General features: G+C 70.2%; 93 protein-coding genes, 1 tRNA gene and 4 pseudogenes (1 of these 98 running past the window's edge). 44 read left to right on the top strand and 54 right to left on the bottom strand.

The window, feature by feature from the left end:
- On the bottom strand, positions 1 to 760 hold the beginning of the coding sequence (locus GA0115233_RS08950) for an AfsR/SARP family transcriptional regulator (protein WP_093719578.1). Its footprint begins 2,195 nt before the window's first position; only the first 760 of its 2,955 coding nucleotides appear in the window; its start codon is at positions 758 to 760; its stop codon lies beyond the left edge, outside the window.
- A 191-nt stretch (positions 761 to 951) separates the two neighbouring features.
- Between GA0115233_RS08950 and GA0115233_RS08940 the strand changes: the two genes are divergently transcribed.
- From GA0115233_RS08940 to GA0115233_RS08885, 12 genes are all read left to right on the top strand, one after another.
- Positions 952 to 2,226: an amidohydrolase family protein gene (locus GA0115233_RS08940; RefSeq protein ID WP_093719577.1), complete on the top strand. Its 1,275-nt coding sequence runs from the start codon at positions 952 to 954 to the stop codon at positions 2,224 to 2,226.
- 29 nt (positions 2,227 to 2,255) lie between these two features.
- Positions 2,256 to 3,170 carry a TIGR03619 family F420-dependent LLM class oxidoreductase gene (locus tag GA0115233_RS08935; RefSeq protein ID WP_093719576.1) on the top strand — a complete coding sequence of 305 codons (915 nt, stop codon included), beginning with the start codon at positions 2,256 to 2,258 and terminating at the stop codon, positions 3,168 to 3,170.
- Positions 3,171 to 3,181: 11 nt separating this feature from the next.
- Positions 3,182 to 3,952: an SDR family NAD(P)-dependent oxidoreductase gene (locus GA0115233_RS08930; RefSeq protein WP_093719575.1), complete on the top strand. Its 771-nt coding sequence runs from the start codon at positions 3,182 to 3,184 to the stop codon at positions 3,950 to 3,952.
- Between the two features lie 118 nt (positions 3,953 to 4,070).
- Positions 4,071 to 5,189 carry an LLM class flavin-dependent oxidoreductase gene (locus GA0115233_RS08925; RefSeq protein ID WP_093719574.1) on the top strand — a complete coding sequence of 373 codons (1,119 nt, stop codon included), beginning with the start codon at positions 4,071 to 4,073 and terminating at the stop codon, positions 5,187 to 5,189.
- Positions 5,190 to 5,283: 94 nt separating this feature from the next.
- The gene (locus tag GA0115233_RS08920; protein ID WP_093719573.1) at positions 5,284 to 7,017 is read left to right on the top strand and encodes an N-acyl-D-amino-acid deacylase family protein; all 1,734 of its coding nucleotides are present in this window, start codon (positions 5,284 to 5,286) and stop codon (positions 7,015 to 7,017) included.
- Positions 7,014 to 8,459 carry an aldehyde dehydrogenase family protein gene (locus tag GA0115233_RS08915; RefSeq protein ID WP_093719572.1) on the top strand — a complete coding sequence of 482 codons (1,446 nt, stop codon included), beginning with the start codon at positions 7,014 to 7,016 and terminating at the stop codon, positions 8,457 to 8,459. Before GA0115233_RS08920 ends, GA0115233_RS08915 begins: the two co-directional genes overlap by 4 nt.
- 56 nt (positions 8,460 to 8,515) lie before the next feature.
- Positions 8,516 to 9,262, top strand: a complete 747-nt coding sequence (locus GA0115233_RS08910; RefSeq protein ID WP_093719595.1) for an endonuclease/exonuclease/phosphatase family protein — start codon at positions 8,516 to 8,518, stop codon at positions 9,260 to 9,262.
- Positions 9,263 to 9,274: 12 nt separating this feature from the next.
- A complete protein-coding gene (locus GA0115233_RS08905) occupies positions 9,275 to 9,760 on the top strand; it encodes a protease inhibitor I42 family protein (protein ID WP_093719571.1) in 486 nt (161 codons plus the stop codon).
- Positions 9,761 to 9,967: 207 nt separating this feature from the next.
- Positions 9,968 to 10,816, top strand: coding sequence for an LLM class F420-dependent oxidoreductase (locus GA0115233_RS08900; protein ID WP_093719570.1), 849 nt, complete (start codon positions 9,968 to 9,970; stop codon positions 10,814 to 10,816).
- Between the two features lie 40 nt (positions 10,817 to 10,856).
- A complete protein-coding gene (locus tag GA0115233_RS08895) occupies positions 10,857 to 13,442 on the top strand; it encodes a bifunctional FO biosynthesis protein CofGH (protein ID WP_093719569.1) in 2,586 nt (861 codons plus the stop codon).
- Positions 13,443 to 13,546: 104 nt separating this feature from the next.
- Entirely contained in the window at positions 13,547 to 14,116 is a 570-nt protein-coding gene (locus GA0115233_RS08890) for a hypothetical protein (protein WP_176711687.1), read from the top strand.
- A gap of 38 nt (positions 14,117 to 14,154) precedes the next feature.
- Positions 14,155 to 14,364, top strand: coding sequence for a hypothetical protein (locus tag GA0115233_RS08885; protein ID WP_093719567.1), 210 nt, complete (start codon positions 14,155 to 14,157; stop codon positions 14,362 to 14,364).
- 9 nt (positions 14,365 to 14,373) lie between these two features.
- On the opposite strand, the gene GA0115233_RS08880 is transcribed toward GA0115233_RS08885, so the two are convergent.
- On the bottom strand, positions 14,374 to 14,871 hold the full coding sequence (locus GA0115233_RS08880) for a DUF2165 domain-containing protein (protein ID WP_093719594.1): 498 nt from the start codon (positions 14,869 to 14,871) through the stop codon (positions 14,374 to 14,376).
- 69 nt (positions 14,872 to 14,940) lie between these two features.
- On the bottom strand, positions 14,941 to 16,149 hold the full coding sequence (locus GA0115233_RS08875) for an RNA-guided endonuclease InsQ/TnpB family protein (protein ID WP_093719566.1): 1,209 nt from the start codon (positions 16,147 to 16,149) through the stop codon (positions 14,941 to 14,943).
- 198 nt (positions 16,150 to 16,347) lie between these two features.
- Here GA0115233_RS08875 and GA0115233_RS08865 point away from each other — a divergent pair, with 198 nt between their 5' ends.
- Together GA0115233_RS08865 and GA0115233_RS40935 are read left to right on the top strand one after the other, a co-directional pair.
- Complete coding sequence (locus tag GA0115233_RS08865) at positions 16,348 to 17,397, top strand: ATP-binding protein (protein WP_093719564.1); 1,050 nt, start codon at positions 16,348 to 16,350, stop codon at positions 17,395 to 17,397.
- A complete protein-coding gene (locus tag GA0115233_RS40935; protein WP_176711685.1) occupies positions 17,355 to 17,663 on the top strand; it encodes a tetratricopeptide repeat protein in 309 nt (102 codons plus the stop codon). The genes GA0115233_RS08865 and GA0115233_RS40935 overlap by 43 nt, the downstream gene beginning before the upstream one ends.
- On the opposite strand, the pseudogene GA0115233_RS08855 reads toward GA0115233_RS40935, so the two are convergent.
- The 3 genes and pseudogenes from GA0115233_RS08855 to GA0115233_RS08845 all read right to left on the bottom strand — a co-directional run bounded on the left by GA0115233_RS08855 (position 17,644) and on the right by GA0115233_RS08845 (position 18,859).
- Positions 17,644 to 17,840, bottom strand: a pseudogene (locus GA0115233_RS08855) (DUF397 domain-containing protein). The gene GA0115233_RS40935 and the pseudogene GA0115233_RS08855 overlap by 20 nt on opposite strands.
- A 21-nt stretch (positions 17,841 to 17,861) precedes the next feature.
- On the bottom strand, positions 17,862 to 18,050 hold the full coding sequence (locus GA0115233_RS08850) for a DUF397 domain-containing protein (RefSeq protein WP_093719562.1): 189 nt from the start codon (positions 18,048 to 18,050) through the stop codon (positions 17,862 to 17,864).
- Positions 18,047 to 18,859 carry a helix-turn-helix domain-containing protein gene (locus tag GA0115233_RS08845; protein WP_093719561.1) on the bottom strand — a complete coding sequence of 271 codons (813 nt, stop codon included), beginning with the start codon at positions 18,857 to 18,859 and terminating at the stop codon, positions 18,047 to 18,049. The genes GA0115233_RS08850 and GA0115233_RS08845 overlap by 4 nt, the downstream gene beginning before the upstream one ends.
- A gap of 158 nt (positions 18,860 to 19,017) precedes the next feature.
- On the opposite strand from GA0115233_RS08845, the gene GA0115233_RS08840 reads away from it, so the two are divergent.
- Positions 19,018 to 20,130 (top strand): ADP-ribosylglycohydrolase family protein, encoded by a 1,113-nt coding sequence (locus GA0115233_RS08840; RefSeq protein WP_093719593.1) that lies wholly within the window; start codon positions 19,018 to 19,020, stop codon positions 20,128 to 20,130.
- Between the two features lie 163 nt (positions 20,131 to 20,293).
- On the opposite strand, the gene GA0115233_RS08835 is transcribed toward GA0115233_RS08840, so the two are convergent.
- From GA0115233_RS08835 to GA0115233_RS08800, 8 genes are all read right to left on the bottom strand, one after another.
- Complete coding sequence (locus GA0115233_RS08835) at positions 20,294 to 21,856, bottom strand: sodium:solute symporter family protein (RefSeq protein ID WP_093719560.1); 1,563 nt, start codon at positions 21,854 to 21,856, stop codon at positions 20,294 to 20,296.
- Positions 21,857 to 21,982: 126 nt separating this feature from the next.
- Positions 21,983 to 22,768, bottom strand: coding sequence for an SDR family oxidoreductase (locus tag GA0115233_RS08830; RefSeq protein WP_093719559.1), 786 nt, complete (start codon positions 22,766 to 22,768; stop codon positions 21,983 to 21,985).
- A gap of 72 nt (positions 22,769 to 22,840) precedes the next feature.
- On the bottom strand, positions 22,841 to 24,694 hold the full coding sequence (locus GA0115233_RS08825) for a M48 family metalloprotease (RefSeq protein WP_093719558.1): 1,854 nt from the start codon (positions 24,692 to 24,694) through the stop codon (positions 22,841 to 22,843).
- Positions 24,691 to 25,368, bottom strand: coding sequence for a hypothetical protein (locus GA0115233_RS08820; protein WP_093719557.1), 678 nt, complete (start codon positions 25,366 to 25,368; stop codon positions 24,691 to 24,693). Before GA0115233_RS08820 ends, GA0115233_RS08825 begins: the two co-directional genes overlap by 4 nt.
- Before the next feature lie 49 nt (positions 25,369 to 25,417).
- Positions 25,418 to 26,260, bottom strand: coding sequence for a hypothetical protein (locus tag GA0115233_RS08815; protein WP_141689491.1), 843 nt, complete (start codon positions 26,258 to 26,260; stop codon positions 25,418 to 25,420).
- A gap of 100 nt (positions 26,261 to 26,360) precedes the next feature.
- Complete coding sequence (locus GA0115233_RS08810) at positions 26,361 to 27,212, bottom strand: hypothetical protein (protein WP_093719555.1); 852 nt, start codon at positions 27,210 to 27,212, stop codon at positions 26,361 to 26,363.
- A gap of 104 nt (positions 27,213 to 27,316) precedes the next feature.
- Positions 27,317 to 29,194, bottom strand: a complete 1,878-nt coding sequence (locus GA0115233_RS08805) for a hypothetical protein (RefSeq protein ID WP_093719554.1) — start codon at positions 29,192 to 29,194, stop codon at positions 27,317 to 27,319.
- Between the two features lie 217 nt (positions 29,195 to 29,411).
- Positions 29,412 to 31,946, bottom strand: a complete 2,535-nt coding sequence (locus GA0115233_RS08800) for a D-alanyl-D-alanine carboxypeptidase (RefSeq protein WP_093719553.1) — start codon at positions 31,944 to 31,946, stop codon at positions 29,412 to 29,414.
- A 238-nt stretch (positions 31,947 to 32,184) separates the two neighbouring features.
- On the opposite strand from GA0115233_RS08800, the gene GA0115233_RS08795 reads away from it, so the two are divergent.
- The 3 genes from GA0115233_RS08795 to GA0115233_RS08785 all read left to right on the top strand — a co-directional run bounded on the left by GA0115233_RS08795 (position 32,185) and on the right by GA0115233_RS08785 (position 34,508).
- Entirely contained in the window at positions 32,185 to 32,940 is a 756-nt protein-coding gene (locus GA0115233_RS08795; protein ID WP_093719552.1) for a GOLPH3/VPS74 family protein, read from the top strand.
- Between the two features lie 301 nt (positions 32,941 to 33,241).
- A complete protein-coding gene (locus tag GA0115233_RS08790; RefSeq protein ID WP_093719551.1) occupies positions 33,242 to 34,099 on the top strand; it encodes a helix-turn-helix domain-containing protein in 858 nt (285 codons plus the stop codon).
- Positions 34,100 to 34,316: 217 nt separating this feature from the next.
- The gene (locus tag GA0115233_RS08785; RefSeq protein WP_093719550.1) at positions 34,317 to 34,508 is read left to right on the top strand and encodes a DUF397 domain-containing protein; all 192 of its coding nucleotides are present in this window, start codon (positions 34,317 to 34,319) and stop codon (positions 34,506 to 34,508) included.
- A gap of 414 nt (positions 34,509 to 34,922) precedes the next feature.
- On the opposite strand, the gene GA0115233_RS08780 is transcribed toward GA0115233_RS08785, so the two are convergent.
- From GA0115233_RS08780 to GA0115233_RS08770, 3 genes and pseudogenes are all read right to left on the bottom strand, one after another.
- The gene (locus GA0115233_RS08780; RefSeq protein ID WP_176711684.1) at positions 34,923 to 35,795 is read right to left on the bottom strand and encodes a MerR family transcriptional regulator; all 873 of its coding nucleotides are present in this window, start codon (positions 35,793 to 35,795) and stop codon (positions 34,923 to 34,925) included.
- Between the two features lie 55 nt (positions 35,796 to 35,850).
- On the bottom strand, positions 35,851 to 36,360 hold the full coding sequence (locus GA0115233_RS08775) for a glutathione peroxidase (RefSeq protein ID WP_093719549.1): 510 nt from the start codon (positions 36,358 to 36,360) through the stop codon (positions 35,851 to 35,853).
- A 423-nt stretch (positions 36,361 to 36,783) separates the two neighbouring features.
- A pseudogene (locus GA0115233_RS08770) lies at positions 36,784 to 37,843 on the bottom strand (ArsR/SmtB family transcription factor).
- A 155-nt stretch (positions 37,844 to 37,998) separates the two neighbouring features.
- On the opposite strand from GA0115233_RS08770, the pseudogene GA0115233_RS08765 reads away from it, so the two are divergent.
- From GA0115233_RS08765 to GA0115233_RS08740, 7 genes and pseudogenes are all read left to right on the top strand, one after another.
- Positions 37,999 to 39,188 (top strand): annotated as a pseudogene (locus GA0115233_RS08765) (MFS transporter); the annotation flags it as partial.
- A 176-nt stretch (positions 39,189 to 39,364) separates the two neighbouring features.
- Positions 39,365 to 40,225, top strand: a pseudogene (locus GA0115233_RS08760) (cellulose binding domain-containing protein); the annotation flags it as partial.
- Between the two features lie 161 nt (positions 40,226 to 40,386).
- Positions 40,387 to 40,989: a TetR/AcrR family transcriptional regulator gene (locus GA0115233_RS08755; RefSeq protein WP_093719548.1), complete on the top strand. Its 603-nt coding sequence runs from the start codon at positions 40,387 to 40,389 to the stop codon at positions 40,987 to 40,989.
- Between the two features lie 260 nt (positions 40,990 to 41,249).
- On the top strand, positions 41,250 to 42,557 hold the full coding sequence (locus tag GA0115233_RS08750; RefSeq protein ID WP_255310105.1) for a ferredoxin reductase family protein: 1,308 nt from the start codon (positions 41,250 to 41,252) through the stop codon (positions 42,555 to 42,557).
- A 134-nt stretch (positions 42,558 to 42,691) separates the two neighbouring features.
- Positions 42,692 to 42,844, top strand: coding sequence for a hypothetical protein (locus GA0115233_RS40930; RefSeq protein WP_176711683.1), 153 nt, complete (start codon positions 42,692 to 42,694; stop codon positions 42,842 to 42,844).
- A 184-nt stretch (positions 42,845 to 43,028) separates the two neighbouring features.
- On the top strand, positions 43,029 to 43,304 hold the full coding sequence (locus GA0115233_RS08745; RefSeq protein WP_093719591.1) for a transcriptional regulator: 276 nt from the start codon (positions 43,029 to 43,031) through the stop codon (positions 43,302 to 43,304).
- Between the two features lie 150 nt (positions 43,305 to 43,454).
- Positions 43,455 to 43,910 (top strand): hypothetical protein, encoded by a 456-nt coding sequence (locus GA0115233_RS08740; protein WP_093719546.1) that lies wholly within the window; start codon positions 43,455 to 43,457, stop codon positions 43,908 to 43,910.
- Positions 43,911 to 44,019: 109 nt separating this feature from the next.
- Here the strand turns inward: GA0115233_RS08740 and GA0115233_RS08735 are convergent, their stop codons facing one another.
- The 4 genes from GA0115233_RS08735 to GA0115233_RS40570 form a co-directional block, all read right to left on the bottom strand.
- The gene (locus tag GA0115233_RS08735) at positions 44,020 to 44,586 is read right to left on the bottom strand and encodes a Uma2 family endonuclease (RefSeq protein WP_093719545.1); all 567 of its coding nucleotides are present in this window, start codon (positions 44,584 to 44,586) and stop codon (positions 44,020 to 44,022) included.
- Positions 44,587 to 44,887: 301 nt separating this feature from the next.
- Complete coding sequence (locus GA0115233_RS08730; RefSeq protein WP_093719544.1) at positions 44,888 to 46,474, bottom strand: serine/threonine-protein kinase; 1,587 nt, start codon at positions 46,472 to 46,474, stop codon at positions 44,888 to 44,890.
- 179 nt (positions 46,475 to 46,653) lie between these two features.
- A complete protein-coding gene (locus tag GA0115233_RS08725) occupies positions 46,654 to 46,917 on the bottom strand; it encodes a hypothetical protein (RefSeq protein WP_093719543.1) in 264 nt (87 codons plus the stop codon).
- Positions 46,914 to 47,168 (bottom strand): hypothetical protein, encoded by a 255-nt coding sequence (locus tag GA0115233_RS40570; protein ID WP_093719542.1) that lies wholly within the window; start codon positions 47,166 to 47,168, stop codon positions 46,914 to 46,916. The genes GA0115233_RS08725 and GA0115233_RS40570 overlap by 4 nt, the downstream gene beginning before the upstream one ends.
- A gap of 144 nt (positions 47,169 to 47,312) precedes the next feature.
- Here GA0115233_RS40570 and GA0115233_RS08715 point away from each other — a divergent pair, with 144 nt between their 5' ends.
- Complete coding sequence (locus GA0115233_RS08715) at positions 47,313 to 47,576, top strand: GntR family transcriptional regulator (protein ID WP_176711682.1); 264 nt, start codon at positions 47,313 to 47,315, stop codon at positions 47,574 to 47,576.
- A 37-nt stretch (positions 47,577 to 47,613) separates the two neighbouring features.
- Here GA0115233_RS08715 and GA0115233_RS08710 read toward each other — a convergent pair whose 3' ends face one another.
- The 5 genes from GA0115233_RS08710 to GA0115233_RS08695 all read right to left on the bottom strand — a co-directional run bounded on the left by GA0115233_RS08710 (position 47,614) and on the right by GA0115233_RS08695 (position 56,393).
- Entirely contained in the window at positions 47,614 to 50,811 is a 3,198-nt protein-coding gene (locus GA0115233_RS08710; RefSeq protein WP_093719540.1) for a type I restriction endonuclease subunit R, read from the bottom strand.
- A 2-nt stretch (positions 50,812 to 50,813) separates the two neighbouring features.
- A complete protein-coding gene (locus tag GA0115233_RS40120) occupies positions 50,814 to 51,656 on the bottom strand; it encodes a restriction endonuclease subunit S (protein ID WP_176711681.1) in 843 nt (280 codons plus the stop codon).
- Between the two features lie 431 nt (positions 51,657 to 52,087).
- Positions 52,088 to 54,097 carry a type I restriction-modification system subunit M gene (locus GA0115233_RS08700; RefSeq protein ID WP_093719538.1) on the bottom strand — a complete coding sequence of 670 codons (2,010 nt, stop codon included), beginning with the start codon at positions 54,095 to 54,097 and terminating at the stop codon, positions 52,088 to 52,090.
- Positions 54,098 to 54,186: 89 nt separating this feature from the next.
- Complete coding sequence (locus GA0115233_RS41665; protein WP_255310104.1) at positions 54,187 to 54,570, bottom strand: hypothetical protein; 384 nt, start codon at positions 54,568 to 54,570, stop codon at positions 54,187 to 54,189.
- Positions 54,567 to 56,393, bottom strand: coding sequence for an N-6 DNA methylase (locus tag GA0115233_RS08695; RefSeq protein ID WP_255310103.1), 1,827 nt, complete (start codon positions 56,391 to 56,393; stop codon positions 54,567 to 54,569). Before GA0115233_RS08695 ends, GA0115233_RS41665 begins: the two co-directional genes overlap by 4 nt.
- Before the next feature lie 315 nt (positions 56,394 to 56,708).
- Between GA0115233_RS08695 and GA0115233_RS08690 the strand changes: the two genes are divergently transcribed.
- The 3 genes from GA0115233_RS08690 to GA0115233_RS08680 all read left to right on the top strand — a co-directional run bounded on the left by GA0115233_RS08690 (position 56,709) and on the right by GA0115233_RS08680 (position 63,040).
- Positions 56,709 to 59,195 carry an AAA family ATPase gene (locus tag GA0115233_RS08690; protein WP_093719537.1) on the top strand — a complete coding sequence of 829 codons (2,487 nt, stop codon included), beginning with the start codon at positions 56,709 to 56,711 and terminating at the stop codon, positions 59,193 to 59,195.
- Positions 59,195 to 59,563: a hypothetical protein gene (locus tag GA0115233_RS08685; RefSeq protein ID WP_093719536.1), complete on the top strand. Its 369-nt coding sequence runs from the start codon at positions 59,195 to 59,197 to the stop codon at positions 59,561 to 59,563. Before GA0115233_RS08690 ends, GA0115233_RS08685 begins: the two co-directional genes overlap by 1 nt.
- Positions 59,564 to 59,662: 99 nt before the next feature.
- Positions 59,663 to 63,040 carry a HelD family protein gene (locus GA0115233_RS08680; RefSeq protein ID WP_176711680.1) on the top strand — a complete coding sequence of 1,126 codons (3,378 nt, stop codon included), beginning with the start codon at positions 59,663 to 59,665 and terminating at the stop codon, positions 63,038 to 63,040.
- 33 nt (positions 63,041 to 63,073) lie between these two features.
- Here the strand turns inward: GA0115233_RS08680 and GA0115233_RS08675 are convergent, their stop codons facing one another.
- Positions 63,074 to 63,280, bottom strand: coding sequence for a LuxR C-terminal-related transcriptional regulator (locus GA0115233_RS08675; RefSeq protein ID WP_093719534.1), 207 nt, complete (start codon positions 63,278 to 63,280; stop codon positions 63,074 to 63,076).
- Between the two features lie 118 nt (positions 63,281 to 63,398).
- Here GA0115233_RS08675 and GA0115233_RS08670 point away from each other — a divergent pair, with 118 nt between their 5' ends.
- Complete coding sequence (locus GA0115233_RS08670) at positions 63,399 to 63,914, top strand: hypothetical protein (protein ID WP_093719533.1); 516 nt, start codon at positions 63,399 to 63,401, stop codon at positions 63,912 to 63,914.
- Between the two features lie 151 nt (positions 63,915 to 64,065).
- Positions 64,066 to 65,106 (top strand): hypothetical protein, encoded by a 1,041-nt coding sequence (locus tag GA0115233_RS08665; RefSeq protein WP_255310101.1) that lies wholly within the window; start codon positions 64,066 to 64,068, stop codon positions 65,104 to 65,106.
- 79 nt (positions 65,107 to 65,185) lie between these two features.
- On the opposite strand, the gene GA0115233_RS08660 is transcribed toward GA0115233_RS08665, so the two are convergent.
- The 13 genes from GA0115233_RS08660 to GA0115233_RS08605 form a co-directional block, all read right to left on the bottom strand.
- Positions 65,186 to 66,460, bottom strand: coding sequence for an erythromycin esterase family protein (locus GA0115233_RS08660; protein ID WP_093719531.1), 1,275 nt, complete (start codon positions 66,458 to 66,460; stop codon positions 65,186 to 65,188).
- Positions 66,461 to 66,505: 45 nt separating this feature from the next.
- The gene (locus tag GA0115233_RS08655; protein ID WP_093719530.1) at positions 66,506 to 67,537 is read right to left on the bottom strand and encodes an LLM class flavin-dependent oxidoreductase; all 1,032 of its coding nucleotides are present in this window, start codon (positions 67,535 to 67,537) and stop codon (positions 66,506 to 66,508) included.
- Between the two features lie 10 nt (positions 67,538 to 67,547).
- Complete coding sequence (locus tag GA0115233_RS08650; protein ID WP_093719529.1) at positions 67,548 to 69,332, bottom strand: ABC transporter ATP-binding protein; 1,785 nt, start codon at positions 69,330 to 69,332, stop codon at positions 67,548 to 67,550.
- A complete protein-coding gene (locus tag GA0115233_RS08645) occupies positions 69,329 to 72,520 on the bottom strand; it encodes a lantibiotic dehydratase (RefSeq protein ID WP_093719528.1) in 3,192 nt (1,063 codons plus the stop codon). The genes GA0115233_RS08650 and GA0115233_RS08645 overlap by 4 nt, the downstream gene beginning before the upstream one ends.
- Positions 72,521 to 72,525: 5 nt before the next feature.
- Entirely contained in the window at positions 72,526 to 73,869 is a 1,344-nt protein-coding gene (locus GA0115233_RS08640) for a lanthionine synthetase C family protein (protein ID WP_093719590.1), read from the bottom strand.
- A gap of 249 nt (positions 73,870 to 74,118) precedes the next feature.
- The gene (locus GA0115233_RS08635) at positions 74,119 to 74,301 is read right to left on the bottom strand and encodes an FDLD family class I lanthipeptide (RefSeq protein ID WP_093719527.1); all 183 of its coding nucleotides are present in this window, start codon (positions 74,299 to 74,301) and stop codon (positions 74,119 to 74,121) included.
- Between the two features lie 69 nt (positions 74,302 to 74,370).
- Entirely contained in the window at positions 74,371 to 74,679 is a 309-nt protein-coding gene (locus tag GA0115233_RS08630) for a response regulator transcription factor (protein WP_255310100.1), read from the bottom strand.
- Positions 74,676 to 76,559: an ABC transporter ATP-binding protein gene (locus GA0115233_RS08625; RefSeq protein WP_218063424.1), complete on the bottom strand. Its 1,884-nt coding sequence runs from the start codon at positions 76,557 to 76,559 to the stop codon at positions 74,676 to 74,678. The genes GA0115233_RS08630 and GA0115233_RS08625 overlap by 4 nt, the downstream gene beginning before the upstream one ends.
- Complete coding sequence (locus GA0115233_RS08620) at positions 76,537 to 76,995, bottom strand: lasso peptide biosynthesis B2 protein (protein ID WP_176711678.1); 459 nt, start codon at positions 76,993 to 76,995, stop codon at positions 76,537 to 76,539. The genes GA0115233_RS08625 and GA0115233_RS08620 overlap by 23 nt, the downstream gene beginning before the upstream one ends.
- A complete protein-coding gene (locus GA0115233_RS08615) occupies positions 76,992 to 77,273 on the bottom strand; it encodes a lasso peptide biosynthesis PqqD family chaperone (protein ID WP_093719526.1) in 282 nt (93 codons plus the stop codon). Before GA0115233_RS08615 ends, GA0115233_RS08620 begins: the two co-directional genes overlap by 4 nt.
- Before the next feature lie 22 nt (positions 77,274 to 77,295).
- Positions 77,296 to 79,026 (bottom strand): asparagine synthase-related protein, encoded by a 1,731-nt coding sequence (locus GA0115233_RS08610; RefSeq protein ID WP_176711677.1) that lies wholly within the window; start codon positions 79,024 to 79,026, stop codon positions 77,296 to 77,298.
- 90 nt (positions 79,027 to 79,116) lie between these two features.
- Positions 79,117 to 79,236, bottom strand: a complete 120-nt coding sequence (locus GA0115233_RS42320) for a keywimysin-related RiPP (RefSeq protein ID WP_354430648.1) — start codon at positions 79,234 to 79,236, stop codon at positions 79,117 to 79,119.
- Between the two features lie 498 nt (positions 79,237 to 79,734).
- Positions 79,735 to 80,229, bottom strand: coding sequence for a GntR family transcriptional regulator (locus GA0115233_RS08605; RefSeq protein WP_093719524.1), 495 nt, complete (start codon positions 80,227 to 80,229; stop codon positions 79,735 to 79,737).
- 327 nt (positions 80,230 to 80,556) lie between these two features.
- Here GA0115233_RS08605 and GA0115233_RS08600 point away from each other — a divergent pair, with 327 nt between their 5' ends.
- The 3 genes from GA0115233_RS08600 to GA0115233_RS08590 all read left to right on the top strand — a co-directional run bounded on the left by GA0115233_RS08600 (position 80,557) and on the right by GA0115233_RS08590 (position 82,769).
- Entirely contained in the window at positions 80,557 to 81,048 is a 492-nt protein-coding gene (locus GA0115233_RS08600; protein WP_093719523.1) for a hypothetical protein, read from the top strand.
- A gap of 115 nt (positions 81,049 to 81,163) precedes the next feature.
- A complete protein-coding gene (locus GA0115233_RS08595) occupies positions 81,164 to 81,622 on the top strand; it encodes a regulator component (protein WP_255310099.1) in 459 nt (152 codons plus the stop codon).
- Positions 81,606 to 82,769: an MAB_1171c family putative transporter gene (locus tag GA0115233_RS08590; RefSeq protein WP_255310098.1), complete on the top strand. Its 1,164-nt coding sequence runs from the start codon at positions 81,606 to 81,608 to the stop codon at positions 82,767 to 82,769. The genes GA0115233_RS08595 and GA0115233_RS08590 overlap by 17 nt, the downstream gene beginning before the upstream one ends.
- 34 nt (positions 82,770 to 82,803) lie before the next feature.
- Here the strand turns inward: GA0115233_RS08590 and GA0115233_RS08585 are convergent, their stop codons facing one another.
- The 5 genes from GA0115233_RS08585 to GA0115233_RS08565 all read right to left on the bottom strand — a co-directional run bounded on the left by GA0115233_RS08585 (position 82,804) and on the right by GA0115233_RS08565 (position 88,190).
- Positions 82,804 to 83,610, bottom strand: coding sequence for an SDR family NAD(P)-dependent oxidoreductase (locus tag GA0115233_RS08585; protein WP_093719522.1), 807 nt, complete (start codon positions 83,608 to 83,610; stop codon positions 82,804 to 82,806).
- 646 nt (positions 83,611 to 84,256) lie between these two features.
- Positions 84,257 to 85,588, bottom strand: a complete 1,332-nt coding sequence (locus GA0115233_RS08580) for an SAVED domain-containing protein (protein ID WP_240800414.1) — start codon at positions 85,586 to 85,588, stop codon at positions 84,257 to 84,259.
- A 140-nt stretch (positions 85,589 to 85,728) separates the two neighbouring features.
- Complete coding sequence (locus GA0115233_RS08575) at positions 85,729 to 86,649, bottom strand: AAA family ATPase (protein ID WP_093719520.1); 921 nt, start codon at positions 86,647 to 86,649, stop codon at positions 85,729 to 85,731.
- 30 nt (positions 86,650 to 86,679) lie between these two features.
- Positions 86,680 to 87,189, bottom strand: a complete 510-nt coding sequence (locus GA0115233_RS08570; RefSeq protein ID WP_093719519.1) for an HORMA-1 domain-containing protein — start codon at positions 87,187 to 87,189, stop codon at positions 86,680 to 86,682.
- Positions 87,190 to 87,191: 2 nt separating this feature from the next.
- Positions 87,192 to 88,190, bottom strand: a complete 999-nt coding sequence (locus GA0115233_RS08565) for a CBASS oligonucleotide cyclase (RefSeq protein ID WP_093719518.1) — start codon at positions 88,188 to 88,190, stop codon at positions 87,192 to 87,194.
- Positions 88,191 to 88,605: 415 nt separating this feature from the next.
- On the opposite strand from GA0115233_RS08565, the gene GA0115233_RS08560 reads away from it, so the two are divergent.
- Positions 88,606 to 94,254, top strand: coding sequence for a DUF4011 domain-containing protein (locus tag GA0115233_RS08560; RefSeq protein WP_093719517.1), 5,649 nt, complete (start codon positions 88,606 to 88,608; stop codon positions 94,252 to 94,254).
- Between the two features lie 80 nt (positions 94,255 to 94,334).
- Here GA0115233_RS08560 and GA0115233_RS08555 read toward each other — a convergent pair whose 3' ends face one another.
- On the bottom strand, positions 94,335 to 94,874 hold the full coding sequence (locus GA0115233_RS08555) for a GNAT family N-acetyltransferase (RefSeq protein ID WP_176711676.1): 540 nt from the start codon (positions 94,872 to 94,874) through the stop codon (positions 94,335 to 94,337).
- Entirely contained in the window at positions 94,871 to 96,154 is a 1,284-nt protein-coding gene (locus GA0115233_RS08550; RefSeq protein WP_093719516.1) for a Tat pathway signal sequence domain protein, read from the bottom strand. The genes GA0115233_RS08555 and GA0115233_RS08550 overlap by 4 nt, the downstream gene beginning before the upstream one ends.
- A gap of 239 nt (positions 96,155 to 96,393) precedes the next feature.
- Here GA0115233_RS08550 and GA0115233_RS08545 point away from each other — a divergent pair, with 239 nt between their 5' ends.
- The 7 genes from GA0115233_RS08545 to GA0115233_RS08515 all read left to right on the top strand — a co-directional run bounded on the left by GA0115233_RS08545 (position 96,394) and on the right by GA0115233_RS08515 (position 105,397).
- Positions 96,394 to 96,840: an ATP-binding protein gene (locus GA0115233_RS08545; RefSeq protein WP_093719515.1), complete on the top strand. Its 447-nt coding sequence runs from the start codon at positions 96,394 to 96,396 to the stop codon at positions 96,838 to 96,840.
- Positions 96,841 to 97,067: 227 nt separating this feature from the next.
- Entirely contained in the window at positions 97,068 to 97,256 is a 189-nt protein-coding gene (locus GA0115233_RS08540; protein WP_093719514.1) for a hypothetical protein, read from the top strand.
- A 190-nt stretch (positions 97,257 to 97,446) separates the two neighbouring features.
- A complete protein-coding gene (locus GA0115233_RS08535) occupies positions 97,447 to 97,626 on the top strand; it encodes an FxLD family lanthipeptide (RefSeq protein WP_016825826.1) in 180 nt (59 codons plus the stop codon).
- 205 nt (positions 97,627 to 97,831) lie between these two features.
- Positions 97,832 to 100,801, top strand: a complete 2,970-nt coding sequence (locus tag GA0115233_RS08530) for a lantibiotic dehydratase (protein ID WP_093719513.1) — start codon at positions 97,832 to 97,834, stop codon at positions 100,799 to 100,801.
- Positions 100,798 to 102,072 (top strand): lanthionine synthetase C family protein, encoded by a 1,275-nt coding sequence (locus GA0115233_RS08525; RefSeq protein WP_093719512.1) that lies wholly within the window; start codon positions 100,798 to 100,800, stop codon positions 102,070 to 102,072. The genes GA0115233_RS08530 and GA0115233_RS08525 overlap by 4 nt, the downstream gene beginning before the upstream one ends.
- 21 nt (positions 102,073 to 102,093) lie before the next feature.
- On the top strand, positions 102,094 to 104,175 hold the full coding sequence (gene fxlM, locus GA0115233_RS08520) for a methyltransferase, FxLD system (protein ID WP_093719511.1): 2,082 nt from the start codon (positions 102,094 to 102,096) through the stop codon (positions 104,173 to 104,175).
- An 88-nt stretch (positions 104,176 to 104,263) separates the two neighbouring features.
- Positions 104,264 to 105,397, top strand: a complete 1,134-nt coding sequence (locus tag GA0115233_RS08515; RefSeq protein WP_093719510.1) for a hypothetical protein — start codon at positions 104,264 to 104,266, stop codon at positions 105,395 to 105,397.
- 6 nt (positions 105,398 to 105,403) lie between these two features.
- Here the strand turns inward: GA0115233_RS08515 and GA0115233_RS08510 are convergent, their stop codons facing one another.
- The 5 genes from GA0115233_RS08510 to GA0115233_RS08490 all read right to left on the bottom strand — a co-directional run bounded on the left by GA0115233_RS08510 (position 105,404) and on the right by GA0115233_RS08490 (position 110,991).
- Positions 105,404 to 107,119 carry a relaxase/mobilization nuclease domain-containing protein gene (locus tag GA0115233_RS08510; protein ID WP_093719509.1) on the bottom strand — a complete coding sequence of 572 codons (1,716 nt, stop codon included), beginning with the start codon at positions 107,117 to 107,119 and terminating at the stop codon, positions 105,404 to 105,406.
- Entirely contained in the window at positions 107,116 to 107,676 is a 561-nt protein-coding gene (locus tag GA0115233_RS08505; protein WP_093719508.1) for a MobC family plasmid mobilization relaxosome protein, read from the bottom strand. Before GA0115233_RS08505 ends, GA0115233_RS08510 begins: the two co-directional genes overlap by 4 nt.
- 334 nt (positions 107,677 to 108,010) lie before the next feature.
- Positions 108,011 to 108,805, bottom strand: a complete 795-nt coding sequence (locus tag GA0115233_RS08500) for a DUF2637 domain-containing protein (protein WP_234432750.1) — start codon at positions 108,803 to 108,805, stop codon at positions 108,011 to 108,013.
- A gap of 444 nt (positions 108,806 to 109,249) precedes the next feature.
- Positions 109,250 to 110,533, bottom strand: coding sequence for a DUF3631 domain-containing protein (locus GA0115233_RS08495; protein WP_093719507.1), 1,284 nt, complete (start codon positions 110,531 to 110,533; stop codon positions 109,250 to 109,252).
- 227 nt (positions 110,534 to 110,760) lie between these two features.
- Complete coding sequence (locus tag GA0115233_RS08490; protein ID WP_093719506.1) at positions 110,761 to 110,991, bottom strand: hypothetical protein; 231 nt, start codon at positions 110,989 to 110,991, stop codon at positions 110,761 to 110,763.
- 95 nt (positions 110,992 to 111,086) lie between these two features.
- Here GA0115233_RS08490 and GA0115233_RS08485 point away from each other — a divergent pair, with 95 nt between their 5' ends.
- Both GA0115233_RS08485 and xerC read left to right on the top strand, forming a co-directional pair.
- Entirely contained in the window at positions 111,087 to 111,767 is a 681-nt protein-coding gene (locus GA0115233_RS08485) for a helix-turn-helix domain-containing protein (protein ID WP_093719505.1), read from the top strand.
- Positions 111,764 to 113,437 (top strand): site-specific integrase, encoded by a 1,674-nt coding sequence (gene xerC / locus GA0115233_RS08480; protein WP_093719504.1) that lies wholly within the window; start codon positions 111,764 to 111,766, stop codon positions 113,435 to 113,437. The genes GA0115233_RS08485 and xerC overlap by 4 nt, the downstream gene beginning before the upstream one ends.
- Before the next feature lie 47 nt (positions 113,438 to 113,484).
- On the opposite strand, the gene GA0115233_RS08475 is transcribed toward xerC, so the two are convergent.
- A tRNA-Arg gene (locus GA0115233_RS08475) sits at positions 113,485 to 113,557 on the bottom strand.
- Positions 113,558 to 113,613: 56 nt separating this feature from the next.
- On the bottom strand, positions 113,614 to 115,203 hold the full coding sequence (locus GA0115233_RS08470; RefSeq protein ID WP_093719503.1) for an IclR family transcriptional regulator domain-containing protein: 1,590 nt from the start codon (positions 115,201 to 115,203) through the stop codon (positions 113,614 to 113,616).
- Between the last annotated feature and the right edge of the window lie 140 nt (positions 115,204 to 115,343).

Raw genomic sequence — 115,343 nt, 5'->3', positions numbered from 1 at the left:
GGCCCGGCCCCGGGTCCACGCCCAGTTCGTCCGCCAACAGGCGCCGCGTGTCGGCGTACACCGCCAGCGCCTCCGCCTGCCGCCCGCTGCGGTACAGGGCGAGCATCAGCAGCTCGCGCAGGCGTTCCCGCAAGGGGTGCGCCGCCGTCAGCGCGGTCAGTTCCGAGATCGCCTCCGCGTGGCAGCCCTGTTCCAGGTCCATGTCCAGGCGGGATTCGAGGAGTTGGAGGCGCCATTCCTGCAGACGGACCCGTTGCGCCTCTGCGTACGGGCCCGGTACGCCCGCCAGCGGCTCCCCGTCCCACAGGGCCAGCGCGCGGTTCAGTACGTCGCGGGCATGACACAAGTCCCCGGTGCCGCGGGCCTTCTCCGCCTGCGTCGCCAGCTCCTGGGCGACCGAGAGGTCCAGCGCCCCGTCGCCGAGGCCGCGCACCGCGTACCCGCCGGACTCGCTGACCAGCACTCCGGGGTCCAGCACCTTGCGCAGCCGGGAGGCGTACGTCCGTACCGCCGCCAGCGCCTGCGGCGGTGGCTCCTCGCCCCACAGCGCGTCGATCAGCTCCGCCGCCGTCGCCGTACGGCCCTCCCGCAGCAGCAGGGCCGCGAGCAGGGCGCGCTGCTGGGGCGAGCCGGTGTTCAGCACCTCGTCCCCACGCCAGGCGCGCACCGGGCCGAGCACGCCGAAGCGCGACACCGCCGGCTCCTGCGAGCCGACCTGGCCGCCACGCCGCTGCTCCGGCACCCGCGGTACACCGTCCATCGCCGTCCCCCTGCAGAACGTCATGACAACCAGGCCAGTTTGCCTTGTTCATGGCGGATGCGTCAGCCGTGCGAGACGCCACTCACAGCCAGACGTGCGGTACACCACAAGGCCCACACAACCTCTTCGCAGGCTTCCGGTCGCCACCTCCATAGCTGACGGACCGTCAGATCAGCGCTACCGTACGCCTCATGGAGACAACACCGACCCCGACACCGCTCCCCCCGATCATCTCCGTCGACGACCACACGGTTGAGCCCCCGCAGGTCTGGCAGGACCGGCTCCCGAAGAAGCACCTCGACACCGGGCCCCGGATCGTCCGCGCCCCGCTGAAGGAAATGACCTTCCTCGGCGGCCGGTTCAAGCCCGTCATGGGCGCCCCGGGCGACGACGGCCCGATCGGCGACTGGTGGGTCTACGAGGACCTGCACCGCCCCCTGACCCGGCTCGACACCGCCGTCGGCTACGACCGCGACGAGATCAAGCTGGAGGTCATCACCTACGAGCAGATGCGCAAGGGCTCCTACGACGTCCCCGCCCGCCTCGCCGACATGGACGTCAACCACGTCCAGTCCGCCCTCTGCTTCCCCACCTTCCCGCGCTTCTGCGGCCAGACCTTCACCGAGGCGGCCGACCACGAGCTGGGGCTCCTCTGCATCCGCGCCTACAACGACTGGATGGTGGAGGAGTGGTGCGGGCCCGAGGCGCGCGGACGGCTCATCCCGCTCACCCTCATCCCGCTCTGGGACGCCCGCCTCGCCGCCGAGGAGGTCCGCCGCAACGCCGCCCGCGGTGTCCGTGCCGTCGCCTTCTCCGAGATACCCCCGCACCTCGGGCTCCCCTCCGTCCACACCGACGACTGGGACCCCTTCCTCGCCGCCTGCGACGAGACCGGCACGGTCGTCGCCATGCACATCGGCTCCAGCAGCCGTATGCCCTCCACCTCCGCCGACGCCCCGCCCGCCGTCGGCTCCACCATCACCTTCGCCAACTGCTGCTTCTCGATGGTCGACTGGCTGATGAGCGGCAAGTTCGAGCGCTTCCCGAACCTCAGGGTGATGTACGCCGAGGGGCAGATCGGCTGGATCCCGTACATCCTGGAGCGCGCCGACGTGGTGTGGGAGGAGAACCGCGGCTGGGGCGGCGTCGCCGACAAGGTGCACCGGCCGCCGTCGGAACTGTTCGCCGAACACGTCTACGGCTGCTTCTTCGACGACGCCTTCGGCCTGCGCAACCTCGACTCCATCGGCGTCGGCAACGTCCTGTACGAGACCGACTACCCGCACTCCGACTCCACCTGGCCCAAGTCCCGCGAGGTCGGCGAGGCCCAGATGGGGCACCTCCCGGCGGACGTGGTGGAACGGATCGTCCGGCGCAACGCCATCGACCTCCTCGGCCTCACCGACGAGGGCCTGTGGCCCGGAGCCGGTACGGCCAGTACGACCGGTACGGCCCGTATGCCATAGACCGCCCCCCCACGAGAAAGGCCCCCCTCGTGCACTACGGCATCCAGCTCCCGATCCAGTCCCAGAGCACCCTGTACGCCGAGCCCTGGGAGGCCGCCGCCGGCCCCGACGACCTGCGCGCCCTCGCCCGCGCCGCCGACCGCGCCGGGTTCGCCTACATCGCCGCCTGCGACCACGTGGCCGTCCCGCGCCGCCTCGCCTCCGCGATGAGCACCGTCTGGTACGACCCCGTCGCCACCCTCGCCCACCTCGCCGCGGCCACCGAGCGGGTGCGCCTGCTGAGCCATGTCGCGGTGGTCGGCCTGCGCCACCCCCTGATCACCGCCAAGCAGTACGCCACCGTCGACCACCTCTCCGGCGGCCGGCTGATCCTGGGCGTGGGCGCCGGACATGTGGAGGAGGAGTTCACCGCGCTCGGTGTGGACTTCGCGCACCGGGGCGCCGTACTGGACGAGTGCGTGGACGCGCTGCGCGCCGCGCTCGGGCCGGAGGAGTTCCCCGAGCACCACGGCAAGCTGTACGACTTCGAGGGGCTCGGCCAGTTGCCCAGGCCCGCGCAGGAGCGCGTGCCTCTGTGGGTCGGCGGCTCCTCGCCCGCGGCCGTGCGCCGGGCGGCGCTGAAAGGGGACGGCTGGCTGCCTCAGGGCGACCCGCGCGACCGCCTGCCCCAGCAGATCGCCCGCATACGGCAGTTGCGCGAACAGGCCGGACGCGAAGGCCCGTACACCATCGGCGCCATCGCCGAACCCCTCTACATCGGTGCCCCGTCCTGGCACGTCGGCCGCCGCACCCTCACCGGCAGCCCGGACGAACTCGCCGAGTCGCTGCGGGCGTACCGGGCGATGGGCGTGGACCAGCTCCAGGTCCGCTTCCGGGCCCGCGGCCGGGACGAACTCATCGACCAGATGACGGCGTTCGGCGCCGAAGTCGCCCCCCATCTATGAGGAGTTGTCATATGGGCAAGCTCGACGGCCGCGTCGTCATCGTCACCGGCGCGGCCCGCGGACAGGGCGAACAGGAGGCGCGCCTGTTCCGGCAGGAGGGCGCCGACGTCGTCGTCGCCGATGTGCTGGACGACCCCGGCGAGGCCCTCGCCAAGGAGATCGGCGCCCGGTACGTCCACCTGGACGTGGGGGAGGAGGATGACTGGCGGTCCGCGGTGAGCGCGGCGAAGGAGGCGTACGGGCACATCGACGGCCTGGTCAACAACGCCGGCATCCTGCGCTTCAACTCCCTCGTCGACACTCCCCTCGACGAGTTCATGCAGGTCGTCCGGGTCAACCAGGCCGGCTGCTTCCTCGGCATCAAGGCGGTCGCGCCCGAGATGGCGGACGGCGGCACGATCGTCAACACCGCCTCCTACACCGGGCTGACCGGAATGGCGGCCGTGGGGGCGTACGCGGCCTCCAAGCACGCGATCGTGGGGCTCACCCGGGTCGCCGCGCTGGAGCTGGCCCCTCGGGGCATCCGCGTCAACGCCATGTGCCCCGGCGCCATCGACACCGCCATGTCCAACCCGGCGCAACTGGACCCGGCGGCGGACGCGCAGGCCACGGCACGGGCCCTGGACGGGCTGTACCGCAAGCTCGTGCCGCTCGGCCGGATCGGCAGGGCGGAGGAGGTGGCCCGCCTCGCCCTCTTCCTGACCTCGGAGGACTCGTCGTACATCACCGGGCAGCCGTTCGTGATCGACGGGGGGTGGCTGGCGGGGGTGTCGGTGCTCTGAACTCCCTTGCCTGACTGACCGTCAGCTATTGACCCCTCGCGCGTACGGTGCCACAGTCAGCGATCTGACGGACCATCAGAAACCAGGCGTCGGCCTAGGACCGGGACGGTGAACCGCCGTGGAATTCGGGCTCTTTGTACAGGGATACGTCGGCAAGCGCGCGGAGACTGACCCGCTCGCCGAGCACAAGGCGCTGATGGAGGAGACCGAGTACGTCATCGAGGCGGACAGGTCCGGCTTCAAGTACGCCTGGGCCTCCGAGCACCACTTCCTGGAGGAGTACTCGCACCTGTCCGCCAACGACGTGTTCCTGGGCTATCTGGCGCACGCCACCGAGCGGATCCACCTGGGCTCCGGGATCTTCAACCCGCTCGCCCAGGTCAACCACCCGGTCAAGGTCGCCGAGAAGGTCGCCATGCTCGACCATCTCTCCGGTAACCGCTTTGAGTTCGGCAGCGGACGCGGCGCCGGGTCGCACGAGATCCTCGGGTTCCTGCCCGGCATCACGGACATGAACCACACCAAGGAGATCTGGGAAGAGACCATCGCAGAGTTCCCGAAGATGTGGCTCCAGGACGAGTACGCGGGCTTCCAGGGCAAGCACTGGTCGCTGCCGCCGCGCAAGATCCTGCCCAAGCCGTACGGGAAGTCCCACCCCGCGATGTGGTACGCGGCCGGATCGCCCCCCTCGTACGCCATGGCCGCGCGCAAGGGGCTCGGGGTGCTGGGCTTCAGCGTGCAGAAGGTCTCCGACATGGAATGGGTGCTGGAGCAGTACAAGACGGCGATCGTGGACGCCGAGCCGATCGGGGACTTCGTCAACGACAACGTGATGGTGACGACCACCGCGATCTGCGCGCCCACGCACGAGGAGGCGGTACGCATCGCGGTCAACGGCGGGCTGCACTACCTGCCGTCGCTGGTCTTCAGGTACCACGACACCTTCCCGCGGCCCGAGGGCTTCCCGGTGTGGCCGGAGACGCTGCCCGAGTACACCGAGGATTTCGTCGAGGTGCTCATCGAGGAGGAACTGCTGATCTGCGGCGACCCCGACGAGGTGCTGCGGCAGTGCAAGAGGTGGGAGCAGGCCGGGGCGGACCAGCTGAGCTTCGGACTGCCGGTGGGGGTGCCGAAGGAGGAGACGCTCCAGACGATCCGGCTGATCGGGGAGCACGTGATTCCGAAGATCGACACGGACCCGGTGCATCGGACGGCGCGGTTCCGGAGCGGTGCCTGAGGGGTCGTCGGCGGGGGCGGGTGCCGCGTGGCCGAGCGCGCGGTCCGCGCCCCCAGGTCGGAGCTCGAACCCCCAACCCAGGAGGTGAACGTCCATGCTCGATCACATCATCAAGGGCGCCACCGTCGTCGACGGCACCGGCGCCCCCGCCTACACCGCCGATGTGGGCCTGCGCGACGGCCGTATCGCCGTCGTCGCCCCCGGAGTCACCGAACCCGCCCTCACCAGCGAGGACGCGACCGGACTCGTCCTCGCGCCCGGGTTCGTCGACCCGCACACGCACTACGACGCCCAGCTCTTCTGGGACCCGTACGCGACCCCCTCCCTCAACCACGGCGTCACCACGGTCGCCGCCGGGAACTGCGGGTTCACCCTCGCGCCCCTCAACCCCGACCGCCCCGCCGACGCCGACTACACGCGGCGCATGATGTCCAAGGTCGAGGGCATGTCCCTGGTCGCCCTCGAACAGGGGGCGCCCTGGAACTGGCACGGGTTCGGGGAGTACCTGGACGCCTTGGAAGGGCGGATCGCCGTCAACGCCGGTTTCATGGTGGGGCACTGCGCGCTGCGCCGGTACGTGATGGGCCCGGACGCCATCGGCGGCCAGCCGTCCGCCGCCCAGCTCGACGCGATGGTGGGGCTGCTGCGGGAGGCCATGGAGGCCGGGGCCTGGGGCTTCTCCACCACCCAGTCCTCCACCCACTCCGACGGCGACGGGCAGCCGGTGGCGTCCCGGCACGCGCTGCCCGCCGAACTGCTCGCGCTGTCGAAGGCGGTCAGCGAGCACGAGGGCACGCAGATCGAGGCGATCGTGGCGGGCTGCCTGGACCAGTTCAGCGACGCCGAGATCGACCTGTTCGCGGAGATGAGCGCGACGGCCGGCCGCCCTCTGAACTGGAACGTGCTGACCATCGACGCGGCCGTTCCGGAGCGGGTGCCCCGGCAGTTGCTGGCCAGTGAGCGGGCGAGGAAGGCGGGCGGCCGGGTCGTCGCGCTGACCATGCCGATCCTGACCCCGATGAACATGTCCCTGGGCACGTTCTGCGCGCTGAACCTGATACCGGGCTGGGGCCCGATCCTCGCACTGCCGGTCCCGGAGCGGATGGCGAAGCTCCGCGACCCCGCCGTCCGCGCCGAGATGCTCAAGCACGCCGCGTCCAAGGAGGCCGGCGTCTTCCGGCGGCTCGCGGACTTCGGGCGGTACGTCATCGGCGACACCTACAGCGAGGCCAACCGCGGACTGACCGGCCGCGTGGTGCGGGACATCGCGGCCGAGCGCGGACAGGACCCGTTCGCCTGCCTGGTCGAGATCTGCGCCAACGACGAACTGCGCACGGTGCTCTGGCCGATGCCGCCCGACAACGACCCCGCCTCCTGGGCGCTGCGGGCCCAGACCTGGCAGCACGAGGACGTCCTGCTCGGCGGCTCCGACGCGGGCGCGCACCTGGACCGCATGTGCGGGGCGCCGTACACGACACGCTTCCTCGGCGATTGTCTGCGCGGGCGGAAACTGGTGCCGCTGGAGCAGGCGGTGCGGATGCTGACCGACGATCCGGCGCGGCTGTTCGGGCTACGTGAACGGGGGCGCGTGCAGGAGGGGTTCCATGCCGACTTGGTGCTCTTCGACCCGGAACGCATCGACGCCGGTACGGCCACCCTGGTGCACGACCTGCCGGGAGACAGCCCGCGCCTGGACTCCAGGGCGCTCGGCGTGCACGCCGTCTGGGTCAACGGCATCGAGGCCATCCGCGACGACGTGGTGACCGGCGCGGTACCGGGCCGGGTGCTGCGCTCCGGCCGCGACACCCGGACGGTGAGCACCCGGTGAACCAGCGGCTCTTCATCGGCGGGACCTGGACCGAGCCCGAGGGCGGCCACTATGACGTCGTCGACCCGGCGACCGAGGCCACCGTCGGCGCGGCGCCCGAGGCCACCCGGGACCAGGTGGACGCGGCCTGCGCGGCGGCCCGAGAGGCGTTCGGGCCGTGGTCGCGCACGGCGCCCGAGGAGCGGGCGGCGATCCTGGCGCGGGCCGCGGACCTGATCCGGGAACGCCTGGTCCCGTACGCGGAACTCGCCCAGGCGGAGACCGGCGCCACGACCGGCACCGCGCGGGCGATGCAGGTCGGTGTGGCGGCGGCCCGGTTCCGGCGGTACGCGCGCGTGGAGCCCGCCGAGTGGCCGATCGCGCCGCAGATCAACGAGGCCGGGCCGATGGGGAAGGCCGGAGTGGTGGGCGCGCTGGCGGTACGGCAGCCGGTCGGGGTCGTCGCCTGCATCTCCTCGTACAACAACCCCTGGGCCAACGCCGCCGGAAAGATCGCCCCGGCTCTCGCCATGGGCAACACCGTCGTCGTGAAGCCGGCCCCGCAGGACCCCCTGTCCGTGTACCGCATGGCGGAGGTCCTGGAGGAGGCAGGAGCCCCGCCCGGGGTGGTGAACGTGATCTCCGGCGCCTCGGTGGAGGTGGGGGAGACCCTGGTCGCCTCCCCGGACGTCGACATGGTGAGCTTCACCGGCTCCACGGCCGTGGGCCGCCGTATCGCCGAGGTGTGCGGCCGCGACATGAAACGCCAGCTCATGGAGCTGGGCGGCAAGGGCGCGGCGCTCGTCTTCGCCGACGCGGACATCGCCTCGGCGGTGGCCGGCATCGGCACGACGTTCTCCTTCTACAGCGGCCAGATCTGCACGGCCCCGACCCGGGTACTGGCCCAACGCCCGGTCTACGACCGCCTGGTGGAGGCCCTGACGACGTACGCGAGCCGCCTGCCGGTGGGCGATCCCAGGGACCCGAAGACGGTGGTGGGCCCGGTGATCTCGGCGGCGCACCGGGAGCGGGTGGAGTCGTACGTGGAGTTGGCGAGGAAGGAAGGGGCGAGGGTGGTAACGGGCGGCGACCGCCCACCCCACCCCCAGGGCTTCTACGTGCCCCCGACCCTCCTCGCGGACTGCACGAACGACATGAGAGCGGCAAGGGAGGAAATCTTCGGCCCGGTGGTGGCAGTGATCCCCTTCGAGGACGAGGAAGAAGGCATCGCCCTCGCCAACGACACCGACTACGGCCTGATCGACTACGTCTGGACCGCCGATATCGCCAAGGCCTTCCGCACCGCCCGCCGCCTCCGTGCCGGAGGCGTCGGCATCAACACGGTCGCCCGCAACATGGAGGCCCCCTTCGGCGGCTTCAAGAAGAGCGGAGTGGGCCGCGACGTGGGCTCGTACGCCCTGCACGCGTACAGCGAGGTGCAGTCGATCGTGTGGCCGGGTTAGCGGCGGCCCTGTGCCCTTTAATGGTCCCCCTGGTATGACCGAGGGGTGGGTTGGGCGTGCGGGTCGTGAGCTGGAATCTCTGGTGGCGGTTCGGGCCGTGGCGGGAGCGGCAGAAGGCGATCCTGGAGGTGCTGCGGGAGCAGCGGCCCGATCTCGTGGGGCTCCAGGAGGTCTGGGCGGCCGACGGGGAGAACCTCGCGGAGTGGCTGGCCGCCGAGCTCGGCCTGCACTGGACCTGGGCCCCCTCCCCGGCCCCCGAGCGCTGGCGGCGCCGCATAGCCGATCCCTCGGTGGACATCGGCAACGCGGTACTGAGCCGCTGGCCGATCGAGGAGACGGAGATCCTGCGCCTGCCCGTACCGCCCGACCTGGACGACGGCCGCCTCGGTCTGTACGCCCGCACTGGCCCGGTGTCCTTCTTCACCGCCCATCTGACCTCCGCCCCGAACGCCTGCGACGTGCGGCGCCAACAGGCCGCCACACTGGCGGAGTTCGCCGACCGCGAGGGCCCCGTCGTCCTCACCGGCGACTTCAACGCCGGACCCGGATTTCCCGAACTGCTCGAACTCCGTCGGTGTTTCCGCGACGCCTGGGAGGAAGCCGCGCCCTCGACCCCGGGCGAGACCTGGGACTGGGACCCCCGACTCCCGTACCGCCAGGGCCCCCGGCAGACGGAACGGATCGACTTCGTGCACCTCGCCGGTCCGGTCACCGCACGGCACGCGCACCGCGCCGGGGACCGCCCGGTGGAGGGCGTCTGGCCCTCCGACCACGCCGCGGTCGTCGCCGACCTGGTGTGCTAACTTCCGGCGACCATGACCATGATCGCCAGTACGAAGTCCCGGATCGCCCTCGCCATCGCCCTGGCCGCCGCGGGGGCACTGGCCTTCGTCCTGGTCACGAGGGGTTCGACCACCGAATACGGCACCGACCATCGTGCGATCACGGTCGAGAAGGGCGAGGACTTCACCCTCAAGGTCCCGGCCCGCCCGTACATCGGCGAGCACTGGTTCCTGGCCGAGCCGAAGCCCGACGCCGACGTCCTCGACTACCGGGGCACCCACGAGGACATCGAGGGCGCGCCCGAGGGCATCGTGGGCGGCGGCGACGGCACGGCGTACTTCGACTTCACTGCCCGTTCCACGGGAACGACCACGGTGACCCTCCTCCACTGCCCCATGGCCCGCTGCGGCAGCCTCGCCCAGGCCCAGGCGACCACCCCGCCGGTACCGACAGCACCGGAGACAGCGGAACCGGCCGACGAACCGGCGTACTTCCAGTACAAGATCACGGTCCGGTAAGCCCAACTCCCCCAGGGGCGCGGGGAACTGCGCGACCAGCCTCCACCGGCGCGCAGACGAAGTGCGTGTATGCCGGGCAAGGCATCGACCGGCGTCAGGCTGATTCCCTCAGGGGCGCGGGGAACTGCGCGACCAGCCCCCACCGGCGCGCGGACAAAGAACACGGTCGCCCTCGACTTCTCACGCCACCCCCGCTACAGATAACGCATGCGCCTTGCCGTCACGATCTTCCTCACCGACGAGACGATCACCCCCACCCGGCTCGCCCGCGAGCTGGAGCAGCGCGGGTTCGCCGGGCTCTATCTGCCCGAGCACACCCACATCCCGGTGGAGCGGAGCACGCCGTACCCCGCGGGCGGGGACCTGCCGCCCGAGTACGGCCGTACCCTCGACCCCTTCGTCGCCCTCGGCCAGGCCGCCGCCGTCACCGAGCGGCTCGGGCTCGGCACCGGCATCACGCTGGTCGCCCAGCACGACCCGATCGCCCTGGCCAAGCAGATCGCCACGCTCGACCACCTCTCCGACGGCCGTTTCACGCTCGGCCTCGGCTTCGGCTGGAACAAGGAGGAGGCCGCCGACCACGGAGTGGAGTGGCGGACGAGGCGCGACCTCGTGCAGGACCGGATGGCGGTCATGCGCGCACTGTGGGCCGAGGAACCGACCGCCCACGAGGGCGAGTTCGGGTCCGTCCGCGCCTCCTACGCCTACCCCAAGCCCGTACAGAAGCCGCGCGGCCCGGTCACCGGCCCGCGCACACTCGTCGGCGGCGCCGCCGGACCGAAACTGTTCGACCACATCTGCGCGTACGCCGACGGCTGGATGCCCATCGGCGGACGCGGCCTCACCGAGACCCTGCCCGTGCTGCGCGCCGCGTGGACCGACGCGGGCCGCGACCCGGCGGCGCTGCAAGTCGTCCCGTACGCCATCTACCCGAGCGAAGGAAAGCTCGCCCACTACGCCGACCTCGGTATCGAGGAGGTCGTCGCGCAGTTGCCGCCGGGCGGGGAGTCCGAGGTGCTGCGGGTGCTGGACGACTACGCGGCCTTCCTCGGCTGACCCTCGGCTGACCTGATCACTTCGACCGTATGCTCGAAGGATGACGATTTCGGCGACGAACGGACCCGGCCCGAGCGAGAACGCCATGCGTCGCGCCCTGAAACGGGCCCGGGACGGCGTCGCCCTCGACGTGACCGAGGCCGCGGTCCTGCTCCAGGCACGCGGCGCGCACCTGGAGGACCTCGCCGCGTCCGCCGCGCGGGTGCGTGACGCGGGCCTGGAGGCGGCGGGTCGCCCCGGCGTCATCACGTACTCCAAGAGCGTCTTCGTCCCGCTCACCCGCCTGTGCCGGGACAAGTGCCACTACTGCACCTTCGTCACCGTCCCCGGCAAGCTGCGCCGCGCCGGGCACGGGATGTTCATGTCCCCGGACGAGGTCCTGGACATCGCCCGCAAGGGCGCCGCCCTCGGCTGCAAGGAAGCCCTCATCACCCTCGGCGACAAGCCCGAGGACCGCTGGCCGGAGGCCAGGGAGTGGCTGGACGCGCACGGCTACGACGACACCATCGCCTACGTCCGCGCGATCTCCGTCCGCATCCTGGAGGAGACCGGCCTGCTGCCCCACCTCAACCCGGGCGTCATGAGCTGGACCGACTTCCAGCGCCTCAAGCCCGTCGCGCCCTCCATGGGCATGATGCTGGAGACCACCGCCACCCGCCTGTGGTCCGAGCCCGGCGGCCCGCACTACGGCTCCCCGGACAAGGAACCGGCCGTCCGGCTGCGGGTCCTGGAGGACGCGGGCCGCTCCTCCGTCCCCTTCACCTCGGGCCTGCTCATCGGCATCGGCGAGACGTACGAGGAACGCGCCGAGTCCCTCTTCGCGCTGCGCAAGGTTGCCCGCGCCTACCACGGCATCCAGGAACTGATCATCCAGAACTTCCGCGCCAAGCCGGACACGGCGATGCGCGGCATGCCGGACGCCGAACTCGACGAACTCGTCGCCACGGTCGCCGTCGCCCGGCACATCATGGGCCCCAGCGCCTGCCTCCAGGCCCCGCCGAACCTGGTGGACGCCGAGTTCGAGCGGCTGATCGGCGCCGGTATCGACGACTGGGGCGGGGTCTCCCCGCTGACCATCGACCACGTCAACCCCGAGCGGCCCTGGCCGCAGATCGAGGAGCTGACCGAGCGTTCCCGCGCCGCCGGGTTCGAACTGCGCGAACGCCTCTGCGTCTACCCGGAGTTCGTGCGCCGCGGCGAGCCCTGGCTGGACCCGAGGCTGCGCCCGCACGTGTCGGCGCTGGCCGACCCGGAGACGGGCCTCGCCCGCCCCGACGCCGTGGTCGAGGGACACCCCTGGCAGGAGCCGGAGGAGGCCTTCGAGGCGAGCGGCCGTACCGACCTGCACGCCACCATCGACACCGAGGGCCGCACCTCCGACCGCCGCGACGACTTCGACGAGGTCTACGGCGACTGGGGCGCCCTGCGCGAGGCGGCCGCCCCCGGCATGGCCCCGGAGCGCATCGACACCGACGTACGGCAGGCGCTGCGCACGGCCGCCGACGACCCCACCCGGCTCACCGACGCCGAGGCGCTGGCGCTGCTGCACGCCGACGGCCCGGCGCTGGACGCGCTCACGCGGATCGCGGACGACGTCCGCAGGGCGGCGGTCGGCGACGACGTGACGTACATCGTCACCCGGAACATCAACTTCACCAACGTCTGCTACACCGGCTGCCGCTTCTGCGCCTTCGCCCAGCGCCGCACGGACGCCGACGCCTACACCCTCTCCCTGGAGCAGGTCGCCGACCGCGCCCAGCAGGCCTGGGACGTGGGCGCGGTGGAGGTCTGCATGCAGGGCGGCATCCACCCCGACCTGCCCGGCACCGCCTACTTCGACATCGCGCGGGCGGTGAAGGAACGGGTCCCCGGCATGCACGTCCACGCCTTCTCCCCGATGGAGGTCGTCAACGGCGCCACCCGCACCGGCATGTCCGTCCGCGAGTGGCTGACGGCGGCCAAGGAGGCGGGCCTGGACTCCATCCCCGGCACGGCGGCGGAGATCCTGGACGACGAGGTCCGCTGGGTGCTCACCAAGGGCAAGCTGCCCACGGCCACCTGGATCGAGGTCGTCACCACCGCCCACGAGCTGGGCATCCGCTCCTCCTCGACGATGATGTACGGCCATGTCGACCAGCCCCGCCACTGGCTCGGCCACCTGCGCACCCTGGCCCGCATCCAGCAGGAGACCGGCGGCTTCACGGAGTTCGTGACGCTCCCCTTCATCCATACCAACGCCCCGGTCTACCTGGCCGGCATCGCCCGCCCCGGCCCCACGGTCCGCGACAACCGTGCGGTGACCGCGATGGCCCGCCTGCTGCTCCACCCGCACATCCCCAACATCCAGACAAGCTGGGTCAAACTCGGCACGGAGGGCGCGGCGGAGATGCTTCGCTCCGGTGCCAACGACCTCGGCGGCACGCTCATGGAGGAGACGATCTCCCGCATGGCGGGCTCCTCCTACGGCTCGTACAAGTCGGTCAAGGACCTGGTCGCGGTGGCCGCGACGGCGGGCCGCCCGGCCCGGCCGCGCACCACGCTCTACGGCGAGGTCCCCGAGGAGCGGCAGCGGGCGGCGGCCCGGTCGGACGGGCACCTGCCGGAGCTGCTGCCGGTACTGGACTGAGGGGCCGGGCGGCCGGCGCCGGGGCGTACCCGGTGCCGGACTGAGGAGGAGAGGCGGACCCACGGGGCAGTACGATGATCCGAACCTGTCGGTGAGTCGAGGAGATCCGAGCAGTGCCTGCCCCGAAGGTCTGGGTGACCGGTCTGACGGTAGGGGCGACAGCAATCGTGGTCGCCCTCGCCGTACAGGCCGACAAGGGTGCCAAGCCCACGGTCTCGGCCGCGCCGCGCCCGAGCGCGTCGGCCACGGCCGACCCCAAGCCGGCCGAGTCCGAGTCCCCGAAGTCCAAGCGGGTGCCGGACGGCTCCGGCACCGGCCGCCGCATCGTGTACTCGCTCGGCGAGAACCGGGTCTGGCTGGTCGACGCGAGCGAGGCCACGCGCCGCACGTTCGCCGTGTGGCCCGGCACCGTCGACCCCGAGCCCGGCAAGTACACCGTCGGCCAGCGCACCGAGGACCCGATCACCGGGTCGGACGGGGTGAGGATCGAGCACGTGGTGTACTTCGCCGTGCGGTCCGGCGTGAACGTCGCCTTCTCCAACGCCGTGGACGGCTCCTCGCCGCCCCCGCCCGCGGACGGGGCCCGTACGGGCGGTATCCGCATGTCGGACAAGGACGGCTCGGCGCTGTGGGCGTTCGGGACGGCCGGGACGACGGTCACGGTCGTCAAGTAGGGCGAGTGACGAGTAACGAGTAACGGGGGGTAGAGATCGTGGGTCTGGTGGTCCTGGCGGTGCTGCTCGCGCTGGTGGTCCTCGGCTGTGTCTGCGTGGTGTGGACGGGCCGGGGCACGGCCCCGCGCTGGGCGCGCGTCGCGGCGGCCGTGACGCGGGGCGCGGGCGAGCTGCTGTACGTCCTGATGAAGTCCAACAGGCGTTCCAGCAGGAGCGGCAGCAGCAATAGCAGCGACTCGGACGACTGACCGCGGGCGCTACGCCTCCGACGTCCCCGGCAGATGGTTGACCAGCAGCACGATGCCGCTGAAGACGAACACCCGGGTCGCCGCGTCCAGCCCGTTCCAGTCCCCGGACTGCCACATCGCGAACCACTCACCGCCGATCGCGATGAACCCGGCGCCGAACAGCAGCATCACCATCAGCAGCCCGTACGTCGACCAGCGCCGGGCGCCCCGGTCGCCGCCGCGGAACCAGAGCCAGGTGCCGTATATGAGGATGAGCGCGGCGACGGTCTCCCAGACGATGATGGCGACGTACGCCGTGTCCTGGAGCCCCTTGCTGGTGATGGCTCTCCACATCAGGTCGTCGTCCTTGAACGTGGTGTCCATCGCCAGGACATGCCGCACGAACGCCTGGTTCGTACCGAAGTCCGTGATGTTCCCGAAGGCGACGAGAGCCATGTAGAGGGCGACGCTCGCGGTGAGCAAGGCAGCCGTGAGACGGAGGGCGTTGCGTGGGGGTGTGGTGGCCATGCCGATCATTTTCCCTGTACGGACCGCACCCCGCCGTACGCATTGAGCCACATTGACTTCCTCCCCCGCCTAAGGGCGGGGGATTCCAGCGGTCGCCCGCTGGGGTTCCTGCTTCACCGACGACCGCCCCGTCCGGGAGGACTCCCGTTGAGGTCTTACACCGTCTCCACAGGCAGACGCCGCCAGCCCGGCGGCCAGGATGTTGCGTGCCGCGTTCACATCGCGGTCATGCACCACGCCGCAGTCGCACGTCCACTCGCGGACGTTCAGCGGCATCCTCGCCGCGACCGTGCCGCAGGCCCCGCACAGCTTGCTGGACGGGAACCAGCGGTCGGTCACGACGAGTTCGCGCCCGTACCAGGCGCACTTGTACTCCAGCATCATGCGCAGGTCCGTCCAGGCCGCGTCCGAGATGGCGCGCGCGAGCTTGCCGTTCTTCAGCAGGTTGCGGACGGTGAGGTCCTCGATCACGACCGTTTGGTTCTCACGGACGAGCCGAGTCGACAGCTTGTGCAGGAAGTCCCGGCGCCTGTCGGCGATCCGGGCATGGATCTTGGCGACACGGCGCCGGGCCTTCTCCCGGTTCGCCGAGCCCTTCGCCTTCCGCGACAGCTCCCGCTGCGCGCGGGCCAGGCGGGCACGGTCGCGCCGCTCGTGCCGGGGGTTGGCGATCTTCTCCCCGGTGGACAGCGTCACCAGGGAGGTGATCCCGGCATCGATGCCGACCGCCGCCGCGGTGGCAGGCGCGGGGGTAATGGTGTCCTCGCAGAGCAGGGAGACGAACCAGCGGCCGGCCGCGTCGCGGGACACGGTCACCGTCGTCGGCACCGCACCCTCCGGGAGCGGACGCGACCAGCGGATGTCCAGCGGCTCCGCCATCTTCGCCAGCGTCAGCTCCCCGTCGCGCCACTTGAACGCGGAGCGGGTGTACTCGGCCGACGCGCGGGACTTCTTCCTCGACTTGAACCGGGGGTACTTGGCCCGCTTGGCGAAGAAGTTCCCGAACGCCGTCTGAAGATGGCGCAGCGCCTGCTGGAGCGGGACCGAGGACACCTCCGTCAGGAAGGCGAGATCTTCGGTCTTCTTCCACTCCGTCAGCGCGGCCGAGGACTGCACGTAGGAGATCCGGCGCTGCTCGCCGTACCAGGCGCGAGTGCGTTCCTCCAGCGCCTTGTTATACACGAGGCGGACGCAGCCGAACGTGCGCGACAGCTCCGCTGCCTGCTCGTTGGTGGGGTAGAAGCGGTACTTGAAAGCCCGCTTGACCTGCTGCGTCACACCTCACATTGTATCAGCTTCCGTGTGAGAGGCGGCTGTTGGCCGGTGGTCGGAGGACGCCGGTCCGCCCTGGCGGCGAACCGGCTTTCCCTGCCCTGCTCCGCAGGAGCTTCGTTTCCTCCCCCGGCTCAAGCCGGGGGTATCCACGAAGGAAGGACCTGATGACGGTCAGCCGCCACAGCGACGGGACGCACGGGGATGGCACAGCCGCCGGAGGACCGGTTCGTCGGCCGGGAAGCGGAACGAGCCGCCTTCCTGGGCAACTTGGAGCTTCAAGCGGGCGCCGACCACCGCGCCCGCTTCCATGTGCACGGCCCGTCCGGTGTCGGGAAGTCCTTCCTGGTCGAGGAGTTCAAGCGGCTCGCGCGCGAACGCGGCGCGCTGACCGCGTACGTCGACGAGGACGCGGGAAGCGTGCCGAACGCGCTGGAGATGATCTACCGTCAGTTCGCCGCGCGGGGGCGCCGGATGAAACCGCTGGAGCGGCGGCTGGACGAGTACCGGGAGCGGCGCCGGGAGGTGGAGGCGGCGCTGCGGGCGCAGGACGGCGGACCGGAGTCCACGTCGCCGGGCAGCCGGGCCTTCGCCGAACTGGGCCTGGGCGTACTGGAGTCTACGGTACCGGGTGGTGCCCTGCTGGGCCGGGCACTGCTGGCCGGCCTGGTCGCCCAGGGAGCGGACCGGCTGCGAGCCGGCCTGAGCAGCCGATTCCGCAACGCCGACGACATCGACCTGGTCCTGCACCCGGAGTCGGCGCTGACGCCGGTGTTCCTCCGGGAGCTGAGGTCGGCCGCTTCCGGGGTGCCGTGGACAGTCCTGTTCTTCGACACGTACGAACGCACGGGTCCGTTCCTGGACGGGTGGCTGCACGGCCTGTTCCGCAAGCGGGACGAGCACGGTGACGTGCCCGGGAACCCGGTCGTGGTCACCGCGGGCCAACTGCCCCTGCCGACGGGCCGCTGGACCGGCGCGGTGGAACTCCCGCTGGCCCCCTTCACCGACGCGGAGACGCGCCAACTGCTCGCCGGGCGGTGTGCCGGCATGTGCTCGGGCAGTACGACGAGGCACTGGCCGACTTCAACCGCTCGTACGCGATCGACGACAGCCTCTTCACGCTGGTCCGCCGGGCCCGGCTGCGCTACACGCGCGGCGAGTCGGCGCAGGCGGACGCCGACTTCGACCTGGCGGCGGCCCGCGCCCCCGACGTGGCGTGGATCGCCTCGGAACGCGGCGACCACTACCGCCTGACGGGCCGCCACGAGGAGGCGTCGGCGGCCCTGCGGGACTGCCTGTCCCGCGAACCCGAGGACGCCAACTCCTGGGCCATCCTCGGCGAACTCCACCGCCTTCGGGGCGAGTACGAGGAGGCCCTACGCCACCTCGACCACGCCCTCTCCCCGTCCCCGGACTACGGCTACGCCTACGCCGAACGCGCCCGGGTGTACGTGGCGTTGGGGCGTACGGAGGAGGCACGGGCGGATCTGGAGCGCAGCCCTACGCGGGACGGGAGTTGAGGAAGGCGGTCCAGGCGATGGGGGTGACGGTGAGGCGGGGGCCGTCGTTGGCGCTTGGAGTCGCGGATGTGGATGGTGGGGGTGGCGTGTGGGGGATATGGCGACCTCGACGCAATCGGGGCCGTCGTTGCTGCTGTAGCTGCTCTTGACCCACGTCAATGAAGTGATCGGCGGCATGCTTCCTCCAGTGTCTTCGTGTCACACGGGACGGGAGTTGAGGAAGGCGGACCAGGCGGTGTGGCTGACGGTGACATGGGGGCCGGTCTGGTTCTTGGAGTCGCGTATGCGGATGGTGGGGGTTGTGGGTGATATAGCGACCTCGACGCAGTCGGCCTCGTCGGCGCCGCTGTAGCTGCTCTTGACCCACGTAAGCACGATGGCGGTCATGTCTCTTCTCCCAGAAGCTTCTCGATGAAGGCCAGCGACTCCCGGGGAGAGAGCGCCTGCGCCCGGATCATTCCATAGCGCATCTCGACGATTTGGGCTTCCCGGGGTTCGGTGGTCACGCGGCCATGCAGCTCGGCGGCCAAGTACCCAAGCGTCTGACCGCCCTTCAGCTTCAACACGCGGAATGAGCCGGACACGTGCGCGTGGTCCGCCCGGCTCGTGGGCATCACCTGGATCTCGACGTGACGCAACTTGCCGACCTCCAAGAGGTGTTCGAGCTGCTGCCGTTGCACCATCTTCCCCCCGACCGGCCTGCGCAGCGTGGCTTCTTCCTGGACGAAAGTGAGGAATGGCCGGGGCACGCGCTCGAAAACCACCTTGCGTGCCATGCGGGCGGCGACCAGCCGGTCGATCTCCTCCTCTGTGTACGCGGGCCGCCGTGTCTCGTGCAACGCCCGCGCATACTCCGGGGTCTGGAGCAGGCCGTGGATGTGTAGTGCGGTGTAGGCACCCATCTCCACCGCCTCGTCCTCCAGCTTCGCGATGTCCCGAACCTTCTTCGGGTAGCGGACCTCCTCCACATCCTTCTTCATCGCCGCGAGCTTGCCGCCCGCGCCCAGGACTTCGTCCGCGCGGTCCAGGAAGTCCGGCTGGGGAATGCGCTTCGCGCGCTCCACCGCCGAGATCATGTCCTCGCCGTAGCCGATCGCGTCCCCGAGTTCGGTCTGCTTCAGCCCCGCCGTTTCCCGCCAGAGCTTGATCTGTCGGCCGACGGCCCGGAGTACCGCCTCGGCCTCTTCGTCCTCCATACGCACCTCCTGAAACAGAGCGTAAGGAGACCGAACACAGTCAGTGACGGAAACCCGAAAAACCGAACCACTCCCGCCCACCGATGCCCACTCGGTGCACAATCCGCATAACATTCCGCCCCTGAACCGACCGTTCCTGGTCGATTACAGTGCTGGTCGTGGGTGCGACAGCGGGTGCCGTCTGGGGCCGCTCCGAGCAGCAGGACTTCCGTAGCAGAGTCCGGGGCACGATGCTCGGCGCGGCGGTCGGTGATGCCCTCGGCGCCCCCGTGAACGGCATGAGCCTGGCGCAGATCAGGGAGGCGTACGGCGCCGAGGGCCTGGTGGACCTGGCGCAGGCGTACGGCCGACGCGGCGCGGTCACGCACCTCACTCAGCTGACCCTCTTCTCGGTGGACGGCCTGATCCGGGCGCAGGTCAGGCGCGACACGGGCGCCTGGCACCCGCCGACGGACCTGCACCGCGCGTACCTGCGCTGGGCGGCGACGCAACGGGACTGGGGCCCGGACGAGCGCCGCAAGGAGGACGGCTGGCTGGCCCGCGAGGAGTGGCTGTACGCGAGGCGGGACGCGTCGCGGTCGCTGCTGATCGGACTGGGCGACGACATGATGGGCACGCTGGACGCCCCGAAGAACCCGGGTGAGGCCGGGCCGGAGGCGGCGGTGCGGTCGGCGCCGTTCGGGCTGCTGGTGGGGTGGGAGCCGCAGCTCGTGGCGCAGCTCGCGATCGAGTGCGCGGCGCAGACGCACGGGCACCCGGTGGGGTACCTGACGGCGGGCGCGTACGCGGTGCTGGTGCACGCCCTGGCGTGCGGCGAGTCCATGGACGGCGCGATCCAGCGCACGCTGGGCATGCTGGCGTCCCGTCCCGGCCACGAACCGGTCTCCCAGGCACTCCAGCACGCGCTGGGGGCGGTGCGCCAGGGAAGACCCGCGCCGGAACGGGTGGGGGAGCTGATGGCGGGGGCGCAGGGGGAGGGCGTGCTGGCGGCGGCGGTGTACTGCGCGCTGGTGGGCGAGGACGTACGCCACGGTCTGTGCCTGTCGGCCAACCACGACGGTCCTTCGGCGGCGACGGCGGCGCTGACGGGAGGCCTGCTCGGGGCGATGCACGGTGAGACGGCGCTGCCGCCGGCGTGGCTGGCGGAGCTGGAAGGCCGCCCCACGATTCTGGAACTGTCGGACGACTTCGCGATGGAAATGACCCAGGGCCCGGCGTTGCACGGCCCTGGGGGCTCGTCGCCTGGCTGGCTGGCCCGCTACCCCCGCTAGGGATTCTCGCCCCCGCCGCGAAACTGCCGTAGCTGCGGGCAGCGGCACCACCCAACCCGCGTAGCTGCGGGCAGTCGTGCCGCTGGGGCGGCACGGGTGGGCGCAGCGGCACCCCGCAAGCGCGGGCAAGCGCACCCGCCCCGGCCCCAGCCACCGCCGACGGTCAGTCGGACGTCGCCGTCGGAACAGCGCCCGCCCCCGCAGGCGCCGGTACCGCCGCCACCCCGTCCCCGTCGGTGTTCACCTTGTCGATGATCGCCAGCCGCTCCGGCGTGTCCTCGGGCTTGATGAAGCCGACCAGCACATACAGCACCAGCGACACCGCCAGCGGAATCGACACCTGGTACTGCAACGGCACCCCACCCTCCACACTCCAGTGGATCGGGTAGTTCACCAGCCAGAACGTCACCAGCCCCAGCGACCAGCTCGTCAGCGCCGCCGTCGGTCCGGACCGCCGGAACGGCCGCAGCAGGCCCAGCATCATCGGGATCGCCATCGGCCCCATCAGTCCGGCCACCCACTTGATGACGACCGTGATGATGTCCCCGAAGGTAGGCGAGTTGACCTGCGTCGCCGCCGCCATGGACAGGCCGAGGAAGACCACGGTCGTCACCCGGGCCACCCGCAGCCCCTGCCCCTCGGTCCAACTCCGCGCCCGCCGCCACAGCACCGGCGCACAGTCCCGCGTGAAGACGGCCGCGATGGCGTTCGCGTCCGAGGAGCACATGGCCATGGTGTGGGAGAAGAAGCCCACGATGACCAGGCCCAACAGCCCGTGCGGCAGGAGCTGTTCGGTCATCAGGCCGTAGGAGTCGGACCCGTCCGGCTTCTGCGACTCCACCAGCAGCGGGGACATCCACATCGGGAAGAACAGAACCAGCGGCCACACCAGCCACAGCGCGGCCGACAGCCGGGCCGACCGCTCCGCCTCCCGGGCGCTCGGCGTGGCCATGTACCGCTGCGCCTGGTTGAGCATGCCGCCGTTGTACTCGAACAGCTTGATGAAGAGGAAGGCGAGCAGGAACACCGTCCCGTACGGCCCCACCAGCGGTTTCTCGTGCCCCTGGAGCGCCGGCTCGTCCCAGGCGCCGAAGAACCCGATCCCCTTGCCCTCAAGTTCGACGACCACGGCGATGAACATCGCGACACCGGCGAGGAGTTGGATGACGAACTGCCCCAACTCGGTCAGCGCGTCCGCCCACAGCCCGCCGATCGTGCAGTACACGGCGGTGATCGTGCCGGTGATGAGGATGCCCTGGTTCAGGGAGATCCCCGTGAACACGGACAGCAGGGTGGCGATCGCCGCCCACTTCGCGCCCACGTCCACGATCTTCAGCAGCATCCCGGACCAGGCCAGCGCCTGCTGCGTCTTCAGGTCGTACCGGTTCTTCAAGTACTCCAGCGGGGACGCCACATGCAGCCGCGACCGCAGCCGGTTGATCCGTGGGGCGAACAGCTTGGAGCCGATCGCGATGCCCAGCGCGATGGGGAAGGACCAGGTCACGAAGGAGGTGACGCCGTAGGTGTAGGCGATGCCCGCGTACCCCGTGAACATCACCGCGCTGTAGCCGGACATATGGTGCGAGATCCCGGAGAGCCACCACGGCATCTTCCCGCCGGCCGTGAAGAAGTCGCTCACGTTGTCCACGCGCTTGTGGGACCAGATACCGATCGCCACCATCACGCCGAAATAGCCGATGAGCACGGCCCAGTCGAGACCGTTCATGTGCGCCCTCCCAGGGTTCAGCCCGGCGCTCATCGTCAGTGCAGTCTCGTGAACACGACAAGTGAGCGTAGGGTCAAGGGGAGGTAAAAGTATTCGAGATGATGGCCTCAGTTCATGGATATGAACTCATCGCATCAGCTCACCCGCGTTGACCAGCAATGATTGTCCGGTGATCGCCCGCGCCCGGTCCGACACCAGGAACACCGCCGCGTCCGCCACATCACCGTCCGTGGCCAGTTCCGGCAACGCCATCCGGTCCGTCAGCCGCTTCAGCACCTCCGGCTCCCCGAGCCCCTCCGACTGCGCCGCGAACCGCACGTACGCCTGCACCGGCGGACCCCACATCCAGCCCGGCAGCACGGTGTTGACCCGGATCCGGTCCGGCCCCAACTCCCGCGCCAGCGAGTACATCGCACTGGTCAGCGCCCCCTTCGACGCCGCGTACGCCGCCTGCCGCACCTGCGAGGGCGCCGCCACCGCCGACTGCGTCCCGATGAACACCACCGACCCGCCCCGCTCCTTCAGCGAGGGCAGACACGCCCGCGTCATCCGCAGCGAGCCGAGCAGATTCACATCGAGCACCGACTGCCAGGTCACGAAGTCCGCGTCCGCGAGCCCGCCGAAGTAACTGTCCAGCGCGGCCACATGGACGACTCCGTCGATCCGCCCGAACCGCTCCACCGCCAGCCCCGCCAGCGCCTCGCACTGCGACTCGTCGGTGATGTCGGTCCTCCGGTACGCGGTGCGCTCCCCGCCCGGATCGATCTCGGCCGCGCTCTTGGCGAGGTTGGCCTCCGTACGCGCCCCGAGCACCGCGTTCCCGCCGTCCCGTACGACCGCCGCCGCGACCTGGTGCCCGAGCCCGGGCCCGACCCCCGACACAACCACGGTTCTGCCTGCGAGCAAGGACATTCGGCCACCTCCTGGAGCCATTCCTGACGGGGCGTCAGAATAGAGGTGGCCGCCGCAAAGGGGAACGGACGCTCAGCCCTCTCCGAGGTCCACCACCAGCCGGGCGGCGGTGGTGACGGTGGAGTCCCACTCCTGGCAGTTGACCACCGCGTGCGTGACACCCGTCGCCGCCCGGACCAGTTCGAGCCGCGCGGTACCGCCCACCGTGACCAACCGGGCGTCGACCCAGGTCGTGGTGGCGCTGACGTCCGTGGTCCGGGTCTCCTCGCCGCGCAGCAGACGCGTGCCGTCGCCCTGCACGGAAGTCGTGCGCAGTACGGGGACTTCGCCGCCCTCGGTGGTGAGCGTCCCGTCGGGGGCCAGGCTCCAGCGGGCGTGGGCGAGGCGGGTCGCCACACTCCGGGCCTGCCCGAGCGACCCGGACAGCGGCGTCACCGTCGCGACGCGGACCGTACGGAACGAGCGCGTCCCGTCGTCGGTGACGGTGGGGGCGGCAGTGTCGGAGGCTTCGAAGGACGGCAGCCCTTCGGGCCGTCGGGGAGCCGCGGGCCGGGAAGGGCTGGGGCACGTGGAGGGCGAGGAGGTCGCCCCGGTCGTACCACCGTCCGCTGGAGCCGGGCCCGTGGAGTCCGACGGGGCCGGGCCCGTGGAGTCCGACGGGGCCGGGGCGGTGGCGTCCGAGGCGGGCTCCGGAGCCGTCGTCAGCAGCCCGAGCGCCAGCAACAGCGCGGGAAGCAGCACGGAACCGGCGTACGCCGCAGGCGAGAAGCCGCCGACCTCCCGGCCCCGCCACCCCCACAGCCGCGCCCACGGAACGGCGAGCAGCGGCCAGACGGCGAAAGCACCCAGCACCGTCCACCACAGGGAACCCGAGACGAGCTGCTCATGGGAGAGAGCCACGGCCTTCCGCATGGCCTCGGCAGCCGTCGTGTCGCCGAGCAGACGGACGGCCGCCGCGCCGCCGACCAGGTCCAGCAGGTTCTCGACCAGCACTGCCACGGGCCACAGCAGCACCAGCAGGAGCTGCGCCACCGGCCGGTCGGTCCGGGCGGCGAACCACAGCCGCACACGCACCGGCGGATGGTAGAGCCGGCCCAGGGGGCGGTGCCGCGAGGGCGCCAGCGCGTTCAACGCCCGCCACTGCGCCGCCCGTACGGCGGTCCCGGCCGCGTACCGGTCCGCCGCCAGCTCCGCCGACCACAGCGCGCCGACCACGATCAGCAGGACCTTCGGCAGGGCGAGGACCACCAGGACGGTCTCCGCGAACAGCAGATGCGCGGCAAGGTTCCCGGCGGCGAGGAGCAGCCCCACCGGCAGCACACAGAACACCGCGAAGACGTACGGCCAGGCCTTGACCAGCGCCACGAACGGGCTGCCGAGCCCGGCGACATGCTGCTCGCCGCACCGGATGTGGCCCAGCTCGTGCAGCAGCACCGCCTCGGCCGCTTCCCGGTCGCTCTCCCACAGGCCGACCAGCGGGTAGAAGACGCCGACCCGGGTCGTGCGCCCGCCGCCGGGATAGACCCGGGCGAGCATGTCCCGGCGCCGGGTGACCCGCAGTTCGGTACTTGGCACCCGGTCGGTGAGGAAGCCCCGCATCTGGTCGAGCACCGGCGCACCGATGCCCGCCGGGCCGAGCCCGTAGTGCCGCTCGACCCACCGGGCGCGTACCCGGGGCAGGACCAGGGCGAGCCCGCCCGCCAGCAGGAAGAGCGTGGGGAGCAGTTGTACGAGGGTCTGCGCCAGCGCCGTCAGCGGGGCCGGGTCCCTGCCGTGCTCGGTGCCGAGCCCTTGCGCGTCCCAGGTCAGCGTGTCGGTCAGCGTCGGGACCTGCGCCGCCAGCAGGCCCAGGGTCACCCAGAGCCAGGGCGGCGGCCCCCACAGCCGTGCCGGCCGGCCGTCGGCCCGTGGTGGCGCCTGGCTCATGCGCCGTTCGACTCCTCCCGCGTCGGCACCGGGTCGGCTCCGGACGCGGTGCGGCGGCGCAGCAGCCCGAGGGCGGCGCCGGTCAGCCGGCGTACGGGAGTGAGCGGGCCGCGGGATCTTCGTACGGCCGGTTCGGGCGGCTCGTTCGCCACCAGCGCGTCGAGGAAGGCCGCGGCGTCGGCGCGGTCCTCGGCGGCCAGGAGCCGGGAGGTCAGCCGGGCCACGAGCTCCTCGGCCGTGGCGGCGTCGACCCCTCGGGCGCGCAGCCGCTCGCACATGCGCAACGCGGCCCGCACGATCTCCTCCGGGGGCTCCCGCACGATCTCCTCCGGGGGCTCGTCCGCCGCAGCGCTCTCCGCGGCACCGTCGCGCCGAGCCCGCAGGCTGACCAACAGGGCCGCCGCGGACACGGCGTTGGCGAACTGCTGGCTGCCCAGCGCCGCCTTCACCGCGTCGGCCGCGTAGGCCAGCGCGTCGAGCAGCTCGGGCAGCACCGTGGTGATCCCGCCGCCGAAACCGCCCGGCGCGAGCCCTCCGGTGCGGAACAGCTCCCCGCGTGCCGTCCCGCCGGCGGCGTAGTCGCGGGCGGTCTCCGCCGCGAGAGAGGTCTCACCGGGCGCCGCCCACTCGGCTATCCGTAATCCCCACCGGTCCAGCTCGTCGTCACCGGTCACCGTGCCCTCCGTCTCCCGCTGTTGCGATACGCGCCGTACGTCGTGCTGATCAGGACCCGGAGAACTCGAATCGGAACTCCAACTGCCCGTCCCCGGTGCTGCCCTGCGCGGTCAGGCTCGCGCTGTCGGCGTCGACGGTTCCGTCGAGAGTCGTGCCCTCGGCCACGGCGTGCGGGAAGCCGCCCGGCATGTCACCGAACTCGGGGCGGCAGGCCACGAGGGGACTGGGCCAGTTGAGCAGGTTGAGGGCGACGGCCTCCTCGGTGTGCGGGTCGGTGAGCACTCCGCTCAACTGCCCGTCGCTCCACTCCAACTCCCAGTAGGTGAGCAGGAGATCGGGGTCCCGTGGGTTCCCCGCCAGGTCCTGAGCGGAACCGGTGCCGACGGCCGACGACCAGAAGGAGAGCGCGCCCGCCTCCGAGGGCTGCCCCACCGCGAGCAGCAGCGAGAACGGATTCGCCTCCGTCTCGCCCCCGCCGCCGCGCGGCTCGCCGAGGTCCAGGGTGGCGTCCAGGGAGTACGTCTCGGACTGCGCGAAGCGCCGCGAACCGTCGGTGGTGCAGTAGTCGTACACATCGACCGTGACCGACGCCGTGCCGCTGTACTTCCTGCCCCACAGCGCGGCGGCCCCGTCGGGCTCGCTCAGCGGGACGTCGGCCGTGGTGGGCTCCGGGGCCGGGTCCGGGCTCTCGACCTCCGTGGGACTCGGCGACGCGGTGCCGGGTTCGCCGGTCGGGGGCGCGTGCGTGGTGGCGCTGTCCGTCGTAGGCGGCGCGGACGAACTCTCCGCCCCCACCGTCCCGGACGAACCACCGCCCGAGCATCCCGTCAGCAGCACACCCAGCAGTCCTGCGCACACACCGGCCCGCAACGCACCCGAGAACAACGCCATGAACAACGCCCCCTGCCCCCACCCGGTACCTCGTACGCGAGCATCCGGGGCAGCGATGTTACGGTGTGCGACCGTTCAACTACCCATGATCCTCACTTCTTTACCGTTCCGTGCCTCGCAGCTCGTCCACGTACCGGTCCGTCCCGGGAACCGTGGGGACGAACGGCGCCACGAACTGCACCTCGCCCAGCCCCGAGGCCGCCACCGCCGTGTCCAGACCGGTGAAGTGCTCCCGCCAGCCGTCGCGGGGATCGCGCTGGAGGAACCACAGCAGGGTCAGCCGGGTGCCGACGCCCTCGACCTGCTTGACGTAGGTCATCCGGTCGCCGGGCAGGGGCGTCGGTGTGAAGACGGTGACCATCGCCGCGGGGGAGCCCGCCAGGCGCTTGGGGAGGTGCTCCTCGCGCAGCCACGCGAGCAGGTCCGCGCGTCCGTCGGGGGAGTGGGCGTCGACGACCTCGACGACGAGTCCGGCGTACGGGTGGTCGAGGGCGTGGATGTCGCGCGGGCCGTCGTCGCCGTCGCGGTAGACCGTCACCGCGTGGTCCTGGAAGGCGGTGAAGACGTGCGTGCGGTCCTGGAAGACGCGGTGGTCGCGATTGAGGCGCTTGTTGATGCCGACGGTCCAGCGCATGTGCTCGGCATAGCGGCCGGCGGTGATCCAGTACACGGATATGTAGCAGCCCGCCGTCACCGGCTGCGCCACGCGGGAGGTCTCCGGGTAGCGCAGGAGCTGCAGGTCGTGCGTGGCGACCCAGCGGCGTCCGGCGAACATCCAGGGCATGGCCATCGCGCCCGCGATGAAGTGGTCGTCCTCGTACCAGCGGTTGTAGGCGCGCTCCCGGCCCGGATGCGGCTCCACCATGGTGATCAGGGCGTGCCCGAGGCCGGGTCCGTAGGGGCCGACAGCGGCGAGTTCGGCGTACTGCTGACTGCGGGTGTCGTCTGTCATGCCTCCGGTGTAGCTGACGGAGTGTCAGATGGGGAGACCCGTGCTCGCTTCGGAGTGTCAGATGAGGAGCCCCGTGCTCGCTTCGATGCCACCCGCCCGGGGCGCTACCTCAGCTCGTCCGGGCAGGGGGTGCCGCGCGGCACGTCGTAGGGCGCGGCCAGCCGGTAGGTGCCCGCCTTCGGGGCCACCAGCATGGTCCACTTGTCGCCCAGCTCGTCCTCCTCGGTCTCCATCAGACAGCCGTGGACGTTGTCGTACGTCTTCGGCTCGCCCTCCGGACGCTCCTTGGAGGCCTCCGTCTCCTCCGGCGGGTCGAGCTTGTCGCCCTTGTCGTCGACGATGCTCAGCCACGGCGAGTACGGGATCCTGATCAGCACCCGGCCCGGCTTGCTCACCCGCATCGTCCACTCGCCCTGGTCCGCCCGCTCCACCACCGTGTTCGGCTCGGCCAGCGGCGCCGGGTCGAGCACCTTGAACAGCTGCCAGTTGGCGTCGCCCCACACCTGCTTCAGATACGGCATCCCGCGCTGCACCAGCTCCCGCTCGCGCTGCCCGCCGTCCCCGTCCGGCTCGTCCTTGGGCAGCACCACGTAGTGCACCGCCCAGCGCTTGAGCCACTCCCGGTAGTTCGCCGAGTTCAGGGTGTCGTCGTAGAAGAGGGGGTTGCGCTCCATGTCGGCCTGGCGGTTCCAGCCGCGGGCCAGGTTCACGTACGGCGCCAGCGCGGAGGCCTCCCGGTGCGAGGCGGCCGGGACGACCTCCACCCGGCCCTTCTCGGCGCCGACCTCCTGCAGTTCGTTGACCAGCGGCGCCAGCTCACGGGCCCAGGAGGCGGCCGGGGTGGTGTGCACGATGTCGATCACCGTCTTCACCCCGATCCACACCGTGAACCCGGTGATCGCCAGCACGGTCGCCCACCACTTGCGCGAGCGCGGCACCGTGAACGGCAGCGCCGTCACCAGCGCCACGCCCGCGAACAGCATCGACAGCCGGGTGATGTTGGAGCCGATCTGCGAGTTGATCAGCCAGACCAGCAGCACGGCCAGCAGATAGACCGCCGAGGTCAGCCGGACCGTCGTCCACTCCTTGGGGACGAGCAGCAGCACCAGCAGAGCGGAGAGGAAGGGCAGGATCGCCGAGGTGATCGCCATCGGCTGGGTGCCGGAGAAGGGGAACAGCCACGCCGAGACGGCCACCACCGCGCTCGGCGCCAGCCCCAGCGCCCAGGCACCGGGCCGCCGCTTCTGCAGGAACAGCGCCACCGCCACCAGCCCCACGAACAGCCCGGCCACCGGCGAGGCCATCGTCGCGAGCGCCGCCAGCGGGGCCGCGCACAGCGCCTTCGCCCACCGCTTGTAGCGCCAGCGGTGCGGCCAGCAGAACACCACCGCCACCGCGCCCAGCGCGAACATCGTGCCGAGCCCGTACGTCACCCGGCCCGAGGCGGCGTTGCACAGCAGCGCGAAGACCCCGGCCAGCGCGGCCCACAGCGGATTGCGCACCACCCGGCTGCGCAGCAGTACCAGCGTGAGCAGCCCCGCGGAGACGGTGCCGGCGATCATCATCGTCGTACGGACGCCCAGCACGGACATCAGATACGGCGACACCACGCTGTACGACACCGGGTGCATACCGCCGTACCAGGCCAGGTTGTACGCCGAGGCCGGGTGCCGTCCGACGAACTCCGCCCAGGCGTCCTGGGCGGCGAGATCGCCACCGCTGTTCGCGAAAGTGAAGAACCAGACGATGTGCAGCACACCGGCGAGCGCGGTGATGGAGAGCACGGGGTGACGCAGCAGCCGCTCGCGCACGGTGAGCAGGAGCGAGGTCCGCTGCTCCTCGTCGGGCCCTTCGGGGGTGGGCTCGGGCCCTTCGGGGGTGGGTTCGGCCCCTTCGGGGGTGGGTTCGGGCACGCGTATTCGCGGGCCGGTTCCCGGGCCCGGTTCGGCTTGGTCGGCGCGCGTCGGCTCAGCGGTGGCCACCGTTAAGGCACTCCCCGTGGTGTCCTGTGTTCTGTTCTGGCCGCGTCCCGTTTCCCGCGTGTTGTCGGCCCTGTTCCTGAGGGTTCACCGATCGTGCCTTGTGGGCGACGACCTGACCCGTTTCGTGACGCTAGCACGCAGCCCGCCGGGCGGCTCCCCCGGTGGGGGCGTCCGCCGACGGGCTGCGGGCGGTGTCGGTGACGACTGGCTGTGCGGGTCAGCCGATGCGGGTCAGCTTGTCGGTGAAACCGGGCTCGACGAGATCGGTCTGCAGCGCCACTGGCACCTTGACCGCGCCCGCCGTACCGCCGTCGCCAACGGTGAGCGTGCCCACCTTGGTACCGGCCTTCGCCTCGTGCGGCACCTCGTCCGCGGCGAAGTCCAGCTCGACCTTCAGCCCCGACCAGCCGGCCGCCTTCACGTCCTTGGTCGCCACGACCGGGGTCCGGCCGCCGAGACCGTCGTCCACATAGCCGACGACATCACCCTTCTTCAGCACCGTCACCGACTCCAGGGCGCCCTGCGCGGCACGGATCAGCTGGTCACCGGCGTCGAGCGCGGCGGCGAGGATGCCCTGGCCGGTGTCCGGCTGGCGCACCACGGCACCGATGATCGTCCGCGTCTCCCCGCCGACCTCCTGCTTCGCGGCGAACACCAGGTTGCCGAGGGCGGAGGTGGTGGTCCCGGTCTTGATGCCGACGACGTTGTTCTTGCCGACGAGCTGGTTCCAGTTGCCGTGGTTCTTCCCCTTGTAGTCGTCGTACGACATCATCGCGGCGACCTCGCGGAAGGCGGGCATCTCCATCGCGGCCTTGGCGAGCTTGACCTGGTCCACGGCGGTGGAGACGGTCGAGTCGTTCAGCCCCGAGGGGTCGGTGTACGTCGTGTCGCTCATGCCGAGGTCCTTGGCGGCGGCGTTCATCTTCTTCACGAACGCCTCCTCCGAACCGGCGTCCCACCGGGCCAGCAGCCGGGCGACATTGTTCGCGGACGCGATCAGAATGCTCTGCAGCGCCTCGCGCTCGGTGATGGAGTCACCGGCGAAGACGTCGACGGTGGACTCCTGACCGGCGTCGGACTGGTCCTCGGCCGCCTGGTCGATCTCGATCTTGGGCCCGGCCTCGCCGCTCTTCAGCGGGTGGTCGCGCAGGATGACGTACGCGGTCATGACCTTGGCGACGCTGGCGATCGGCACGGGCTTCTGCTCGCCGGAGGACCCGAACGACCCGATCCCCTGCACATCGAGCGCGGCCTGCCCGGCGCTGGGCCACGGGATGTCGACCTTGTCGCCCTCGAAGGTGAAGCTCTCCTGGGCGGTGAGATCGAGGGTGGGCTCCGGCAGCGGCCGCATCGACTGCACGACCGCGAACACGATCACCAGCAGCAGCACCAGCGGCGTCCAGATCTTCACCCGCCGCACCAGCGTCCGCACCGGCGTCTCCGGCGGCGGCGGGGTGTTCGTCAGCTCGGCCAGCAGGTCGAGCGGCGGCTTGGGCGGCAGCGGCTGCTGGGTGGTGCGCTCGGGGCCGACCTGGGGGACGGCGGTGGTGACGTCGGGGGTGGGGGTGACCTCGGGGGTCGGGGCAGGGGTGGGCCGGGCGGCGGAGGCGGGCCGGGGGGCGGCGGGCTGGGCCTGCGGTGCGGCTTCCGGCCTGGTCTCCGACCTGATGTCCGACTTCAGGGGGACGAAGCGGAGGGCGGTGGTGGGCTGGTCGACGGAGCCCTTGGCGACGGGGGAGTCCTGGGCGTCGACCTTGCCGTGGTCCGCGGGCTCTGCGTCCGCCGCCTTGGCGGGGGTCTCCGGCTTCTCGGGCTCGGGGTCCGCCTTGGGGGTGGTTCCGGGCTCGTCGGCCTTGCGGGCGGCGCCGGTTGTGAGGGGCTCGTCGGCCTTGCTGGCGGCGCCGGTCGGGGTCTTGAGGCCGAAGACCATGGTGGCGCCGTTGTCGGGCTTGACGCCGGTGGGCTTGGCGTCCGTGGGCATGGCGTCGGTCGGCTTGGCGTCGGTCGGCTTGGCGTCCGTGGGCTTGGCGTCCGTCGGCTTCGCGTCCGTCTCGGGAGTTGCGTCGGCGACGGGCGCGGCGTCGGCTCCGGTGCTGGTGCCGCCCTTGGGCTCGGTGGCGCCCTTGGGCTCAGTGGCGCCCTTGGGCGCCGCGGTGTCCTCGGGCGCGCTGTCGTCCTCGGTGCCGGTGGCGGCGTCCTCGGGCTCCGGAGCCGCCTCGGCCGTGGCGTCGTCGGTCTCGTCCGCCACGTCCGCCACGTCCGCCACGTCCGCCCCGGAGGGGCCGGCGTCGGCGTCCGTACGATCCGTCGAGGCCCCGCTGCCGCCCGTAGCCGCACCGTCGGCCTCGCCACCGGCCCCGGAGTCCCCCGTGGCCACCCAGGCCGCCACGGCGGCGCGCAGACGGTCGTCGCCGCCGTCGGACTCGCCCCGGGCGGAGGCCCCGGCGTCGGCCGTGGCGTCGGCCTTGGGTTCGGCGGGCTCGGCCTGGCCGGCCCCGCCCTCAACCGCGGGCTCGTCCTCGGTCGGCGCGGCCTCGGCCTCGACCTCGGCCGTGTCCGGCTTGACGGCGCGGGCCGCCGCCAGGTCGCCGGGCGACAGGACCCGGGTCGCCGTGTCCACGCCGGCGCGGGTGATCGCGAGGCGGGGATCGGCGGATTGGTTGCGCGCTTCCGGAACCGAACCCGCGCTCCCCGACGTCGGTTCTGCCGACGACTCGCGCTGCTTCGAACTGTCGGGGGACTCGCCCGCCACCGATGCCTCCTAAACCGTGAACCGCCGTGATGTAGCCGTGGTTGTATGAGCCGCAGCCGCCCGGAACACCGCTTCGCGGCGCTGTCCGAACCATGTACCAGTGTCCTGTGTGCGGGCTAAACCGAACCCGTAGACGAGAACGACATACCTACTGGTTCCACTACAAACAGGTCACGCACCCTCGACAGACCAATGTGAGAGGGGTCACCCTGTCATTCATCCACGCGGGGAGGCATGGATGGGCAGGAGCCGCAGAACACTTCCGGAGGAGCTTCTGCTGCTGGCACTGGACCCGGCCACGGGTACCACTGCACAGCCGCAGTCGCTCGACCTCGGTCTGGCCGGAGCGCAGCTAGTGGAGCTGGCGCTGGCCGGACGGATAGCCCCAGACGGGGATCGTATCGCCGTGGTCGTGCCACGGCCGACTGGAGATCCGACTTTGGACTGTGCGTTGGAGCTGCTGCGCAGGCGTGGCGCTCCCGTGCGTGCCGTCCATTGGATCGGCGGGCCGCGCCTGGGCCTGCGTCAGACCTACCTCTCGCATCTGGAGCGGTGCGGCATGGTCGCCGCCGTGCCGGGACAGATGTGCGGGGTGCTACCGACGACGCGCTACCAGGCAACGGACACCGCCATCAGCCGGGAGATCAGGGCCCGGCTGGACTCCGCGATCCGTACCGGCGTACCGCCGGACCCACGGACCGCGGCGCTCGCCGCACTGGCCCACGCGGTCGGTCTCGGCAAGCACCTGTACCCCGGGAACGAGGGACGCTCGTCCCGCTCCCGGCTACGGGACCTGATCAGGCACGACCCCATGGGCGGTCTCGTCGCGCACGCGGTGATGGACGTCCAGAACGGCGTCGCGGCCCAGCCGCGCCGCAGCCCCGCACCGGCAGGCCGCCAGCCGGCCCCCGGTGGCAGGGCGGCAGCGGAACCCGCTCGCGGTGTTCCGATGCAGCCCCGCCGAGGCCCGATGGCGCGCGTCGTGGCGCACTGAGCCGCAGTTCCACGACGTAGCGCCGTCGACGGCCGCACCGAGCGTGCACCGTCCCCCAGACCCGGTACGGGAGCCGCTGGTCCGCGCGGGGTGACGGGACCGTAGTGTCCGGACGACGACACGGTCCCGCCGCCCCGCGCGGCCGCATGTTCGGGAAACCTCACGCCACGGCCCGAACTGGCGTGTATGCAGCGCATATCCATCGTTTTCCAGCGGTAGAAAGCACCTTGGTGGCAGTCTGCTCAACAGCAGATACGCAAAGTCGCAAGCAGCAGTTCATGCAGCCGGAGGTGCACGTCCCGTGGCGTCCAATGTCAATCCCACTGTCAGGCGCCGCCGGCTGGGTCAGGAGTTGCGCCGGCTCCGCGAACTCAAGGGCATGACCGCCGAGGAAGTGGCCGAGCGGCTCCTGGTCTCCCAGTCGAAGATCAGCCGTCTGGAGAACGGCCGCCGCAGCATCAGCCAGCGCGACGTCCGCGACCTGTGCGGGGTGTACGAGGTCGAGGACGTCCGGATCGTCGACTCGCTGATGCAGATGGCGAAGGACTCCCGCCAGCAGGGCTGGTGGCACTCCTTCGGCGACATCCCGTACTCCGTCTACATCGGCCTGGAGACGGACGCGGCGAGCCTGCGCGTGTACGACCCCCAGGTCGTCCCCGGTCTGCTCCAGACCAAGAGCTACGCCGAGGCCCTGATCACGGGCGCGCTCCCGGAGGTCACCCCGGGCGACATCGACAAGCGCGTACAGGTGCGGCTGCGCCGACAGGAACGTATCTCTGCCCCGGAGAACCCGCTGCGCCTGTGGGCCGTCCTGGACGAGGCGGCGCTGCGCCGCGAGGTCGGCAGCCGGCATGTGATGATCGAGCAGTTGGAGCACCTCATCGAGATGTCCCGGCTGCCGCACGTCACCGTGCAGCTCATCCCGTTCGCGATGGGCGCGCACCCGGGCGTGAGTGGCCAGTACGCGATCCTGGAGTTCCCGGACGCGGCCGACTCCAGCGTGGTCTACATCGAGGGCGTGACCAGCGACCTGTACCTGGAGAAGGCGCAGGACGTACAGAAGTACAGCGTGATGTACGAGCACTTGAGGGCTCAGGCGCTCAACGCCGACCAGAGCCGCGAATTCATCACCAAAGTGGCCAAGGATTACGCCCGCTAATGTGACGGCGCGGAAAGATACACCAGCGTCCCGCTCTTGCGGAAGTCCCCACTGGAATATGCCATCCAGTCGAGTGAATAGTCGCTCCGCGCAGCAAAGTTGGCGAGTAGCGTCGATCACGCCATCGAGGAACACCGATTGGCGCAAACGTGGTGTGCGGACAGCGTGTCCCGCACGGCGCGCGACAGCAACTCAGCAACTGGCTACCGGAGCGAAAATGGCAATCAAGCAGGGTGTCACGGACACGTGGGTCAAGTCCTCGTACTCGCAGGGCAATGGCGCATGCGTCGAGATCAAGTCCCCTGTCGTGTCGGCAATGGCCGTCCGGGACTCCAAGGTCACCGACGGCCCCGTCCTGGCGTTCCCCGCGAGCGCGTGGAACACGTTCGTGGCCTCGGTCAAGTCGTAGAGGGGGCCGCTCCTCCGAGCCGCTCCCCATGACAATCGACAACTCCACAAGCACACACAAGAGCCCTCTCGACCAGCCCGCCGTCCTTGCCGAGGGGGCTCGGCTTGTGGGTGGGGGTGGGGCGCTGGGCCGGTGCTGAGTCGGTGCTGAGGGCGCCGTGCCCGGTGGGTGCCGCGGTGAGTGGGAGATCGGGGCCACGCGGGGGCGGACCGATCCGAACGGCGGGGGTACGGGGACCAGCCCCCCGACCACTGGCCCCCGCCCCTCACGCCACCACCGGGAGGCCGCTCACCCCACCAGGGCTCCCCACCGGGGGCTGCTCACCCCACCAGGGCTCCCCACCGGGGGCTGCTCACCCCACCGGGACTCCCCACCGGGGCCGCTCACCCCACCAGAGCTCCCCACCGGGGCCGCTCACCCCACCGGGAAGGCGACGTCGCAGACCTCGTCCTCCGGTCCGGCCGCGTCCCAGTCGGCGAAGTAGATCTCCCGGCAGGGCCCGGCCATCCGCAGCCCCTGCCCGGGGAGCCACTCCTCCACCGCCTCGAAGGCGGCGAGGATCTGCGGATGGGCGACCTGTGCCTTGGTGATCCGGGTGTAGGCGACCCGCTGGGCGGGCTCCACGCGCACCTTCACCGCGTGGGCACGCCCTTGCTTCTCCACCCACGCCCGCGCGGCAGCCTCGTCGGCCACCGGCACACAGGCCTCGGCGGGCCCGTCGCTCTCCATGGACACGTCGGAGTGATAGACGACGAAGGGCGCGCCGACGATGCCGCCGCACTCCCGTGCCCCGTACTCCAGCCGCCCCAGTGCAGAGCCGATCCAGGCCGGCAGCTCACCGGCCAGCACATGCCGAGTCTCGGTGATCACCACCTGCTCGGGCAGTTCCACCGTCTCGACCACGAACTTCCCGTACATCTCGGAACTCCTCCCGGACAGACGTCCACGGAGGTACTCGGCGAGTGTCCGCTGCCCGGCGAACCGCGACTCCACGTCCGCCCAGTACGCATCGAGCAGACCGGCCGCCGCGACCGCGTCCGGGGCCTCGACGACCTCGGCGATCCGGGCCAACGGCATGTCCAGCTGCCGCAGCAGCGCCACGAGCCGGGCCCGCTCGATCTGGGCGGGACGGTAGTAGCGGTAGCCGCTGACCTCGTCGACGTGGGCCGGGGAGAGCACCCCCAGCCGGTCGTAGAGCCGCAGCGCCTTGGCCGACAGCCTGGCCCGTGCGGCGAATACGCCGATGGTGAGCAGTTCGTCCTCGTCCACGGCCTCATCCTCCGTCACCGGGTGGTCGGTCCGCCCGGCGAGACGGAGGTTCGGCTCTGCCCCAAGGGCAAGGTCAACCGGCGAGCTGCGCCTCGACGGCGGCGACGAGCTCAGGCGCCTCGGGCTCGGTCTGCGGCGAGAACCGCCCGACGACGCGGCCATCGCGCCCGACCAGGAACTTCTCGAAGTTCCACCGAATGTCCCCGCTGTAGCCCTCCCCGTCGGCCGTGCCCACCAGCCGCTGATAGAGAGGATGCCGCCCCTCCCCATTGACCTCGACCTTCTCGGTCATGGGGAAGGTCACGCCATACGTGGCCGAGCAGAACTCGGCTATCTCCTCGGCGCTCCCGGGCTCCTGCCCCAGGAACTGGTTGCAGGGCACACCGAGCACGGTGAACCCCTGCGCGGAGTACTGCTCGTGCAGCTTCTCCAGCCCCGAGTACTGAGGCGTGAGCCCGCACCTGGAAGCCACGTTCACCACAAGAACAACCCGCCCGGCCAACTCCCCGAGCCGAGCGTCCCCACCGGAGAGCGCCCCGATCTCCACGTCCCAAACCGACTGCCCACTACCATCCATAACCATCCCGCGATGCTAACGCGCCCCCAACCCAAGCATCCGCGCCCAGCCGCACCCTCGGCCCCGCATAGCCACGGCCATCCGCCCCGCCAATCCCACGTAGCCGCGGGCAGCAGCAGCGCTTAGCTCACGCAGCCGCTGCCAGCCGCCCGCCGATCCCACGTAGCCGCGGGCAGTCGTGCCGCCGGGGCGGCACGGGTGGGCGCGGCGGCACCCGGCCAGCGCCGGGCTACGCGTCCTACCGGGCCAGCCCCCACCCAACCGCGGCCATCCGCCCCGCCAATCCCACGTAGCCGCGGGCAGCAGCAGCGCTTAGCTCACGCAGCCGCGGCCATCCGTCCCGCCAATCCCACGTAGCCGCGGGCAGTCGTGCCGCTGGGGCGGCACGGGTGGGCGCGGCGGCACCCGGCCAGCGCCGGGCCGCGCGTCCTACCCGGCGTCCACCCCCACCCCGGGCCCAGCCCCACTCCCAGCACCGGCACCGCCCCCACCCCCGGCCCCCGCCACCAACAAATCCCCCACCCCCGTCCGTACATAGAGCACCGACCTCCCCACCCGACACCGCTCCACCAACCCCGCATCCAGCAACACCCGCACATGCCGCCCCACAGACCCCAACCCCTGCCCAGTAACCGCACACAACTGCGTCGTACTCATAGGCCGAGCAAGCAGCACCAACACCCCCGCCCGCGCCCGCCCCAACAACGCCCCCAAAGCCCCCGAAGCCCCTGAAGCCCCCCGAAGCCCCCACCCCAGAGGGCACCCGCCCACCCCCCTCAAAGGAAGCCAGCACCCCCGCACACGGATACACCACCGCATACCGGTCCCGCTCCTCCCACGACACCCACCCCACCGCAGGAGTCACCGGCACGAACACCAACTCCGCCCCGGAGATCTCCCGAGGCGGATACTCATGCCGATTGACCTGGAACCGACTCTCCCCGAGCCACCGAGTCCCCGGCCGCAGAGAATCCAGCACCGCCGCCCACCCACTCCGGGAAACCTGCACGGTCCGCGCGACCACATCGGCCTCCAGCACCCGCCGACGCCGCTCCCAGTCCGGCCGTACGGCCGATTCCCACACCCACTGGAGCAACTCCGCGGCCCGCGAGGGCAGATCGTCCCGCTCCAGTACCGCGGGAACCGGCCCCGCCACCGAGACCGACAGATGCGCGAGGGCCTCCTCCGCCGTAGCCGCCCGCACCCGGGCCACCCCGTCCTCGAAGGACTCCCCGTCACGCGGCGCAGGCGTCAGAAAGTCCGCGATCCACTCCCGCCCCAACCCGGCCCGCACCAACGCGGCGGTCACCGGATCGGCAGCCAACAGCCCTCGGTACCGCGGCAAATGCACCCGCAACCAGTCCCGTTCCCCCGGATGCGCCCCAACCCCCGCATGCAGCAGCTTCAAACAGGCGAAGGTCTCCGCGAGCGGCGACAACACGAACCGACTCCGCGCCAACGTATCCGCGTTGACCTGCCACCACCCCACACCCACCCCCACCTTTCGCCCCCACGCGAAACATTAACGACCCCCGCGACCACCCCCCGAAACTCCCGAACATGCCCACGACCAGCAACCACCCCAGCAACCAGCCCCCCAACCACCCCACCAACCCACCCCCCAACCACCCCACCAACCACCCCACCTACCAATCCCTCTTCCACACCCCCGAATTCACCCCCCTCTTCCTCACCTCCGCCTCCCACACCGCCGCCCAGACCATCGCCGGCCTCGCCCTGGCCACCCACGTGTACCGGGCCACCAACTCCCCCCTCCTCTCCGCGATCAGCATGTTCGGCCCCTCCCTGGCCCAGATGCTCGGCGCGACCCTGTTCCTCTCCGGCGCCGACCGCCTCCCCCCGAGAGCGACCCTGACCTACGTCTCCCTGGCCTTCGCCACGGCCACCGCCGTCCTCGCCGCCCCCGGCCTGCCGATCTGGTCGGTCTTCGTCGTACTCCTCGCCCAGGGCCTGATCGCCTCCCTCGCCGGAGGAGTCCGCTGGGGCCTGCTGAACGAGATCCTCGCCAAGGACGGCTACCTGCTCGGCCGCTCGGTCTTCAACATGATGAGCGGCATCACCCAGATCACGGGCTACGCCCTCGGCGGCGCCCTCCTCGCCCTCCTCACCCCCCGGACCTGCCTCCTCCTCGCCGCGTTCCTGTACGCCCTCGCCGCCACCGGAGTCCGCCTCGGCCTCACCCCCGCCCCCCACGCGCCACCGGCCACCCGTCGATCACCGAGACCTGGCGCACCAACGCCCTCCTGTGGTCCTCCCGCCCCCGCCGCACGGTCTACCTCGCCCTCTGGGTCCCCAACGGCCTGGTGGTCGGCTGCGAATCGCTCTACGTCTCCTACGCCCCCGACCACGCGGGCGCCCTCTTCGCCTGCGCCGCCCTCGGCATGCTGATCGGCGATGTGACCGTGGGCCGCCTGGTCCCACCCCACCGGCGCCCCCGGCTCGGCGTACCGCTGCTGATCCTGCTGGCCACGCCGTACACCCTCTTCGCGCTGCACCCCTCCGTACCGCTCGCCGCGCTCGCCGCGACCCTGGCCTCGGTCGGCTTCGGCGCGAGCCTGATCCAGCAGGAGCGCCTGCTACGGCTCACCCCGGACGACCTGAGCGGCCACGCCCTGGGCCTGCACTCGGCGGGGATGCTGACGTTCCAGGGCCTGAGCGCGACCCTGGCCGGCGTGGTGGCCCAACTGACCTCCCCCGCAACGGCGATGACGCTGGTGGCGGCGGCGTCCCTGAGCGTCACCCTCACCCTGGCGAAGGGCCTGCACGCCCCCCTGGAACTGTCGAAGACAGTCGAACACCGTCCGACATCTTGACGTGTCCCTGCCGCCCCGGCTAGATGTGTGGGAGCGCTCCCACTCCACACTCCGCATGCCCCTCCCGCATGCCTCTCCCACATGCCGCATGCCGTCCCCCTGCCCCCCGCTTCCGGTGCTCACTACCTCAGGAGTCGCAGTGAGAACACACAAGAACTCCCCACCGGCCAGACTGAGGTGAGTTCGGTGGCCCGGCGGACCAGTGGGGCGATCCGGACGAGGACACGATGATGGCCGCGGCCCAGAACCTGGACCTCGGCTACCTCGCCTGGTCCTGGAGCGGCAACACCGACCCCGTCCTGGACCTGGCGATCGACTTCGACCCCAACCGGCTCAGCTCCTGGGGCCAGCGCATCTTCCACGGCGCCAACGGCATAGCCCAGACCTCGAAGGAAGCCACGATCTTCGGCGGATCGGCCCCCGACACCCAGGCCCCGACGGCACCCGGCACCCCGACGGTCTCCGAGAAGACGGCCACCTCGGTGACGCTGACCTGGCCCGCGGCGACCGACAACGTTGGCGTGACGGCGTACGACGTGGTCCGGGTAACCGGCGGCTCGGAGACGGCGGCGGCCTCCTCCACCACCCGCACGGCGACGATCACCGGCCTCACCGCGAACACGTCGTACACCTTCGCGGTCTACGCCCGTGACGCGGCCGGCAACCGCTCCCCCCGCTCCGCCACGCTGACGGTGACCACGGACGACACCCCCGCGGGCGCCTGCTCGGTCGCCTACCGCGTCACCAACGACTGGCCGGGCGGCTTCCAGGCCGACCTCACCATCCGCAACACCGGAACAACCCCCGTGAACGGCTGGACCCTCTCCTTCGCCTTCCCCGACGGCCAGACGATCACCAACATGTGGGGCGGCACCCCGACCCAGACCGACGGCACGGTCTCGGTGGCCTCGGCCCCGTGGACGAGCACGATCCCGGCGGCGGGCTCGGTCTCGCTGGGCTTCACGGGCACGAAGGGAACGACCAACGGCGCCCCGTCCGCCTTCACCCTGAACGGCGTGACCTGCACAACGGCCTGACACCGGCCGGCCGTGCCGGGGGTGGGGACCGCCTCACCCCCGGCACACGTTCGTGGCCGTGGTCATACCTCCGAGATAGCCTATGACGACCGTCATAGACGGTCGCACGGACGCCGAACCATGCCGAAGCCCACGAGATCGCCCCGAGGGAGCACACCCGGATGACACCCCCGAGAGAGAGGAAGGCCCCCGCGCCCTCACGTGAGCGCATCGTGGCAGGCGCCGCCGACATGATCAGCCGACGCGGACTGAGCGCCACGAGCATCCGTGAGATGGCCAAGCACGCCAAGGCGCCGCTCGGCTCGACGTACCACTACTTCCCCGAGGGCAAGCAGCAACTGGCCACCGAGGCCGTCCGCTACACCGGCGAGTGGGTGTCCCGCCGTCTGCGCAAGGAACTGGAGGCGGGCCCGGTGGAGGGACTGCGCGCGTTCCTCTCCCTCTGGCGCAAGATCGTCGTGGACAGCGACTTCCATGCGGGCTGCCCGGTCCTGGCGGTGGCGATCGAGGAACCCCAGACCGACGAAATCCCGCCACCCCTGGAAGCGGCGGCCGAGGTCTTCACCGAGTGGGAGAACCTCCTGGCGACGTCCCTCCGAACCCACGGCACACCCCCGGCCCAGGCGGCACAACTGGCGACGCTGGTCGTGGCGGCGGTGGAGGGAACAGTGGCCCTGTGCAGGGCACGCCGCACGATCCAGCCCCTGGACGACACGGCGCACCAACTGGAGGAACTGATCGCGAACGCCGTACGGAACCCCTGACGCAGGCCACCCCCGGGAGGCGCGCGAAGAAGTGAACAAAACGCCCGCGCGCGCCGTATCAATACCAGATCGAGCCGCATATCCTGCTGACCCTGCGAACGGGCGAGGGCGGCGGAGTCCGCCCCGGCCGGTGCCGATCAGGGCGAACGGCACGACTCGATCTGCCTGAGGTTTGTGCATACGGCCGCGGAGCCGCGGCCTTGGGGGGATGTGAGGCAACCATGGCGACGGCGAGCAATGCCGTGCGAGGCACGAGCAGCATGGCTCCGGTGGACGCCGCCCGCTGGGTGATGTGGGCGTTCGTACTGGTCAACGTGGCCATCGTGGAGACACTGTTCTTCACGGCGGGCGAGGGCAAGAACAACGTCCTGACGGTGGCGAAGTTCTTCGGCCTGCACGCGGCGCTACTGCTGCTGTTCCAACTGCTCCTGGTGGCCCGCATCCCATGGCTGGACCGCCGTATCGGCATGGACCGCCTGACGGTCTGGCACCGCTGGGTCGGCTTCACCCTCCTGTGGACGGTCCTCACCCACGCCACCCTCGTGGTCCTGGGCTTCGCGATCCTCGACGACACCTCGATGGCGAAGACGTTCAAGGCGCTGAGCGGAGTCCCGGCGTCTCTGGTGGGCATGCTGGCCGCGGCCACGCTGACCCTGGTCGCCGTGGTCTCGACCCGCCCCCTGCGCCGCCGTCTGCGCTACGAGGTCTGGCACGCCCTGCACCTCCTCATCTACGTGGCCCTGGGCCTGGCCTTCTACCACCAACTGGAAGAGACGACGACCTTCACCTCCTCGTCCTTCGCAGAGGCGTACTGGTGGATCCTCTGGCTGTTCTCCTTCGGCGCGCTGCTGACGGGGAGGCTGCTGATTCCGCTGTGGCGCAACGCGTACCACCAGTTCCGGGTAGTGGCGGTCGTACCCGAATCCCTGAACGCGGTCTCGGTCTATGTAACGGGCCGTCACCTGGACAAGTTCCCGGCCCGAGCGGGCCAGTTCTGCATCTGGCGCTTCCCCGGCCACAACAACTGGTGGACGGCCAACCCGTTCTCCCTCTCCGCGGCCCCCGGCGGCCAGGGCCTGCGCCTCACGGCGAAGGCGGTGGGCACGACCAGCGCGGGCCTGCGCAACCTCGCCCCCGGCTCCCGAGCCTTCGTCGAGGGCCCGTACGGCGCCTTCACCTCCCTCCACCGCACCCGCCCCGGAGCCCTCCTGGTAGCAGGCGGCGTAGGAGTGACCCCGGTCCGCTCCCTCCTGGAGGAACAGCCCCCGGGCGCCGACACGGTGATCCTCTACCGGGTCCGCAGCGAGGCGGACGCGGTCCTCCTGAACGAACTCCGCCACCTGGCCACCCAAAAGGGAGCCCGCCTCCACCTCCTCACAGGCCGCACCTCGGACCACGCGACCCCACCCCTGTCCCCGGAGGCCCTGCACCACTACGTCCCCGACATCACCACCCGCGACATCTACGTCTGCGGCCCCGACCCCATGACCAAGACGGTCCTCACGTCCCTCCGCGCCCTGGGCGTCCCCCAGAACCAGATCCACGCGGAACGGTTCGGAATGGGCTGAGAGTTGCCCGCGCCCACGGCGATGCGCCGTAGTGATCGGACGGGATGAAGGCCGGGGCCAGGTGCCGAAGTCACCTGGCCCCGCTGAGCGCAGAGGACAACTGGGCCTGGCGGAACCCGGTTGCAGGATGTCGAGTGAGCGCGGCGATATTGACCACGGTCCTCTTCCTCGCCGTGCACGTGGTGGCCGTCCGCAGCGGAGGCGTGGTCGCCTGGCCCGCGAGCCTGCCGCCCAAGGTGCGCCACCTGTCACAACTCATCCCACTCGCGGCGTACGGAACCGGCTGACTCGCCGCCCTCCCCGCAGGCCGCACAGCAGGCGCCGTGACCTCCGCCGTACTGGGCGGAGCCGCGCTGTGGGCCGTGAGCGTATGGCGGAACGCCGCCGTCAGTGACCGGAGAAGCGCATGACCGGACACCCCCCCCGCAGGGCCTGGACGAGGCGATCCACCACCCCACCCGCCTCCAGTTCATGGCGTTCCTCTCCGGCTGCGCCGAGGCGGAGTTCGCGGCGGTGCGGGACTACTGCGCCGTCTCGGACGCCAGTGTCAGCCGCATCGCCCAGGCCCTGGAAGCGGAGGGCTACGTCCGCATCCGCAAGGGCTACATCGGCAAACGCCCCCGCACCTGGCTGTCCCTGACCACCCAGGGCCGCACAGCCCTGACCGCCCACATGGCCGCACTCCAGGCATTGGCCGAGGCGGCTCAGCAGGCGGGTGCGCACAACAACGAGCCGTCCGGTGACTGACGGGTAGGGAACCGGACATTCCGAGGGCGGGAAACCGTCGCGCGGGAGAGCCGCGCCCGCTTCACCGCCGCCGACCCGCAGGCTGCCACCAACGCCCCGCACGTGACGGGTTGTTCCGCTCCCCTGCTCGACCACCCTGAGAAGTGTTCTGTGGAACGTCGGCACTTTCTGGCCCTGTTGGCCACCGCAGTCGTCGTCGGCTGCTCGTCCCAGGACGAGAAGCCCAAGGCTTCGGGCTCGCCGGACGGACCTCGACAGGCCGTCGAAGCCTACGTCGACGCGCTCAACTCCCGGAACGTCAGCGCTCTGATCGCGGCCGGCGGGGTCGAGGACAAGGCATGGTCACGGCAGGAGGCCGCGACGATGCTCGCAGAGCGGGGCGGGCGGGGGTGGAAGATCAAGGACCTGCGGATCGAGCAGGACATGGGACCGGACACCGGCTCGGCCCGCCTCCTGGCGGTGGACGCCAAGGGAACGCCCCTCAAGGACACCTTCACGGTGACACGGGAGGGCGGCGACACCTGGCACCTCGTGGTCTTCACCGGACAGCCCAACACTCCGGGAAAGCAGCCTGCTTCGACCCGCTTCCTTCACTGGTCTCGTTGAGCGGCGCGGCGTGACCGCGGGCACGATGCTGTACGCCTTCGATGCGTTGAAGTGGTCGACTCGGGCCATATTGGAAGCACCGCAGGCCCGACTGCGGAGCAGCGCGTGGTCAGACCTGGCCGAGGTCGATCTCCACCGGGAAGGGGGCCGCGACCTTGAGGACGCCGGTGAAGACGTCTCCGTCCCGGTAGGTCTTCGTCGCCGGGTCGAGAACGTAGGTGTATACGAGAGGAACGCCTGTCGCAGCCTGCTCGATCCGCCAGTAGAAGCCGATGCCTGCCTTGGCGTACTGGTCGACCTTCACGATCCGGTCGGTGGTCTCCGACCCCGGCGACACCACCTCCGCGACCAGCAGCACGTGCTCGGGGCGGGTGGGGGTGATGTCGATCGTGTCCGCGCGGTACACGACCACGTCCGGGCGGCGATTGGTCAGCGGGACGTCCTGAAGACGGACATCGAAGTCGGTGTCGGCGTTCCACTCCGGGCCTGCGGCGGCGTCCAGGGAATTCGCCAGAATCCGGGCCAACCGGTTGTGCCGCTTGGACGCACTCGGACTCACGACGACCATCCCGTCCACGATCTCGATACCGGCGCACTGCTCCTCGGACCAGGAGTCGTACTCCTCCGCCGTGATCTGCTCATGCATCCATGCCGGGGCCACCATCTCGGCCGTCATGAAGCACCTCCCGGACTGTGCGGCGGGCCCGATCCCGCTGGATTCAGCGTACTGTCTGCCGTTCTTCCGGCACGCTGATCCGCGCACGCCCCCTTCCCTCGGCCGCCATCCGACCAGCAAGCCCACCACGCGTGGGAAATCGGCGCGGCGGCTTGTCGCCAGATGATCGGAGCACGGCCGGCGGCACCACCGGCCTGACGGCCGCGCCGGTGAGCCCTGCACCCCTGGCGACGAGACCGCCGCCAACCCTTCGGCCGCGGAGCAGCACGGCTGCGGCGAAGCTGCTCTTGGAGGAAGCGTGTCAGGAAGCCGAGTCGTCGAGGTCGAGGCGGATCACGGCGAGCGCCTCGGCGATCTCGACGGTCATCTCGTCCTCCGGGCCGAACACCATGCACAGGTCCTGGTGGAGCGGTTCGAGGACCTGCCGCGCCTCGGCGGTCCGCCTCTGGGCGAGCAGCAGCATCCCGATGTTGTGCCGCAGCTCCACGGCCTCCTCGCTCACGTCACTGTCCACGGTCCGCACGACGTTCAGCACTGACTGGAGCGCGGCCAGCGCGTCGGTGACCTGGCCGAGTTCGGCGCGGCAGCGGGCCGCCTGGGCGCGGCAGGCGCGTGCCTGCTCGCTGGTCGGCCCGGCGATGCGGGCGTAGGCGTCGGCGAGGGCGTCGAACTCGGGCAGGGCGGCCCGGTAGTCGCCGCCCAGGAGGCGGATGGCCGCTCGCTGGCGGCGCAGCGCCAGGACCTGCTTGCTCTCGGAGCCGAGGGCGAGGGCGGCGGGTTCGATGACCTCGCCGAGCACCTCGGCGGCCTGCGCGAACCGTCCCTCCTCCAGCAGGGCGTCGGAGTGGGCGTACGCCTCCTTGATGTCCTCGCGCAGCCGGGCGGGGACAGGCACCGGTGGGGCCGCCGGGAGGACAGCCGTCGGCGCCGGGTCTGCGGGCGCCGGGGCCTGGGCGCGGGCGCGGGGCGCGAAGGGGCGACGGAACACGACCGTAGGGTCAGGTGCGCCTGCCGGTCCGGCGTCCGCCGTGCCGGGCGCCTGGCCGGGCGGCGGGAGGAAGGGCAGCAGCCGCGCGTACACCTCCTGTGTGTCGGCGGGCCGCGCCTCGGGCGCCTTGCGCAGCAGGTGCAGGACCAGTTCCTCCAGCGCCTCGGGGACATCGGGGCGCAGTTGCCGCAGCGGGGTGGGGGCGGCATTGACGTGCTGGTGCATCAGCACGTACTCGCTCTCCGCCTCGAACAGGAGCCGCCCGCTGAGGAGTTCGTGCAGCACACAGCCGAGCGCGTACAGGTCGGTCCGCGGGGTGATGCGACCGCCCAGGACCTGCTCCGGCGACATGTACTGGTGGGTGCCGATGGGACTGCCGGTAGCGGTCAGCCTGGTGACGTCGGTCCGCAGTATCGCCGCGATGCCGAAGTCGAGGACCTTCACCGTGCCGTCGCGGGCGACGAGGATGTTGCCCGGCTTGAGGTCCCGGTGGATCACCGGCACGTCGTGCGCGTACGACAGCACCGTCGCGACCTGCGCGGCGACGGCGGCCGCCCAGCTGACCGGCAGCGGCCGGCCGGGGGAGATGTAGGCGGACAGTGGCACGCCGTCGACGAGTTCCATCACCAGGAACAGCCGCTCGTACGACGCGTCGAGCACGGCGTCGTACACCTGCGGCACGCCGGGGTGCTGGATACGCGCGGTGATGCGGGCCTCACGCCGGAAGCGCTTGGCGAACTCCTCGGCCAGCTGCGGGGAGGTGACCGACGCCTGCCGGATGAGTTTCACGGCCACGGGTCTGTCGAGGACGGCGTCGTACCCGCGCCACACCTCGCCCATGCCGCCGTGGCTCAGCTCCTCCAGGAGTTCGTAACGGTCGGAGATCGCCTCCTGCGGCACCTTGCCCCCGGTATGCGTGATGAACAGTCACAGTCAGGGGTCAAGTGTGACCGCTGCGTCAGGACGCCGTCCAGGGATTCCGGTACGACAGGGGCGGGTGGAAGGCGGGGGGTGCCCCAGGAGGAACCCCAGGGCACCCACGGCATCACCGGCCCCGCGGCCGAACAGCCATTACGTCGTCACTCCCTGTCCGCCGCCATGATGTTGACGCATTCTTCGAGCGCGGCGTGCAACGGCGTCACGAAGGCGGCGAGCTCGGCGTCCGACGCCTTGCCCACCTCCAGCACCGCGCCGACGACCGCCACCAGGACCGCGGCTGCCTTGAGCGCCTGCGCGTCGGCAAGCTTCTCCAGAAAGCCGCCGGGGTGTGTGACCGCCAGGGCCTCCTTGCCGGTGGCCGGGTCGAGGCCGAGACTGCGCAGACGCGGTGTACGCGCGCTCATACGGCGACCTCCCACGGAACGCGGTCCCGGCCGCCCAGCGTCGTCAGGACTGCCGCCCCGACGTACGGCCGGACCAGGGGCAAGCCGTCGGCGAGGATCACGTCCGCCGGGCGCGGACACGGGATCACGGGGGAGGGCTCCGGAGCGGGAGGACAGGAGATGCGGGGCAGGGGCGGTGGGGGTGCTGCCGAGCGGTGGGTACCGCGGCCGGGCAGGAACAGGGTCAGAATCGCGGCCAGTAGGCTGCGCATAGGTCGACTCCCAATCAGTCGGCTCAGGCCCCGGTAGGGAAGTAGCCGCTTCCCTTCGGGGCCGCTCTGTTGCGACAACAGTAGCGTGGATAACCGCAGATAACCACGGATGCGCGGAATGCTGTGGTCACCCACGCTGATGTCATGGAGCTTGACCGCACACGCCCCCTGTGGCGGCAGATCGCAGCGGAGATCATCCGGCGTATCGAGAACGGTACGTATCCGCCGGGAAGCCGCGTGCCATCCACTCTGGAGATCGCCCAGGAGTTCGGCGTAGTGAACGCGACTGCGGCGAAGGCGATGCGGCACGTACGGGAGCAGGGGTGGACGCGGGGCGAGGTCGGGCTCGGGACTTTCGTCGTTGACCCGCTGCCGCCCTCCCCCGAAACCCCCGCCCCCTCCGCGTAGCCGGAGCCGCGCTCTTCCTCAAGCCGGGCCCTAGGCCTCAGAAGTCGTCGTCCAGGCCCTCCTCGCGGCGGATCATCCGCCAGGCCGCCTTGCGGGCGCTGCGGTCCAGGCTGGACTTGAAGCCCTTGTCGGGACCGAAGTACTGACGGCCCATGTCCGCGATGGTGTCGATGTGGTCGGCCATCTTGTCCGCGAAGACGTCGTCGAAGACGAGGCCGAAGTTCTCCTCGTCGTTGGCGACGGCGGCCGCGCGCACCTTCGGGTCGGCCTTGGCCTCCTCGAACGGCTGGATGACGTCCTGCTCGGTGAACTCGGTGCCGAACCGTTCGTTGAACTTCTCGATCAGCTCGGAGAGCAGCGACTTCTCCGACTCCTTCGCACCGCCCGAGCCGTCGCTGAAGCCCGGCATGGTCGCCGGCCCCTCGGGGCTGAGGGAGACGTCGTACTCGCCGGTCCTCTCCACTCGCAGGTGGCTGAGGTCGACCTCGCCTATGTCCACGCCGCCGTCCGCGCGGCGAGGGAGCCGGTTGAGGAGGTAGCGGCCGTAGAGGTGCAGCCGCTCAAGCTCGGCGTCCCGGTAGCGGACGATCTGCGCGAGGAAGCCGTACTTCCTGACGTAGTCGTTGAGGTCGGCCCGGAAGTCCTCCGCCGTCTCCTGGTCGTCCTCGTCCTCGCTTTCGAGCAGAGCGGTGAAGCGGGCGACGGCGGGGGAGAGCAGCCGGTACAGCTCGGCGTGCAGCTTCTCCCACTTGGACTGCGAACCCGCTGCCTTCTCCTTGGCGGCGAAGTACGCGGCGGCGAACTCGTCCATCTCCTGACCGGACAGGATGGCCGCCTGCATGACCCGGCTCTGCGCGGTGTAGAGCAGATTGGGGTCGGAGGGGAGGGTGTTCGCCTCCTCGAAGTACGGGCGGAAGGACTCCTGTATGTCCTCGGCGTCGTTGACGAAGTCGAGGACCGCGAGGTCGGCCTGGGTCTTGCGGTCGGCGGTCCGGTTCAGCCGGGACAGGGTCTGGACGGCGGAGATTCCGGTCAGCGTCTTGTTGACGTACATCGTCGTGAGGAGCGGCTGGTCGAAGCCGGTCTGGTACTTCTCCGCCACGACCAGGATCTTGTACTCCTGCTGCCCCGCACCGCCCGCTCGGACGGCCTTGTCGTCGGCGCGCGTGTACGCGAACGCCTTCGGCAGCGCGCTCTCCGACAGCCCGCCGTTCTCCTTCGTCTCGGTGGTCTCCTCGCCGTCGATGGTGAGCGAGCCGGAGAAGGCGACGAGGACACCCAGGTCGGGGTACTTGGTGTCGTAGTCCCGGTCCTTGATGTAGCTCTTGATGGCGCGCGCCATCTGCACGGCGGACTGCCGCGAGGCGGTCACCACCATCGACTTGGCCCGCCCGCCGAGCCGGCCCCGGCTGTGCGTCACGAAGTGCTCCACGATCACCTGGGCGTGCTGGGCGACCGTCGAGTCATGGGTCAGCGCGTACCGGGCGAGCAGGGGGTTCGCCTTCGACGGGTCGACCTCGCGCTCGTCGGGGTTCTGGTTCACCAGCTTCCAGTACGTGTTGTACGTGACGTAGTTGCGCAGCGGATCGAGGATGAAGCCCTCCTCGATCGCCTGCCGCATGGAGTACGTGTGGAAGGGCCGGTAGGTCGCCTTGCCGCCGATGTCCTGGAGCGTGCCGAAGAGTTCGAGGGTCTTGGCCTTCGGCGTGGCGGTGAACGCGAAGTAGGAGAGGTTCGCGGCGCGGGAGCGCTGCTCGGCCCGCTTCTTGAGCTGTTCGTCGAGGGTGGCGCCCTCGGTCTCGACCTTGGTCGCCCCCGCGTCGTCCGAGTCGGAGTCCAGGCCGAGGTCGCGCAGGGCGGACCGTACGGCGGTGGCGGCGTCGCCGGACTGCGAGGAGTGCGCCTCGTCCACGATGATCGCGAAGTGGCTGCCCCGGATCTCGGTGGGGTTGCGCTGGAGGTAGTCGAGCAGCGCCGGGAACGAGTGCAGGGTGACCGTGACGATCTTCCCGGTGTCGCGGGAGAGGGCCTTGGCGAGCTGCTCGCCTTTCGCCCCGTGCTTCTCGTCGATCTTCACGACGAGGCCTGCGGTCTGCTCGAAACTGCCGACGGTTTCCCGGAGTTGCGCGTCGAGGTTGCGCCGGTCGGTGATGACGATGACCTTGTCGAAGACCGGCACGCCCGGCTTGAGGCCCTTGGCGACGGCCTCGGGGTCGAGTTCGCGGGGGTCGGTCGGGGTGTGCAGGTCGCTGAGGCGGTGCGCGAGCCAGCCGATGGTGTTCGACTTGCCCGAGCCGGCCGACGCCATGACCAGGTAGTCGTGCCCCGCGCCGTGGGTGGAGGCATGCGCGGTGAGCTTCTTGACCACGTCCCACTGGTGGAACCTGGGGAAGATCATCGTCTTCGTGGTGCCGCCACCGGGGGTCTTGCTCTTGTGCAGGTGCACGAACCGCTGGAGCAGGTCGAGCCAGTTGTCCGGCTGCCAGACCTGCTCCCAGAGGTACGAGGTCGCGTACGTGCCGTAGGCGGTCGGGGCCGGGTTGCCGGCACCGCCGGGCTGACCGGGGCCGTTGGAGCCGGTGTTGAAGGGCAGGAACCGGGTGTTCTTCCCCTTGAGCTGGGTGGCGACGAACACCAGGTCCGGGTCGACAGCGAAGTTCGCGACCACGCGGCGCGTGAAGATCAGCTCGGTGGGGTCCCGGTCGGTCCGGTACTGCTCCTTGGCTTCCTCCACCCCTTGCCTGGTCAGCGGGTTCTTCAACTCGGCCGTGGCGACCGGGATTCCGTTGAGGAACAGGGCGAGGTCGAGCCGGTTGCCCCAGTCGGCCTGCTTCGTGGCGTACTCCAGCTCACGGACGACGGTGAGGCGGTTGGCCCGGTAGCCGTCGAGCACGGAGTCGTGGGCGACGAGGTTCGGCTTGAAGTACGCGACGCGGAGCCGGACGCCCCGGTCCTTGACGCCGTTGCGGAGCACATCGAGGAGCCCGTTGGTGGCGATGGCCTGGTCCAGGCGAGTCGCGAACCCACGCTGCGCCTCGTTCGGGTCACCGCCGTAGAGGGTGAGCAACTCGTTCCACTCGTCGGGCTGGGTCTCGCCGATGAAGGTGAACAGTTCGTTGGTGTCCAGACCGAGATCGGCTCGATAGTCCTGCGGGCGAGTTTCACGCCAGCCACGCTCGACCATGGCGGCAACGATGGCGTCCCCGAACGCGGACTCCGTGTGGATGGGACTCATGGCTACGCGGTGACTCCGTCCGTTACGTTGCGCCCGCTGGCGGTGGTGACGTCGAACTGCCCGGTTACGGCGGCGGTGATGAGGGACTGGCGGCGCTCGGTGAGGAGCTGTTCCTGGCGATCAAGTTTGCGATGCAGCAGGTCGAGAGCGCCGACCCTGATATCGAGCAGGCGAACAATCTCGTCCTGCTCTGTACGAGGGATTGAGGGGATGGGGATCTGCTTCATGGCACCCACGTTGAAGTGCGCTTGGATGCTGCCGACGGAGTGTTCCGTAACCCGTGCGCTGGCATAGTCCGAATTCAAGACGTACTGCAAGTACCTCGGCGAGAGCTTCCTGCCGGGACGCACCACGATGAGGTCGATGCAATTCGCCCCGTCCAACTCAGCTGGTACCACAGCTGCTGCACCTGCCTGGCCCGTGCGCACAACGACGACGTCACCAGTGTTGAGTCGCGACTTGCGGTTTTCAGCATGACCCTCGGCGCTGATCTGTACGAGGTCACCGGTGCTGATGAAGCCAGGCTTGACGTTTAGGCCCCGCAGCGCGGGAGTCCCGCCGGTTTCTACATACCACTTGGCCGGAGTGATGACGATTCCAACGGTGACATCGGCCACCAGATACTTCAGAGGTACCAAACCATCAGTCATCTGCGCTCGTTCAAGGCCCAGCGTCGACTCAATGACCCGTTCCCGCTTGAGTGTCAGCAAACTCCGCATCTGGCTGCGCTTCAACGCCAGCTGGTCGATGCGGGCGATCTCGGCGTCGAGAAATTCGGCAATGCGGCGCTGCTCTTCCAGCGGCGGGACAAGGAGCGGCATGGGGTGGAAGTTTTCCTTCGACACCCGACGATCAAATGTCGTGTCTGCGCGAATGTAAAGACGGTACTGGTCTCGATAGGGGGCGCTCCGCAGTAGGTGATGTACATACTGCGGGTGGAGATCAGGTCCAAGTCGATAGACGCGGTAGTCCGGACTTACGGCGCCAGTTACGGCGGAAACACCGATACCGCCTCCGATCAGCCACATCGGGTTCACAACCAAGTTCCCCGGACGCGCGACCCAATACCTCTCGATAGTCGATTCGGAAGGTGCCTGCCTCCCCAATCCACCTTCTTCAGTGCGAGGCGCGATGATGCCAGTCGAGGCTAGCGAGAGAAGGGGCAGGGAACGCTTGGAGTTCGTCTCGTCGACCAGCGTGGCGTGCCTCCGAAACGGCTCCACCCGCCAAGTGTTAGGAACACTACGGGCCATGGCTTTGACGGCCAAGTCAAAGGTCATTCCGTAACCTCCCCGAGCAGCCCCTGAATCTCCGCCTCCAGCGCCTTCAACTCCGCGTCGATCTCCGCCAGCGGCCTAGGCGGCTTGTACACGTAGAAGTGCCGCGTGAACGGGATCTCGTAGCCGATCTTCGTCTTCGTGTGGTCGATCCACGCGTCCGGTACATGCGGCAGCACCTCGCGCTTGAGGTACTCCTCGACGTCCTCGCCGAGCGGAACGTTCTCGTAGTCCCGCAGGTCCGCATCCGGCTCCGGCGCGCCCTTGACCTTCTGGACCTCGCCCTCCGGGTCCCGGACCCCGATCGCCTCCCGTACCGCCTTCGCGAACGGCGCCCCCGAGGGCCACGTCAGCCCGGCCGCGACCACCGCGTCCTTGAGGGCGATGAACGCCTCGGACTTGGTCGCCCACGACGAGCCGAGCAGCGTACGCACCGCCGCGACGAACTCCTCGCTCCGCTCCAGCTTCGCCACCGGTTTGGCCTCCGCCAGTGCCGCCAGCGTCTCCTCCGTCACCTCGAAGCGGAGCTTCAACGGCCGCTCCACGGTGATGCGCTGGTAGCCGAAGTCCTCGTTGGCGAAGACCTTCACCTTGCCGTGCAGCGGGTGCTCCGCGTCGCCCGCGACTTGCAACGCCTCCGCGTACAGCCGCGTGATGTCGCCGATGTGGTCGGGGCGGCCGTTCGTCCCGTCGCCCAGTTCCTTGCGCTTGTCGCCCAGGGACTTGCGCATCTTCACCCACTGGTCGCGCGCGTCGAGGAGAATGACCTTGCCCTTGTGGTCGGCGTCCTTGCGGTTGGTCAGGATCCAGAAGTACGTCGAGATGCCGGTGTTGTAGAAGAGCTGGTCGGGAAGGGCGACGATGGCCTCAAGCCAGTCGTTCTCCAGGATCCAGCGGCGGATGTTGGACTCGCCGGACTCGGCCGCGCCCGTGAACAGCGGGGAGCCGTTGAAGACGATGGCGATGCGGGAGCCGCCCCCGCCGTTGACGTCCACCGGCTTCATCTTGGAGATCATGTGCTGGAGGAAGAGCAGGGAGCCGTCGTTGATGCGCGGCAGACCCGCGCCGAAGCGGCCGGCGTCGCCGAGCGACTTGTGCTCGTACTCGACCTCGTCCTTGACCTTCTTCCACTCCACGCCGAACGGCGGGTTGGCGAGGATGTAGTCGAACTTGCGGCGGGCGTGCCCGTCGTCGGAGAAGGAGTTGCCGAAGCGGATGTTCTCCGGGTTCTGGCCCTTGATCATGAGGTCGGACCGGCAGATCGCCCAGGACTCGGGGTTGAGTTCCTGCCCGTACACCTCCACTGTCGCGTCCTTGTTCAGGGCCTTGATGTGGTCGTCGGCGGCGCTGAGCATCCCGCCCGTGCCGCAGGCCGGGTCCATGACCGTGCGGACGACACCCGGCACGGTGAGGATGTCCGCGTCGGGCGCTACGAGCAGGTTGACCATGAGCTTGATGACTTCGCGCGGGGTGAAGTGCTCACCCGCGGTCTCGTTGGACTGCTCGGCGAAGCGGCGGATCAACTCCTCGAAGATGTAACCCATGTTGTGGTTGGGCACGACCTCGGGGTGCAGGTCGAGGTCGGTGAACCGGCCGATGACCTGGTAGAGCAGGTTCGCGCCGTCGAGCTTCTTGACCTGCTGGTTGAACTCGTACTTGTCGAGGACCTCACGGGCGTTGTCGGAGAAGGCACCGATGTAGATCTGCAGGTTCTTCGCCGCGTTCTGCGGGTCGGCCGCAATCTTCCGGAGAGTGAGGTCGCTCTTGTTGTAGAAGGAGTGGCCCGAGGCGCGGCGCAGGAAGTGGTCGGTGTCGATGTCCTGGCCCGCGAACCTGGCGACGGTCTCGACGACCTTGTCGCGCGTCGGCTCCAGGACGCATTCCAGGCGGCGCAGCACGGTGAACGGCAGGATGACCTTGCCGTAGTCGGACTGTCGGTAGTCACCGCGCAGGAGATCGGCGACGGACCAGGCGTGGTTCGCCAACTCCGTGTGCTTGCTGCTGTTCAAGAGGTCCCGGCTTCCTTTCGAAGAGCGCCGTCCGGGCGGGGACGGCAGGGATCCAGTTTGGTCGTATGCGGTGGGACGTGTGGGGCGTTTCAGACGGAACGGCCGTCCGAAGCGCCCCGGCTGTCCGGGGCGTCCGGCGGCAGGAGTACGCCAGCGGTGAGGCCGGTCGTCAGGGTGGCCGCGGTGTCGGCGGCGAGGTCGGCGGTTCGGCGGACGGCCGCGCGCAGTTCGTACACGCGCCGGAAGGCCTCCCCGTACCGCCGCTGGTCCTCCAGAGGCAGCAGCGGTACGCGCAGCCGGCCCGGTGTGACCTGCACGTGGGTGGAGCCGGTGGACGCGGAGGCGATGTTGTCCTCGGCGCCCAGGAACCCGGCCAGGAACCAAGGGTCGAGGCGGGCCGGGTCGGGGCGTAGGAGGTGCACGTGCGGACCGAGCAGGGCTCCGGCGTCCTGGTCGTCCGCGACCCGGGTCATCGTGGCCGAGCCGCCGCCGATGGCTCGTACGAGGACGTCCCCGGCGGCGACGGGGTGCGCGGTATCGGTGTCGATGTCAACGCCCCCGCTGGACGGGGGTTTCCGGCGGCGATGTCGCCGCTGGTGAGGACCGGTCTGTCCGCGGTCGCGGCAGATCCGTCCTTGGAGCCGCGCGTGCCCGACGGGGCCGCCCGCAATACGGTCAGGGCCCCGCCGCGCGCCAGGTCGGCGACGGTCGCCGTACGCCACTCGCGGGCCGATTCCCCGGACGGCCGCCACTCGCCGGACTCGACGGCGGCTGCCAGGGCCGCGACCGCCTCGGTCAGTCGGCCGCGCAGGTCCTGGGCGCGGCGCGCCAGGGCGGCGGGGTCGATGTCGGCGGCTACCCGGACCTGACGGGCCGGGGTGATGTCGACGACGTCGTCGAGGAGGTCGACGAGCGGCACCGCGCGGGCGACGCCGGGCTCGTCGGTGTAGGAGTCGGGGTCAGCGGTGAACGCGGCCCACTGGCCGAGGACCCGGTCGGTCAGCTCCGCCCAGTCGAAGGGGGCACCGGGGCGGCGGGAGCGTGAGCCGCCACGGGTGCCGGTACCTGCCGTGGCTGTGGCGGGCAGTGTGCCCGCGGCGGCCCGCTGTTCGCCCTCCCCGTCGACGAAGAGCACCGTCGTACGGTCCGGGCCGCCCGGCTCGGGGCGTTGGAACACCCAGATCTGCAGGCCGATGTGGAGCGGATACGCGGCACGCGCCGGAAGGGAGACGACGGCGCGCAGCGCCCCACTGCGGATGAGTTCCGCGCGGATGCGGCGGCCGGAGGCGCGGAAGGCGAGCGCGGGCGGCAGCAGCATGACCGCGTGGCCGCCGGGCTCCAGGTGCGCGAGGGCGTGCTGCACCCAGGCGAGTTCGGATTCGAAGCGCGGCGGAACCCCGTACGCCCACCTCGGGTCGTAGGCCAGTTCGTCGTGCCCCCAGTCGCGGTCGCCGAACGGCGGGTTGCACAGGACCGCGTCCACGGTGAGGTCGGGGAAGGCGTCGGCGCGCAGGCTGTCGCCGACGCGGATCGAGGTCTCGGCCTCGGGTGCGGCGATCAGCAGCCGTACCGCGGTGCGCTGGCCCTGGACGGGGAGCGAGTCCTGCCCGAACAGTTCGCGCGCGCCCTGCCGCGCGGCGGCGGCGAGGAGAGTTCCGCTGCCGCAGGCGGGGTCGAGGACGCGGGACGCACCCTCGGGCAGGAGCCGTGCCATGAGCCGGGCCAGACCCTCCGGGGTCTGGTAGACGCCGCTGGCGGCGCTCTCGTCCAACTCCCGCTCGGCGAGGACGTCGAGGGCGGCCTGGGACCCCGCCTCACGGACGCAGCCCAGCAGGGCGCGGACCGCGCCCGAGTCGTCCGGGCCGTAGCGGACCGGCTCGGCCTGCGGCACGGAGGCCGGTAGCTCTTGCGCGGTCTTGTCCGCGCGGGCGATCAGCTGGTCGTCGGGCAGGGCGGCGAGTTCGGCCAGTTCCTCCGGCGTGCGGCGGGACGCGGCAGCGACCAGGGGGAAGAGGCGCGCGGCCACGCCCGAGCCGGGTCCCAGCAGCCGTAGCGCCGTCCGGAGTTCCTCGGTGGGTGAGACGGCGGAGGTGTGGCCGCGCCCGCGCAGCCAGGCCTGGACGGCCGACAGGTCGTAGAGCGGGCTGGATTCCGTGCCCGCGCTGGGTGCCGGGAAGTCGTCGTGGCGGCGGCGCCAGTTGCTGACGGTGGCGCGGGTGACCCCCGCGATACGGGAGATCTCGGCGGCCGTCACATGTGCCGAGGGCGCCGATCGGGGTGGTGGCTGCTGGGGCATGGCGTGGAGTTCCGCACCTCTCGGGCCTGGCGGACAGGGACGGTTAACACGTTACAACAGTCGTCAAGTGCATCAGTGTGTTTGACAGTGCTTTCAGGGGTATGTTTACCTGGCATCGCTTCCGGATGGAAGCATGACGGTACTCCGCTATCCGCGCCGTGACGCGTGGTGGCGCCGTACCGCGCCATGTGTCCGATCTCTCCCGGTCCCTTTTCGTCGCAACGCCATACCTCGGGGGCCGGGTCCACTCCGCGTCCGTCCCGCGTGTTTTGCGCGCCGCTGTCGCCATCCACCGCACCCAGGGGAGGAACCCGCATGACCGTGACGGAACAGCCCCGGCAGAACGCACACCACTCCACTGGCCACACCGGCCCCACCGATCCTGCTCGCCCGGCCCCGTCCGACCACCAGCCCGTGCCCGTGGCCGCTCTGGTGGAGGCCCGCCTGGCGGAGGCCGCCCTCGCCGAGCCCGTGAAGGTGCTCCTGAGGGAGGCTCTGGGCGACGGCGAGCCCCGCGGAATCTCCCCCGTCGGCCGGATCTACCTCGAATCCGTCGCCGTCACCCGGTTCCGTGGCATCGGACAGCGCGCCTGGCTCAGGCTCAGCCCCAGACCCGGCGTGAACCTGGTCGTGGGCCGCAACGGCTCCGGCAAGTCCAGCATCGCCGAGGGCATCGAGACGGCCTTCACCGGCGTGAACCTGCGCTGGCAGGGGCAGCACGCGTCGCGCGGCAGCAACTGGCGCAACCTCCACGACACCGACGGCAGGCCGGAGATCGAGGTCAAGCTCGCCATCGAGGGCGACACCGGCCGCAGCACCCTCACCCGCACCTGGGACGGCGACGACTTCGACGCCTCGCGGGCCGAGCTCAAGCGCCCCGGGCACGGCCGCGCCCCTCTCGACCAGGCGGACTGGACGCAGGCCCTGCGGGACTTCCGGCCCTTCCTGTCGTACGTCGACCTCGACCGCATGATCAGCGGCAAGCCGTCCGAGATGTACGACGCCATCGCCACCATCCTCGGCCTGGGGCAGCTCAACGCCGCCGACGGCCGGCTCCGCCAGCAGGCCAAGGCGCTCGAAGACGCGGAGAAGGCGGTGAAGGCGGAGCTGCCGGGCCTCAAGGAGGCGCTCTATGAACTGGAGGACGACGAGCGGGCGGTGCGGGCACTCCTCGCCGTGGACACGGCGGGCACGCCCGACTTCGCCACCGTGGAAGCCCTCGTCGCCGGTCTGCCCGCCGAAGGGGACGACGGCCTGCTGGCCCGGCTGCGCGCCGAAGCGGAGGCCGAGGGACCCGAACTGGAGCGGGTCCACGCGGCTCTGGAGCGCCTGCGCAACGCTCACGCCGACGTCGAGGACCTGCGCGGCACGGGTGCCGACGACGCCCTGCGGCGTGCGGAACTCCTCGAACGGGCCGTGGCGCACCACGACCGGCACCCCGATGCCGCCACCTGCCCCGTGTGCGGGACCGACGGGATGCTGGACGTGGCATGGGCGGCGGACGCCGTCGCCCAGATCGCCGCGCTGCGGCAGGAGGCGGAGGCGGCGGCGCACGCGCGCGGCGAACTCCGGTCGGCGGTAAGGGCCGTGCAGGACCTCGTCCACACGCCCCGGCAGATCCCCGCCGCCCTGGCCGATCCGTGGCGGGCCTGGACCGACTGCCGGACGATCAGCGATCCCGCCGAGCTGGCCCGGCGCGCCCGCGAGGCCGCCGTGACCCTGGCCGACGCCTGCGCCGCGGTCAAGGAGAACGCCGTCAGGGAACTGGAGAACCGGGACGAACGCTGGCGCGGGCTCGTCACCCGCCTCGCGGCCTGGGCGGAGCGGGCCCGCGCCGCGGAGGCGAACAAGCCCCGGCTGCGGGACCTCAGGAAGGCGAGCACCTGGATCAAGGCGCTCGCCGCCGAGCTGCGGGAACAGCGGATGGAGGGCTTCGCCGACCAGTCGCAGCGCATCTGGGAGCGGCTGCGCCAGGAGAGCAACATCGATCTGAAGGCCGTGAGCCTGAAGGGCAGTGAGAAGGCCACCGTCCGCAAGCTCGTCATGGACGTCACCGTGGACGGCCAGGAGGCCTCGGCCCTCGGCGTCATGAGCCAGGGCGAGCAGCACTCCCTCGCGCTGTCCCTGTTCCTGCCCCGGGCCGCCACCGCCGACAGCCCGTTCGGCTTCATCGTCATCGACGACCCCGTGCAGTCCATGGACCCCGCCAAGGTCAACGGCCTCGCCCAGGTCCTGCACAAGCTCGGCGAGCACCGGCAGGTCGTCGTGTTCACCCACGACACCCGTCTCCAGCGGGCGTTCACCAGCCAGGAACTGCCCGTGACGGTGTTCGAGGTCGAGCGGGCCAAGTCGTCCAAGGTGTCGGTCAGGCTGGTGACGGACCCGGTACGGCAGGCACTCGACGACGCGCGGGCCCTGGCCAGTACCGGTGACCTGCCGTCGGCGGCACGGAACCACGTGCTGCCCAGCCTGTGCCGTATCGCCCTGGAGAACGCCTTCCTCGAAGCCGCCTGGATCCGGCATCACCGCTCCGGCGCGCCCGAGGACGAGCTGCAGGCCGCGGTCGGCAGCGCCGACAAGCTCATGAAGGTCGCGGCACTGGCCCTGTTCGGCGACGTCGACCGGACCGGCGACGTCTACCGGGAACTGCTCACCCTGTGCGGACCGCGGGCGGTGGAACTCCTCAAGGCGTGCCAGAAGGGCGCCCACCCCGAGGGAGCGCAGATCGCCGACCCCCACCGCTTCGTGGGCGACATCGAGACCATGGCGCAGAAGGTGCGCAAGCCGGGGGTGAGCGCGTGATGAGTACTCCCACCGCCTCGGTCGAGGAGCTGCTGCTGACGGCGGATCAGCTGCTCGCCGCCCGCACGGCCGCCACGGCCGCTGGACGGCACCGTGGCGCCTCCCTCGCCCTGCGGCTCGCCCTGGAACTCTCCGTCGACCGCGTGCTCGACGCCGCGGTGCCGGGGCTCGCCGGCACCACGATGCGGGCCAAGCTGCTGTGCCTGCACTGCTACACCGCGGCGGAGACCGCTCGCCGCACGCACGCGGTCTGGTCGCACCTCTGCCTGGGATGCCACTACCACCAGTACGAGATCGGCCCCACGCACGACCAGGTCCGCGCCTGGCGGACGGAAGTCGGCGAGCTGGTCGGGACGCTGACCAGCTGACTGTTTGTCACCAACAGGTCTCTGATAGTTATTTCGACGGGTCGGGCGTATGCCCGTCGCAGTGTCCTTCGGGCTGCTGCAAGGGGAGGGGACATGTACATGGGCGCCACCACGCGCGACGAGATCATCGCCGCCGAGCAGAAGGCGGTGGACCACGCCTACGACTGCTATGCCGCGCGGCTGGACGAGATGACCGGAGGCTCGGTCGCCATGGCCTCCGCCAGCGGCAAGGACAGCGTCGCCAACCGGATCGAGGCCGAGGAGCGGGCCGCGGCATACGGCGGACTCGGCAACGAGTCGCTGGTCATCAGCCGCGTGGACGTGCGGGACGGCCCAGGCGGGGAACCCGAGACCTGGTACATCGGCCGGCGCCCCGTTTCCGACGTTCGGACCCGCGACACCGTCGTCGTGGAGTGGACCAACCCGCTTGCGCGGAAATGGCTCGACGCGCTGCCGGACTCCCCGGGCGAGGTGCTTCTGCGGCGGCAACTGCGCTGTGCGCAGCGGGTCGTCGAGGACTACTTCGACGAGATCACGGCCGCCCCCGTACCACAGCCACGACCGGCGGCGGACGACGCCCGTCCCGCGGAACCGGCCCCCGCCGTCACGCAGCAGGAGGGAGCACCGAGCCGGCCCGTCCCCACGCCCGCCGACATCGCCCGCCTCCAGCGCCAGAAGCCGCCGCAGCCCGACGACTTCCTCCTGCGCGAGCTGCAGCGCTCCCGCCGCGGCACCATGCGGGACATCGTCGAGACCATCCGCCGCGACCAGATGGCCCTGGTCACCGGCTCGCCCTCCGACATCCTCGTCATCCAGGGCGGCCCGGGCACCGGCAAGTCGGCGGTCGGCCTGCACCGCGTGACCTGGCTCGTCAACAACGAGCACTTCAAAGCCCAGGACATCCTCGTCGTCGGCCCTCATCAGCGGTTCCTGGAGTACGTCAGCCAGGTGCTGCCCACACTCGGCACCCGGAACGTCAACGCCGTGCAGGTGACACGCCTGTGGGACGGCGACATCCTCGGCACCGACACCCCCGCGGCGCGCAGGGTGAAGTCCGACGAACGCATGGCGGCCGTACTGCGGCGGCGCGTCGAGATCGAGTGCCGCCCCGAGGCAGTCGACGACTTCACCACCACCGCCACCTACGAAGGGGCCGAGCCCGAGCTCACCGTCACCGTCGGCAGCACGACCCTGCGCGTCCCGCGCGCCGACATGCTGTCGCTCCTCGAAGACGTGCGCCGGGGCGACGGCTCCTACCGTGAGCGCCGCGACCGCTTCCGCGGACTGCTCGTCGACCGCCTGCTGCGGGAACTCGTCACCGTCGCCCCGCGCCGCAGCCGCGATGCCACGATCCGCCGCGACCTGGAACGCAACCGTCAGGTCGAACGCCTCATCGAACGCGTCTGGCCCTCCCCCGGCGCCCGGGAAGCCCTCCGCACTCTCTACGACTCCGAAGACCTCCTGCGCACCTGCGCCGAAGGCATCCTCGACGCCTCGGAACAGGCCGCGCTGCGCCGCCCTCGGGCCGACACGGCCGACGCCGATCCCTGGACGCTCGACGACCGGGTCTGCCTCGAAGAACTGCGCTACCTCATCACGGGGGAGACCCCGCAGCGGTACGGGCACATCGTGATCGACGAGGCGCAGGACCTCACCCCCATGCAGGCCCGCTCCCTGCGCAGGCGCTGCGCCGCGCAGGGCTCCATGACCGTCCTCGGCGACCTCGCCCAGGCCACCGGCCCCCACACCCACACCGACTGGGACCGCCTCGGCACCCTCCTGTCCGACCACGGCGACTGGCGCGTGGCCGAACTGAACACCAGTTACCGCGTGCCCGCCGAAATCATGGAGTTCGTCGCCCCCTTGGCCCGTACCGTCGCCCCCACGCTGCCCTACCCGCAGGCCGTGCGCGCGGTGGGCGAGGACGCCGTACGGACGGTCGCGACGGAGCCGTGGAAGCTCCTCGACGACACCGTGGCGGAAGCCACCCGCCTCATCGGCACCAGCGACGGACAGACCCTGCGCTCCGTGGCGGTCGTCGTCCCCGACGACTCCGGCTGGATCGACGAGATCAGTCACCACCTGGACCTGGCCGACGGCATCACCGAGCAGGAGCGCGAGGCGGTGTCCGTACTGGCCGCCGCCCAGGCCAAGGGCATGGAGTACGACCACGTCCTCGTCGTCGAACCCGCCACCATCGCCGACCGGGGCCCGGCCGGACTGCGTCAGCTGTACGTAGCGCTCACCCGCAGCACGCAAAGCCTGACCGTCCTGCACACCTCCCCGCTCCCGGAGGCACTCACGAACACCGACGACGGCGGCACCGAACCAGCACCCACCGAAGGCGAACCGGGCATGGCGGACGGCGACATCCCCGATATCGGCACCGACGTACGAGTCCGGGTGACGGACCGCGCACCCGGTGGCCGCTACAAGGCCAAGGCCCTGTCTCCAAGGATCGACGTCCCCCTGCTCCTGACCGTCCGCCACGGCTCGGTGCCCCCGCGCCCGGGCGACGAACTGGACTGCTGGGTGTTCGCCAACGAGACGAACCACTGCCTGCTCACCGCGGACCAGCGCGGCCGCCAGCCCATCTCGCCGAGAATGGCGGAACGCTACCTGGCGGCCCTCAGCGTCCTCGACGAACTGACCAACGCTGACGGAACCGTTCCGGACAAAGCACGTGACCGCCTGTCCGAACTCAAGGGCATGGCCAACCGCGTCCTCCGCCGCGACCAGGCGGACTGGGTGGACGTACGCCGCGTACTCGGCTCCCCGGACAAACACCGCCTCACCCTCCTGCGCGACCTGGCGGCCCACACCAACCGCACGCTCAAGGACGGCAACCTGGACGCAAACCGCCTCCGGACGGAACTGGCGCGGACGGGCTGGCCCGAGGCCCTGCGTGAAGCGCGGGAAACACTCCAGCACCGACTCCCCACGGGCGACCCGGAACCCGAACCCGACCCCGCACCCGCCACGCCCGACCATCAGCCCCAGCAGAAGGAATCCGAACCCGTGACCCCTGCCGAAGCCCTGCCCGTCACCCCCGCGCCGACGCAGGGTCTGCTGCACTCGCTGGAGAGCGCGGCGACCGCCGACCGCACGTGCAGAAAGCACGAAGCGGTGCGGCATGCTCTCAAGGCCGCCCTGCTCTGGGAGGACCTGCAGCCCACCGACTCCCCGATCATCGACGTCAGCCGAACCGCAGCCGACGGTCACTTCCTCTACGAGGTCCTCGGCGCCGGCCGCTCCACTTACGCCGACCTCCGCGAGGGAGCCACCCGCCTCCTGGAGATCAACCACACCCTGCCCACTCCCGCCGACCGCCTCTACCTGGTCCTCTCCGAACCGCCCACCGAGGACTGGTCGGCCGACACCGTGTTCGGTGCCTTCGGGGTACAGGTCCTGTGGCGCACCCCCGACAGCTGGGGCGGCCACGACGCGAAAACGGCCCTGGGCTCCGGACAGGCGTGACTGCCTTCCACAGAAGCGCGCTTCTTCCGTGCTTCAGTGCTCGGCCTCGGTGCCCAATCCGGCGGCGCCTGCCATGGCGATGAGGTCCTTGCGGTCCGTGGCCATGAGTTGCTCCTCCGCTTGCAGGATGCGATTGGCCACGGTCTTCTTCGTGATGTGCAGGACGGTGGCGATGTCCTGGTTGGAAGGTTCGTCCGGGGTGGCGGCGAGGTTCACCACTTCCCGTTCCGCGGGGGTCAGTTCGGGGAGGGCGGACTACGACATTCTCGGATAACCGGACTGCTCGGCGTGAGGCGCAGGGCAGCGCGACCGACTGCTTGTGTACTTGTGACGAGCCTTTCAGGGTTACGGTCAGCTCATGCCTTATGAGTTGTACCGCCGTACAAGCCGGCTGTGCTCGATCGAGGCGCTTGATTCCCGGCTGCGCGCGGCGGTGCTGGCTGCGGCCGAGGTCGAGCACTTGGATGAGGCACTGGAGACATTGATCGCCTGTGTGGAGACCCACAGCGTCCCCCGCCGTCGCCCCGGTCTCCTGACGCATGTGATGGGCCGTGGACTGCGACATCAGACGTTGTCCGCCGGCGTGCTGCTACCCCGTCATCTGCTGATCGCTGTGACCGATCTGCGCAGTGGGACGACTACAGCCCACGCCGTGGAGTTGGCCGACGTGACAGTCACCGACGCTGATCAGTACGGCGTCGTGGACGGCGGCGTAACAGTGCTGGGCCGTTGGTCGGGGATGTCCGAAACAGCGTCGCTGTACGTGGGGCTCGGGGCGGACGAAGCCGGCGGCCGGTTCAAGGAATTGCTGCATCAAGCAGTGGCGAGGGCGAAGAGGCAGCGCCCTGGTGCGGGGTATCGGCCCGCGCCTTGACGTGCTGCGCGGTGCAGTCCCCCTGGTCAGAGCCGCCCCGTGAGCCGCCTGACCCGGCGCATGGGGCAGACCTGTCAGCGGTCGATCTCCACCGGAAAGGGGGCCGCCACGCGGGGGAACCGGCCCGTACACCCCCGCGTTGGTTACGGATGTGACTGATGTGACGCCCACCCTGCCCGCCGACCACAGCCAACTGATCTCCGACCTTTGCGGGATCATCAACGACTACCCCAATGGGGACCCGGAACTGACCCTCTCCGTCCTGGCCGGTGACGCGACGGACGCGCTCGACCGCGTCGGGACCCCGGAAGGACGCCGGGAGCTGACCGGGTACACGATCCTGTTGTATGCCACCTGCGCGTACGTCTCGGCACGCGTCTTCAGCAAGTCGCTGTTCGAGACGTACACGGAGGCCCTGGACGGGTTCCGCGCCACGCTCGACCCGGCGTCCTGTGTCTGCCCGGCCGGAGCCCACCCTGAGGACCTGGACTCGGAGTACGGTGCCGAGGCAGGGGTGAGCATGCTGACCGAGGCCGGCCGCGCCGTATTCGCCGAGGAGTACGGTCTCCATGACGAGGGACTGGCCGCGTTCGACTGCGACGGGTTCCTCGCCGGCCTCGCCGACCAGGCCGCCGACTACATACGCGAGGCGCACGAGGAGGTCTTCGGTCACATCGACGTCTCCCACCTCGACGCGCAGTTCATCCGCGACGGCGGCGGCATCGACGTCGTCGCCATGCAGGAGTCGATCCGGCGTACCTGGGAGCACAACACCGGCCCAGTCGCCTTGTGGTCCGCCCGCCGCTGGCTGTCCGGGCAGGTGCGGGACGAGGAACGGCTCGGCCTGTTCCTGTGCATGTGGATGGGCATCGACCAGACGCACGCGCCGCTGCCGCCCTCGTACACCCGCGATCTGACCGCGGCCCTCGACACCGTTGACCTGGACGTCTCCTGCGAGCACTCCCGTCACCCCTGGTCCGCCGCCGGGACCGCCACGGAGTCCCGGTACCGCGCGGTGGTCCACCTGTACGCGCCCGGGGAACACCCGGACACCCCCGTACCCGCCGAACTCTCGGCCCGCGAGCTGCGGGAGTGCCCGGCGCACTACGCCGAGCTGGCACGCAGCGCACTGGCGGACGTCGAGGGCTGGAGTGACACGTACGACGGCGAGGACGAGGACTGGGAAGGCTGAGCGGTTCCGCTGCACTGCCGATCGCGCGCTCCGCCTCTGTCACCTCGCTGGTCGTGAACGCGCGTCGGGTGCCGACGTCTCAGCGCAGCGGTGTCGAAGGCGTCGAGCGGGCTACGTACCCCAGCCCGTCGTACTCCCGGGCGAGGACCGTCGGAGTCAGGTGGAAGCGGTAGGTCACGCGCGGCACCGAGGCGCCGAAGGACCGTACGAACTGGCGGTCCTCCAGCCACTCGGCGACGGCGGGACGTGCCCGGCCGCCGCGCAGGTCGAAGATGTGATCCTCCGGTGTGACCGAGGCGAGCCTGCCCTCGACCGACCGCGGGCCCGCCGAACCGATGCTGTGTTTCCTGGGCGTGCGCGTCGCGGAGTTACCCGGGCGGGCGCGGAAGGCGCCCTCGCCGAAGAGCAGACCGAGGGCGTAGTAGCGCTCCCCGTAGTGGCTTCTGAGGTGCTGCCCCATCGCGGGTACGTCTCCCGCGTAGCAACCGGCCGTGACATGGCCGTTGTGGGCCCATACGGCCACCCTGCCGGGCGACCGCTCCTCCAGGGAGATCACTTCCTGCGCCATGTACCGGTCCCGGACCGCCAGCGCGCCCGGTTCCTCGCCGTCGCCGTCGCCGTCACCGCGCAGCGGCCGCGAGGCCACGTCGGCCGCTGCCACGATCCTGCGTGCGTGGGCGAGCGCGTCGTCGACCGCTTCGGCTCCGGCGCGTACGGCGAGTCCGGCCCCGCCCTCTTCGAGGAAGCGCACGAGTTCGCGCGCCTCGGCGAGGATCTGCCGTCCCTGGACGGTGAGGGAGCCCGGCTTGGCGTCGGCCAGGGTGCCGAGGAGACCGCCGGTGAGGCTGCCGGTGAGGTCCGCCCGTTCCGGCGCCAGTGTGCGCAGTGCGGCGTCGAGGGCGGTCAGGGAGGCACCGCAGCGCTGTGGGTCGATGCCGACGAAACGCACGGCGCGCTCGCCCGGAACGGTCCGGTTGTGCTCCCGCATCCACTCGACGACATCGAGCATCTCGCGGGTCCGCCAGGTCCAGAAGCCCAGGCCGGCGAGTGCGCCGGCGGCGTCACCGGTGCCGTGCAGGACGTAGTCGTCGACGGCCCGCGCGGCCGAGGCGCTGGCCTCCAACGCCAGGGCGGTGCACCCCATTTCCTCGACGAGGAACCGCAGTAATCGATGCTTGAGCCGGAAGAATTCCGCGGTCCCGTGCGTCGCCTCACCCATCCCCAGAACTCGTACGTCGTTCAAGGTCTTTCGCAACGGCTCCAGGTCGCCGTGATCCGGCTTTGATGCCTCGGCGTGCAGGTCCCGCAACGGCAGTGCGTTCCCCTTCAGCCACTGCTGCACTTCCTCGGTCATCGTTCGTTCCTTCCGCGTCGGCTCTCGGCACGGCGAGCCTAGCTTTCACGCGATCAAGTCCGTTTGCGCGAGGCTGATTTCCGCCGAGAGTTCCGCGAGGTCCTCCACAGCGGCATTCCAGCCGTGTGCCAGACCCACACCCGCCGGGTTGAGGACCACCTCGTCCACGCCGGCGCGGCCGTATTCGCTCAGTGCGGCGGCCACTTCCCGCGCGGTTCCGTAGACGAATGTTCCCGAGTCGACCAGGGCGCGCGCGTTGAGATAGGGCTGTGACGGGTGCACCCGCAGCCCCGCGCGTTTCAGCATGTCCGTGTAGTGCGGTGCGCCGAGGTGTGCGCGGGCGGCCGTGAAGGCGAGCTGGCGCGGATCACGCCCCCCGCGCGCGACGGCGACATGGACGACGGTGACCAGGCGCGGCACGGGGCGGCCCGCCGCTCGGGCACCCCGGTGCAGCGCCGGCACGACGTCTCGCGCGAGATACGCGGGCGGTGTCATCCAGGTGATCGCCGCGTCGGCCAGCTCACCGGCCACCCGGGCGAGCGCCGGGCGCAGGACTCCCAGGCCGATCTCCACACCGGGATGGCCGAGATCGGGCAGCCCGGATTGTCGGCTGCCGTGCCCGGACACTTCCTCGCGACGCTCACCGTCCGCCCGGCGCTCATCGTCCGCTCTCCGCTCACCGTCCGTCCTCCGCCCACCGAGAAATCCGCGCAGTTGCCGCAGATAGTCGGCGCACGCGGCTCTCGGGCTCTCGTAGGGCTCACCGCGCAGACCTGCCACGAAGTCGGGTGATCCGGGTCCGATTCCGAGCGTCATCCGCCTGCCGGTCAGACGGGCGAGGGAGCGGGCGTGTGCCGCCGCCTCCATCGGGTGGCGCAGCGGCATCAGGGTCACGGAAGTACCGACCGGGAACCGGAATCCCATGCCCGCGAGGTAGGCGAACATCTGATGGGATTCGATGGCGAGGGACTGGCCCTGCCACAGCCGCGCGAAGTCCCCTCCCGCGACGAGTTCCGCGAACGGAACCGCGTCCGTGGGGTCCTTGGGCATGACGGGGAAGATGACCGACGTTTCCATGAACTGGCCTTCACTGAGAGGCGGGTTCGCCGAGATATCCCGCTGCCTGCAGATTGAACAGATGGGCGTATACGCCGTCGGCGCCGAGCAGGTCGTCGTGGGTGCCCTCCTCGATGACCCTGCCCCGGTCCAGGACCACGATCCGGTCGGCGATGCGTACCGTGGAGAAGCGGTGGGCGATGATCAGGGAGGTGGCCTCGCCCGCGATGTCACGGAGCCGGCCGAAGATCTCGGCCTCGGCCTCGGCGTCGATCGCCGACGTGGGTTCGTCGAGCACGACCACCGGGGCCTTCCTCATGAAGGCCCGGCTCAGGGCCACCTTCTGCCACTGGCCGCCCGACAGTTGCCGGCCTTCCTCGAAGTGCCTGCCGAGCATGGTGTCGTAGCGGTCGGGGAGGTCCGCCACGATGGTGTCGGCTCCGCCGGCCGTCGCGGCGGCCCGCAGGCGCTCGTCGTCGTCCATCGCCTCGACCCGGCCGAAGCCGATGTTGTCGCGGACGGACATCTCGTAGCGGATGAAGTCCTGGAAGATGACGCCGATATGACGATGCAGGTCGTCGAGGTCGTACTCCTCGATCGGTACGTCGTCGATCAGGATCCGGCCGCCCGTCGGCTCGTACAGCCGGGTGAGCAGTTTGACGACGCTTGTCTTCCCCGCGCCGTTCTGGCCGACGAGCGCCACGCACTCGCCCGCGGGCAGCAGGAAGTCGACACCGTCCAGGACGAGCCGGTCGGTGCCGGGGTAGACGAAGCTGACATCGCGGAACTCGATGCCCTTGCGCAGCTTCGCCGGGAACGGGCGCGTTCCGCCGGTGATCCGACGTTCCGGGAGGTCCAGGAAGGCGAAGAGGTTCCCGAGGAAGAGCGTGTCCTTGTAGAGCGAGGCGATCCCGAGGAGCATGCCGTGCGCCGACGCCTGGACGGCCCCCATGGACTGCAGATAACCGGCCAGTCGGCCCACCTGTCCGTCGTCCGCGGCCGAGGCGATGGCCCACAGCAGCGCGCCGGAGGAGGCCAGGACGCTCAGCGCGCCCAGCGCGCCGACGATGGCCGACTGGCTGCGTGCCAGCCGCCGGTCGACCCGGAAGAACTCCCGGGCCAGCCGGCGGTACCGCGCGACGAACTGCGGTCCGAGCTGGAACAGGCGCACTTCCTTGAACGAGTGATCCGTCGCGGTCAGGTACTGGTAGTAGTACATCCGGCGGCGATCGGCCGCGCGCCCGTATTCGACGGCGTACGCCTTGTGCGTGTAGATTATGTGGGCGACCACCGACGGGACCGGTGACACCAGGATGAACACGGCCACCCAGGGCGACCAGGCGAACAGCACGACGCTCACCGAGACCACGGTGACCAGCTCGCGGCTGACCGTGAGCAGTTCCGAGAACAGCTGGTAGATACGGCCCCCGCTGCTTTCCTGGAAGGCGCGCTGGAGGTTGTCGTACGACTCGGCGTTCTCGTACTGCTCCAGGTCGAGCCGGGTGCCCTTGACCATCACCATCTCACCGATCCTGGTGGTGAGTTCCAGGCGCAGCAGCGAGTCCAGGTACTGTCCCCACACGTCCAGCGTGTGTCCGGCCACGGCGATCAGCAGCATGGCGACGCCGGCCCGCAGGGCCTGGCCCTGTGCTCCGTCGCTGCCGCCCGCGGCGTGCGCGACGGACTGCACCGCGCTCGCCGTCAGGGCGACCTGCACGCCCGGGATCGCGGCCGACAGGACCGAGACGACCGCGAACGCGGTGACCCGCCGGGCGCTCAGCTTCCAGAACAGCCGCAGCACACGGAGCCAGATCACTTGGCCTCCTCGGCGGCCAGCCGGCCGCGCAGGGCGCGCAGGGTGTGCCGCAGCAGCCCGTACGTGCGCTGCTCCCGGGTCCTGTCGACCGACAGCAGGCGGTTGACCTGCATATGGGCGAGGCTGCCGAGGACATGGGCGAACGGCACCGCGAGACGCTCGCGCCGGGCGGCCTCGCCGACCGCCGCGGCCGCGGCGCGGACGGCCGGAGCCTGGGGCGCGAGGGCCGCCGAGATCCGCAGGCGGTGGTCGCGGCCCCGGTCGTGGGTGAACCGGTCCCAGGGCAGCAGCAGTTCGCAGAGGTAGTCGCGTCGCTTGCGGAAGTCGTCGCGGGTGGCGCCGTCGTCGCCGTGGCCGGGGAGCAGGTCCAGGCGATCGGCGAGGGGGACGCCCCACTGGTGGAAGAGGGTGTCCACCGCGGCCATGGCCACATGCTCGTCCGCCAACTCCGGCAACTCCGCGCGTTGCGCGATCAGTTCAGCGGTGGCGTCGCTGTTCGCCTCGAAGAGCCGCTCGACCGCGTCGAAGGTGTCGGGGCCGCCGTAGCGCAGGGTCTCGGGACAGTAGCTGTCCATGGCGAGGTCCTGGGCGAGTCCGCTGTCCACCACGCTCTTGCCCCAGGCGCCGAGGCGCCCGAGCATCCCCGCCCGGTCGCTGCGCACCCGGATGCGCAGATGCGGGCGGGGATCGGCGTACCGGATGTAGAACCACCGGTCCACGGCGTCCTGCGTACGCAGTTCCGCGACGAGTTCGCGCAGCGGACCGGCGATGATCTCGTCGTGGCGTTCGAAGGCGGCGTACAGCTTGATGTACGACCATTCGCTGCCCGGCACGTAGCGCCGTGCCGGGATCTCCATCCGGGGTCCGGCCCCGCCACGGTGCACGGTCCCGGGGTCGGCGGCCACCACGGGGATGACGATCTCCTCGGTGTACCGCCGCCCGGCGTCGTCGCTCAGCCAGTGGTGAGCGAAGTCAGGCAGCATCTCGTGGAGCAGCACGGCCGCACCGTTCTTGCGGCGGACCTCCTCCCGCAGTTCGGCGACGCAGCGGGGGTGGTCGAGGTCGAGCAGCAGCCGGTTGTCATGCTCCACGAGGTACACATGGCGTGGTACGTGCCATCGCTTGCGCCATGCCGTGAGGGCCTTGAGGTTTTTGAGGTCCTTGAGGTCCGTTGGGTCCGTGCGGTCCGTGCGGTCCGTGCGGTCCGTGCGGTCCGTTAGGTCTGTGCGGTCTGCGCGTTCCGTTGGGTCCTTGAGGTCACGGCCGTTCAGCCGCCACTCGGCGGGCCGGAGCACCACTTTGCCGCGGGTCACCCGGGGCAGGAACGCCGCGTGGGAGACGGGACCCCAGTGGAATCCGCCGGGCATCACATACCCGTCCTGCGATGCCTCCAGCAGGAAGCGGGCGACGTTCGGGGCGGCCAGCGGGCTGAGCATGTGGTGCTGTGTCACGACGACCTCGCGGTCGAGCCGCCGCGACCACAGGTGGAAGCGCCGGTCGTCGGCGCCCACCAGGATGTCGTCCAGGGGCAGCACCCGGTCGGCGGGCACCGACGGGCCGGTGTTGACGGGTATCTCGTATCCGCGCAGGCCCGGGTGCGCGGCGACGTTCCCCGCCCTGCCGTAGGTGGGGAGATAGGCCAGTTCCGCGTGGACCACGTGGGGCTGGAGTTGTTCCTCCCGGCGGGCGAGTTCGCGCAGCCGGTCCACGAGGCCATCGCCGAGCAGGTCGAAGAAGCGGCCGAAGGTGCGACCGCCGTGGGCGAGGCCGTCGGCGCGGACGACGGCCCGCCACTCGCCCCGGTCGACGGCCTGCCGGTCGGCGGCCTCAAGCTGCAGGTAGAGGTCCATCGTGGGGAGCAGCGGTCCTGGGGACGCCTCGGGGGCGAGGCGGTCGAGCCAGGAGTCGGTGAGTTCCGCTTCGAGGGATCCGTCGCGCCAAGCCCACTGCGCGAACTCGACGACGGCACGGTCGTAGTCGGAGCTGTCCTCGGGCTCGACGCCGCCGGACGGGCCGGCCGTGCGGGGCGGCTCGGTGTAGGACTCGGGGGCGTCCAGGCCCTGGTCCGGGCTGAGCAGTTCCAGGACGGGGACGCGTACGCCCTGGCCGTACCGTTCCAGGAAGTCCTCCCGGTACCGCTTCAGGTGGGAGTTGCCGGGGACCGTGGCCGCGCTCAGGCGCATGAGGACGTCCACCGTGTCGGCCGCCGCCTCGGCGACGGACCGGTTGAGCTCGTCCGACCGCAGGTCGATGGCGGAGTCGAGCTGGTAGGTCTGGCCCCTGTAGCCCGGTACGAGCTTTTCCTGGGCCGTGCGCAGCTGCGCGAACGAGGCCGGGTCGTCCGCGTGCCGGATCAGCTCGACGACCTCGCGCAGCCGCTCGACCACGTCGATCACGTCGGCTGCGTCGGCTGCGTCGGCCGCACGCGGGACTTCGGCGAGCCGGTCGAGCAGGTACTCCTCGGGCCTGGCCGACGTCTGGGGCGGACGCAGGTCACTGGTGAGGAAGTTGAGGTCCCACAGCCGCTGCACCAGGCTCTCCTTGGCCGCACCGGACGCCTCGGGGAAGGCGGCCGACAGCGCGTCGGTGATCTCCTGGTACGTCACGGGGGTCGCAGCGGTGTCCAGCACGGTGTGGACGGCGGGAGTCGCCCGTACACGGACCGAGCTGCGGTCGCTCCTGCCGTAGACGTCGGCGTGCGGCAGGACCATGCGGTCGCCGGAGACATGGGCGGTGGCGTTGCGGACGATCCCGAGCCCCCGCCAGATCTTCGGGTCGGTCTCCAAACGCTCGATGCAGGCGAGAATCCACGCCATGTCCGCGCGCACCCGGCCGCGCCCGATGACCGGGCTCTCCAGCCGCGCGGTGGTGCGCCCGGAGAAGGTCCCGGCGGCCACGCCCGAGAACGCCCCGAAGGGGGTGGGCCGGGTCGACATACGGGTGAGATAGCGCCACAGCCGCGAGTGCAGCCGCGCCACACTCCTGGGGGACATCCGCTCCAGGTGCGCCAGCCCTTCCGCCAGGCCCTCACTGGCGACGAAGACCGCCCGCCGGACCTCCGGTTCCTGGGCCAGCCGTAACAGGGCGTCGGTGGTCAGCTCCGGGTCGCTCATCAAGTCGAGATAGGTCTGCACGGGCAGCGCGGGAGCGCGCAGCAGGTAGAAGTCGGCGGGTACATACCGGGACATGCGCATCACCTTGCGAAGAAGGCCCGGAACCAGGCCGGACGGTCGTCGTTCAGGGCCGCGAGGATCGCGAGGGCCACGCCGGCGGCTCCGGTGAGCAGGCCCGGGTCGTCCACCAGGTTTCCGGGCACCTCGTGATCGGCGAACACCGCCGGGCGTGCCTCGTCGGAGTGGTCGAGCAGACGGTCGAGCAGGACCGGTGTCCGTTCCCGCGCCAGGCGGCTCCAGGGTGCGAAGGCGCGGCACATCATCAGCAGTCCGGCCTGTCCGTGACACAGGGTGGGCGACAACGGACCGGCCTGCTCCGCCCTGCGCAGGACGGCCTCGAACGCGGTGACCGCGGTGGTCAGCAGGTCGCTGTCACCCGTGGCGCGGGCGACGTCGAGCAGGGCCGAGGCGACCCCCGCGGTGCCGTAGCACCAGGCGATCCGGTCGTGGCCGTGGGTCCGGGGCCGCTCTTCGCCGTGCTCGTCGACCGGCACGCCGTCGTGCCACAGCGGGCCGAACTCGTCGGCGGTCCGGTGCCCGAGAATCCAGGAGGTGAGCGTGGCCACGGCCGATTCGAGCCCCGGGTGCCGGTGACCCGCAGCGACCGCCGCCGCGAGCGCCGCGGCGACTCCGGGAACGCCGTGCGAGTAGCCCAGGTTGAGGTACCCGTGGGGATATCTGGCGTGGTAGTCCCCGACGGGCGGGTAGGCGTCGGGGACGAGCAGCCAGCGGCGCGGGGTGCGCTCGGCCTGCGCCGGCTCGCTCAGCCACACCAGGTAGTCGAGGAGCCGGCGCACGGCCTCGCGGACGGCGGGGCTCGGGTCCTCGACCGTGGCTAGGTACGCGAGTACGCCGGCCGCTCCGCCGATCCAGTCGTAGTCGGCGTCGCTCAGGACGCGTTCGACGGCGCGGTAGTCGGTGTCGAGGACCTGGGCGGCGAGCTGCTCGTGCACGCGGTGCAGACTCGGCAGGAAGCGCGGTTCGTCCGCGGCGCAGTCGGCCAGGGCCAGGGCAAGTCCACTGGTTCCGCCGAAGATCCCGGGATTCTCCAGCGGTACGACCCGGGTGCTGAGCACGGCCTCCCGGATGTGTGTGAAGGCGGTCTCCCGGTCGCCGAGCCCGGCGCGGGCGGCGTACAGGTGCAGCAGCGCGGTTCCGGCCTGGCCGTGACTGAGGCTCGGCGGGTACCAGCCCACGGGGTGCACCGCCTGTTCCGCGGCGGTCAGGGCCAGTTCGGCCACCTGGTCGGTGGTCGCGGTCCGTTCGGCTACGAGACGGACCGCGCGGTGTGCGCGTTCGGTGAGTGAGTCCGAGTCCCCGTCGCCCCGAACCGACCCCTGGGCCGTCTCCCGGTTCTCCAGCATGTCCATCCCTCGTGTCGCGGCCGCTCGGCGTCGTGGCGGAAACGGGTGTTGCCGTGCTGCTTCCACGGCAACACCCGTTGTCGAACGTGAGCCCCGTTCGGTGCGACGGGCCCGGTCCCGTTCGGGACTGCGTCCCGTCAGGGCTTCGTCATGTCAGGACTGTGTTCCATGAGGGCTTCGTCCCGTCAGGGCTTCGTCCCGTCAGGGCTTCGTCATGTCAGGACTGCGTCCCGTCAGGGCTTCGTCCCGTCAGGGCTGCTGAACGCAGCCCGCGGTGCAGTTGGTGGTGCAGACACAGGTGCAGGTGCCTCGGCAGGTCACGCGGGTGCAGAGCGACCGCGTGAGCAGCGACGAGATGGACATCGGTTGGTCCACGGCGCCCGCGGACGGCGAGGTGACCCGGACGTCCAGATCGAATTCGTTGCCGGCCATGTCATTTCCTTTCCGGTGATGAATTCCGCCCGGCGGCGGAATCACGCAGAAACGGCCTCTGCGTGATTCCTATTCTCCTCGTCGGCCGCATCGGCACATATTGTCGTCGGCGACAGTATTCCGAAAGGCGTACGACGCCAGGCAGAGACGCAGACGCGAATTCAGTTCCAGCTTTTCAGTAATGGCCGACAAATGGGCGCGCACGGTCCGTTCGGTCAAATGGAGCCGGTCCGCCATGTCCTCGTTCGACAGTCCTTCCGCCATCAGGACGAAGACCTCCGACTCCCGCGGAGTCAGCCGGTCCAGCCGCTGCAGGGCGGCGATCCAGTGGGGCTCGTGCCGCCGGGCTTCCGGAAGGTCGCGGGCGGTCGGGGTCACCGCGCCGGCTCCTGCGCGGACTTCTCCGACTGGATCAGATGGCTCTCGACCAACTGCCCGTACATGCGGTCACGGACGAGGAGCTCTTCATGGGTGCCCACGGAGCTGACCCGGCCGCTGTCCATGACGACGATGCTCGGCGCGGCACGGACCGTCGACAGCCGGTGGGCGATGACCAGCAGCGCACAGCGTTCGGACACCTTCAGCAGGGCTTCGGCGAGTTCGGCCTCGCTGATGGTGTCGAGGTGCGAGGTGGGCTCGTCGAGCACCAGCAGATCGGGCTCGGCGAGCAGGGCGCGGGCGATGGCCACGCGCTGACGCTCACCGCCCGACAGCCGCAGCCCCCGCTCGCCCACCTCGGTGTCGAGCCCGTCCGGCAGGCGCCGTACGAGCGGGCCGAGGTCGACGGTGTCGAGCACGTCGCGGATGGCGTCCTCGGACGCGTCCGGCGCGGCGTAGGTGAGGTTGTGCCGCAGTGATCCGTAGAGCAGCGGCGTGTGCTGTTCCACCAGTGCCACGTGCCGCCGGTAGGCCCGGTGTTCCAGCCGTCCGAGGTCGGTGCCCCGGAAGAGCACCGTTCCCTCGTCCGGGTCGTGGAAGCGCTCGATGAGGGAGGTCACGGTGGTCTTGCCTGCGCCGGATCTGCCCACCATGGCGAGGTATCCGCGCTCCGGGATCTGCAGGGACACCCCGCTCAGGACCTGGCGGTCCCCGTACGCGAAGGAGACGTCCCTCAGTTCGAGCAGCGGGCCGGGCCCTTGGGCCGGGACCTCGCAGGGGTCCGGGGTGGTCTCGACGGGCAGCTTCAGGGTCTCCTGAATGCGCTTGAGGGACCCGAGGCCGCGCTGGATGAGGCTGATCGCGCTGAAGAGTCCGGCCAGCGGCATCACCAGATAGGTCGCGTAGAGCAGGAAGGCGACCAGCTCGCTGATGGTCATGTCGCCGTTCGAGACGCGTACCGCGCCGATGAGGAGGACGAGCAGGAACGAGCCATTGACCGCGACCTCCATCATCGGCGACACGAGGGAGCCCAGGCGCGCGGAGCGCACCCCGCTCGCGCAGGCGGCCTCCGCGTCCGCGCCGATGCGCTCGGCCTCACGGAGTTCGGCTCCGCAGGCGCGCACGGTCCGGATGTTGCCCAGCGCCTGTTCGAGGTCGGCCGTCATGGTGCCGACGTCCGTGAGGGACTGCTCGGTGGCCCCGCGGATACCGGTCATGACACCGGCGACGAGGACCGCCGCGGCGACGATCGTGCCGATGACGACGGCGAACATGAGGGGGTCGATCCACAGCATCAGTCCCGCCGTCCCGACGGCGGTGAGCGTCACGGTGACGAGCTGGACGAAGCTGCCCGCCACCATGTCGCGCAGCACGGTCGTGTCCGTTCCCACACGGGAGAGCAGATCGCCGACCCGGTGGCGGTCGAAGACGTCGATACGGACGAGCAGCAACCGGTTGGTCAGGTTCTTGCGCAGCCGCAGTACGACGCCCTCGCCGACCACGTCGAGCAGGAACTGGCCCACGCCCTCGATACAGGCCTGGGCGGCGAACAGCCCCGCGAGCAGCAGGGCCGGCCAGAGCAGCGACTGCCCGGTCCCCACCCGGTCGATCAGCCGCATCGTCATCAGCGGCTGCAGCAGCCCGAGCGCGGTGCCGATGACGGTCAGGGTGAGCGCCCAGACGACGGTCGTCCGCCGCTGCAGGAGCAGCGCGAACAGGTCGCGGACGCCGACGCGTTCGTCCGCGCCGATGCTGTCGCGTTCGTCTTCGCCGATGCTGGCGCGCTCGTCCTCGCGGACGCCGAGGCGCTCGTCCTCGCCGATGCCGAGGCGCTCGTCCTCGCGGATGCTGTCGCGTTCATCCCCGGCCGTGCCGGCCATCGGTTGCCCTCCTCGTGTTGTGCGGTGCCACGCTGATCAGCACCCGGAAATAGCCCTCGGGGACGCCCTCGCCCACCATGCGTCCGTCGGCCTCCACCCAGGCGTGCGCGGCGAACGGCGGGGCCGTACGGACCCCGACGCACCAGGTCGGCCAGCTGCCCCGGGCGCGGCACAGCAGCGCGGTCGCGATGGACCGCTGAAGGCATCCCTCGCGTCCGGCGCACACCAGGCTGACGGTGGTCACCGCGTCCCGCGCGGCCGCCGCCCGGTCGAAGCCGGCGGGCCGCGCGCCACGGGCGAGTGCGGTCAGCAGCCGGCGGATGCGGTGAGGCGGGAGATGGGTGAGCGGCTTGGCGACCGCCACGGCCAGGCGTGCGGCGAGCCGCGCGCGACGGGGGACCTCGGACCGGGGGCGCAGTACGGTCTGGAAGCTCACCGGTCGACCAGCCCCTCCTCGACCAGCCCTTCCTCGACCAGCCCTTCCTCGACCAGCGCCGCGACGAGTGCCTGGGCGTCGGACCGCGCTTGCTCCGGTCCGACCTCGAACTCGGCGGTGAGCCGGGCGATCACCGCGTCGAGGTCTTTGCCCGACAGCAGTTCGTCCAGCACCAGGCTGCCCGTGGGGTTGAGCTCCCAGTACTTTCCGCTGCGCCCGTCCAGCAGGATCTTTCCGTAGTCGGTCTTCACCAGTGACACGTCGGCTCTCAGCCGCATGAGTTCCTCCTTGGGACGGCGCTCAGGTGGTGCGCAGCCAGATCTCACAGGCGAGCGTCGAATCGAGGCCCGCGTACCGGAGTTCCGGCGAGGAAGGCTGCAGTGTGGTTCTGACGAGCCGGTCCGCGTCGACCAGCCCCAGCCGGGCGAGACGGGAGTCGTGCCACAGCTCGGCGATCCGGGCGCGGTTCTCCCGCAGTCCGTTGGCCGCGTCGGTGGACGCCTCTCCCTTGGTCTCGCGTTCGAGTACGGCGGCCGGTACGACGCCGCGCAGCGCGGCTTTGAGCAGTGGCTTGTACTGCCAGGGCGACGACCGTTCCTCCGCCCGCACCGACCAGCACGCCTCGATGACGCGGTCGTCGAAGAACGGGCTCGCCATGGGCAGTCCGCCGTGCTCGGCCACCTGGTGCAGGACGCGCGTCACCCGCGTTCCGTGGCGCAGGACGTTCAGCTCGTTGTGCCGGGCGCGGGTCCTGCCCAGGGGAACAGCCGACTGTGCCGCCTGCCGCATCCTGTCGCGCACCGCGGCCACGGCGTCCGGTGTCGCCCAGCCGGGCATCCGGGGCGGGACGTCCCAGGCGAGGACGTCCGCGCTGTGCGGCGCGGCCCGCGCGGCAGTGAGCCGGTCGGCGCTGTCGGCCAGCCACTGCCCGTACGGCCTGCGGTCGGCGACCACCGACAGGGCGTCCCGCAGCGACCATCTGTTGTGCGCCCGGTAGCCGCGGAGATGGCGCAGAGCACCGAGCGGGTCGGTGGTCAGCCGTTCGAGTACGTGCGCCGGGTGGCCCCACAGAACGTGGTCGCCGCCCATCCCGGTGAGGTGCAGCGCGGAGCCGCGAGCCAGCATCTCGTCGTGGCCGGCGAGTTGCCGGGGCTGGTCGAGGATGGTCGGCGCCGGTTCGTCGACCGGCCCGGTGACCTCCAGCAGGCCGCTGTAGAAGAGCGGGACACGGTCCACGGGAAGTACGACGTGCTCCGCGTGGTCGAGATCGGCCGCCGCCAGCTTCGCCCAGTGGAGGTCGTCGTCACCCGGGTCGCGGCTGGACATGGTGAGGGCGACCGGGGTGGCCCCCGCGGCGGCGGCGAGGGCGCAGACGGCGGTGGAGTCGAGTCCTCCGGAGAGGTCGGAGCTGACGGTGGCCGCCGCCCGCGTGCGCACCCGTACCGCCGCGTCGAGTTCCGTCCGCAGCAGTGCCGCGCCCGCCTCCAGATCCAGGCGGGGCTCGGGGGGACGCCACCACCGTGTGCGGGAGACACCGTTCGGGCCCGTCTCCAGTTGGAAGCCCGGGGGGACGGCGTGCACGCCCCGCCACAGCGGCACGTCGCCAAGCGGATGAGGGACGGAGTCCAGCAGGCGGACGGCGAGGAGTTCCTCGTCGAGGGGCGCGTCGAGCAGCCGGGCGACGACGTCCGCGCGGTCGCTCGCCACCGGCGTGCCCTCGGCGTCGCCGTGGAAGACCCGCCTCATCCCCGATGCGGTGCCCCGGACCCGTAACCGCCCGCCCGACGCGACGACGAGATGGAACTCGCCGCGCAGCGAGCGGGCGACGCGGGTGGCGGACTCGATGTCACGCTGCTCGGCGAGGCGTTGCGCGACATCGTGCTCATCGGTGGAAGTGCACCCGATGACCGCGATCCGCAGACCGTGCCGGGTCGTCGTGACGCAGGCGGGGCCCCAGGAGCCGATCAGGAAGGGGCGACCGGAGGCATGGAGCACCTGTTTGTCCGCCGTGCGCTTCAGTCGTGTTTCCACATGCGAGGCCACGGCGAGGCCGGCTTCGCAATCAGGCAGTACCAAAAACCAGCTTTCGCCGTGGCTCGACATCATTCTCCCAGAGATTCCCTAGGCTCCAAGCGGCAGACGGACCCTGGGCTCATGCGGACCGCGCCGCAGGAATCCGGTGTCCAATCGGAAATCACCGGCAATGAACATCGCCGGCGCCTCATAGATCTTCCGACCCATACTTGTCACCTCCTTTCCTTAAGGAGTGGAAGCGGCGACTCGATTGGTCATCCGCTCACCGGTGAATCTAGGCGGAGACGGTGACGGCGATCAATGAAAGAACATTCCCGATACGCTGCGTGGTCGTCGGGAAAATCCGCGCCGACCGGGCTTCGGAACCCGTGCCGGCCTGGTCTTTCGACCGTGCGCGGACGAATCGGGGACGAGGCGGGAATCCATGGCTTCCCTGGCATCATCCTGACTCTGCGTATTAGCCTCATCGCCACCGCAGTTGGCGCGGTCTCGCGCACGCGGGGTGCCGCCGTCGCGCACGCACGGGGCGCCGCGGTCGCGCACGCACGGGGCGTCGCCGTCGTACATCACGGGGCGCTGCGGCCGCACACGCACAGGGCGCCGCGGTCACGCATCACCGAGAGCCGCGGTCACGCACCACGGAGAGCCACCGCCACACATCAAGGGAAGCCGCGGTCGCACATCACGGGAAGCCTCGATCGCACATCACAGGGCGCCGCCGTCGCGCCGCCCGTGCGAGCCGTAGGCCAGAGTTCTTCGTCGAATCGGCGTGCCGGGTCCGCCGCCCACCGGGGTACGTGTGGCGGGCGCCGGGGGAATCCGCTGTACGGCGGCCACGACGGCGGCTCGCGAGATCCCCGAGGCATCGGCTCGGTTGACGACATGCCGGAGTTGCTCCGCTATATCGGCGAGGTCCGCTTTTCCGGCGGAATGCATCACGACCGTGCCGCGGCCCCGGCCGAAGTCGATCAGCCCTTCGGCACGTAACATACGCAGCGCCCGCAGGACCGTATTCTTGTTGGCGTTGTACTTCTTTCCGAGTTCGCCCGCCGAGGGCAGATACTCTCCCTCGGCGTAGACGCCTGCCAGTATTTCCTGCTTCAACTTCCGCCTTATCCGGGCGTAGAGCGCCGGTCCGGCACCGCTGTCTGCACGGGCGGGGTCGGTGTCGCATTCGCCCGGCTGCTGTGCGGATGTCATTCCTGCTGTTCCCCCTTGCGCTCTTCCTTCACGACACCGGTGCGGCGTCGGATGTACCACGAAGAATCGGCGGCAGGTCACCGCACCGCCATGTCCGCCGGAGGTCAGCCGGCGCGACGTTCGGACTACCGTGCGATTACGCAAGCAATCGGGACCGTACTGAGCGGATGAAAGTGTGTCAACTGATCCGCTGGCGTTCGCTGATGCCGTCCCTTTGGCCTGAATACATTGTCCGGACGTGTTCAAGACGGCGGTCGGCAGCTTAAGTTGAAGCCACACTCTGTCCGCTGGGGGCAGGAACCGTTATCTCGCCCGGGAGTTGGAGACTTGACGAGCAGCGGCAGCGCCGACAGCGACACGACGGGTCCGTCGTCCCTGGCCCGACGGCTTGAGGACATCGTCAACGCGTACTACCGCGGCAACCGACCTCCGTACAGCAAGATCGTCGAGGAGATCCGCGAGAGCACGGGGCGTACGTTCTCGGCCACTTATCTCTGGGAACTGGCGACGGGCCGGAAGCGGAATGTGACGCGCGACCATCTTCGGGTCCTGGCAGAGTATTTCGGGGTCACCCCGGACTACTTCACCGACGAGGAGGTCTCCGAGCGGGTGAGACGCCAGATGGAGTTCGCCGTGGCTCTGGGGAACAGCAAGGTCCGCACCCTGGCCTTCCGCGCCGACGGACTGTCGGAAGCGGGGCTGGACGCCCTGCTCGCCGTGGTGAACGCGATGTCCCCGTCGACCGCCGCCCCCGGAACGGGCGACGGCGACGACAACCGCCGCGACCCGGGGCGACCTCCCCACCGTTCGAGCCGATAGGACACCGCGGAGAGCCAAGCGGGAACGACCAGTGAGAGTGACACAGCGCGTGCGGCGAACGGGCGAGTATGCCGAGTTACAGCGGCGATGTACGGGGATTCTGCGCGATCTCGGAGTGCGTCGGTCGCTGTCCTTCGGCGCGGTCTGCGAGCGGGTGGAGGCACTCAGAGGCCGCCCGCTCATTCTGAGAGAACTGCCGGAGCAGGCGGCGATTGCCGGTGCCTGCGGCCTCTGGCTGGGTACGGACGACGCGGACTACGTCTTCTACGAGGCCCGGACCGCGCCCTTGCACCGGGAGCACATCATCCTCCACGAGATCGGCCACGTGCTGTGCGACCACCACCGTGGCGTCACGGCCGAGGGCGACGAGCCGATCGCCGGGCTCCTCAACGGTCTGCAGCCGCATCTGGTCAAGCGGCTGATGGCCCGGACCAATTACACGACCGCCGAGGAACAGGAGGCCGAGATGATCGCCAGCCTGATTCAGAGCGCGGGGACGACCGGCGGGGCGGGCGGCCGGCTGGGCCGACTCGGCGCGTTCCTGGGAGTGACGGCCGATGATGTCGGTGCGTGAACTGGCGGCCCTGGTCGGACTCTGGAGCGTCCTCACCCTGTGGTTCGCCCTGCTCTGGCGGGCCCGGCCCGCGCTGCTCCACCCCCACCAGCGGGGACTGTGGCTCACGGTCCTGGCCGCGACCCTCGCCATCACCCTCTTTCAGCCCGGGGTCGTCGAACGGCTCACCGACGCCGGCGCCGAAGTCCATACGATTTCCCTGGCCCGCAATCTGATCGGTGTCCTCAGCGCCGGAGTGGTCCTGCTCTTCATGGTCGACCCCACCCGGACGTGCCGCCTGTGGCTGTCCGTGACGGTGGGGCTGCCTGCCGTCCTGGTCGCGCTGCTCGTCCTGGACATGCTGCAGCTCGAACCGCGCGCGGGGACGGCGTCCGTACAAGGGCCTGCCGACCCCGCATCCGCCTACTGGCTTATCCTCATCGGCGCCCACCTCGTCGGTGACGCCGTCGCGTCCGTGGTCTGCTGGCGGTACAGCACGCGTACCGAAGACCGTGATCTCGTGGCGTCGCTGCGGCTGTTCGCGGTGGGAAGCGTCCTCGGCGCCGTTTTCTGGTTCGGTTATCTCTGGCACCTCTACGGCAGCACACCGCGCCTGCTGCCCTACCTGTCGGTGATCATCGGGGTCCACGGTTTCCTCCGGGCGGCATCGCTGCTGGTCCCCACCGCGACCGCCCTCGTCCGGTCGGCGAACGCCCTGCGGACGACCTGGCTGTTGTGGCCGCTGTGGCGCGATCTGATGACGGCGGTGCCCCAGGTGGCCCTCGCCAGACCGCAGCGCACCAGGCTGCGGGAGGTACTGCGGCCGCGTTCCCCGCTGGCGCTCCAGGCACACCGGCAGACCATCGAGACCTACGACGCACTCCTGGACCTGCAGCGATGGGTCCGGCCGGACGCCTACGAGAAGGCACACCGGCACGCCCGGCAGGCAGGCGTGCCGGAGAACCGGCTCGCGTCGGCCGCACTCGCCGGCGTACTGGACCAGGCCCGGCGCGCCAAACTGGCCGGCGAGCCGCCCGCCGACCCCTGCCCGCTGCCCGGCGTGGTCCATGGCAGCCCGGCGACACTGCTGGGGATCGCCCGGATGTGGCCCACAAGGACGGACCCGCTCCCCGCCCACGCCCGCCCCTCACCGGCCCCACGCCCCTGAACCGACGTCTACGCGTGCCCTGGGGCAACAGGCCCTAGCCGCGTCGAGTGATCCGGAAATCAAACCCGAGGGTCCCCGGATCAAGGGCAGTCGCGCCGCCGTCGACGGTGAGGACCGAGCCGTTGACGTACGACGCCGCCGGGGACAGCAACCAGCCGATCGCCTCGGCGACTTCACGCGCTTCGCCCGGCCGACCCATGGGCAGGAGCCCGGTCGCCGCGTCGTAGGCGGCATCCACACCACCCTGAAGGCCGGCTTCCGCCGCAAAACGCGTCATGCGCCGGTCGGCCATCTCGGTGCGTACCCAGCCGGGGCACACGATGTTGGCCCGCACTCCCTGACGCCCGTAGTCGACGGCGACGGAGCGGCAGAGCTGGAGCAGGGCCGCCTTGGACGTCGCGTACGGGGCGTTGCTCGTGCCGTTGCGCAGCGCGGACACCGAAGCGACGCCGACCACGGCCCCGCGCGACTCCAGCAGGTGCGGCAGCGCCGCGCGCAGAAGCATCAGCGGTCCGGTGAGGTTGGTACGCATCACCTCGTCCCAGTCCTCCAACGACAGGTCGCCCACGGCTCCGCCGCGCCCGATGCCCGCGTTGAGCACCAGCCCGTCGAGTCGTCCATGGGCGGCCAGGGCTGCCCGGACAAGACCGTCGGCCGCCTCGGGGTCCCCCACGTCGGACGGATGGGCCAGTACCCCGATCTCGGCTTCGAGGCGTCGCAGGGGCTCGCTCCGCCGCCCCGAGACGACCACGTGGTGGCAGCCCTCACTCAGCAGCCGAGCCGTCGCCTCCCCGATCCCCGAACCTCCACCGGTCACGATGACAACTCGCTTGTCCGTCACTCTGTTCAGCGCCCTCCTCCGGGATCAAAAGGCACCCCCGAGCCTAGATGATCGACTCCAGGGGATCGACTGCGCGCACAAGGAACGGCAGCCCAACACCGCGACATGAAGCCAGAGTTGGACTCCCTGGCCACCCCAGCCCATGTTGCGGACCGACGACCGGCCCGGCTGCAACAGGCACCTGCGCAAGGCCACCGAACGGCTCCGCCGGATGCCCCGGCCGCCAACATCCGGCGAGGCGGAGCCGGGGCTGCTCGCTGCTCGCGGCTCCGAACCCTCCGCTGGACTCCCTCGCGAACGCGAGGCAGAAGCGCCCCCTCCGGGGCTATCACCCACAGGCACCCCAGAAACACCAGCTATCCATACTGCGACGCGCTGACCTGCAATGACGCACGCCGCAGAAGAGTGCCCCCGGCAGTGTGCTCGCTCAGGATTCGAACCTGCGACACCCGCTTTAGGAGTGGGATTGGATCCTTGCCGGGGGGTGCTCGACGCTGCTATCTGGCGCTGTTTCTCCTGGTCAGCGTCACGGCCGCTGAGTGCTCGATCCTGCTTATGACGGCCCGTGCTGGACGGTCCGCTCACGCATCGCGCACGCATGAAACCCTCCGTCTGAAGGGCATGGTTGCAGCTCACGACCGGGCCCTCAGGCTTGAATGGTGAAGGCGGGCTCGTAGCCCTCGTCGATCTTGATGTCTTCGTAGATCACGGTCTCGCACAGGCGGTTCCAACGGTTGCCGAGGAGAACGGCGAGTCCCATCGGGCAGGCGAGGAAGAGATGCATGCGCCGAGCAGGCCGGGCTACGCGGCGGAGGTGGTCACGGATCCCAACGGCCAGGGCGTTGGCGGCAGAGCTGTCGGGAACTGAGCCGTCCTTCGCCACACCACCAGGCGGGGCATATACCACCAGCTTGGAGACGGGCAGGTTTTGCCCGCGCAGGTACTCCAAGACGTCATCGGTCAGATCGGTCGCGACTGCGATGCCGACGGCGAGTTCGTCGCCTTGGTCGAGCCGGTGTTCTGAGGTTTCGGGGACCAGGGCGGTGTCGTACGAGTCGGTGGTGGACCAGAGCTGGCCGCGTTGTACGGCAGCGAGGTCGGTGCCGGTCACCATGCGAAAGGTGGCGCCGACCAGGAAAGCCGGGGCCAAGCGGATGCTGCCGGTGACCGAGACGGCGTTGGTGCCCGCGGGAAGGCGCCCAGGGGCGGCCTCGATGTCCGCCTGGAGCTGGCTCCAGGTATTCGGCAGCGCGGGGCGGCGTTTGGTGAAGGCAGAGTCGCCGTCGAAGCGGTCAACCCAGTCGAGGGCATGGTCGGCGTCTGCTGCCATCGGATCGGGCTTGAGCGTCGCGATCGACAGAAGGGCCCGGGCGGGGCCGGCCTTCAAACTGAGTGTGTCGACGGCGGACTGAACCATTTCCAGGGTGAGTTCGCGTCGGCCGTCGCGGACCATCTCGGCAACCCAGCCAGTGCCGTTCTTCAGCGCCTGTTCGTCGTGACGTAGACCGGTGAGAGCCATCAGCAGGCGCAGGTGCTCCTGGTAACGGACCATGTCCTGGGCCAGGTCGAAGCGCAACACGGACAGGAGCTCGTGGAGTTCGGCCTCGGCCAGACCGGATGCCTGAGCCCAGCGGCTGCGGGCCCGGCCGAGCTTCGAGGCGGCGCTTCCCGCTGCTGCCTTGGGCATGAGGAACCCGGTGCGGGCATCGCGCATGGCTACCAGCTCGTCACCCGGGTCGGGAGCGCGGTTGCTGACAAGCACCAGCTCCGCGCTGTTGCCGTCCGCGGTCAACTGCCGCCATGCCTTGGCGATCTTCCTGAGGACCGAGGCACCGCCGTCCTTGCTGGGCTTGGTCAGGTACTCCTCGTTGACAGGCGTCGAACTGTCGACCGCGTACTTGACCTGTTTGTAGGTGCTCGGCGGAGTGTCGCGGAGAAGGACGACATCGTCGAGGTTGCCGACGTTGTCGAGTTCCACGCCTACTGATCGGACCGGGTTGGGGGAGCGGGCGGCGTTCTCGCGCAGGAGGAGCAAGCAGGCTTCCCAGACGGCGAGCCACTGGTAGTAATCGCCGGTAGTTCGGACACTGGTTGGGCCGGGGGCTGGGAGGGGTTCCATCAGCGTTCCTCGGTGAAGACAGGAGTGGGCTGGAGTTCCTCGGCGAGGGCGAGGAGGTCGTCGTCGCACACCGGGCGGTCGGGAAAGGCGTGGAAGACGGCGGCAGGGACCAGGCGCTGGGTGAGGTCGGAGTACGTATACCCGGGCCGGTCGATGCTGGGGCCGGTCAGCTCGACAAGTTTGTTGATGGTGCCGGAGCCGATGTCGAGCCCTTGGAGCGCCTGGGTGAGAACCGCGTGGCGCTGGTAGTCGTCGGGGCGGGTGAATGTGAAGGTCGCCGCAGCGCGGCGCATGAGGGCGGGGTCAAGTGCGCCGACGCGATTGGTGCACAGCACGACGATGACCGGGACCTGGGCGCCAGCGAGGCCGTCGATGCCAGCCAGGAAGGCGTCGACGCCGGCGCGGTCCTCGTGGTGCATTTGCTGGGCCGCGCGGGATTGAACAAGGGCGTCGGCCTCGTCGACGACAAGGATCTGCACGGAGCGCACACCGTGAGCGCCGGTCGCGCGTCGGCCCGCATCGTGCATGTGCGTGAAGGCGTCGCCGATGAGGGACGTCATCTCGCCGACCAGGCCGCTGCCCCGGGTGGCGAGCTTGAGCCGGTACAAGTAGACGGGCAGGTTGAGGTAATCGGAGAGGTCACAGCCGAATGACTCGGCCAGGGCCGACTTTCCGGAACCGACGTCGCCGGCGAAGACGAACAGCGGCGCGCGATCGGTGAACAGGTTGAGCGCGGCGACATCGCGTCCGTGATGGTTGGCGGCCCAAGCCTGGAGGCGGCGAGGGTCTGCGAGCAGGGCAGCCTCCTTGCGCAGGCGCAGCTTCATGTCGTCGAGACCCACGAGGCGGTCGTAGCGGGCGCGTCGAGTGGCCTCGGGCAGTTCGATGACGGGGTGGAACAGGTCGTCCTGGCTGGTCACGCTGTTGTTCCTCCTGCTGGTGGCTCTGGGCTAGATGGCGACGTAGACGTCGCGGGCGACACCGGCGCCGTTGCGGGCGTAGCCGTGCCCGGTCGTGCTGGTACCTGCGAGCGCACTCGGGGCGTCGGCGGTGGTGCGGTTGACTGGCAGGGCCTTCTTGACGTCGGCCTTTTCGCTGCTGGTCAGGTTCAGGAAGGCGGAGCTGTAGGTCAGGTAGCTGTAGAAGCTGCAGTCCGCGAGATCGGTCGAGTCCGGGAGGTTGCCCGGCCTCCCGTCAGTGAGCTGACCACCGAGAGTGGCCCTATAACGGAGGCGCAGCTTCCAGGCGTTGCCGCCGACATCGCGAAAACCGTAATCGACGGTGTCGAGATACCCGTCCCGCAAGAGAAGGGCCACCTCCTCGACGTAGTCGTCGATGCTACTGAGGGGAGGCTTGCCGAAGTAGTTGTGGAGGATGCGCAGGTCCGCGCCGATCTTCCCTCCTACGTATCGGGCATCGGTGATCGTGAACGAGGTGGATCTGGTGTAAGAGCCGGTCATGACTACGCTCCCGGGAAGGCAGGGCCGAACAACTCGCGCCAGGCGTCGATCGCGTCGCCCTTCGTGGTCGCGTGAGCGGCCCACGAGATGGTGTCGAGCGTTGTCTTGGCGTGCTTCACCAGTCGCTGGCGGTCCAGTTCGGTGTAGGTGGAAGCGACGTTGTTCTCGGGGTTGACCGGATCCCAGACCTGGATGGATGCGTTGGAGGACGAGACCTCGTTCGCCTTGTAGTAGTCGGTGAACACGATCGGCTCCCGCAGCCCCGTACGAACGATGTAGGAGAGCACCTGCTCGAACGCCCGTGGGTAGTCCTTGACCTGGAGCGGCTCGCCGTTCCAACCGGTCTCCCACAGGTGTGCGACCAGAAGCTCGATCAGAAAGGACTTGCAGCGCAGGTCGGGGTCGACGCTCTTGCTCTCGCGGATCCACGCCTTCAGCAGACGGATCAGCTCTCGGTAGGCATCGCCTGCGGCGTCCTTCCTCTTCTTGATGAACTGCAGGTGCAGGGTGACAGACGTGAGCACCTTGATGCCCTGGCTGGTCACGAGGTAGCCCCTGTCGTCCGGCTCTCCGGTGTAGAGCACCGGTACGACATCGATCTTCAAGCCGGTGCCCCGCATGGTGATCCCCACAGCGTGGTCCGACGGGACGAAGTCCTCTGCGACCTTGGTCTTGCCGTACACCTCGATGCAGCGCTTTCGCAGCCAGTCCAGCACGGTAGCGACATCGACCTCCGGGTCGGCTACGCGCAGGTAGGCGGCTACATCTGCATCAGAACCCTCTCCTTTGCGTCTCCGGATTGCCGTGTGCTTGGCGACACTCCCAGAGGCGCGCAGCTTGACCAGGTCGAAGTCCGGGTGGTCGGCGATGTAGTCCTCCAACCGCTCCCGCAGGTAGTTCACCTGGCGTCGGCGCTCCTTCGCCTCCTCCTTCGGCACGTTTACTTTGCCCTGTGCGAAGGCTTTGAGGACGTCGTGGTCGACGTAGGGCTCTCCTGCCATGTTCCGCTCACCTTTCGCTCAAACGGGCCAACTCGGCCGTAGCACCAGGCATACCACCTGCCACTGACAATCCCGTCTGAAGTTGACAGCAGGGGCGGCACGCCGCCTTCCAATCCGGGCCGACTCCATCCCTGTCGGTGGTGTCAGCGGACCGTTCTACGCGCTGTGGCAAGGGGGTGGCGGGTCTGCTGTGTTGGGGCTGGCGCCAACTCTCCGGCTCCGGAAGGGGTGGTGTTGTGCGGAAGAGCTGCCTCACTCATGCTGGCTGGAAAGTTGCTTCTTCATCCGCATATGCCCCAACTGCAGAGATTCGTCTGACGTCGTCCCTCCAGACGCCGTTGCAGTGCGCCGCTATGCTTCACCCATTTCGTCCACTGCCTTCACGGCCTCTTCATCAGTGAGGGAGCTGCGCTGTATGACCCGCCAAGGCTGGCTGCCTACGGACCGCGCTCGTCTGGAGAGGCTGCTCGCCTCATGGCGGGACTCACTTATCGACCTGAGCTTCCGTAACCGGCTGCTCAACTACCAGCGCCGCTCCTCGTCCGCGGGCATGGATTTGGTCGAGCCCGGGCTGTCCAGCGTGCTGGAAGGGCTCTCCCGCGGCTGTGCCTTCGCTGCTGTGCGCGACGAGCCATCCGATGACGAGAACAATGCGTCAGGCGGGTCGGTGCCGCTTGCCAAAGTGGTACCGGCCAGTTCCGCCGCTGGCGCCAGGTCGATCGACACTCCTGCATCCCGGGCAGGAGTCGGCAGCAACCGCCCCACTGTGAAGATCACCACGTCCAAGGCCACTCAGGCTGAACAGGACCGGCATTTGCGTCGCCTGGCCCTGGTCGCGCGGGAGAAGTACAACGACTACGGCTTGTGGGTGCTTCATCTCGGCGTGGGTTTTCTCGACTGGACGCCGGCCCCATCTGCCGAGAAAAGCTTCAGTTCGCCCTTGGTGATGGTGCCGGTCGTACTGGAACGGCGACGCGGGGACTCGTACGTACTGAAGGCCAATGCAGATGAGGAGCCGACCCTCAACCCCGCCCTCGCCATCAAAATGGGCGAGTTGGGCGTTGACTGGCCACGTGTCGAGCAGGTGGAACAGCGTGACATTCCAGCCCTCATCGCGCAGGTCCGGCGTGCGGTGGGGGGCATGCGTGGCTGGAAAGTCACCAACCGGATAGTGCTGGACACGTTCAACTCAAGCAAGGAGGTCATGTATCGGGACCTCCTCGACAATGCAGACCGGGTGCAGGCCAGCGCGCTTGTGCGCGCAATTGGCCTCGGCGCGGACTCTGGCCTCTCGCCGAGGACCTTCGCCTTCGAACCGGCTGACACCGATCGCATCGACGAGATCCAGCCGCCCGAAAAGGCACCGCTTGTCCTCGACGCGGACTCTTCACAGCGGCAGTGCATTGCTGCTGCCATCGAGGGCCGCAGTTTCGTAATGGACGGGCCGCCTGGCACCGGCAAGAGCCAGACGATCACCAACATGATCGCGGGCCTGCTGGAACAGGGCCGTACTGTGCTGTTCGTCAGCGAGAAGGCGGCTGCCCTGGACGTGGTCCGCAACCGTCTGAGCAATGTCGGTCTCGATGACTACGTCTTGGCGTTGCACAGCAACAGCACGGGCCGGAAGCAGGTGGCACAGGAGCTCGGCCGGGCGTTGCAGCCGGCTCCTCGACGCACTTCGTCGGGCGGTGCCCGGGCGGACCTCCAGCGAGCTCGCCAACTGCGCCAGGAACTCTCCGGGTACGCAGCGGCGATGAACGAGACCCGGCCCGGACTCGGTATGAGCCTGCACGAAGTCCTCGGCAGGATCTCGCTGCTGGACAGCTCTCATCCATTGCCCGCGGACCGGGCCTTCGACGCGGAGGCGCTCACGGCCGAGGGACTCGACCAGGCGAGGGTGGCAGCCCGACAGGTCAGCAGATCGTGGCGCCCGGCCTTGGAAGGCACGGCATTCTCCTGGTACGGGCTAACGGACGTCGGTAACCCGCTGCAGACGCTCGATCGTGCCACCGAAGCCCTTAGCGACCTTGATACGAGGCTGCTGCCTCACACGGCTCTCCTTGGTGAACTCGATTGGCAGGGAGTTCGTGACACCGCCAGGCTGACCGCGCTGCTGCACCTCGCGGGCGCACGGCCGACACTGCCGCACCCCTGGCTGACCGCCGATCACCACGGTCTGACCACAGCGGTGACGGACTTCCGACGCCGTCTGGACGAGGTCATCGAAGCCGAACGGTCGGCGCGACAGACACTCGGCGCGGCATGGGAGCGGTTGCCGGCCGAGGCGGATCCCACGCCGAGTGCGGAGGAGATCGCTCTGTCGACTGTGCGGCCTCCGGCCATCGACATCAGTGCGCTGACTGCTGACGGCGTGCGTGAGCTCGGCGACCGTCTTGAGGCAGACGCCGCGGCACTCGACGAGGCGGTCCAGTCGCTGGCGGCCGTTGCCGCGATGTACGGCCTGCCCGCCCCCGAGTCCTGCGATGACGCCCTGCGTTTGGGTCACCTCGCGGTTCTTGCAGGACGCCCCGACGACGCGAAACCGCTGCCCGCATGGCTCACCCGTGAGGGAGCAGCTGACGCCAGGACTGCCGCGCAGGTCCTGCGTGAAGCGGTGAGGCGGTTGCGCGAGACTCGGAGGAAGGCCGAAGAGGTCTTCACGGACCGGGTGCTGCAGGAAGATTCCCTTGAAGAAGTCACGCACCGGTTTGCCACCGTGCACCGGTCCATCACCGGGAGGCTGTCCGCAGCGTGCCGGGCCGACCGGCGGCTGGTCAGGTCGCTTCTCCCCGACGGCGGTAAATGCACTAAGGCGGTTGTGGCCGCGCTTCCGGCCGCGGTGGCTTGGCAGCAGGCGGCACGGACGCTGAATACCGAGGCCGACCGCCACGCGTCTGCCCTCGGTACGCACTGGCGGGGCGAGGAAACCGACTTCGATGGCGTGGACTCCCGGATCGCGCTGGCCGACGACATCCTCAGGCTTGTTCCCCGGGTGCTGAACCCGGACGCACTGGCGCGCGAGGCGGCTTCCGGAGGGGCCTCGCATCCGGCCGCGAGTAGCACCGCGGAACGGGCAGCCGCCCGGCTGACCGAGTGGCGGGATTCCCTGGTGCTTCCACCAGCGCCCGGGCCGTCGTACGAATTGGAACCGGGAAGCCTCAGAGCCGCTGCGCAATGGAGCCGCGCGCACGTTGCACCTCTGCGGGCGGCCGAGCAACTGATACGGACCGTGGAGGAGACCGCCGTCGCGAGCGGAGGAACAGTCGGGGCACCGGGCACCTGGACTCTCTCCGCAGCACGCGCCAGCGTGCATGCCGTACAGGCAGCGCGTGCTGCCGCGATGGAGTTCGAGTCCAGGGCGGACGGCGACCGGGAACTGCTCGGGGACCTCTACACGGGCCGGAGCACGAGTGTGTCCGACCTGACTGCCGCTCTCGGTTGGATCAACACTCTCCGTGAGGCGTGCGGGCTTCAGAGCACCGCGTCGCTGAGTGCCTCCGCCGCCGAGATCCTCTATCACGCTGAAGTCGACACCGAGTTGGAGGCTGCCGCAGGCACATGGACGCGGGCCACAGAGGCATTGGTGGACCTGTTCCGGCCGGAACGTGCGGAGCAGCTCCGTGAAGCGTTCTCCCGTGGCCAGGAAGCGGCCTTGAAGGTGCTCGCGGTCCTGGACGGTGATCGGGGCGGCCCTGACGAGTGGCGTGCCTACGACAGAGGCCGTAGGGCCCTCGACGACCTGAACCTGGGCGATCTGGTGGACCGGGCGGTGCGCCGAGGGGTTGCTCCGGCCGATTTCCCGGCGCTGGTCGAACGTGCGGCCCTCCGAGCATGGGCGGATTTCCAGCTGTCCGGTGACCCACGGCTGGGAACCACCCGATCCGCGGACCGCGACGACCTGGTGGCGGGGTTCCGCGAACTGGACGCGAAACTTGCCGACCAAGCCCGTGCGCGTGTCATTCAGACCTGTGACGCCCGCCGCTCGCGTACCTCGGACGCTTCGGGTGCGGCATTGCTCAGACGAGAGGGCGAGAAGAAGACCCGGCACAAGCCGGTACGAGAGCTGCTGGAGTCAGCCCGGGAGACGGTGCGGCTGATCAAGCCGTGCTTCATGATGAGTCCGCTCACCGTCAGCCGGTTCCTGCCGCCCGACCTCGTGTTCGATGTGGTCATCTTCGATGAGGCGTCGCAGGTGCTGCCGCAGGACGCCATCAACTGTGTCTACCGTGGTCGGGCGCTGGTCGTGGCGGGTGACCAAAAACAGCTCCCGCCCACCGCATTCTTCTCCTCCACCGGTGACGATGAGGAAGACACCCAGGACGAGGAGCTACCCGAGAAGTTCGATTCCGTGCTGGACCTGTGCAAGGCGAGCGGGCTGCTGCCCAGTTTGTCGCTGCGCTGGCACTATCGCAGCCGTCATGAGGACCTGATTGCCTTCAGCAACCGGGAGTTCTACGACGAGTCGATGACCACCTTCCCGGGGGCTCACGCCGAGGGGCCGGATGTCGGCGTCGCCTTCTATCGTGCCAGGGAAGGCGTTTACCGTTCCGGGACGGCTGCTCAGAACAACCCCGGTGAGGCCGCGGAGGTGGCCCGCCGGGTGATCCACCACTTCAGTACGCGCAAAGGCAGATCGCTGGGTGTGGTGGCCCTGTCTCAGTCACAGGCTGTCGCGATCCAGGACGCGGTGGACGCGGCACGCCGGGATCGGCCCGACCTCGACGAGTGTTTCTCCGAGGACCGACTGAACGGGTTCTTCGTCAAGAATCTGGAGAGCGTGCAGGGCGACGAACGGGACGTCATGATCCTGTCCGTCGGGTACGGCCCTGACGCCCACGGCAAGATTTCGAGGAACTTCGGTCCCATGAACAAGGCGGATGGCTGGCGCCGTCTGAACGTCGCCGTCACCCGCGCACGCCACCGCGTGGAAGTCGTGGCCTCGTTCGACCCCGATGAGGTGCCAGTGGGTAACACCGGCAAGAGCTTTCGGCACCTCCACCGCTACCTGCAGTACGCCCAGAGGGGTCCGTCTGTCCTCTCCAATGAAGCAGCGGACCCGGACGCCCAGCCAGAGAGCCCGTTTGAGGTATCCGTACTGGCGGTGTTGCGAGGCTGGGGCTACGACGTACAGCCTCAGGTTGGCGTGGCCGGCTACCGCATCGACCTGGGCGTCCGGCATCCGCACCGGCCGGGGTTGTACGCGCTGGGGGTGGAGTGCGATGGCGCCATGTACCACTCCTCGAAGGCAGCCCGTGACCGTGACCGGCTACGCGAAGGAGTGCTGCGGGGTCTTGGCTGGGAGCTGCACCGGATCTGGGGCACCGACTGGTACCGCGATCGGTCTGGTGCAGAAGCCCGGCTTCGCGCCGCCGTCGAACGTGCGGTGGCCCTCCCCGTTGGTACGAGGCCCGGTGCAACCGGCGTGACCGAGGGTGACACGACGGAACCGGAAGCGTCGTCACGAGCCCTCGCACGTAGCGGACCTGCCCAACGATCGCCTGCGGGTCACGGTGCTGGAACCCGGACTGCCCCGGCCTCTACTCCGAGAGCGGGGCAGCGCAGAACAGTGCCGACTCCGCGGCATCGGGAAACCCCTTCTGCCGTCACCTACCCGGTGACGGCGTTGGCCAAGGCGTCCCGGGAGCGTGTCGAGAACGAGCTGTCCCAGATACACGAGTACTTGCGGCAACCGGAGCCCCTTGATACCGCCACCGATTACCGAGTGCGCGCCGACAACCGGCGCAAATGGGAAAAGCGACGTGAACAGCTGGAGGAGCGCGCCACCTTCCTGGAGAGCTTCCTCGGGGCAACCTCTGTGATTCCTCGCACAACCGGGGGAGTGACGGTCGCCCCAGGTCGCATGGTCGGCCTGAGCTTCGACGGCTCTACGGATGTCGAGGAATACGAGATCACTTCTCAGAGCCCGGTCACGGAGGACGGCCAGACGCTCAGCCCGTTCACGCCACTCGCCGTTGCCCTGCTGTGGCGCGGGACCGGTCAGGTGGAATACGAGGACGGCTCAGGGAAGCGCCACACCGCTCACATTCGGCATGTCCGCGACTGAACGGAACCGTGCCGTCATCGGCCAGAGCTAAACGCAGAGGAGCGATCTGGCCTCGCGGTCGGATGGAGATGTGGGGCCGGTCAGTGGCTGGCTCGGATCATGACTGTGAGTATCGGCGAGGCCGGTGACGGCTGGCTCTGGCCGATGTCCTCGTATCCCCACGACTCGTAGAGCGCGTGGACCTTTCCGTCCCCGGCGGCAGGGTTGACCATGAGCGTCACGTACGGCTCGTCGCGGATGGCGAGGAGGGCGTCGTGGATGCGGCGGGCGGTGCCGGTCTTTCGCCAGGTCGGCCGGACGCCGATCTCCTTCAGGGCCACGGCTGGGCGCTCGGTGTACTTCTCCGCAGGCGTTGGGCTCGTGCGCTGCCAGTACCGGTCGCCGTGCTCGATGGTGTTGCCGTAGGCGTAGCCGACCGGATGACCGTCCGCGTATGCGAGGACGGCCGTGAACCCCGGCTCGCTGCCGTGCCGGTCCAGGCGCTCGCCGAACGCGGTGACCGCATAGTTCGGCAGGTGGAGGAGCGGGGCGCGCACGTCGGCGTACACGTCGAGGAGGTCGCCGCGGGCTGTGTCGAGGGTGGTGAAGGTGCGCAGTTCGATGGCGGGCGCCGTGGTCATGCGGCCATCCTCCAGGTGGCGGTGTGCTCGGTCCAGGTCTGGACGGTGGAGCTGCCCGGCGCGGTGGCGCGCAGTGCGGCCCCGAACTCCTGCAGCATGCGCGTGACCCGGGCGTGCTGGGTGGCGGCTTCGGCGGGGACCTTCATCGCAGTGGCCGTGGCGGCGTCGGGTGCGCCCTGGGCGAGCTGGGCGTGGGCGAGCCGGGTCGTGGTGATGGCGCGGGAACGGACCATGTGGGGCCTGAGGGCGGACAGGCAGCGGTGGGCGTGGTACTCGGCGGTCGAGTAGTCGCCGAGCGCCAAGTGCGCGGAGAGGGCCAGGGAGTCCAACTCGGCTTGGTCGTAGAAGGCGAGCATCCACACCGGCCGGTAGTCGGCGGGATTGGCGCGCAGCATGGCGTCCTGAGCCTGCTCGAAGGCACGGCGGGTGCCCGTGCGGTCCTGTGCCGTGCCGTGGATGGCGCCCTGGCGGGCCAGGCCGAGGGAGGCGAACAGGGGGTCTCGGCGTGTGAGGTGCAGGTTGCGGGCGACGTCGTTGGCGGCGAGTGCGTCGGCGGGTCGGCCCATGTGGCGGTACATGGTTCCCGCGTGGCTCCAGATGCGGAACTTGATCGCCTGGTCGCCGGACATCTCGGCGAGGGCCTGGGCCTCGCGCATGTGCGCCTTGGCGACGTCGTAGCGCCGACCGTCGATGGCGGCCCACATCGCGGAGGAGCGGAAGGCGGCTGCTGAGGCGTAGAGGTTGCTTCGTACCCGCTGGGTGGCGCTGCCCGCGTTCTGGAGATTGAGCGCCTCGTCGGCGAGAGCGGCTGCCCGCTGTTCGATGCCGAGTTGTCCGCCGTGGCGGTGGTCACTGGCGATGATCTCGGCGAAGCGCTTGTTCAGGCGGTTGACGTCGCTCATGCCGATACGGCGCGGCGATGCGGTGCCCGGTGCGGCTGCTGCTGCGGCCGCCGCCGCGATGCCGCCGACGAGAGTACGGCGCTTCATGTCGGGGTCCTCCTGCTGTGGTGGGGCCGGGGTGGACGACGGCCGGCCCCGTGGCACGAACCCTAAAGCGACGGCGGGTAGTCCGGTGACGTCCTCAAGTGCCTTGCGGGCAGCGGACTTTGGCCACGTGACCCGGCCCGCTTTCCATGCCCGGACCGATGAGCCGTCGAGTCCTCCAGGGCGCCCGGTCAACCGTTCAATGGCCCTGTTCACGGCCTCGGCGAGGCTGTTGGAGCTGTAGCCGTGTTCGGTCATCCACGCCTCAAGAACGGTGTTGCGGGTGGTGTCCATGCGGGCACGGTAGCCCGCACGATCCCCGCCCGCCAGGTAAAGGGGGAGTCAAAACGCCCTAGGTCGGTCCGTCGGCTGACCACCTGAACGCCCTAACCAACCTGCTGGGAAAGGGAGTTGTCTTGGTGCTGGTCGCTCGCATGCCCCACCTCGCGAGCGGCTGTTGACGGCCCGGCCCGCCCCAGAGGTACCCCCGCGGGGGCGGGCCGGGCGCCGAGACGACACGAAGGCTCCACCCAATGACGAGTCTGAAAACACCAGTTGAGGTCCCATCCGTCGGCCACCCCACGTACAGCCAGACCTTCCCGTGCGAGCCGTCCACGGCCGAGATCGGCCGTGACCTCGTCCGAGCCGTCCTCGGTGTGTGGCACATCGACGGCCTCGCCGACCGTGCCGCGCTGATCGTCACGGAGCTGATCGCGAACGCCGCCCGGCACACTCCGTGTCCCGAGATCCGCCTCACGGTCTGGCGGCCGAGCGCGACACGAGTGCGTGTTGGGGTCGTGGACCGGGAACCGACGCGTCTGCCCATACTCGGCCAGGCGGGTGACGACGACGAGTCGGGGCGTGGGCTGCTCCTCGTCGATGCTGTCGCCGACCGCTGGGGCTACGACCTGCATGGCTCGGGCAGACGCCCCTGGGGCAAAGAGGTCTGGGCGGAACTCCGCACCGGGGGTGGTGAGTGAGTATCCCGGCCACGGCACCCTCGCCCGTTCCGGATCTCGCCCGACTCCGGCCCCGCCAGCAGATGGCCATGGACTGCGCCCTCTGCGCCCGCCGGCTGGGAGCGAGTGGGCGACGGCTGGGCGAGATACGCCACCGGGGCCTGCCGTTCCAGCTTTGGGTCTGCGCTCCCAACTGCCAGGCCGCCAGATCGACCATCCCCACCAGCTGAGAAAGGGGACGTCCTTCCATGGAGTGGCCGTGGATCACCGGTGATTGCTGGCTCGGCTGCGGGCGTACCGGAGTTCTGGTGATCTGGCTCGGACCGGTGCAGTGGGACGGGCAGCACGCACCCTTCTACGCGTGCGAGCCGTGCCTCGATCGCCTCCAGGCCCAGGCGCTCGCCTACTTCATGGAGCGGCGGCCGACGTCCGCTTGATCGGACTCACGGCACACGACTTCCCGGCGTGAGGCAGGCACTTCGCAAGGACTTTCCTACGCGGAGTACGTCCCCTCGTGCTGGGCGGCCAGGAGCCGTCCTGGGAGCAGCCGTCTGGCAACGCTCCCGTGACGGCACCTGGTGGGCGCTCCAGCCCAGTAACACCACAACGATTACAAGGAGTTGAAGCATGACGCGCAGCACCGTAGTTCCCAGCCGCACCGAAGTACGCCCGCAGATCCCGGGGGCGTCGGACGGTTTCGACCTGGACGTCTCCCTGGTCGAGATCGCCGACCCGGCGGGCTTGGTCAACCTGACCGACGACAACTGCGGGTCCACCTGCGGCGCCTGCACCACCAACGTCGCTTGACCTGGACCCCAGGTCACCCCGGTCTGGTGCCGCCGCGTCTCCGCGCGGCGGCACCAGACCCCCGCCCCCTCACCTACGGAGGTACTTGGTGGTTGCTTCGCCTGCAGCGTTCCGCACCGGTTCCGCCGCTCTCGTGCGCGCCGTGGCCCGGCCCTCGCTGCCGTTCCCTCCATGCCCTGACCTCGATGACCGCTCGCCCAGTGGTGTGTCTGCCCGTGCGGCATGGCTACGCGCTGCCTGGGCGGACAGGGATGTCGCCGAGGCCCTCCGGTACTCCAGCCCGATCCTGGCCGCGCAGGTAGGGGCCCTGTGCACGGCCGAGTACCCAGCCCTCCGGGATGTGCAGCGCGCGGCGCTGTCCGTGGCCCGCTACCTGCTGCGAGCCCAGCACCGGGCGACACCCTTCGGCCTGTTCGCTGGCGTGGCCACCGCGGCGTTCGGCCCCCAGGCGCGGGCCGACTGGGGCGAGGAGCACGTGGCCGTCGGCCGCGCAGGAGCAGACTGGCTGGCGGCCCTGGTCGAACGGCTGGAGTCATGCCCGGACCTCCTCGAACGGCTGCCCATCGTCATCAACAACACCGTGACGTACCGGGGAGACCGGCTCATCGTGCCGTTCCAGCCCGACGTTAAGGACGACCGGACTCGCGCGGTCGAAGCGTCTTTGGCCCTGACTGGACCGGTGCGCGCGGTCCTGGCCGCGACCTGGGCGCCGATTCGGTTCGGCACCCTCGTGGACAAGCTCCAGGCGGAGTTCCCCGAGGCCGGTCCCGAGAAGGCGCGTCAACTGCTGGCGGAGCTGATCCGGCGACGGGTGCTAATCACGGGCCTGCACGCTCCGAGCACCGAGACCGATGCCCTCGGGTATCTGGTGGGCCAACTCGACGCCGTCGACGCCGGCAGCCTCGCCCCGGTCGCCAAGACCGTACGCGAACTCCACGCCATCCGGGCGGGCCTGGAGGAGTGCGCCACGCACGGCGGCCGGGACAGCGTCGCGGCGCGGATGCGAGACCTCGTCCCGGGCCTGCGTCGCCACCCCGTCGCGCTCGACCTCCGCCTGGATGCGCGGCTCGTTCTGCCGGAAGCGGTCGCCCGAGAGATCGAGCGCGCCGCTCTCGTCCTGACCCGCTTGAGCATCTGCCCGTACGGGACCGCCGCCTGGAAGGAGTACCACCAGCGCTTCTACGAGCGGTACGGCATCGGCACGATGGTGCCGCTCATGGAGGCCGTGGCGGACAGCGGCACCGGCTATCCCGACGGCTACCCAGGCGCTCCGGCCGGCGCACGCAGGCGGCCCCGCGTCTCCGCTCGGGATGACGCCCTCGTACGACTGGCTCAGGCCGCCGCCCTCGACGGCCGTGACGAAGTGATCCTCACGGACGAACAGATTGAGGCCCTGGACGTGGGTCCCGACGAGGCTCGGCTGCCGCCGCACTTGGAGATCGGGGTGCGGGTGCACGCGGCCGGCCTGGAGGAGTTGCAGCGCGGGCGGTTCCGGCTGGAGATGGTGAGCGTGTCCCGTGGTGTCGGCGTCTCCACGGGCCGGTTCCTCAGCGTGCTGGCCCCCGCCGACCGGGAGGCCCTGGCCGCCGAGCTTGCCGACCTCCCGGCCGCAGACGGCAACACCATGCCCGCGCAGCTCTCTTTCCCACCCCTGCTCTCCGAGAGCGCCCACGTCACCCGCTCCCCACAGGTCCTGCCCACTGCGATCAGCCTTCAGGAGCACCGCGCCCCGCAGGACACCGTCCTCACCCCAGAGGACTTGGCCGTGGGATGCGACGGCCGCCGCATGTACCTCGCAGTCCCCGAGCGAGGCCACCGCGTGGAGGCCGTTGGGATGCACGCGCTGAACCTCTACACCCACACCCCACCACTGGTGCGGTTCCTCACCGAACTGTCCCGCGCCCAGTGCGCGCAGGTCACCGTCTTCGACTGGGGCGCCGCAACGGCGATGCCGTTCCTTCCACGTCTGCGGTACGGCCGCACTGTGCTCGCCCCGGCACGCTGGCGGCTGGAAGCGTCCGAACTGCCCGGCCATGCCCGCCCTCGGGCCGAGTGGGACGCTGCGCTCAGCGACTGGCGTGCCCGGCGGAGGCTGCCGCGCCGTGTCCATCTCGTCGAGGACGACCGACGCCTCTTCCTCGACCTCGGCGAGGCCGGTCACCGTGCGCTCCTGCGCAGACACCTCGACCGTTCGTGCCTGGCCGTGCTCGTCGAGGCCCCGGAACCAGAGGCGTACGGCTGGTGCGGCGGGCGAGCCCACGAGGTCGTAGTTCCGCTCAAGGCGACCCGACCGCCGACGTGGCCACCACTGCCCGCCCCCAGCCGGGCCCTTGCCCTGTCTGCGGCCCAGACGCAGACGCCCGGCGCTTCCTCTGTTCTCCTGGCCGCTCTGTACGGCGATTCTCGACGCCAAGACGTCTTGCTCTCCCGGCACTTGCCCGGCCTCCTCGAACAACTCGGCAACCCGCCGTGGTGGTTCATCCGCTTCCGCGACCCGGACCAGCACCTTCGCGTACGCATCGCCCTCCCCGACCCGGAAGCCTTCGCCGACACGGCCCGAACGGTGAGCGCCTGGGCCGACGAGCTACGAAGCATCGGCCTGCTGGCCGACCTGCGCTATCCCACCTCCTACCGGGAGATGGGCCGCTGGGGCTCCGGCTCCGCATGGGAGGCAGCCGAGAATGTGTTCCGGGCGGACTCGCGCGCCATCCTGGCCCAGCTCAGGCAGCCACAGCGTCCCGGTCCGCGCACGCTGGTAGCGGCCCACACGGTCGCCATCACCTCCGCGTTCCTCGGCACCATCGAGGCCGGAATGAAGTGGCTGATCGACCACATCCCGCCGACAGCCCCCGCGCCCGTTCCACGCCCGCAGTTCACCGAGGCCGTCCGGCTCGCCGACCCGAGCGACGACTGGTCAGCCCTGCGTAGCGTCCCGGGCGGAGACGCCATCGTGTCCGGATGGGCCGACCGGGAAGCGGCACTCGCCGCGTACCGACCGCACCTGCCCGGCCCGGACACCCAGGGCATCGCCGTCGACGATGTCCTGACCTCCCTGCTGCACGTTCACTTCGTGCGCCACGTCGCCGTGAACTTCCCGGAGGAAGAGGTGTGCCTCTACCTGGCACGTGCCGCTGCCCTGGCCTGGACCGCCCGCACCAGGGGGAGGGCTTCGTGACCGCCCACCCCGCACTCGGCCTGGTCGACGCCATCGCTGCTCAGCTCGCCGACCCCCACACCGTGCCCCTCGGCTCCTGGATGCTGTCCTCGGACCGGCAGCACCTCGCCTACGGGCCGCCCGGAATCGCGCTCCTGCACATCGAGCTGGCCGCGAACGGCCTCGGCCCGTGGCACCGCGCCCACGACTGGCTCACCGCCGCCTCCCGACAGCCGCTCACCAGCGGCCCGGACAGCCACCCGTTCTATGGAGTGCCCGCCTTCGCCCATGCCCTGACCTGTGCCGCCGACCACCTTCCCGGCTCCTACCAGCGCGCCCTCGACGCGATGGACGGACAGATCGCAGTCGACGTCGGACGCCGTCTCGACGCCGCACACCGCCGCATCGACGCCGGACGCCTGCCGCAGCTCGCCGAGTTCGACGCCATCCGGGGCCTCACCGGATACGGCGCCTACCTACTGCGCCGAAACCCCGGCAGCTCCACGATGCGCGCCGTTCTCGACTATTGCGTGCGCCTCACCGAACCGATCACCCACCACGGCGAGACCCTGCCGGGCTGGTGGACGGAGACCGGGCCCTCCGGCAGCCCGGACGCCCGATTCCCTGGCGGACACGCCAACACGGGTATGGCGCACGGCGTAGGCGGCGTGCTCGCGCTCTTGGCCCTCGCAGCTCGGAACGGCTCCATCACCGATGGACACCACGCCGCGCTGCGCACCATCCTGACCTGGCTGGACCGTTGGAAGAAGAAGGCCGACGGCGGACCGGTCTGGCCATACTGGGTCACTCAGGACGAGCTGCGCAGGGGGCATCTCACCCCGTCCGCGCCCCGGCGGCCCTCCTGGTGCTACGGCACCGCCGGCCTCGCCCGCGCCCAGCAACTTGCCGCGCTCGTCCTCGGCGATACCAGCCGCCAGATCGACGCGGAGAACGCGCTCATGGCAGCCCTCACCGATCCCGAGCAGCTCAAGGCCACGACGGACAACGGCCTCTGCCACGGCTTCGCCGGCCTCGCCCACTCTGCCGCGCGTACGGCCGACGACGCCCACCCCTCGACCGCAGAGAAACTCCGAGCCGCGATCCCGGCCCTCCTGACTGCGGTCATCCCACCGGGCACCGACGCCGAACTCATGGCCACGGCGCTCATCCACGAGGAGGAAAGCGGCCCCGGCCTACTCGACGGCGCCGCCGGCATAGCCCTGGCCCTCCTCGCGCCCAGCACCGCCGCACCACCCCGGTCCCCCTGGGACGCATGCCTCCTCATCGCCTGATCCACCGACCGAAGGACCTCAATGCCTCCCGACCGCTGGCAGCAGCACAACATCACCTTCGTCGACCGCGAGAGCGCCCAGCGCACCATCGCCGAACGCATCGGCCCCACCCTGATCGAGGCAGCGGCCGACGGGCAGCTCACCGACTGGTGGTTCATGAACAAGCAGCCCTGGCCGCTGCGTTACCTCGCCGACAAGCCCTCACCAGCCATCGAGTCGCTCCTGAGCGATCTCATCGGCGACGGCGTGGCCGTGTCGTGCCTGCCCTGCGTCTACGAGCCCGAGACTGACGCATTCGGCGGCCCGGAGGCCATGGACGCAGCCCACGAACTCTTCCACAGCGACTCCCGCCACCTGCTCACCTACCAGCCGAGCTCGAAGCACTTGGGACGCCGGGAGACCGCCGTCCTGCTGGCGAGCGTCATGATGCGCGGCGCTGGACTCGACTGGTTCGAACAGGGCGACGTATGGGCGAAGGTCGCGGCCCTTCGCCCGGCCGACAATCCACCACCACCCGAACGAGCAGCCGAACTGGCTCCGCCCATTCGGAAGCTCATGACCGCCGATGCCCACAGCCTCTGCCGCCCGGGTGGCCCACTCCACCCTCACGAGGAATGGGTGACCGCCTTCGAACGGGCCGGCGCCACGCTCGCTGACCTCGCAGGCCGCGGCGCTCTCACCCGCGGCCTGCGAGCCGTCATCGCCCACCACGTGATCTTCCACGCCAACCGCGCCGGTCTCCTCCGGGACGACCAGAGCGCCCTGTCCCACATCGCACGAGAGGTAGTCATGGGAACGAGTGACCACACCGGGTCGCCCACCGAGGCAACGGCCGACATCGATAGCGTCAGCGCGGTGAACACCGACACGATCACCACCCCCACGGCGGACGCCGAGCGCCTCCGCAACGCCCTGGTCGACCAGCTCCGCGCGGACGGACACGCCCGCACGCCCGCCGTCGAAACCGCGTTGCGGACCGTGCCCCGCCACGTGTTCGTGCCCGACGCGTCACTCGAAGACGCCTACGCCAACGCACCGGTGCACATCAAGTACGACACCGACGGCACGTCCATCTCCTGCGCCTCCCAACCGGGCGTCGTCGCCCTCATGCTGGACCAGCTCGACGTCCAGCCCGGCGAGCGCATCCTCGAACTCGGCGCCGGCACCGGCTACAACGCCGGTCTGCTCGCCCACCTGGTCGGCGAGAACGGACACGTGACCACCCTCGACGTCGACGACGACCTCGTGGAGGGTGCCCGCACGCACCTCGCCGCCGCCGGAATCACCAACGTCGAGGCCGTGACCCGCGACGGAGCACTCGGCTACGCCGAGGCAGCGCCGTACGACCGGATCATCGCCACCGTCGGCGCGCACGGCGTACCGCACGCCTGGCTGCAACAACTCGCCCCCGGCGGCCGGCTCCTCGTCCCCCAGCGCCTCAAGGGCACCGTCTCCCGCTCCATCGCCTACGAGCAACGCGACGGCCGGTGGGCGTCCCTCGGCAGCGAGATGAACACCTTCATGCCGCTTCGGCGGGGCATCGCCGACGACGACCGCCGAGTGATCCCGCTCAGCACGGACGGCGCCGTACGACTCCAGGCCCCCGCCGGACTCAACATCGACGCCGACGCCCTCGCAGGCGTACTCGACCAGCCGCGCACCGAGGAGTGGACCGGCATGACGGTCCGCGCCATGGAGTCGCCGGAGTGGATGGAACTGTTCCTCACCTGCTCCCTCCCTTCCGGCCTGATCCGGATGCTGTTCCCCCAGAACGCCAAGGGCACCCTGCTCACGGAGGATCCCTACCCCTCGTCAACTGCGTTCGTCGACAAGGGTGCCGTCACCTACCTCGCCCGGCGCGTGTCCAAGGAGACGACCCCCGAGGGCAACAAGCTCTGGGAGTTCGGCGTCATCGGCCACGGTCCCGGCAGCGACGAGCTGGCCGCGAAGGTCGCCGACACTATCCGCACCTGGGACAGGGAGTACCGAGGCCGTGAGGCCACGTTCGAGATCCAGCCCCTCGACGCCCCCGAGATCGAGCGGCGCCCGGGTCTCTTCGCCCTCGACACGCCGCTGAACCGCATCGTCGTCGACTGGCGATAACACCGCTCGTGTAGCGGACGGTGCCCGTCGGCACACGACCGGCGGGCACCGTCGCCTCAGCAGTCCTCACTCTCGACCCGGGGAATCCATGGACCCGCACGGCCCCATAGCCCAGCGTTTCCCGCTCGTCGCCCGATTCCGCCCCGCCTGCCTGCCCCTGCCTGCACGCGTAAGGGCACTCGTCGATCTGGCCAGCACTGCGGTGGAAGCGACCGATCAGGGGCTCGCATCGGCCGTCTACAACCAGGCCGCGCTCATCGCCTCCGACCTCGACCTCCCCGATCTCGCCCGCGAGATGTGCCACCAGCACGCCGCCGCCTACCTCCACGCCTGCCCCCTCCCCGGCATGAGCGCGATTCGAGGACTGGAACCGGTCGTCAATCTCGCTCGCCTCCAGATCCGCGCCGGCCACGCCGATGAGGGCCGTCAGCGACTCCTCAACCTGTACAAGGCCGTCGAGGCGGGCACAGCCGCCCGGTTCGAGGGCGTCAACGTACCTGCGGACCTCACTGCGACCGGTGAAGACCGTCAGGAGGTTCGCGCATGGCTGTGGCGCGTCCTCCTCGCAGACGGCACACGCACCCTCACCACCGAGGGACGATGGGCCGAGGCCCTGGCGCACATCGAAGCCCACCATGGCATCGGAAAGCGGATGCTCGACGGTCGGCAGGTTGCCGTACTTGCCGCCCTCGTTGCGGGTGACACCGCGTGGGCCGCTGACCTCCTTGCCGACACGATGCCCGGCGATCCGTGGGAGCAAGCCGTCACGGCATGCCTGACCGTTCTATGCCGCCGCGACGTCGGGCAGCCCATCGACGGCCATCTGGCGGACGTGGTGACGGCCTACCTCGGACGGAAGACCGAACCTGGGATGACCGTCTTCGACACCCGGCTCGGACTAACGGTCCTTGACGCGATCGGTTCCGCCGAGGCGCTCGCCGCGCACCGCATGGTCGAGGACCTCCACCGCAGGACGACGGACGCCGAAGACGGCTACGCGGCTCGCGAGAACTTGGCTCATCCTCTGTTCACCGAGATCGCCACGGACCGGCAAGTGCAGGGCTGTCGCGCGCTGGTGCGCGCCTGCGCCCTCGGTGTTGGGATCCTCCCGGACGAGCTGCGAGGAGAACTGACGGCGGCCCTGCGCGCCAGCGATAGCGTGATCCGGGAAAGCGTCGTGCGTTCCTCCGATCCCGGAGGAACGCAACCCCTGCGGTTCTGACGGTGTCTATCGGCGCTGTCGGTGCTGCTGTTCGGTAGGCGATGGAGCCGCCGAAGGGGGCCGACTGTTTCCGGTCTGCTGAGTGGGGATCGAGCCTGCCATGGTCGACTGCAGGCGGGCAGCTTCGGCGCGGCGGTTGGGTGCTGGGTTTCGGCCGGTGTGCTGGATGCGGGTGATGAGCACGCGGGCGGGTTGGCGGGCGGTGGTCAGCTCGCGCTGGGCAGCGGCTTCCTTGAGGAGCTGGTGGGGATGGTGGCCGCGGGCTTCGGCGTCGGCGAGGACGGTGGCGAGCGCGGGCCAGGCCGGGTCGGTGAGGATTCGCTCGGCGTGGTCGGGGACGGCTGCTCGTACGTCGCTGGCGAGAACGCGGCGGGCTTGATCCCTGGGTGGCCGGGCTGTGAATTCGGCGAGTGTCGGGGCGAGGGCCAGGTCGGCGGCTGTCTGGAGGTGGTGGACGGCTTGGCGGGCGGCGTCGGCCTGGTGGGCGTGGTTCTTCGCTTGATGCCAGCGCCCGGCGACGATGGCGGCCCAGACGAGGGCTGCGACCAGAGCGGCCAGGGCGCTGCCGTCGGGGCCGGTGGCGGTGTGGACGATGTCGCGTGCCGCGCTGCGCAGGGCGTGGGCGGCTCGGTCTTCGGCCCGGATCTGGGAGCGCTGGGCTCGGGCGAACGCCTTGGAGGCGGCGTGGAGTTCGGCGTGCAGATGGGCGGGTGCCTTCTGGGCGGTGGCTTCGAGTAGTTCGCCGAGGGCGGTGATGTGGGCTTGGGCGTGGGTGTCGTCGGCGAGGTCGGTGTGGAGGGTGTCGAGGGCGTCGGTGGCTTGGTGCCAGGGGGTGCTGGGGTGGTTGCGGCGGGCGGTGGGGTGTTCTTCGGGCCGGCCGGATTCGAGGCGGGCCTTGATTTTGGGCAGGGAGAGGTCGGGGGCGATCTTGCTTCCGGGGTGGTAGATCTGCTCGCCGGCCTCGTTGAGATCGCAGGGTCGGCCGGCGGCGTAGCCGAGGAGGTCGCCTGACGGGCCGCGCCGGACCTGGACCTCGATGCCGCTGCCTTCGAGGTAGGCGATGAATTCCTCGGCGTTGGTTACGTGGGGGATGGCGGCGCGGATGCGGTCCTGGAGCCAGGCGGGGCTGGGCTGGTTCCAGCCGAGGCGTTCGGCCTTGTGCATCTCGGCCTGGGTGGGGCGGCGGGCGCCGGTGCGGTCGCCCTTCCTTAGCTGGCGCAGCCCGTAGTCCTTCTCGATCTCGCGGCAGGCGTCGCCGACGCGGATGCCGCTGTCGTGGAGCTTGGGGCGGCGGCCGTCTTCGCGGACGGTCGTGGCGAGGATGTGGATGTGGTCGTCTGCGTGGCGTACGGCGATCCAACGGCAGGCCAGGTCGTCACCAGCCGGAGCGATGCCAGCGGTCTGGACGATGCGCTGGGCGATCTCGCCCCACTCGGCGTCGGAGAGGTAGCGGTCCTCGGGTGCGGCGCGGACCGGGCAGTGCCAGACGTGGTCGGTGACCGGCTTTCCGAATTCGCCGTTGCGCAGCCGCACGGGCTCGTCGAGGTGGCGGGCGAGTTCGGTGAGGGTGGCGTTCTCGTCGCGGCCGGGGTCGGGCATGCCGAGCATCGCGAAGCCGGCCACGATGTGCGGGTCGAGGTGCTCGTCGTGGTCGCCGGGGCCGTAGAGGTAGGCGAGGAGGCCGCGGGTGTTGGACCCGGCCGGTTTGATGGCGGCGATCACGCGGCTGCCTCCGTCTCCGGGTCGGCGGGCTGGCGCAGGGCTTCGGCGATCAGCTCCAGCAGGTGGTGGAGTTCGGTGAGGCGCTGGCGTATGTCGGGTGGGGTGTGGTCGCTGTTGAGGGCGCGGGCGATCTGGTTGACGTTGACGCCGATCCGGTTGAGCTGGCGCAGGACTTGGGCGCGGAAGTGGTGGGTGCGGCGGCGGTCCTCGGACAGGGGCAGGTTGGCGGTGAACCGGCCGGCGAGGAAGGCGAGGACGATGTCGGCGGCGAAGCCGGAGTCGCCCTTGTAGCCGTGCTCGGCAGCGGCCTGTTGGAGACGGGCTCGCTGGTCGCCGGTGAAGCGCAGCGGGCCGACTCGGTCGCTGCGCTTGGTGCCGGTGAAGCGGCGGATCGTGGGCTGCACGCTCTGCACGGCAGGCTCGCCGTCGGTGATGGCTGTGCTGTCTGCGGGGCGCAGGACGGCTCGCTGGACGGAGTGAAGCGTGTCCAGGCCGGGGCCGCCCTCGGCTCCCGCTTCCTGGTCCGGCGCCCCCTGGCGCTGGGCCGTATCCGCCACCCCCGGGGCGGAGATCCCCGAAGTCCGGCCTTGAGTCGGACTCGGGGTACTACTGGCTCCGCCAGGGGCAGCCCGTCCGAACGCGCGGCGCAAACGCCCCAGCAGTGTAGGGGACTTCGTCAGCGGCAGCGGCTCGTCGGGAGTGTGGTCGGGGCGGTGCGGGGCGTGTGTCACGGGCGGTTCTCCGGAAGAGACGGGTCGGCGGGGAAGGCTGGCGGAGTGCTGGTGGCCAGCGCGCGATCCACAGGTGTGGATAAGCGGGCGGCGAGCGGTGCCCATGGTCGGCTGGCCGGGGTGACCGGAAGGGGTTCCGGTCACCCCACTGGTCTTCCGGTCAGCCGCTGTCCGGACCGGTCTTGGCGGCGGCTTCGATTTCGGGCCGGAGCATCTCCATCACCTCGGTCTGCCGCTGACTGCCGATCGTCAAGTCCCTGTCCTTGACGGCCTTCCGGAGAAGAGAGCGGCTGAGTGTGCCGTGCTCAGCGAGGGCGATCCGGCCGATCTCCACGAGTTCTGCGAGCGTGGCCTTGGGCGGACGACCACCGCGCGGCTTGGTCTCCGAAACCTCGGGCGGTGGTTCCGGCGGCTGGACGGAACCGGCGGCCGGAGGCTCAGCAGGCCGGACCGGCTCGGCCAGTGGCTTGGCGGGCGCGGTGACCGGTGGTTCCGGCGCCTGGACGGGCGCGGCGTCCAGGTGGTCGGCAGGTTGGTCGACCAGTTGGTGGATCTGCCGCATCAGGACGCCGAAGGCCAGTAGCGCGGCTGTTGGGGGAACCGCGGCGACCACGTAGTCGAGGAGGGGCACGGCGCTGGCGTTGCCTGTGCCGCTGACCCCGGCCACGTTGAGTGCGATGGAGCCGACCGATCCGGTGGCGGTGAGAGCGATTGCCCAGCCGTCGGTCACCCGGCGCAGGCCCGCGCGGAGCATGAGCAGTTCGCCCGCCACGATGAAGGCGTCCAGGGTCGCCGGCCAGGCCCACTGACGGACCGGGGAGCTCTTGAGGCCGTGCTGTCCGGCGACCTCTGCGAGATGCGCGTAGGACAGCCAGAACCCGCCGGCGGTGAGGGCCACGATGACAACGCCCGCCGCGATGAGCGCGTACCGCTCGGCAGCCTGCTTGGTCGTCATCGGCCGCCCTTCGCCAGGGCGATGGTCCCGGTGGATGGGTGTGGAGAGGGTGGTCAAGCGGGGTTCTCCTGGGGTGGTGGCGTGGTCCGTCTTTGCCGTCTTGGCCGTTGCAAGCGCAGGTCAGAGCCGGTACGGCAGGAGGGCTGGTGTTCCGTCCTGGCGGCGCCGGCGCGTCTTGGGGCACGCACGGCCGGTGGGGCTGCGGTTCGGTGGCCGTGGAGGGATCGCATCCGTCTTGCCGTCCCGGCCGACAGCGTCGTGACCTGCGGCAATACGGCGAGGACGCGCGGGACGGCACAAGACGGATCCGGGCAGCGTTTGGTTGCTGGCAGCGCGGTCGTATCGCGTTGCCGTCTTGCCCCCGGTTTCCGTCCCGGCCGCATGCCGTTTGACCTGCGGGATCACGGCAGGGACGGCAGGGACGGTCACCGGGGGAGGCGGTACTCAGCCCGAGGAGGGGGCTGGCTCGGCGTTCACTGAGTGAACGGTGGGGCAGTAGCGCCGCCAGGCGTCGAGGAACTTGTTGCGCATGTAGCCCTTGCGCTGGGTTCCGTCGGCGAGACGGACGTTGCCGGGCTTGATGTCGTACCGGCGCAGCATCGCCGCCAGTTCGCGGGCGGTCAGCCCGTTGCGTCCCCATTCCGCCCACGGGCTCTCGGCGTTCTGCCGCAGGAGGTGCAGCAGTTCGTCCGTGGAGAGGCTGTCGACCTCGCGCTGGGCGACGAAGACCCTGCGGATGTCGGCGAGGATCCGGGCCTCGCCGGGCTGGTCCTCCTCCGCCTCGACCTCCGCAGCCACCATCCCCGCACACGCCTCGCGAGCCCGGCGGGGCCAGGACCCGGCGGCCAGGTCGGCGACGATGATCAAGGGCTCCCAGGTGTCAGCTGCCCGGTCCTCCACCGGCATGTCCGGCTCCAGATCCGCCGCCTCGTCCAGCAGCGGCCTGGCCCAGGTAGCGATGCGGTCCCGCAGGTCGTGGAGTCCTGGGATGTCGCGGCGGGAGCGGAAGGGCTTGACGCTCTCGCCCTCGGCCCGGCGGCGCATCCGGATGACGACCGACCGGTCCATGATCGTGTCGGGCAGGTCGCCGATCCCCGCGAGGGCAGCCATGGCGAAGGTGGCGAACCGGTGCGGGGTGTGGTCGTTGCCGACGACCCGGGTGACATACCGGTTGCGCTGGTGGCCTGCGTTGAGGAGGCCACGCATCTCCTCGTTCTTCTCCGCCTGCTTCGGCGTGCCGAAGATAGTGTCCGCCTCATCCACCAGGAGCGTGGGCGGCTCGTCAGTGATGGAGCGGAAGACCGCCGCCGGGGTGGTGTTGATAGTGAGCATCGGCTCGTGGACCGTCTCGGTCAGCACGTCCAGCAGCCGTGACTTGCCGCACCGCTTCGCCGGCCCCACCACCGCCAGGCGCGGGGCGTGCTGCCACGCGGGCTGCAGGTGGGTCGCCGCCACCCACAGCGTGACCGCGTCCAGCGCCTGCTGGGAGGGCAGGATCACGAACTGGGCTACCTGGGCACGCAGTTCGTTCAGCAGCTCAGAACCGTACGTCGGCGCAGGGTCCGGCACCGCCTCCTCGGCGGGCTGATCCACCGGAACCGTATCCGGCGCCCGCTCATCGGCCCCCGGGCCGGCTTCGGGCGCGTGGCCGGGTCGGCCGGGCACCGCGACCGTCGGCCATGCGGCTTTGCCGGGTGCGGAATGCGGCTCGGGTGTCGTAGGTTGCACAGGGCAGCTCCTTATCCGGTGACGTCGGGCATGCAGGCCCGACTCACGCAGGTCGTTCGTTGGAATGCGGGCAGTGGAGTGTGCGGAGCCTCCGGCGTTGGCGCGCCGGGGGCTTCCTCGCTTCCTGGGCCGGGGCGAGGGAACACGGACAGTACGTCCACGCCCCGACACAGTCCAGCGTTTCTGTGTCAGCTCAGCGCAGAAGCGTCTGCTATGGGCTCGGGCGGTCATGCGGCCAGGCCGAGCAGGTTCAACAGGTCGGCGGTCACGACGCGGTACGCCTTGCCCAGCCGCAGGACCTTGCACGGGTACTGGCCGCACTTGGCCAGCTCGTAACCCTTGCTCCGCCCCAGGCCCAGTGCCCGGTTGCCGGTGTCCAGGTCAACGGCGGCGGGCAGGGCCAGCAGCTCTTCTCGCGTCATGCCCTTGGGGTGCTCGGCGGTGTCGTTGTTGCGCATCCAGTGCTCCGTTCATGAGTGAGCCCTCGGCGAACGCGGCATCACGTCCGGCTCCAGGCGATCACTAACCATCATCGAGAAGCTAATGTGTCTCCATGACACAACGCGGTTTCGATCCTGGAGATGACGAAGACGACGTCCCCGAGTGGGTGGATCAGGTGATGGCCACGGTGGCCGCCGAGGTCCGTAGACGAAGGAAGGAGCTGCGCATGAGCGCCCAGGACCTGGCCGACCGTTGCGAGGAGATCGGCCATCCGATCCCGCGCAATGTGATCGCCAACATGGAATCTGGTCGCCGCGCCAACCTGCCCCTGGTCGACGTCCTCGTCCTCGCCGAAGCCCTACGGACCTATCCCATCTGCCTGCTCTACCCCGTCGGCTACGTCGACCGAGTCCAGCGCCTTCCCCTGCAGCACTCCGACCCGACGTGGGATGCCATGCGCTGGTTCACCGGCGACAGCGAGGACTTCGGCATGGAAGACGACATGCTCCGCAACTTCCGCGCCCACGTCCGCTACCAGCGTGCCGCCCTGGCCGCCCTGAAAGGCGAGAAGCACGAGCGCTGGAAAGCCGAGACGGCACCCAACCAGGCCGAACGCGAGGAAGCCGTACTCGCCCAAGCCGACTACGCCGAAAGGGCGTTGGAAGCCAAGTACCGCCTCCGCAGCGCCCGCGCCTTCATCCGCGAAGACGGCGGCACACCACCGCACCTGCCACCAGAACTCGCCGACGTCGACCCACCAGTCGGCAACACCGATGAGGAGAATGATCTTTGAAGGGTTCCACCCACCGCCGCTGCTACTGCCGCGACGCCCACACCGGCAAACCGCTCGGCAAGAAGTGCCCCAAGCTCTCCAGCCGCAAGCACGGCTCGTACTCCATACGCCAGGAGCTCCCGCCCCGCGAAGACGGCACCCGCCGCTCCTTCAGCCGCGCCGGCTACGACTCCCTCAAGGCCGCCCAGGCGGACCTCGACCACGTGCGCGCACTCGTCGGCCTCGCCGACACCGACGACGCCGAGGGCTTGGCCCAGATAGCCGATTTGCTGGAGAAGGTGGCCGACGAGAAGGCTCCGTTGCCGAACATCGAGGCGACCCGCAGGCGCCTCAGCCACGGCCTGGACCTGACGAGCCGACTCACGGTCGGCGAATGGCTGGACATGTGGCTGGCGGGCAAGAAGGGGCGGCAGAGCGCCATCAGCCGCGACGAGAGCAACATCCGGGTGCACCTCAAACCGCGGATCGGGCACCTGCGGCTCGACCGCCTCCGGGTCACCCACCTGTCGGAGATGTTCGAGGCCATCGCCGAGGCCAACGTCGAGATCGCCGAGGGCAACGCAGCCCGCCGCAAGGCGTTCGAGGACCTTGCCCAGATCCCCTGGAAGGGCCGCGAGCACCGTGCCCGCCGCAAGGCGATGAAGGCAGCCATCGCCGAGATGGAGCCCTACCGCCGCATCGTGGGCCCGGCCACGCGGCAGCGTGTCCGCTCCACCCTGCGGGCCGCACTCAACGCGGCGATCGCCCAGCAGCTCATCACCTTCAACCCGGCCGCCCACGTCGAGTTGGAGGCGGGCAAGCGACCCAAGGCCCTCGTATGGACCGAGGAGCGCATCCTTCACTGGAAGCGCACCGGCGAGAAGCCGTCGTCGGTGATGGTCTGGACGCCGGAGCACACCGGCCTCTTCCTCGACCACGTCGCGGAAGACCGCCTGTACGCCCTGTTCCACCTGATCGCGTTCCGCGGACTGCGACGGGGCGAGGCATGCGGCCAGAAGTGGACCGACACCAACCTGGACGCCGGACTCATCACCGTCGCCAAGCAACTCGTCGTGGACGGCTGGGAGGTGTACGAGGACGACCCCAAGACCGACGCCGGCGCGCGGACCATCGCGCTCGACTCCGATACGGTCCAGGCTCTCAAGCGGCATCGTGCCCAGCAGGACAAGGACCGTGAGGAGTGGGGGAGCGCCTGGGTGGAGACGGGGCGCGTCTTCATCAAGGAGAACGGCGAGCTGCTCCATCCCGCCAACGTCACACGGCGGTTCATCGAGCTGTACGAGGAGATCGGTCTCCCGCCGGTCCGGCTCCACGACCTCCGCCACGGTGCCGCGACCCTCGCCCACGCGGCCGGGGCCGACCTGAAGGACATCCAGGAGATGCTCGGCCACTCCTCGATCACCATCACGGCCGACACGTACACGAGCCTGCTCCCCGAGGCCGACCTCGCCATCGCCGAGGCCGCAGCCCGGCTCGTCCCGCGCGCCCGCGCCACCTCCGAGAACACCGCCTCCGAAGCGGAGGCCGAGCCCGACGACGCGGAGCATCCCGGCCCGGAGCCCGTGCCGGATGATGCTGATCCGTTGGGAGCAATTCCGGAGATCAACTCTCCGTCCGCTCACGCACCGCTCACGCAAACGGCCCCGGACGAGGAGTCCGAGGCCGAGTAGGAGCCCTCCCCGGGGGAGAAACCCCAGGTCAGAGCGGCAATGCGTTGTGCCCCCGGCAGGATTCGAACCTGCGACACCCGCTTTAGGAGAGCGGTGCTCTATCCCCTGAGCTACGAAGGCGGACGGTGACCGGTGAGGTCACAGGCGTCAGCGTACCGGATTCGGTGGGGGCGAGGTCAGGCCGTGGGGACGTGGGTGAAGCGGGTGGCGGTTCCGAGGTCGGATTCGATGGCGCGTGCCGTGGTGAGCAACGGGCGCAGGAGGTGGGTCGTGCAGTCCCGCGGGGTGTGGCGGGCGGCGTGGAAGGAGAGGCCCGCCGCGGCCACCGTCCGGCCGGTCCGGTCGTGGATCGGGACCGCCAGTGTGCGTACGCCCTGTTCCCGCTCCTCGTCCAGGAGGGTGTGGGGCGCTCTGCCCAGGAGGGCCTGGCCCAGGGCCGTTCCGGAGGCCGGGGCGTGGGTGCCGGGTGGGATGTGCACGCTCATCACGCCGGGGGCCGTGATCGTCGCCGTGTAGTGGATCTCCCGCCCGTTCGGGGTCAGGACCGCCAGCAGTGCCGACTCGTGGAGACTGCGCGTCAGGTCCTCCAGGTGGGGGCGCGCCAGGGCCGGGAGTGTTGTCCGGGACAGGGGTGGGAAGCCGAGGGACAGGACCCTCGGGGTCAGGGCGTACTTGCGGTCGGTCGGGCGGTTCACCAGGCCCAGGTGCTCGTAGGTGATCAGCGCCCTGCGCGCCGTCGCCCTCGCCAGGCCCGTCGCCTGGGACACCTCCGTCAGCGTCAGCTCGGACCTGCCCTCGTCGAATGCCGTCAGGATCGTCAGGCCGCGCGCCAGGGACTCGACGAAGCCGCTGCCCAGTTCCTGCTTCGACTCGCCCGTCCACGCCGCCAGGGCCGAGGGGGGTGGCGGTACGGGTGGGGGCGGGGCCTCCCTCAGGCGGCGTTCCATCGTCGACACCGCCGTCCGCAGGCGGGGGAGCAGAGACGTGCGCATGTCCTGCGCCGTGTGGCGGCTCGTGTGGCTCACCACGCTTGCCACGCAGGCGGTTTGGCGTGTGGTGGCGGTGCGGATCGGTACTGACAGGGCCACCAGGCCCGGTTCGATCAATTGGTCGTCCAGGGACCAGCCGGACAGTCCGGCTTCCGTTACCCGCTGCTTGAACTCCTCCTCCATGTCGTGTGGTTCGCGCCTTGGTGGTACGGCCGGGTACGCCCTGTCCTCCGGGTCCCTCGCTCTTCGCTCCCGCCACGCCCTCCACTGCTCCTCCGTCCACTCCTGCGCGAACAGCGGACCCGGGGCGGTGCGTTCGGCCGGGAGGAGGTCGCCGATGCGGAAGCTGAGGGACATCGCCCTGCGGCGCGTCGCCTGGTGGATGAAGCGGATGCCGTCGCCGTCCGGGACCGCCAGGGAGACCGACTCGTCCAACTCGTCGGCCAGGGCGTCCGCCTCGGCGGAGAGGAGGGCCGGAAAGCGAAGGGCCGCCAAGTAGGCGTTGCCCAACTCCATCAGGCGCGGGGCGAGTACCGCGTCCCGGCCGTCCAGGCGGACGTACCCCATGCGGGCGAGCGTGGACGTGATGCGGTCGACCGTGGAGCGGGCCAGGCCGGTGGCGCGTTCCAGGCCGCTCGAACTCATCCGCCCACCCGCCTCCGTCAGTTCCCGGAGCACGGACACCCCGCGGATCAGCGGCGCCACCGCCTCGGCCGGTACGGCATCACCCTGCGCGGCGGGCGCCGGCGCGGGTGCGGGCGTGGGATGTGCGGGCATCGACTCTCCGGTACGGCGGTCTCGGCACGGCTACCGTAATGCCGTAGGGCGATACATCAGGCCGTTCGGGCCGTAGGGCGATACATCAGGCCGTTCGGGCCGCAGCGCGATGCATCAGGCGTTCAGCCGTTCAGGCCGTA

Source organism: Streptomyces sp. DI166 (genome assembly GCF_900091315.1).
In the GTDB taxonomy this organism is placed as follows: domain Bacteria; phylum Actinomycetota; class Actinomycetes; order Streptomycetales; family Streptomycetaceae; genus Streptomyces; species Streptomyces fuscus.
The sequence above is the reverse complement of the archived record's forward strand: the minus strand, read 5'-3'. Positions and strand labels throughout refer to the sequence as shown.

What these genes read in the sequence shown, in the direction of transcription:
- GA0115233_RS08940 (WP_093719577.1), top strand. Translation starts at nt 952, where the DNA reads ATGGAGACAACACCGACCCCGACACCGCTCCCCCCGATCATCTCCGTC.
- GA0115233_RS08930 (WP_093719575.1), top strand. Translation starts at nt 3,182, where the DNA reads ATGGGCAAGCTCGACGGCCGCGTCGTCATCGTCACCGGCGCGGCCCGC.
- GA0115233_RS08920 (WP_093719573.1), top strand. Translation starts at nt 5,284, where the DNA reads ATGCTCGATCACATCATCAAGGGCGCCACCGTCGTCGACGGCACCGGC.
- GA0115233_RS08905 (WP_093719571.1), top strand. Translation starts at nt 9,275, where the DNA reads ATGACCATGATCGCCAGTACGAAGTCCCGGATCGCCCTCGCCATCGCC.
- GA0115233_RS08900 (WP_093719570.1), top strand. Translation starts at nt 9,968, where the DNA reads ATGCGCCTTGCCGTCACGATCTTCCTCACCGACGAGACGATCACCCCC.
- GA0115233_RS08895 (WP_093719569.1), top strand. Translation starts at nt 10,857, where the DNA reads ATGACGATTTCGGCGACGAACGGACCCGGCCCGAGCGAGAACGCCATG.
- GA0115233_RS08880 (WP_093719594.1), bottom strand. Translation starts at nt 14,871, where the DNA reads ATGGCCACCACACCCCCACGCAACGCCCTCCGTCTCACGGCTGCCTTG.
- GA0115233_RS08865 (WP_093719564.1), top strand. Translation starts at nt 16,348, where the DNA reads ATGGCACAGCCGCCGGAGGACCGGTTCGTCGGCCGGGAAGCGGAACGA.
- GA0115233_RS08850 (WP_093719562.1), bottom strand. Translation starts at nt 18,050, where the DNA reads ATGACCGCCATCGTGCTTACGTGGGTCAAGAGCAGCTACAGCGGCGCC.
- GA0115233_RS08845 (WP_093719561.1), bottom strand. Translation starts at nt 18,859, where the DNA reads ATGGAGGACGAAGAGGCCGAGGCGGTACTCCGGGCCGTCGGCCGACAG.
- GA0115233_RS08835 (WP_093719560.1), bottom strand. Translation starts at nt 21,856, where the DNA reads ATGAACGGTCTCGACTGGGCCGTGCTCATCGGCTATTTCGGCGTGATG.
- GA0115233_RS08830 (WP_093719559.1), bottom strand. Translation starts at nt 22,768, where the DNA reads ATGTCCTTGCTCGCAGGCAGAACCGTGGTTGTGTCGGGGGTCGGGCCC.
- GA0115233_RS08825 (WP_093719558.1), bottom strand. Translation starts at nt 24,694, where the DNA reads ATGAGCCAGGCGCCACCACGGGCCGACGGCCGGCCGGCACGGCTGTGG.
- GA0115233_RS08815 (WP_141689491.1), bottom strand. Translation starts at nt 26,260, where the DNA reads ATGGCGTTGTTCTCGGGTGCGTTGCGGGCCGGTGTGTGCGCAGGACTG.
- GA0115233_RS08810 (WP_093719555.1), bottom strand. Translation starts at nt 27,212, where the DNA reads ATGACAGACGACACCCGCAGTCAGCAGTACGCCGAACTCGCCGCTGTC.
- GA0115233_RS08795 (WP_093719552.1), top strand. Translation starts at nt 32,185, where the DNA reads ATGGGCAGGAGCCGCAGAACACTTCCGGAGGAGCTTCTGCTGCTGGCA.
- GA0115233_RS08785 (WP_093719550.1), top strand. Translation starts at nt 34,317, where the DNA reads ATGGCAATCAAGCAGGGTGTCACGGACACGTGGGTCAAGTCCTCGTAC.
- GA0115233_RS08775 (WP_093719549.1), bottom strand. Translation starts at nt 36,360, where the DNA reads ATGGTTATGGATGGTAGTGGGCAGTCGGTTTGGGACGTGGAGATCGGG.
- GA0115233_RS08755 (WP_093719548.1), top strand. Translation starts at nt 40,387, where the DNA reads ATGACACCCCCGAGAGAGAGGAAGGCCCCCGCGCCCTCACGTGAGCGC.
- GA0115233_RS08750 (WP_255310105.1), top strand. Translation starts at nt 41,250, where the DNA reads ATGGCTCCGGTGGACGCCGCCCGCTGGGTGATGTGGGCGTTCGTACTG.
- GA0115233_RS08745 (WP_093719591.1), top strand. Translation starts at nt 43,029, where the DNA reads ATGGCGTTCCTCTCCGGCTGCGCCGAGGCGGAGTTCGCGGCGGTGCGG.
- GA0115233_RS08735 (WP_093719545.1), bottom strand. Translation starts at nt 44,586, where the DNA reads ATGACGGCCGAGATGGTGGCCCCGGCATGGATGCATGAGCAGATCACG.
- GA0115233_RS08725 (WP_093719543.1), bottom strand. Translation starts at nt 46,917, where the DNA reads ATGAGCGCGCGTACACCGCGTCTGCGCAGTCTCGGCCTCGACCCGGCC.
- GA0115233_RS40570 (WP_093719542.1), bottom strand. Translation starts at nt 47,168, where the DNA reads ATGCGCAGCCTACTGGCCGCGATTCTGACCCTGTTCCTGCCCGGCCGC.
- GA0115233_RS08715 (WP_176711682.1), top strand. Translation starts at nt 47,313, where the DNA reads ATGGAGCTTGACCGCACACGCCCCCTGTGGCGGCAGATCGCAGCGGAG.
- GA0115233_RS08710 (WP_093719540.1), bottom strand. Translation starts at nt 50,811, where the DNA reads ATGAGTCCCATCCACACGGAGTCCGCGTTCGGGGACGCCATCGTTGCC.
- GA0115233_RS41665 (WP_255310104.1), bottom strand. Translation starts at nt 54,570, where the DNA reads ATGACCCGGGTCGCGGACGACCAGGACGCCGGAGCCCTGCTCGGTCCG.
- GA0115233_RS08695 (WP_255310103.1), bottom strand. Translation starts at nt 56,393, where the DNA reads ATGCCCCAGCAGCCACCACCCCGATCGGCGCCCTCGGCACATGTGACG.
- GA0115233_RS08690 (WP_093719537.1), top strand. Translation starts at nt 56,709, where the DNA reads ATGACCGTGACGGAACAGCCCCGGCAGAACGCACACCACTCCACTGGC.
- GA0115233_RS08685 (WP_093719536.1), top strand. Translation starts at nt 59,195, where the DNA reads ATGAGTACTCCCACCGCCTCGGTCGAGGAGCTGCTGCTGACGGCGGAT.
- GA0115233_RS08680 (WP_176711680.1), top strand. Translation starts at nt 59,663, where the DNA reads ATGGGCGCCACCACGCGCGACGAGATCATCGCCGCCGAGCAGAAGGCG.
- GA0115233_RS08670 (WP_093719533.1), top strand. Translation starts at nt 63,399, where the DNA reads ATGCCTTATGAGTTGTACCGCCGTACAAGCCGGCTGTGCTCGATCGAG.
- GA0115233_RS08660 (WP_093719531.1), bottom strand. Translation starts at nt 66,460, where the DNA reads ATGACCGAGGAAGTGCAGCAGTGGCTGAAGGGGAACGCACTGCCGTTG.
- GA0115233_RS08655 (WP_093719530.1), bottom strand. Translation starts at nt 67,537, where the DNA reads ATGGAAACGTCGGTCATCTTCCCCGTCATGCCCAAGGACCCCACGGAC.
- GA0115233_RS08645 (WP_093719528.1), bottom strand. Translation starts at nt 72,520, where the DNA reads ATGTCCCGGTATGTACCCGCCGACTTCTACCTGCTGCGCGCTCCCGCG.
- GA0115233_RS08640 (WP_093719590.1), bottom strand. Translation starts at nt 73,869, where the DNA reads ATGCTGGAGAACCGGGAGACGGCCCAGGGGTCGGTTCGGGGCGACGGG.
- GA0115233_RS08635 (WP_093719527.1), bottom strand. Translation starts at nt 74,301, where the DNA reads ATGGCCGGCAACGAATTCGATCTGGACGTCCGGGTCACCTCGCCGTCC.
- GA0115233_RS08625 (WP_218063424.1), bottom strand. Translation starts at nt 76,559, where the DNA reads ATGGCCGGCACGGCCGGGGATGAACGCGACAGCATCCGCGAGGACGAG.
- GA0115233_RS08615 (WP_093719526.1), bottom strand. Translation starts at nt 77,273, where the DNA reads ATGCGGCTGAGAGCCGACGTGTCACTGGTGAAGACCGACTACGGAAAG.
- GA0115233_RS42320 (WP_354430648.1), bottom strand. Translation starts at nt 79,236, where the DNA reads ATGGGTCGGAAGATCTATGAGGCGCCGGCGATGTTCATTGCCGGTGAT.
- GA0115233_RS08605 (WP_093719524.1), bottom strand. Translation starts at nt 80,229, where the DNA reads ATGACATCCGCACAGCAGCCGGGCGAATGCGACACCGACCCCGCCCGT.
- GA0115233_RS08590 (WP_255310098.1), top strand. Translation starts at nt 81,606, where the DNA reads ATGATGTCGGTGCGTGAACTGGCGGCCCTGGTCGGACTCTGGAGCGTC.
- GA0115233_RS08570 (WP_093719519.1), bottom strand. Translation starts at nt 87,189, where the DNA reads ATGACCGGCTCTTACACCAGATCCACCTCGTTCACGATCACCGATGCC.
- GA0115233_RS08565 (WP_093719518.1), bottom strand. Translation starts at nt 88,190, where the DNA reads ATGGCAGGAGAGCCCTACGTCGACCACGACGTCCTCAAAGCCTTCGCA.
- GA0115233_RS08560 (WP_093719517.1), top strand. Translation starts at nt 88,606, where the DNA reads ATGACCCGCCAAGGCTGGCTGCCTACGGACCGCGCTCGTCTGGAGAGG.
- GA0115233_RS08555 (WP_176711676.1), bottom strand. Translation starts at nt 94,874, where the DNA reads ATGACCACGGCGCCCGCCATCGAACTGCGCACCTTCACCACCCTCGAC.
- GA0115233_RS08550 (WP_093719516.1), bottom strand. Translation starts at nt 96,154, where the DNA reads ATGGACACCACCCGCAACACCGTTCTTGAGGCGTGGATGACCGAACAC.
- GA0115233_RS08545 (WP_093719515.1), top strand. Translation starts at nt 96,394, where the DNA reads ATGACGAGTCTGAAAACACCAGTTGAGGTCCCATCCGTCGGCCACCCC.
- GA0115233_RS08540 (WP_093719514.1), top strand. Translation starts at nt 97,068, where the DNA reads ATGGAGTGGCCGTGGATCACCGGTGATTGCTGGCTCGGCTGCGGGCGT.
- GA0115233_RS08535 (WP_016825826.1), top strand. Translation starts at nt 97,447, where the DNA reads ATGACGCGCAGCACCGTAGTTCCCAGCCGCACCGAAGTACGCCCGCAG.
- fxlM (WP_093719511.1), top strand. Translation starts at nt 102,094, where the DNA reads ATGCCTCCCGACCGCTGGCAGCAGCACAACATCACCTTCGTCGACCGC.
- GA0115233_RS08515 (WP_093719510.1), top strand. Translation starts at nt 104,264, where the DNA reads ATGGACCCGCACGGCCCCATAGCCCAGCGTTTCCCGCTCGTCGCCCGA.
- GA0115233_RS08500 (WP_234432750.1), bottom strand. Translation starts at nt 108,805, where the DNA reads ATGACGACCAAGCAGGCTGCCGAGCGGTACGCGCTCATCGCGGCGGGC.
- GA0115233_RS08490 (WP_093719506.1), bottom strand. Translation starts at nt 110,991, where the DNA reads ATGCGCAACAACGACACCGCCGAGCACCCCAAGGGCATGACGCGAGAA.
- GA0115233_RS08485 (WP_093719505.1), top strand. Translation starts at nt 111,087, where the DNA reads ATGACACAACGCGGTTTCGATCCTGGAGATGACGAAGACGACGTCCCC.
- GA0115233_RS08470 (WP_093719503.1), bottom strand. Translation starts at nt 115,203, where the DNA reads ATGCCCGCACATCCCACGCCCGCACCCGCGCCGGCGCCCGCCGCGCAG.